At 65.8% G+C, this 111,215-nt stretch carries 108 protein-coding genes and 5 tRNA genes (1 of these 113 running past the window's edge); 44 read left to right on the top strand and 69 right to left on the bottom strand.

The features are described from left to right. The 5 genes from CKO27_RS06950 to petA form a co-directional block, all read right to left on the bottom strand. Positions 1–407, bottom strand: the start of a protein-coding gene (locus tag CKO27_RS06950; protein WP_200374146.1) for an ATP-binding protein. 559 nt of this gene lie to the left of the window's left edge; the window shows 407 of its 966 coding nt (coding positions 1–407); its start codon is at positions 405–407; the stop codon falls past the left edge of the window. Continuing rightward, complete coding sequence (locus tag CKO27_RS06945; RefSeq protein WP_200374145.1) at positions 404–1,282, bottom strand: ATP-binding protein; 879 nt, start codon at positions 1,280–1,282, stop codon at positions 404–406. The genes CKO27_RS06950 and CKO27_RS06945 overlap by 4 nt, the downstream gene beginning before the upstream one ends. A gap of 5 nt (positions 1,283–1,287) precedes the next feature. After that, positions 1,288–1,659, bottom strand: a complete 372-nt coding sequence (locus tag CKO27_RS06940) for a NifB/NifX family molybdenum-iron cluster-binding protein (RefSeq protein ID WP_200374144.1) — start codon at positions 1,657–1,659, stop codon at positions 1,288–1,290. Positions 1,660–1,680: 21 nt separating this feature from the next. After that, positions 1,681–1,932: a hypothetical protein gene (locus CKO27_RS06935; protein WP_200374143.1), complete on the bottom strand. Its 252-nt coding sequence runs from the start codon at positions 1,930–1,932 to the stop codon at positions 1,681–1,683. Positions 1,933–2,000: 68 nt separating this feature from the next. Further along, a complete protein-coding gene (gene petA / locus CKO27_RS06930; RefSeq protein ID WP_200374142.1) occupies positions 2,001–2,594 on the bottom strand; it encodes a ubiquinol-cytochrome c reductase iron-sulfur subunit in 594 nt (197 codons plus the stop codon). A gap of 212 nt (positions 2,595–2,806) precedes the next feature. Between petA and CKO27_RS06925 the strand changes: the two genes are divergently transcribed. Continuing rightward, positions 2,807–3,226, top strand: coding sequence for a DUF134 domain-containing protein (locus CKO27_RS06925; protein ID WP_200374141.1), 420 nt, complete (start codon positions 2,807–2,809; stop codon positions 3,224–3,226). 116 nt (positions 3,227–3,342) lie between these two features. Here CKO27_RS06925 and CKO27_RS06920 read toward each other — a convergent pair whose 3' ends face one another. From CKO27_RS06920 to CKO27_RS06855, 14 genes are all read right to left on the bottom strand, one after another. Next, on the bottom strand, positions 3,343–4,086 hold the full coding sequence (locus tag CKO27_RS06920) for an ABC transporter ATP-binding protein (RefSeq protein WP_338115921.1): 744 nt from the start codon (positions 4,084–4,086) through the stop codon (positions 3,343–3,345). Further along, entirely contained in the window at positions 4,079–5,311 is a 1,233-nt protein-coding gene (locus CKO27_RS06915; protein ID WP_200374140.1) for an ABC transporter permease, read from the bottom strand. Before CKO27_RS06915 ends, CKO27_RS06920 begins: the two co-directional genes overlap by 8 nt. Next, the gene (locus CKO27_RS06910) at positions 5,308–6,501 is read right to left on the bottom strand and encodes an efflux RND transporter periplasmic adaptor subunit (RefSeq protein WP_200374139.1); all 1,194 of its coding nucleotides are present in this window, start codon (positions 6,499–6,501) and stop codon (positions 5,308–5,310) included. The genes CKO27_RS06915 and CKO27_RS06910 overlap by 4 nt, the downstream gene beginning before the upstream one ends. Before the next feature lie 55 nt (positions 6,502–6,556). Continuing rightward, complete coding sequence (locus CKO27_RS06905; protein ID WP_200374138.1) at positions 6,557–7,105, bottom strand: HPP family protein; 549 nt, start codon at positions 7,103–7,105, stop codon at positions 6,557–6,559. Next, positions 7,102–7,731 carry a CBS domain-containing protein gene (locus CKO27_RS06900; RefSeq protein ID WP_200374137.1) on the bottom strand — a complete coding sequence of 210 codons (630 nt, stop codon included), beginning with the start codon at positions 7,729–7,731 and terminating at the stop codon, positions 7,102–7,104. The genes CKO27_RS06905 and CKO27_RS06900 overlap by 4 nt, the downstream gene beginning before the upstream one ends. A gap of 40 nt (positions 7,732–7,771) precedes the next feature. Continuing rightward, positions 7,772–9,616: a nitric oxide reductase activation protein NorD gene (locus tag CKO27_RS06895; protein WP_200374136.1), complete on the bottom strand. Its 1,845-nt coding sequence runs from the start codon at positions 9,614–9,616 to the stop codon at positions 7,772–7,774. A 1-nt stretch (position 9,617) separates the two neighbouring features. Beyond that, entirely contained in the window at positions 9,618–10,655 is a 1,038-nt protein-coding gene (locus tag CKO27_RS06890; RefSeq protein WP_200374135.1) for a 4Fe-4S binding protein, read from the bottom strand. After that, positions 10,648–11,088 carry a magnetosome magnetite crystal formation protein family gene (locus tag CKO27_RS06885; protein ID WP_200374134.1) on the bottom strand — a complete coding sequence of 147 codons (441 nt, stop codon included), beginning with the start codon at positions 11,086–11,088 and terminating at the stop codon, positions 10,648–10,650. The genes CKO27_RS06890 and CKO27_RS06885 overlap by 8 nt, the downstream gene beginning before the upstream one ends. Next, positions 11,072–11,917 carry a CbbQ/NirQ/NorQ/GpvN family protein gene (locus tag CKO27_RS06880; RefSeq protein WP_200374133.1) on the bottom strand — a complete coding sequence of 282 codons (846 nt, stop codon included), beginning with the start codon at positions 11,915–11,917 and terminating at the stop codon, positions 11,072–11,074. The genes CKO27_RS06885 and CKO27_RS06880 overlap by 17 nt, the downstream gene beginning before the upstream one ends. A 15-nt stretch (positions 11,918–11,932) precedes the next feature. Further along, complete coding sequence (locus tag CKO27_RS06875; RefSeq protein ID WP_200374132.1) at positions 11,933–12,229, bottom strand: cytochrome C oxidase subunit IV family protein; 297 nt, start codon at positions 12,227–12,229, stop codon at positions 11,933–11,935. Between the two features lie 5 nt (positions 12,230–12,234). Then, positions 12,235–12,816 (bottom strand): cytochrome c oxidase subunit 3, encoded by a 582-nt coding sequence (locus CKO27_RS06870; RefSeq protein WP_200374131.1) that lies wholly within the window; start codon positions 12,814–12,816, stop codon positions 12,235–12,237. 70 nt (positions 12,817–12,886) lie between these two features. Further along, positions 12,887–14,308: a cbb3-type cytochrome c oxidase subunit I gene (locus CKO27_RS06865; protein WP_200374130.1), complete on the bottom strand. Its 1,422-nt coding sequence runs from the start codon at positions 14,306–14,308 to the stop codon at positions 12,887–12,889. A gap of 25 nt (positions 14,309–14,333) precedes the next feature. After that, a complete protein-coding gene (locus CKO27_RS06860; protein WP_200374129.1) occupies positions 14,334–14,786 on the bottom strand; it encodes a c-type cytochrome in 453 nt (150 codons plus the stop codon). A gap of 138 nt (positions 14,787–14,924) precedes the next feature. Then, entirely contained in the window at positions 14,925–15,467 is a 543-nt protein-coding gene (locus tag CKO27_RS06855; RefSeq protein ID WP_207280635.1) for an MOSC domain-containing protein, read from the bottom strand. Between the two features lie 81 nt (positions 15,468–15,548). Between CKO27_RS06855 and CKO27_RS06850 the strand changes: the two genes are divergently transcribed. Next, positions 15,549–15,809, top strand: a complete 261-nt coding sequence (locus CKO27_RS06850; protein WP_200374128.1) for a hypothetical protein — start codon at positions 15,549–15,551, stop codon at positions 15,807–15,809. A gap of 200 nt (positions 15,810–16,009) precedes the next feature. Here CKO27_RS06850 and CKO27_RS06845 read toward each other — a convergent pair whose 3' ends face one another. The 5 genes from CKO27_RS06845 to CKO27_RS06825 are packed head-to-tail and all read right to left on the bottom strand — an operon-like array spanning position 16,010 to position 22,160. Beyond that, entirely contained in the window at positions 16,010–16,342 is a 333-nt protein-coding gene (locus tag CKO27_RS06845; protein WP_200374127.1) for a P-II family nitrogen regulator, read from the bottom strand. After that, a complete protein-coding gene (locus tag CKO27_RS06840) occupies positions 16,339–19,104 on the bottom strand; it encodes a DUF2309 domain-containing protein (RefSeq protein ID WP_200374126.1) in 2,766 nt (921 codons plus the stop codon). Before CKO27_RS06840 ends, CKO27_RS06845 begins: the two co-directional genes overlap by 4 nt. Continuing rightward, positions 19,101–19,622, bottom strand: a complete 522-nt coding sequence (locus tag CKO27_RS06835; RefSeq protein ID WP_200374125.1) for a putative inorganic carbon transporter subunit DabA — start codon at positions 19,620–19,622, stop codon at positions 19,101–19,103. The genes CKO27_RS06840 and CKO27_RS06835 overlap by 4 nt, the downstream gene beginning before the upstream one ends. Further along, positions 19,619–20,428: a hypothetical protein gene (locus CKO27_RS06830; protein WP_200374124.1), complete on the bottom strand. Its 810-nt coding sequence runs from the start codon at positions 20,426–20,428 to the stop codon at positions 19,619–19,621. The genes CKO27_RS06835 and CKO27_RS06830 overlap by 4 nt, the downstream gene beginning before the upstream one ends. A gap of 1 nt (position 20,429) precedes the next feature. Then, a complete protein-coding gene (locus CKO27_RS06825; protein WP_200374123.1) occupies positions 20,430–22,160 on the bottom strand; it encodes an NADH-quinone oxidoreductase subunit 5 family protein in 1,731 nt (576 codons plus the stop codon). Positions 22,161–22,688: 528 nt separating this feature from the next. Between CKO27_RS06825 and moaA the strand changes: the two genes are divergently transcribed. Then, positions 22,689–23,726 (top strand): GTP 3',8-cyclase MoaA, encoded by a 1,038-nt coding sequence (gene moaA / locus CKO27_RS06820; protein WP_338115919.1) that lies wholly within the window; start codon positions 22,689–22,691, stop codon positions 23,724–23,726. Here moaA and CKO27_RS06815 read toward each other — a convergent pair. The 3 genes from CKO27_RS06815 to CKO27_RS06805 all read right to left on the bottom strand — a co-directional run bounded on the left by CKO27_RS06815 (position 23,650) and on the right by CKO27_RS06805 (position 27,548). Beyond that, positions 23,650–24,582, bottom strand: coding sequence for a sensor histidine kinase (locus CKO27_RS06815; RefSeq protein ID WP_200374121.1), 933 nt, complete (start codon positions 24,580–24,582; stop codon positions 23,650–23,652). The genes moaA and CKO27_RS06815 overlap by 77 nt on opposite strands. A gap of 122 nt (positions 24,583–24,704) precedes the next feature. Continuing rightward, positions 24,705–26,135, bottom strand: coding sequence for a sigma-54-dependent transcriptional regulator (locus CKO27_RS06810; RefSeq protein ID WP_200374120.1), 1,431 nt, complete (start codon positions 26,133–26,135; stop codon positions 24,705–24,707). Positions 26,136–26,705: 570 nt separating this feature from the next. Continuing rightward, positions 26,706–27,548 carry an iron-sulfur cluster assembly protein gene (locus tag CKO27_RS06805; RefSeq protein WP_200374119.1) on the bottom strand — a complete coding sequence of 281 codons (843 nt, stop codon included), beginning with the start codon at positions 27,546–27,548 and terminating at the stop codon, positions 26,706–26,708. A 200-nt stretch (positions 27,549–27,748) separates the two neighbouring features. Here CKO27_RS06805 and CKO27_RS06800 point away from each other — a divergent pair, with 200 nt between their 5' ends. After that, positions 27,749–28,018, top strand: coding sequence for a type II toxin-antitoxin system Phd/YefM family antitoxin (locus CKO27_RS06800; protein ID WP_200374118.1), 270 nt, complete (start codon positions 27,749–27,751; stop codon positions 28,016–28,018). A gap of 4 nt (positions 28,019–28,022) precedes the next feature. Then, positions 28,023–28,337, top strand: a complete 315-nt coding sequence (locus CKO27_RS06795; protein ID WP_200374117.1) for a type II toxin-antitoxin system RelE/ParE family toxin — start codon at positions 28,023–28,025, stop codon at positions 28,335–28,337. Between the two features lie 222 nt (positions 28,338–28,559). On the opposite strand, the gene CKO27_RS06790 is transcribed toward CKO27_RS06795, so the two are convergent. The 6 genes from CKO27_RS06790 to CKO27_RS06765 form a co-directional block, all read right to left on the bottom strand. Continuing rightward, positions 28,560–29,447 carry a restriction endonuclease gene (locus tag CKO27_RS06790; protein WP_200374116.1) on the bottom strand — a complete coding sequence of 296 codons (888 nt, stop codon included), beginning with the start codon at positions 29,445–29,447 and terminating at the stop codon, positions 28,560–28,562. Positions 29,448–29,598: 151 nt separating this feature from the next. Next, complete coding sequence (locus CKO27_RS06785) at positions 29,599–30,015, bottom strand: PIN domain-containing protein (protein WP_200374115.1); 417 nt, start codon at positions 30,013–30,015, stop codon at positions 29,599–29,601. Next, positions 30,012–30,245, bottom strand: a complete 234-nt coding sequence (locus CKO27_RS06780; RefSeq protein WP_200374114.1) for a hypothetical protein — start codon at positions 30,243–30,245, stop codon at positions 30,012–30,014. Before CKO27_RS06780 ends, CKO27_RS06785 begins: the two co-directional genes overlap by 4 nt. A 250-nt stretch (positions 30,246–30,495) precedes the next feature. Continuing rightward, positions 30,496–31,215: a phosphoadenylyl-sulfate reductase gene (locus tag CKO27_RS06775; protein ID WP_200374113.1), complete on the bottom strand. Its 720-nt coding sequence runs from the start codon at positions 31,213–31,215 to the stop codon at positions 30,496–30,498. Next, positions 31,208–32,887, bottom strand: a complete 1,680-nt coding sequence (gene cysI, locus CKO27_RS06770; protein ID WP_200374112.1) for an assimilatory sulfite reductase (NADPH) hemoprotein subunit — start codon at positions 32,885–32,887, stop codon at positions 31,208–31,210. The genes CKO27_RS06775 and cysI overlap by 8 nt, the downstream gene beginning before the upstream one ends. After that, on the bottom strand, positions 32,884–34,668 hold the full coding sequence (locus CKO27_RS06765) for an assimilatory sulfite reductase (NADPH) flavoprotein subunit (protein ID WP_200374111.1): 1,785 nt from the start codon (positions 34,666–34,668) through the stop codon (positions 32,884–32,886). Before CKO27_RS06765 ends, cysI begins: the two co-directional genes overlap by 4 nt. A 136-nt stretch (positions 34,669–34,804) precedes the next feature. On the opposite strand from CKO27_RS06765, the gene CKO27_RS06760 reads away from it, so the two are divergent. The 6 genes from CKO27_RS06760 to CKO27_RS06735 all read left to right on the top strand — a co-directional run bounded on the left by CKO27_RS06760 (position 34,805) and on the right by CKO27_RS06735 (position 40,419). Continuing rightward, the gene (locus tag CKO27_RS06760) at positions 34,805–35,752 is read left to right on the top strand and encodes a LysR substrate-binding domain-containing protein (protein WP_200374110.1); all 948 of its coding nucleotides are present in this window, start codon (positions 34,805–34,807) and stop codon (positions 35,750–35,752) included. 251 nt (positions 35,753–36,003) lie between these two features. After that, positions 36,004–36,468 (top strand): hypothetical protein, encoded by a 465-nt coding sequence (locus CKO27_RS06755; RefSeq protein ID WP_200374109.1) that lies wholly within the window; start codon positions 36,004–36,006, stop codon positions 36,466–36,468. A 90-nt stretch (positions 36,469–36,558) separates the two neighbouring features. Further along, on the top strand, positions 36,559–37,923 hold the full coding sequence (locus tag CKO27_RS06750; protein ID WP_200374108.1) for an MFS transporter: 1,365 nt from the start codon (positions 36,559–36,561) through the stop codon (positions 37,921–37,923). A 25-nt stretch (positions 37,924–37,948) separates the two neighbouring features. Next, complete coding sequence (locus CKO27_RS06745) at positions 37,949–38,419, top strand: universal stress protein (protein ID WP_200374107.1); 471 nt, start codon at positions 37,949–37,951, stop codon at positions 38,417–38,419. A 263-nt stretch (positions 38,420–38,682) separates the two neighbouring features. Further along, positions 38,683–39,108, top strand: a complete 426-nt coding sequence (locus tag CKO27_RS06740; RefSeq protein ID WP_200374106.1) for a hypothetical protein — start codon at positions 38,683–38,685, stop codon at positions 39,106–39,108. Positions 39,109–39,831: 723 nt separating this feature from the next. Continuing rightward, positions 39,832–40,419, top strand: coding sequence for a class I SAM-dependent methyltransferase (locus CKO27_RS06735; RefSeq protein ID WP_200374105.1), 588 nt, complete (start codon positions 39,832–39,834; stop codon positions 40,417–40,419). A 21-nt stretch (positions 40,420–40,440) separates the two neighbouring features. On the opposite strand, the gene CKO27_RS06730 is transcribed toward CKO27_RS06735, so the two are convergent. Then, positions 40,441–40,908: an FKBP-type peptidyl-prolyl cis-trans isomerase gene (locus CKO27_RS06730; RefSeq protein WP_200374104.1), complete on the bottom strand. Its 468-nt coding sequence runs from the start codon at positions 40,906–40,908 to the stop codon at positions 40,441–40,443. A gap of 430 nt (positions 40,909–41,338) precedes the next feature. Here CKO27_RS06730 and CKO27_RS06725 point away from each other — a divergent pair, with 430 nt between their 5' ends. The 12 genes from CKO27_RS06725 to CKO27_RS06670 all read left to right on the top strand — a co-directional run bounded on the left by CKO27_RS06725 (position 41,339) and on the right by CKO27_RS06670 (position 56,798). Beyond that, positions 41,339–42,205: a hypothetical protein gene (locus CKO27_RS06725; protein WP_200374103.1), complete on the top strand. Its 867-nt coding sequence runs from the start codon at positions 41,339–41,341 to the stop codon at positions 42,203–42,205. After that, entirely contained in the window at positions 42,202–45,981 is a 3,780-nt protein-coding gene (locus CKO27_RS06720) for a nitrate reductase subunit alpha (protein WP_200374102.1), read from the top strand. The genes CKO27_RS06725 and CKO27_RS06720 overlap by 4 nt, the downstream gene beginning before the upstream one ends. 4 nt (positions 45,982–45,985) lie before the next feature. Next, positions 45,986–47,536: a nitrate reductase subunit beta gene (narH, locus tag CKO27_RS06715; RefSeq protein WP_200374101.1), complete on the top strand. Its 1,551-nt coding sequence runs from the start codon at positions 45,986–45,988 to the stop codon at positions 47,534–47,536. A 2-nt stretch (positions 47,537–47,538) separates the two neighbouring features. After that, positions 47,539–48,264 (top strand): nitrate reductase molybdenum cofactor assembly chaperone, encoded by a 726-nt coding sequence (locus tag CKO27_RS06710; RefSeq protein WP_200374100.1) that lies wholly within the window; start codon positions 47,539–47,541, stop codon positions 48,262–48,264. Further along, positions 48,264–49,811 carry a respiratory nitrate reductase subunit gamma gene (locus tag CKO27_RS06705; RefSeq protein WP_200374099.1) on the top strand — a complete coding sequence of 516 codons (1,548 nt, stop codon included), beginning with the start codon at positions 48,264–48,266 and terminating at the stop codon, positions 49,809–49,811. Before CKO27_RS06710 ends, CKO27_RS06705 begins: the two co-directional genes overlap by 1 nt. A 244-nt stretch (positions 49,812–50,055) precedes the next feature. Further along, positions 50,056–51,150 (top strand): tellurite resistance/C4-dicarboxylate transporter family protein, encoded by a 1,095-nt coding sequence (locus CKO27_RS06700; protein WP_200374098.1) that lies wholly within the window; start codon positions 50,056–50,058, stop codon positions 51,148–51,150. A 53-nt stretch (positions 51,151–51,203) separates the two neighbouring features. Then, positions 51,204–53,546: a molybdopterin-containing oxidoreductase family protein gene (locus tag CKO27_RS06695; RefSeq protein ID WP_200374097.1), complete on the top strand. Its 2,343-nt coding sequence runs from the start codon at positions 51,204–51,206 to the stop codon at positions 53,544–53,546. Then, the gene (locus CKO27_RS06690) at positions 53,543–54,166 is read left to right on the top strand and encodes a hypothetical protein (protein ID WP_242470773.1); all 624 of its coding nucleotides are present in this window, start codon (positions 53,543–53,545) and stop codon (positions 54,164–54,166) included. Before CKO27_RS06695 ends, CKO27_RS06690 begins: the two co-directional genes overlap by 4 nt. 168 nt (positions 54,167–54,334) lie before the next feature. Then, complete coding sequence (locus CKO27_RS06685) at positions 54,335–54,775, top strand: hemerythrin domain-containing protein (RefSeq protein WP_200374096.1); 441 nt, start codon at positions 54,335–54,337, stop codon at positions 54,773–54,775. Between the two features lie 6 nt (positions 54,776–54,781). Continuing rightward, on the top strand, positions 54,782–55,027 hold the full coding sequence (locus tag CKO27_RS06680) for a DUF2249 domain-containing protein (protein WP_200374095.1): 246 nt from the start codon (positions 54,782–54,784) through the stop codon (positions 55,025–55,027). After that, on the top strand, positions 55,024–56,328 hold the full coding sequence (locus CKO27_RS06675) for a hypothetical protein (protein ID WP_200374094.1): 1,305 nt from the start codon (positions 55,024–55,026) through the stop codon (positions 56,326–56,328). Before CKO27_RS06680 ends, CKO27_RS06675 begins: the two co-directional genes overlap by 4 nt. A gap of 47 nt (positions 56,329–56,375) precedes the next feature. Next, the gene (locus tag CKO27_RS06670) at positions 56,376–56,798 is read left to right on the top strand and encodes a nitrous oxide-stimulated promoter family protein (protein WP_200374093.1); all 423 of its coding nucleotides are present in this window, start codon (positions 56,376–56,378) and stop codon (positions 56,796–56,798) included. 148 nt (positions 56,799–56,946) lie between these two features. Here CKO27_RS06670 and traN read toward each other — a convergent pair whose 3' ends face one another. From traN to mobH, 17 genes are all read right to left on the bottom strand, one after another. Continuing rightward, positions 56,947–59,328: a conjugal transfer protein TraN gene (gene traN / locus CKO27_RS06665; protein ID WP_200374092.1), complete on the bottom strand. Its 2,382-nt coding sequence runs from the start codon at positions 59,326–59,328 to the stop codon at positions 56,947–56,949. Beyond that, positions 59,303–60,346 (bottom strand): TraU family protein, encoded by a 1,044-nt coding sequence (locus tag CKO27_RS06660; RefSeq protein WP_200374091.1) that lies wholly within the window; start codon positions 60,344–60,346, stop codon positions 59,303–59,305. The genes traN and CKO27_RS06660 overlap by 26 nt, the downstream gene beginning before the upstream one ends. A 2-nt stretch (positions 60,347–60,348) precedes the next feature. Beyond that, the gene (locus CKO27_RS06655) at positions 60,349–61,572 is read right to left on the bottom strand and encodes a TrbC family F-type conjugative pilus assembly protein (protein WP_200374090.1); all 1,224 of its coding nucleotides are present in this window, start codon (positions 61,570–61,572) and stop codon (positions 60,349–60,351) included. After that, positions 61,559–62,119 carry a signal peptidase I gene (gene lepB, locus CKO27_RS06650; RefSeq protein WP_200374089.1) on the bottom strand — a complete coding sequence of 187 codons (561 nt, stop codon included), beginning with the start codon at positions 62,117–62,119 and terminating at the stop codon, positions 61,559–61,561. Before lepB ends, CKO27_RS06655 begins: the two co-directional genes overlap by 14 nt. Next, a complete protein-coding gene (locus CKO27_RS06645; protein ID WP_200374088.1) occupies positions 62,106–62,447 on the bottom strand; it encodes a hypothetical protein in 342 nt (113 codons plus the stop codon). Before CKO27_RS06645 ends, lepB begins: the two co-directional genes overlap by 14 nt. A 22-nt stretch (positions 62,448–62,469) precedes the next feature. Then, the gene (gene traC / locus CKO27_RS06640) at positions 62,470–64,866 is read right to left on the bottom strand and encodes a type IV secretion system protein TraC (RefSeq protein ID WP_200374087.1); all 2,397 of its coding nucleotides are present in this window, start codon (positions 64,864–64,866) and stop codon (positions 62,470–62,472) included. After that, positions 64,863–65,177: an RRXRR domain-containing protein gene (locus CKO27_RS06635; RefSeq protein WP_200374086.1), complete on the bottom strand. Its 315-nt coding sequence runs from the start codon at positions 65,175–65,177 to the stop codon at positions 64,863–64,865. Before CKO27_RS06635 ends, traC begins: the two co-directional genes overlap by 4 nt. 102 nt (positions 65,178–65,279) lie before the next feature. Continuing rightward, on the bottom strand, positions 65,280–65,612 hold the full coding sequence (traA, locus tag CKO27_RS06630) for a TraA family conjugative transfer protein (protein WP_200374085.1): 333 nt from the start codon (positions 65,610–65,612) through the stop codon (positions 65,280–65,282). 52 nt (positions 65,613–65,664) lie between these two features. Continuing rightward, the gene (locus tag CKO27_RS06625) at positions 65,665–66,330 is read right to left on the bottom strand and encodes a TraV family lipoprotein (RefSeq protein WP_200374084.1); all 666 of its coding nucleotides are present in this window, start codon (positions 66,328–66,330) and stop codon (positions 65,665–65,667) included. Beyond that, complete coding sequence (locus CKO27_RS06620; RefSeq protein ID WP_200374083.1) at positions 66,327–67,115, bottom strand: thioredoxin domain-containing protein; 789 nt, start codon at positions 67,113–67,115, stop codon at positions 66,327–66,329. The genes CKO27_RS06625 and CKO27_RS06620 overlap by 4 nt, the downstream gene beginning before the upstream one ends. 50 nt (positions 67,116–67,165) lie before the next feature. After that, positions 67,166–68,497 (bottom strand): TraB/TrbI/VirB10 family type IV secretion system protein, encoded by a 1,332-nt coding sequence (locus CKO27_RS06615; protein ID WP_200374082.1) that lies wholly within the window; start codon positions 68,495–68,497, stop codon positions 67,166–67,168. Then, positions 68,498–69,466 (bottom strand): TraK domain-containing protein, encoded by a 969-nt coding sequence (locus tag CKO27_RS06610; protein WP_200374081.1) that lies wholly within the window; start codon positions 69,464–69,466, stop codon positions 68,498–68,500. It lies immediately after the preceding gene. Between the two features lie 47 nt (positions 69,467–69,513). Next, complete coding sequence (locus tag CKO27_RS06605; protein WP_200374080.1) at positions 69,514–70,155, bottom strand: TraE/TraK family type IV conjugative transfer system protein; 642 nt, start codon at positions 70,153–70,155, stop codon at positions 69,514–69,516. Further along, positions 70,152–70,433 (bottom strand): type IV conjugative transfer system protein TraL, encoded by a 282-nt coding sequence (gene traL / locus CKO27_RS06600; protein WP_200374079.1) that lies wholly within the window; start codon positions 70,431–70,433, stop codon positions 70,152–70,154. Before traL ends, CKO27_RS06605 begins: the two co-directional genes overlap by 4 nt. A gap of 112 nt (positions 70,434–70,545) precedes the next feature. After that, positions 70,546–71,193: an IncC plasmid conjugative DNA transfer DtrJ family protein gene (locus CKO27_RS06595; protein WP_200374078.1), complete on the bottom strand. Its 648-nt coding sequence runs from the start codon at positions 71,191–71,193 to the stop codon at positions 70,546–70,548. A 20-nt stretch (positions 71,194–71,213) separates the two neighbouring features. Then, complete coding sequence (traD, locus tag CKO27_RS06590) at positions 71,214–73,031, bottom strand: conjugative transfer system coupling protein TraD (protein ID WP_476718496.1); 1,818 nt, start codon at positions 73,029–73,031, stop codon at positions 71,214–71,216. Next, positions 73,021–75,162 (bottom strand): MobH family relaxase, encoded by a 2,142-nt coding sequence (gene mobH, locus CKO27_RS06585; protein ID WP_242470772.1) that lies wholly within the window; start codon positions 75,160–75,162, stop codon positions 73,021–73,023. Before mobH ends, traD begins: the two co-directional genes overlap by 11 nt. Before the next feature lie 181 nt (positions 75,163–75,343). On the opposite strand from mobH, the gene CKO27_RS06580 reads away from it, so the two are divergent. Then, the gene (locus tag CKO27_RS06580; protein ID WP_200374077.1) at positions 75,344–75,697 is read left to right on the top strand and encodes a hypothetical protein; all 354 of its coding nucleotides are present in this window, start codon (positions 75,344–75,346) and stop codon (positions 75,695–75,697) included. Between the two features lie 163 nt (positions 75,698–75,860). On the opposite strand, the gene CKO27_RS06575 is transcribed toward CKO27_RS06580, so the two are convergent. From CKO27_RS06575 to CKO27_RS06560, 4 genes are all read right to left on the bottom strand, one after another. After that, entirely contained in the window at positions 75,861–76,673 is an 813-nt protein-coding gene (locus CKO27_RS06575; protein WP_200374076.1) for a hypothetical protein, read from the bottom strand. After that, a complete protein-coding gene (locus CKO27_RS06570; RefSeq protein ID WP_200374075.1) occupies positions 76,660–77,673 on the bottom strand; it encodes a hypothetical protein in 1,014 nt (337 codons plus the stop codon). The genes CKO27_RS06575 and CKO27_RS06570 overlap by 14 nt, the downstream gene beginning before the upstream one ends. A gap of 204 nt (positions 77,674–77,877) precedes the next feature. Continuing rightward, positions 77,878–78,309, bottom strand: a complete 432-nt coding sequence (locus tag CKO27_RS06565) for a DUF3077 domain-containing protein (RefSeq protein ID WP_200374074.1) — start codon at positions 78,307–78,309, stop codon at positions 77,878–77,880. 299 nt (positions 78,310–78,608) lie between these two features. Continuing rightward, on the bottom strand, positions 78,609–78,827 hold the full coding sequence (locus CKO27_RS06560) for a transcriptional regulator (protein WP_200374073.1): 219 nt from the start codon (positions 78,825–78,827) through the stop codon (positions 78,609–78,611). 165 nt (positions 78,828–78,992) lie between these two features. Between CKO27_RS06560 and CKO27_RS06555 the strand changes: the two genes are divergently transcribed. The 3 genes from CKO27_RS06555 to CKO27_RS06545 all read left to right on the top strand — a co-directional run bounded on the left by CKO27_RS06555 (position 78,993) and on the right by CKO27_RS06545 (position 81,883). Then, positions 78,993–79,355 (top strand): helix-turn-helix domain-containing protein, encoded by a 363-nt coding sequence (locus CKO27_RS06555; protein WP_200374072.1) that lies wholly within the window; start codon positions 78,993–78,995, stop codon positions 79,353–79,355. Between the two features lie 323 nt (positions 79,356–79,678). After that, positions 79,679–79,930: a hypothetical protein gene (locus CKO27_RS06550; protein WP_200374071.1), complete on the top strand. Its 252-nt coding sequence runs from the start codon at positions 79,679–79,681 to the stop codon at positions 79,928–79,930. An 843-nt stretch (positions 79,931–80,773) separates the two neighbouring features. Then, positions 80,774–81,883 carry a tyrosine-type recombinase/integrase gene (locus CKO27_RS06545; RefSeq protein ID WP_200374070.1) on the top strand — a complete coding sequence of 370 codons (1,110 nt, stop codon included), beginning with the start codon at positions 80,774–80,776 and terminating at the stop codon, positions 81,881–81,883. Positions 81,884–81,966: 83 nt separating this feature from the next. Here the strand turns inward: CKO27_RS06545 and CKO27_RS06540 are convergent. Both CKO27_RS06540 and CKO27_RS06535 read right to left on the bottom strand, forming a co-directional pair. After that, positions 81,967–82,043: transfer RNA gene (locus tag CKO27_RS06540), tRNA-Arg, on the bottom strand. 177 nt (positions 82,044–82,220) lie between these two features. Next, complete coding sequence (locus CKO27_RS06535) at positions 82,221–84,227, bottom strand: UvrD-helicase domain-containing protein (RefSeq protein ID WP_200374069.1); 2,007 nt, start codon at positions 84,225–84,227, stop codon at positions 82,221–82,223. 126 nt (positions 84,228–84,353) lie between these two features. Between CKO27_RS06535 and CKO27_RS06530 the strand changes: the two genes are divergently transcribed. Further along, a complete protein-coding gene (locus CKO27_RS06530) occupies positions 84,354–84,698 on the top strand; it encodes a DUF2782 domain-containing protein (protein WP_338115916.1) in 345 nt (114 codons plus the stop codon). Positions 84,699–84,787: 89 nt separating this feature from the next. Here the strand turns inward: CKO27_RS06530 and CKO27_RS06525 are convergent, their stop codons facing one another. From CKO27_RS06525 to CKO27_RS06490, 8 genes are all read right to left on the bottom strand, one after another. Then, the gene (locus tag CKO27_RS06525; protein ID WP_200374067.1) at positions 84,788–85,144 is read right to left on the bottom strand and encodes a PilZ domain-containing protein; all 357 of its coding nucleotides are present in this window, start codon (positions 85,142–85,144) and stop codon (positions 84,788–84,790) included. 310 nt (positions 85,145–85,454) lie between these two features. Next, a complete protein-coding gene (polA, locus tag CKO27_RS06520; protein WP_200374066.1) occupies positions 85,455–88,169 on the bottom strand; it encodes a DNA polymerase I in 2,715 nt (904 codons plus the stop codon). 137 nt (positions 88,170–88,306) lie between these two features. Next, positions 88,307–89,167: a hydrogenase expression/formation protein gene (locus tag CKO27_RS06515; protein ID WP_200374065.1), complete on the bottom strand. Its 861-nt coding sequence runs from the start codon at positions 89,165–89,167 to the stop codon at positions 88,307–88,309. Positions 89,168–89,266: 99 nt separating this feature from the next. After that, a complete protein-coding gene (locus tag CKO27_RS06510) occupies positions 89,267–89,563 on the bottom strand; it encodes a HypC/HybG/HupF family hydrogenase formation chaperone (protein ID WP_200374064.1) in 297 nt (98 codons plus the stop codon). Further along, entirely contained in the window at positions 89,563–90,168 is a 606-nt protein-coding gene (locus tag CKO27_RS06505) for a HyaD/HybD family hydrogenase maturation endopeptidase (RefSeq protein ID WP_200374153.1), read from the bottom strand. The genes CKO27_RS06510 and CKO27_RS06505 overlap by 1 nt, the downstream gene beginning before the upstream one ends. Positions 90,169–90,191: 23 nt before the next feature. Beyond that, positions 90,192–90,884 carry a Ni/Fe-hydrogenase, b-type cytochrome subunit gene (gene cybH / locus CKO27_RS06500; protein WP_200374063.1) on the bottom strand — a complete coding sequence of 231 codons (693 nt, stop codon included), beginning with the start codon at positions 90,882–90,884 and terminating at the stop codon, positions 90,192–90,194. A gap of 127 nt (positions 90,885–91,011) precedes the next feature. Continuing rightward, positions 91,012–92,802 (bottom strand): nickel-dependent hydrogenase large subunit, encoded by a 1,791-nt coding sequence (locus CKO27_RS06495; RefSeq protein WP_200374062.1) that lies wholly within the window; start codon positions 92,800–92,802, stop codon positions 91,012–91,014. Next, positions 92,799–93,896, bottom strand: coding sequence for a hydrogenase small subunit (locus tag CKO27_RS06490; RefSeq protein WP_200374061.1), 1,098 nt, complete (start codon positions 93,894–93,896; stop codon positions 92,799–92,801). Before CKO27_RS06490 ends, CKO27_RS06495 begins: the two co-directional genes overlap by 4 nt. A 467-nt stretch (positions 93,897–94,363) precedes the next feature. Here CKO27_RS06490 and ndk point away from each other — a divergent pair, with 467 nt between their 5' ends. The 8 genes from ndk (at position 94,364) to der (ending at position 102,516) form a co-directional block, all read left to right on the top strand. Further along, complete coding sequence (ndk, locus tag CKO27_RS06485; RefSeq protein WP_200374060.1) at positions 94,364–94,792, top strand: nucleoside-diphosphate kinase; 429 nt, start codon at positions 94,364–94,366, stop codon at positions 94,790–94,792. 13 nt (positions 94,793–94,805) lie between these two features. After that, entirely contained in the window at positions 94,806–95,921 is a 1,116-nt protein-coding gene (rlmN, locus tag CKO27_RS06480; protein WP_200374059.1) for a dual-specificity RNA methyltransferase RlmN, read from the top strand. Next, positions 95,918–96,700 (top strand): type IV pilus biogenesis/stability protein PilW, encoded by a 783-nt coding sequence (gene pilW, locus CKO27_RS06475; RefSeq protein ID WP_200374058.1) that lies wholly within the window; start codon positions 95,918–95,920, stop codon positions 96,698–96,700. The genes rlmN and pilW overlap by 4 nt, the downstream gene beginning before the upstream one ends. A gap of 14 nt (positions 96,701–96,714) precedes the next feature. After that, positions 96,715–97,722, top strand: coding sequence for a RodZ domain-containing protein (locus CKO27_RS06470; RefSeq protein WP_200374057.1), 1,008 nt, complete (start codon positions 96,715–96,717; stop codon positions 97,720–97,722). A 45-nt stretch (positions 97,723–97,767) separates the two neighbouring features. Beyond that, a complete protein-coding gene (hisS, locus tag CKO27_RS06465) occupies positions 97,768–99,030 on the top strand; it encodes a histidine--tRNA ligase (RefSeq protein WP_200374056.1) in 1,263 nt (420 codons plus the stop codon). A gap of 150 nt (positions 99,031–99,180) precedes the next feature. Continuing rightward, positions 99,181–99,807, top strand: coding sequence for a tetratricopeptide repeat protein (locus CKO27_RS06460; RefSeq protein ID WP_200374055.1), 627 nt, complete (start codon positions 99,181–99,183; stop codon positions 99,805–99,807). Positions 99,808–99,824: 17 nt separating this feature from the next. Beyond that, positions 99,825–101,114 carry an outer membrane protein assembly factor BamB gene (bamB, locus tag CKO27_RS06455; RefSeq protein ID WP_338115915.1) on the top strand — a complete coding sequence of 430 codons (1,290 nt, stop codon included), beginning with the start codon at positions 99,825–99,827 and terminating at the stop codon, positions 101,112–101,114. 4 nt (positions 101,115–101,118) lie between these two features. Further along, a complete protein-coding gene (gene der / locus CKO27_RS06450; protein ID WP_200374054.1) occupies positions 101,119–102,516 on the top strand; it encodes a ribosome biogenesis GTPase Der in 1,398 nt (465 codons plus the stop codon). Positions 102,517–102,597: 81 nt separating this feature from the next. Here der and CKO27_RS06445 read toward each other — a convergent pair whose 3' ends face one another. After that, positions 102,598–103,893 carry an OmpP1/FadL family transporter gene (locus CKO27_RS06445; RefSeq protein ID WP_200374053.1) on the bottom strand — a complete coding sequence of 432 codons (1,296 nt, stop codon included), beginning with the start codon at positions 103,891–103,893 and terminating at the stop codon, positions 102,598–102,600. 521 nt (positions 103,894–104,414) lie between these two features. Here CKO27_RS06445 and CKO27_RS06440 point away from each other — a divergent pair. Further along, positions 104,415–105,734 (top strand): DEAD/DEAH box helicase, encoded by a 1,320-nt coding sequence (locus CKO27_RS06440; RefSeq protein WP_200374052.1) that lies wholly within the window; start codon positions 104,415–104,417, stop codon positions 105,732–105,734. A 127-nt stretch (positions 105,735–105,861) separates the two neighbouring features. Then, the gene (locus CKO27_RS06435; RefSeq protein WP_200374051.1) at positions 105,862–106,140 is read left to right on the top strand and encodes an RNA recognition motif domain-containing protein; all 279 of its coding nucleotides are present in this window, start codon (positions 105,862–105,864) and stop codon (positions 106,138–106,140) included. Between the two features lie 213 nt (positions 106,141–106,353). Here the strand turns inward: CKO27_RS06435 and CKO27_RS06430 are convergent, their stop codons facing one another. Both CKO27_RS06430 and folD read right to left on the bottom strand, forming a co-directional pair. Beyond that, the gene (locus CKO27_RS06430; RefSeq protein ID WP_200374050.1) at positions 106,354–106,791 is read right to left on the bottom strand and encodes a PGPGW domain-containing protein; all 438 of its coding nucleotides are present in this window, start codon (positions 106,789–106,791) and stop codon (positions 106,354–106,356) included. Between the two features lie 55 nt (positions 106,792–106,846). Further along, on the bottom strand, positions 106,847–107,710 hold the full coding sequence (gene folD / locus CKO27_RS06425; protein WP_200374049.1) for a bifunctional methylenetetrahydrofolate dehydrogenase/methenyltetrahydrofolate cyclohydrolase FolD: 864 nt from the start codon (positions 107,708–107,710) through the stop codon (positions 106,847–106,849). A gap of 265 nt (positions 107,711–107,975) precedes the next feature. Between folD and CKO27_RS06420 the strand changes: the two genes are divergently transcribed. The 4 genes from CKO27_RS06420 to CKO27_RS06405 all read left to right on the top strand — a co-directional run bounded on the left by CKO27_RS06420 (position 107,976) and on the right by CKO27_RS06405 (position 108,487). Continuing rightward, positions 107,976–108,052, top strand: a tRNA-Pro gene (locus CKO27_RS06420). A gap of 66 nt (positions 108,053–108,118) precedes the next feature. Continuing rightward, positions 108,119–108,195, top strand: a tRNA-Arg gene (locus CKO27_RS06415). An 83-nt stretch (positions 108,196–108,278) separates the two neighbouring features. Continuing rightward, positions 108,279–108,354, top strand: a tRNA-His gene (locus CKO27_RS06410). A gap of 57 nt (positions 108,355–108,411) precedes the next feature. Further along, positions 108,412–108,487 (top strand) — tRNA-Lys (locus CKO27_RS06405). Between the two features lie 116 nt (positions 108,488–108,603). Here the strand turns inward: CKO27_RS06405 and CKO27_RS06400 are convergent. Further along, the gene (locus CKO27_RS06400) at positions 108,604–108,840 is read right to left on the bottom strand and encodes a hypothetical protein (protein ID WP_200374048.1); all 237 of its coding nucleotides are present in this window, start codon (positions 108,838–108,840) and stop codon (positions 108,604–108,606) included. Positions 108,841–108,902: 62 nt separating this feature from the next. Between CKO27_RS06400 and CKO27_RS06395 the strand changes: the two genes are divergently transcribed. Beyond that, positions 108,903–110,444 (top strand): type I restriction-modification system subunit M, encoded by a 1,542-nt coding sequence (locus CKO27_RS06395; RefSeq protein WP_200374047.1) that lies wholly within the window; start codon positions 108,903–108,905, stop codon positions 110,442–110,444. Beyond that, complete coding sequence (locus CKO27_RS06390; RefSeq protein ID WP_200374046.1) at positions 110,441–111,079, top strand: restriction endonuclease subunit S; 639 nt, start codon at positions 110,441–110,443, stop codon at positions 111,077–111,079. Before CKO27_RS06395 ends, CKO27_RS06390 begins: the two co-directional genes overlap by 4 nt. Positions 111,080–111,215 lie beyond the last annotated feature (136 nt).

Genomic DNA, 111,215 nt, shown 5'->3' with positions numbered 1-111,215 from the left:
CCGTAACGGCTGTCGGACAGCCGGCATTCGCCGACCCTTTGCTCCTGCATCCGGATGCTCTCGGTGGGACATTGGTAGACACAGGCGGCGCAGCCGTCGCAGGCGATGGGGTCGATCACCCATCGCCCGTCGGTCTCGACGATCGCGTCGAAGCGGCAGGCCGACTCGCAGTCGCCGCAGATCAGACAGCGATCCTCGTCGATCACGGCCACCTGACCGCCGCGAAACGGCTGGGTGTCCAGCCGGCGCGGCTGAAGCACCAGTTCCAGGTTGGCCGCGTCGACATCGGCATCGGCCAGCAGCACCCGACCGGCGAATGGCCCCTGGGCCGCCAGATGGGCAAAGGCCGCCGTGACGCTGGTCTTGCCGGTGCCGCCCTTGCCGCTGAGGATGACGAGCTGTTTCATGGGTTCACCCCGGCGACGAGACGCTCCAACAGATCCCTGAATCCGGGTCGATACTCCGGCGCGGCGTCCACCAGGGTCCGGCCGCCGGCGATCGCCTCGGCGATGCGCCGCTCCATCGGGATGCGCAGCAGAATCGGCAGCCCGCTCTCGGCGCACCAGGCGCCGACCGCGTCATCGCCGATCCCGTCGCGATTGATGACCACGCCAGCGGGGATGCCCAATTCACGGGCGATGGCGACGACCTGTTTCAGATCGTGCAGACCGAAGGGCGTCGGCTCGGTCACCAGCAGCACCAGGTCCGCCCCGCGCAGCGTCTCCACCACTGGGCAGGAGGCGCCGGGCGGGGCGTCAAGGATTTCGAGCGCGCGACGCGGCGCGCCTGGGGCCTCTGGCAAGCGCGCCGGGGTCCATTTCTTCAGCTCGCGCAGGATCGGAACGCCCATGGTCTGGCCGACGTTCATCACGCCCTGGGCGAAGGCGATGCCTTCCGGCGTCGTGCCGCTGTCGATCACGCCCGTGACGGACAGGGTCTCGCTGATCGCCTGCTCCGGACACATCCAGGCGCAACTGCCGCAGCCGTGACAGAGATCGTCGAAGACGAGCGTCTTCTGTCCGACCACGGCGATCGCGTGGAACTGACAGACCTCGGCGCAGCGGCCGCAATAGGTACAGGCGTCCGCGTCCACGCGCGGCACGCGGATACCGACCTCCCGCTGGCTGTCCAGGACCGGATGCAGGAAGAGCGCGGCATTGGGCGCCTCCACGTCGCAATCGAGGAAGCGCACCGCGTCTCGCTCGGTGGCCACTTGCGCCAGACTGGTCGAGACCGTGGTCTTGCCCGTGCCGCCCTTGCCGCTGGCCACGACGATCCGCATGGGTTCTAGCCTCCGTGATGGCCGCCATGCGTGGCGCCATCGGCTTCGGCCAACGGCCCCGCCTGGAACGCGGCCAGAATGTCGGCGGCGCGGCAAGCCGCGTCCCCCGGCGCGAGCAGGCGCTGGATGTTAGCGGCGGCGAGGGTGTCATACGCCTTGGGACCATAGGCCCCGCTGACGACCGCCTGCGCGCCGAGCCCGGCGACGAACTGCGCCGCCTGCACGCCCGCCCCGCCCGAGGCCGACAGCCCCGGATTGGCATGGACCGTCCAGGCACCGCTATCGGTGTCCACCAGACAGAAGGACGCGGCGCGCCCGAAACGGGCGTCGAAGGGCGAGTCGAGCGTTTGGCCGGCGATGGAGATGGCGAGTTTCATGATTGATGGTGTTCCGGGGTTCTATTTGACCGAATCCAACCGATCCGTCAGCCGTTGCAGGGCGGCGCTCAGGTCGGCGATTTGCTGTTGCAGCCAGGGTGTCCACTGGTGGGTCTTGACGCCCTGGCCCCGTCCGCCCGGTCGGCAACCGCGACCGGCCGATTGACCGGCATCGGTCCGTACCGCTCCGCGTCCGCGACGACCGCCCTGACCTCGGCCCTGACCTCGGCCTTGACCTTGTTGGCTCGGACCGGTTCCGTCTTTGAATGGCATGCTGTTCTCCTGCGCATTAGTTGAGCGTGATCGGGATTGCCTCACCGAATCTCGGTTCCGGGCCGTCATCAGGCCGCGCCGCCATCCTCCCCAATCAGGAGGGTGATCTCGTTGAGATAGGCGTGCTTCGGGATCACCAGATTGGTCGGTGCCGGGACGTTCTTGAACACCCTGGCCGCGAGATCGAAGCGCGAGCCATGACAGGGGCAAAAGAAGCCGCCCTTCCAGTCGGCGCCCATGTCATCGGGAGCGACTTCCGGCCGATAGGTCGGCGAGCAGCCCAGGTGGGTGCAGATCCCGACCGCGACCAGATATTCCGGCTTGATGGAGCGCGTGGGGTTCTGGCAATAGACCGGCTGCTGGGGCACGGTGGACGTGGGGTCGACCAGTTTCTGATCGTTGCTCGACAGAGAGGCGAGCATCTCGGGTGTCCGGCGCACGACCCACACCGGCTTGCCGCGCCATTTGACACGCAGCAGGGCACCCGGCTCCAATTTGGAGATATCCGCCTCGACCGGAGCGCCGGCGGCCCGCGCACGGGCGCTTGGATTCATGGACGCGACGAAGGGGACTAGGGCATAGGCGGCGCCAACGGCGCCGACCAGGCTGGTGGCGGCGGCGAGTACGCGCCGTCTCCCGTGGTTCACGGCTGGCTGGCTCATGGACGCATAGCTCCTGGTTGGGATGAGTGACGCCGCCTCGCCCATCGGATGACGATCTCGGGCGGTGCCAGCAATAATCGAATACCTAGTGTGCCGGTCAGCATTCTCGCCCCTTCTCCTACTGAGTTACGCTGATATTTATCAATGAGAAATGCACATATGTGCATTTTTCAGAACATACTGATCGGAGCGAAACAACCTTCGGAGGCACCGTGACAGGCCGCAAACGACGCGCCCGCTGTATCGGATTCGATCCGGGCTTTCTCTGCTTCAAACCCTGCGGTCGACCGGGACGGGGGATGGCGACGGTGGTCTTGCGCGCCGACGAGTTGGAAGCCTTACGTCTTGCCGACCTCGAAGGCTTGTATCAGGAGGACTGCGCCCAGCGTATGGGCATCTCCCGGACCACCCTGTCACGCACACTGGCCGAGGCGCGCCGCAAGGTGACGGACGCCCTGCTGAACGGCAAACGGCTTCTGGTCGAACCCGTCCGGGAGATCGAGGAGGTCGCGACCGGGAGGAAAGCCCCGGACGTTTCCCTGAGAGAGCCGGGAGCGGACACCATAAGCCAGGCAGGCGTCCGGCCAAATGAACCCGAGGCACCGCCAGACGAAAGAGGCGACAACGGATAGGCCGGATCCAGGGGCGCGGGATGCCGGCGTCTCGCTACTCTACCCGCCCCCGCGAATCGCATTGTTGGACGGTGCGCACCGCATCAGGGCCGGGGTGAATAGTTTCACCATCCCATTCACTCCAACCCCCGTCCCTCCCCCGCCTCCTCATGTGTGCGCCCATCGCGGATGTGATAGATGCGCTCGAAGGTCGGGATGATCTTTTCGTCGTGGGTGACCACGATGACGGCGGTCTGGTACTGGCGCGCCATGCGGTTGAGGATGCGCATCACCGCCAGGGCGCGTTCGCTGTCGAGCGGCGCGGTGGGCTCGTCGGCCAGGATCACCGGGGGGCGGTTCACCAGGGCGCGGGCGATGGCGACGCGCTGTTGCTCGCCGCCCGAGAGCTGGGAGGGCATCGCCCGGGCGCGGTGCTCGACGTCCAGGGCCGCGAGCAATTCGCGCGCCCGCTCCCGTGATTCGCCGTTGGGGCGCCCAGCCAGCATCGGCAGCAGGGCGACGTTGTCGGTGACATCCAGGAAGGGGATGAGATAGGGCGCCTGGAAGACGAAGCCGATCTTGTCGCGGCGCAGCGCGCGCAGGTCCGGGATGCGCCAGCCCTCGTCATAGATGGACGCCTCCCCCAGGGTCATGCGCCCGCCGCTGGGCTCGATCACCGCGCCCAGACACTTGAGCAGGGTGCTCTTGCCCGAGCCCGAGGGGCCGACCAGTCCCACCACCTCGCCGGGGGCGACCGCCATGTCCACCCCGCGCAGCGCGTCCACCGCCGTGTCGCCGCGACCGTAGCGTTTGCGCAGCCCCTCGATGCGAATCCCCTGGGCCGGATGGGCGCCCAATGGCCCGGTCGTTGGTTCAGCCACCGATGGCCTCCGCCGGGTCGACCCGGAGCGCGGCGCGGATGGCGACCAGGCTCGCCAGCACGCAGATGATCACCACGATCAGAAAGCCGCGCGCCGCGTCGCCGGGCAGCAGCAGGACGTATTTGGGAAACACCGGCGCCCACAGGGTCGCGACCGTCTTGCCGACGACGAAACCGATGAGACCCAGTCCGATCGCCTGTTGCAGGATCATCCCGGCGATGGTGCGGTTGCGCGTGCCGATCAGCTTGAGCACCGCGATCTCGCGGATCTTGCCGAGGGTGAGGGTGTAGATGATGAAGGCGACGATGGCCGCGCTCACCACCGAGAGGATCACCAGGAACATGAAGATCTGCCGCGCCGAGGTGGCGATCAGCTTGGCCTGGAGGATCTCGTTCATCTCGGCGCGGGTATAGACGCTCAGATGCTTCCAGCGCCGGATGTCCGCCGCCACCCGGTTGGGGTCCGCGTTGGGCGTCAGGCGCACCAGGATGGCATTGACCGAATTGCTCTGGGTCTGGGAGGCGAGCACGGCGTCCAGCACCTGCGGCTGGCCGGGGCGATTGAAGGCCGGATTGGCGGCGCTGCGCCGGCGCTGCGCGACGATGGCATCGTTGTCCTTGAGGAACTGGGCCTCCTGCGCGTCCTTGAGCGGGATGAAGATCATGGGGTCGCCGCCCGAGGACACGGTGCGCCGGGTCAGACCCACCACCCGGTAGGCATGACGGCGGATGCGCAGTTGCTCGCCCAGCCGAAAGCCAGTCGAGATGTCCGCCACCGCCTCGTAGTGACCCCGGGTCAGGTGCCGCCCGGCGACCAGGGATTCCGGCTGACCCGGCTCGCCGAAGCCGCCCGGCACCACGCCGACCACCATGGCGCGGCGCTCGCGCGCGGCCGCATCGCCAACGGACGCAGCATCCGCCAGCGGGCGCACCTGCATGGTCAGATAGGTGACATTGGCGGCGCGCGCGACCCCCGGCAGGGTCTGGAGACTGCGATAGAGGTCGTCGGCGAGGTTGGACGGCTCGGCGTAGGGGCCGAGGGTGTCCTTCTGCACCGCCCAGAGGTCCGCCCCGCTGTTGTCCAGCAGCACCTCGGCATCGTCGACCATGCCGCGATAGATGCCGGCCATGGAGAGCGTGACGCCGATCAGCAGCCCAAGCCCAATGCCGGTGAAGACGAACTTGCCCCAGCCGTGGAGGATGTCGCGTCCGGCGAGACTGATCATGGGGCGACCCCTGGGAGCTGCTCGACCACCTTGACCCGGCGTCCGGGCGACAGCGGGGCCTGGCTGTGCCAGATCACGGCCGTGCCCGGCACCAGACCGGAGCGGATCTCCACCCAGCCGTCGAGGTCGCGCGCGCCGATGGTCAGGGGCACGAAGCGCGGTTCCCCGTCATCCAGCACCCAGACGCCGAGCGCGTCCGCGCGGCGGTGCAGCGCGGCATTCGGCACGGCGGGCGCGGCGGGCCGGGGCGCCAGCGCCACCGTCACCTCCGCCAGCTCGCCGAGCCGGGGCAGGGGGTCGGGGAGATCGGCGAAGACCACCTTGGCCAGCAGCTCCTCGGTGATGGCATCGGCGCGCGGCTCGACCCGCTCGACCCGTCCCTCCAGCATGCCGAGCGGCTGGGAGCGCAGCGCGATGCGGACCGCGAGGCCGGCGCGCAAGGCCCCCGCGCCGAGCTGATCGAAACGGACATCGACCCAGAGGCTGGCGGGGTCCACCACCTCCACCACCGACTGACCCGCCACCACCGTGCTGCCGGGCTCGGCGTCGCGCGACACCACCAAACCGGCGACCGGGGCGATGAGACGCAGATTGTCGCGCTGGCGCACCAGCGCCGCGCGCTCGGCGCGCACCCGCCCGAGATCCTGCTCGGCCGATTCCAGGTTGGCCAGCCCCAGTGCCACACCGGCCTCGGCGACCTGGGCCTCCTGCCGCTTGGCCTCCGCCGTGTCCTCGCTGGCGGTGCGCGCCACGAGAAGCTGCTCATAGCGTTTGACCTGGGCGCTGGCGAAGTCGCGCCGTGCCTGGGCGTCACGCACCTGAGCACGGGCGGCGACCACGCCGGACTCGGCGCGCCGCAGGGCGGCGTCCTGGGCGGCGACACGCTCGTCGAGATCGACCGGGTCCATCTCACCGAGCCGCTGCCCGGCGTTCACCCGGTCGCCGACCTGGACCGCGACCTGGCTCACCCGCCCGGCGATGGTCGGGCCGATGCGGTAGGTGTAGCGCGCCTCGACCGTCCCGACCCCGAACAGGGCCGGGGCGATTGGGCGTTGCTCGACCTCGGCCAGGGTCACAAGCACCGGGGCCAGCGGCCCCGAGGTCAGCGCCAGCCACGCGAAGGCGCCGAGCAGCGGAATGAGCACGGCGAGCAGGGACAGGGCGCGTCGGCTGGGTTTGGGTAATTTCATGGAAGACTCACGACAGCGAGAGACGGAGAAATGGAGTGCCCAGTGGGCGGACTGGCTACAGCCAGAACTCCGGATAGCGTCGGGCGGCGGGGAGATTGTTGAAGAGCAGCGCCACGGCGAGCAGGACCAGCGGTCCCAGCGTGGCCGGGAGCAGCACGAAGAGATAGCCCATGGCATGCACCTGATCGGAGCCGATGACGGCGATCAGCGCGGTCGCCCCGCCCGGCGGGTGCAGGGTGCGGGTCAGGTGCATGAGGGCGATGGCGGTGGCGACCGCGACCGACTGCGCCAGCCAGGGCTCGCCGCCCAGCCACTGCCAGCAGGTCACGCCCACCAGCGCCGAGAGCACATGCCCGCCGACCAGATTGCGCGGCTGCGCCAGCGGGCTGCGCACTGCGCCGAAGACCAGCACCGCCGAGGCCCCGAGCGAACCGATGGCGAGCGTCAGATCGGTCCCGGCGAAGAACCGCTGATTGAGCCAGGCGACAGCGGCGATCCCCAGGAAGGCGCCCGACCATGACCAGAGCACCTCCGGCAGACTGACCCGAGGCGGGCTGCCATGGACGCTGCCGCGCATCTTGCTCAGATAGCCCTTCAGCCTCATGGCCGGCGATCCGGGTGACAGGCGTTGAGGAAGACCTTGCGCGGGAGCAGGCCCGCCAGACGCCCATCGGCCGCGAGCACCGGCATGGCCCGGCCGGGATGGCTGGCGAAGGCGGCCAGCAGCGCGCGCAGTCCTGCGTTCAGCGGCACGCTGACCACGGGTGCGGTCATCAGCTCGCCGACCGGGCGATGGTGCTGCTCCGACTTGATGCACTTTTCGTCCGCGATCACCCGCGCCATGAGGGCGAGGAAGGTGTCCGCCCCCAGCCCGCGCAGCACGTCGGTCTCGGTCAGGATGCCGAGCGGGCGCCGCTGTCCGTCCACCACCGGCAACGACTTCAGCCCCTGGCGCACGAAGCTGGGGATGGCCTCGGCGAGCGGGATGTCGGGCGTCAGCGGGCGGACCTCGCGGCGCATCAGCCGTCCGGCGGTAATGCCGCTGAACAGCCGATCGAGCGCATGGCGATGCGCCAAATGATAGACGGCGCGGAAATCCATGGTGGTGATGTCGAGATAGCCGGGGATCTCGCGCATCGCCTCCAGGATGTCAGCGTCCGTCAGCTCGATCTCGGCGAGGTCGTCCTCGGGCGAGAGCGGATCTTCGGCGGCGCAGGCGTTCAGGTTCATGATCAGGATTCTCCTTTAGGGGCGCGGCGAGGCGCTGTCATCAGGGACGGCTCGCGGTCAACCGCGCGTAGAGCAGGGGCAGCCGGGATGGAAGCTCGGTCGGGCGACGGATCACCACATAGCCGCCCGCGCCGAACAGATGCGGCAGATAGTCGTTGCCATCCTTGTCGATGGTGACGCAGAAGCAGGTGAGACCCAGCCGGCGCGCCTCGCGCACCGCCTGCCGGGTGTCCTCGATGCCGTAACGACCCTCGTAGCGATCGAGATCGTTGGGCTTGCCGTCGGTGAGCAGGAGCAGCAGGCGCCGCCCGCCCGGCTGTCGCGCGAGCAACCCGCTGGCGTAGCGAATCGCCGCCCCCATGCGGGTGTAATAGCCGGGCCTGATGGCGTCGATGCGTCCCCGGACGGCCGCGCCATGGGGTTCATCGAAATCCTTGAGGGTATGCACCCGCACCGGATCGCGGCGACGCGAGGAAAATCCGAACAGGCCGAAGCGGTCGCCGGTCGCGGCGAGACTCTCGGCGAACAGGAAGAGGCTGTCGCGGATGACGTCGATCACCCGCGCCCGGTCGTCGATCCAGGTGTCGGTGGAGAGCGAGAGATCGGCCAGCAGCAGACAGGCCAGATCGCGCGCGCCCCGGCGCGCGTCGCGATAGAGGCCGTCGCCACGGCCGCCGGGGCCGGCATGCCGCTCGGCGGCGAAGCGCAGACAGGCATCGAGATCCAGATCCTGGCCCTCATTCTGACCGCGCAGCCACATCCGCGCCGGGGTCAGTGCATTGAACTGATGGCGCAGTCGCGTGGCGGTGCGTCGGAGATGTTCGGGCAGCGGGCGGGGTCTGGCATCCGCCGCGAGGAGCGGGACGATGCGGCAATGATTCGGTTGCAGGCGGCCGCGCCGCCAGTCCCATTCTGGCACCAGGATGCCGTCCGAGAGCACCAGATCGTCCTCCGACTCGGCCGGCAGGTCGAGATCGAACCGCAGGCGCGCGCCGGATGCCTTGCGGTCGCGGGCGACGGCGATGCGGTCGAGATCCTCGGCGGCGGCGCGCGCGCGTTCCAGATCCTCCTCCTCGTCGGTGCCGCGATCGACCTGGACGTGCTCGCCCCAGGTCAGGATGTTCTCCATGCGGATGGTGACCAGTCCCTGGTCCCTTTGTGGCGGTGCCACGCGCTCGGCACGGCGGCGACGGCGCGCGCCGAGCGATTCCACCGCGCCGTGGCGCTCGCGATCATCCGTCGCGGTGTCCGGGCTGGACCAGGCGCCGGCCGGCAGCTCTGGATGCGGGTGCAGCCAGAGCCGGACGGGGTGCGCCGGTCGGCGCGCGGCCGGCAGCCGGGCGACGCTGCCGGGATCGCTCAGGGCGCGGCGGATCGCCTCCTCGCGTTCGCGCGCGTCCGCCGGGAGTCGGCGCGGATCGGGACGCCGCGCGAGATGGGCCGCGAGCAGGCGGCGATAGCGTGGCCGCAGCCCCGGAAAGCGGCTCAATGTCTGGCGCGTCAGGGCTTGACTGGCGGTGAACCAGTCGGTCATCGGCGCCGTCTGATGGGCCGCGAGCGCGGCGAGCCAGAGATAGAGATCGCGGTTGAGCGCGCGCTCGGGAAAGTCGTCGATCAGGCTCGGCAGACGCAGCGAGCGGGCGTCACGCCAGGCCAGCTCGACCTTGTCGTCGCCGCCCGCCAGGCGTTGCAGGAGTCCGCGCCGCGCGCCGTGCGCGCTGGCCTCGCTGGCCTCGACCTGGAGCCCGCCGTCGCCCCCAAGCGCGCGGAAGAACAGACCGATCCCGGCGGCGACCTCTTCCAGCCTGACCGCCGCCTCGGGGTGGCGGCGCTCGGCGAGATGGGTGATGGCGCGATGCCAGAGTGCGCCGACCTGCTCTTCCATCTCAGTGTCCGCCGGGTAGCGGCAGGGGCGTGGCGGCCGCCCGGGGCGGTGTTCCGCAGACCCGGCGACTTGGCCGGCCCGTGACCACGGGGAGCGCCGATTCGTCCGCGACCCAGCGCAGCAGGCTGCGCGCGGGATCGCCCTGCTGGACCTGGGTGCAGGCGGCGATGCACTCGGCGCATTCGGTGCAGGTGAACATTTTGCGTTTGAGCGTGCGCGGCTTCAGGCGCATGGGACAGGCGTGGTTGCAGGCGTCGCCGCAACGGTTGCAGGCATCGGCCCGGGTGGTGTCGAAGCCGACCACCATGGCACGGTCGTTCGCCATCCAGACCAGGCTTTGAAAGAGTCCGACGGCGCAGGCGTAACGACAGAAGAAATGGCGCGCGAGCAGGAATTCGACGCTCAGCGCCAGGGTGGCGACGCTCAGGAAGAGGGTCTGGTTGCGGGTGAGGGTGCCGGTCAGGAGGTTGTGATAGATCTCGAACGGCGGCAGCAGATAGGTGAGGAAGACCAGCGCCCAGAGGAAGGCGAAGCCGCCCACCGCGAGCAGGGTCGGGAGCCAGTACCAGGGATTCCAATAGGTTCGCGGGCTCCGGCCGGTATGATCGAGTCCGGTCGCGGCGGTGGGCCGCGCCCGGGGTTCCATGCCCAGCGGCGGCGGGAGCGGGCGAGGCTCCCAGACACTGGGCTTGCCACTGGCCCGACGCATGAGGCCATTGATCAGCTCGACCACCGAGAAGTGCGGACACAGCCAGCCGCAGTAGAGTCGGCCGAAGCGCCAGGCGACCCAGAGAAAGAGCGCGCCGCCGCCGAAAATGGGCAGGAAGCCGCGCAGCAGCAGGTTGAGGACGGCATCCCAGACGCCCGTGCGGCCGGCCAGGAAGTCCTCGATCCCGAGCGTCCAGGGCTGTCCCAGCAGGATGGCGTGACCCAGGGTCAGGTCGATGCGCAGGATGTCCAATGGCGGGGCCAGTACGAAGAGGCTGAAGAATCCCACTTGAAACCAGGCGCGACGGCGTTGCAGCGGGGTTCTAGTCATGGCGCGGCCCGCGCCCGCAGGCGGCCGGCAGGGCCGGGCCGATCAAGGGATAACGCCAGCAGAGGCCGGCCATCGCCCGGGTCAGGGCGATCACGCCGAGCAGGACGAAGCTGGTGTGACAGAGGATGAAGAAGAGGATCACCAGCATCCAGGCCCCCATGCCGGAGGCGTCGGCCGGGGCGAGCGCCAGGGCGGCGGCGATCGGCGGGAGCAGCAATCCGCCGATCCAGAGGCTGGCGGCGACCGCTTGGCGCAGATGGGCGGCGGCCAGCGCGGATGGATTGGCGCGGTGGCGCCAGGCCAGCAGCAGGAGGATCGCAAAGGCGATGCCCGGCAGGATCAGCAGATTCGCGAGATAGAGCGCGGCGGCGGCGATGGCGAGCCGACGGTCGGCCTCGCGTTGCCGGCCCGCGTGGTCAGTCGAGTGCCGCATCGATCACCTCCACCAGCGCCGCGACCGTCTCGGGATCGTCGCTCAGGGGCTCCACCAGCGCGGCGCGACAGGCCGCGCGCGCTTCCATCCCGGCGCGAATGAGGGTCGCGGCATAGACCAGCAGCCGGGTCGAGACGCCTTCCTCAAGGTCGTGGTCCTGGAGCGCCCGCAAGGCGCCGGCGAGTCCGACCAACTGGCCCGCCCAGGCGGCGTCGATCCCGGTCTCGCCGACGAGGATGTCGCGCTCTAGGGCGGGCTCCGGAAAGCCCAGGCTGATCCCCACGAAGCGCTGGCGCGTGCTCGGCTTCATGCCCTTGAGCAGGTTCTGATAGCCGGGGTTGTAGGAAACCACCAGCATGAAGGCGGGCGGTGCGCGCAGGGTCTCGCCGGTGCGCTCCAAGGGCAGGATGCGCCGGTCGTCGGTGAGCGGGTGCATCACGACCGTGGTGTCCTTGCGCGCCTCCACCACCTCGTCGAGATAACAGATGGCGCCCTCGCGCACCGCGCGGGTCAGCGGGCCATCGCTCCAGTAGGTGCCGTCCGCGCCGATCAGGTGACGTCCGACCAGATCGGCGGCGGTGAGGTCATCGTGACAGGCGACGGTGTAGAGCGCGCGGCCCAGACGCTCGGCCATGGCGCGCACGAAGCGCGTCTTCCCGCAGCCGGTCGGACCCTTGATCATCACCGGCAGGCGATTGTGGAAGGCATGCTCGAAGAGGGCGATCTCCTGGCCTTGCGGCCGGTAAAAAACCGGCGGCCGCGCGTCGAGGTCACGCGGGGCGGATGCGGCGGGGGAGAGCGGCTGGACGGCGGTGGCGACGTTGCGCATCGGTGTCACCCGCGCTCAGGCCGACAGCACGAAGGCGGTCAGGATGAGGCCGCCGGGGATCAGCAGCCACAGCAGGATGACCCAGCGCCAGGGGCCGTGGAGTCCCCTCAGTCCCATGAAGTAGTCGCCGATCAGGTGGCTCTTGAGCAGGGCGAAGCCCAGGACCAACAGCGATAGGCCGAGCCCCGGCCCTTGCTCGGGTGCGGCGGCGGTGCCGATCAGATAGGTCGTCGCGGTGAGCCCCATCAGCGCCAGATAGACCTGGGTGCAGGGGCGTATTACGAACGATCTGGAGGGATTCGAGCTGGACATCGTCGTTACCGCATCACATAGACGAGAGGAAAGAGGATGAGCCACACCAGATCGACCATGTGCCAGTAGACGCCGCCGGTCTCCATTCCGGTGTGCTCGCGCGCGCTGTAACCGCCCCGATGGGCCTTCCAGGCGACCGCCGCGAGGATCACCATCCCCATGATCACGTGCATGAAATGGAAGAAGGTGAGCGACAGATAGAACATGTAGAAGGTGTTGGTGCTGAGCCGGACGCCCGCCGCGAGGTGGTGGGCATACTCCAGCGATTTGACGACCAGGAAGAGCGTGCCCATGCCCAGCGCGGCGATCAGCCAGCGCACGCTGGCGGCGCGGTGATCCTCGCGCATGGCGGCGAGCGCGCGCACCACGCAATAGCTGCCGGTGATCAGGGCCAGCGAGTTGAGCAGGGCGGCATCCTTGTCGAGCGTCGCCTGATAGTGGTCGAAGAGCGCGACATCGCCCATGCGCGCGAAGGCATAGGCGGCGAAGAAGATCGCGAAGACCGCCAGTTCGGCCAGGATGAAGATCCAGATCGCGAGATCGCCGGGGGGATAGCGGTCCTGATGGGTGGCGATGGTCGCGGTCATGGGAGATTCCGGGTGGGAGGCGCGCGCGCCCGGCCCCGGCCGGTTGCCGGGGACAGGCGGCGCGGCCGCCTCAGGGATTGACGGGGGCGAGTTCGGCGTCCTTCGCGACCGGGGCGATGCCTTGCCGGGCGTCGCGGGCGGCAACGAAGAAGGAGGTGATGTAAACCACCAGGCCGCCGAGGAAGACCAGGCCGGAGATCAGGCGCAGCCAGTAGAAGAGGGCGATCTTCTCCTGCACCACCATGAAGGGTAGCGGGGTGTCGGTGAAGCGTTGCAGGAACACTTGCAGGATGCCCGCCCCGGTGAGAAAGAGCGTGATGAAGACCATGGAGACGCTCATCAGCCAGAAGCTCCACATCTCCAACACCTGCGAGCGCATGCTGTTGGCCTCGCGACCGTTCAGCAGGGGCATGGCATAGGAGATCATGGTGATGTTGATGAGCACATAGGCCCCGAAGAAGGCCATGTGGCCATGCGCCGCCGTGATCTGCGAGCCGTGGGTGTAGAAATTCACCGGGGCCAGCGTGTGCAGGAAGCCCCAGACGCCCGCCCCGATGAAGGCCAGCACGCTGGTGCCCAGCGCCCAGAGCACCGCCGCCCGGTTGGGATGGTTGCGCCGACGCTGATTCACCATGTTGAAGGCGAACACCGTCATCATGAAGAAGGGCAGGGGTTCGAGCGCGGAGAAGATGGAACCCCACCATTGCCAGTACTCAGGCGCGCCGATCCAGAAATAGTGATGTCCGGTTCCCACCAGCCCGGTGATCAGCGCCATGGCGATGATGACATAGAGCCATTTCTCCACCACCTCGCGATCGACGCCGGTGGTCTTGATCAGGACGAAGGCGAGCATCGAGCCCAGAATCAGCTCCCACACGCCCTCGACCCAGAGATGCACCACCCACCACCAGTAATACTTGTCCAGCACCAGGTTGGTCGGGTTGTAGAAGGAGAAGAGGAACAGCAGCGCCAGGCCGAGCAGTCCGATCAGCATCACCAGGCTTACCGCCGTTTTGCGTCCCTTGAGCACGGTCATGCCGATGTTGAAGAGGAAGGCGAGCGCGACGATCACGATCCCCACCTTGGTGATGGTCGGCTGCTCCAGGAACTCGCGCCCCATGGTCGGCAGGATGTCGTTGCCGGTCAGCTCGGCGAGCCGTGCATAGGGAACGATCAGATAGCCCGCGACCGTCAGCGCGGCGGCGGCCAGAAAGACCCAGAACATGACGTGCGCCAGCAGGGGCGAGTAAAGCTCGCGTTCGGTTTCCTCCGGAATCAGATAATAGGCGGCCCCCATGAAGCCCATGAGGATCCAGACGATGAGCGTATTGGTATGCACCATGCGGGCGACGTTGAAGGGGATCTCCGGAAAGAGGAAATCCCCGACGACATACTGGATGCCCAGGATGACGCCGAAGACGATCTGCGCGAGAAACAGACCGATGGCGGCGATGAAGTAGGGCCGGGCGACGGCTTGCGATCGATATTTCATGGGTGCGTGACTCCGTGGCGGCGGTTCAGCCTTGCTTGTTTGGCGGCCAGCCCGCCGTGTTGATCTCGGAGCTGTACTTCAGGAACTCGGCGATCGCATCCAGCTCGGCGTCACTGAAATTGAACCGCGGCATGCTGCGTCGTCCGGGGATGCCATAGGCTGGACGGCTCTGGATGAACGCCTTGATCGCCTCCTTGTTGTTACCGAAGCGGGTGTAGACATTGCCGAGTTCGGGCGCGAAATAGGCCCCCTCGCCAAGCAGGGTGTGGCAGCCGATGCAGTTGTTGTGCTCCCACAGACGCTTTCCTTCCGCGATGCGTTGACCGACTTCGGTGGAGGGATCGAGCTGATGGCGCTGGTCGCGCTCGGGCAAGGTGAGGGAGGTGTCGAGCGTCAGGGCGAGAAACAGAAGCACGAAGAAGACGGAGCCACCATAGAAGATGTTCCTCGCCATGGATTTGGTGAAGACTTGAGCCATCGGGCGGATACCTCACTATAAACGCATCGGAGCGGTTGGTCTTTTGCATTGAACGAGCGCGGCGGGATTGGCGCCTTGATGCAAGTCAAACGCCATGGGTCATCGAGGGGTTCGAGCCGTGCTCTCTGGCGGGTAAACCTAAACCGGCTCCAGCCGCTGAAAGGGTTCGGCGGGCCAGGTCACGCGGATCGCGTCTCCCGCGCCGACGGTTCCCCCGCTCACCACCACGCCCATGACCCCGGCCTTGCGGATGAGACCGCCATCCGGGGCGCGCTCCAGCACCGCCGCCATGAGTCCGGGCCGGTAGCCGTCCAGTTGGGAGCAGGGACTGCGCAGGCCCGTGAGCCGCACCACCGCCTCGGCCCCGATGCACAGCTCGGCGCCGCGCGGGAGCGACAGGAGGTCGACGCCGCGCGTGGTGATGTTCTCGCCCATGCCGCCCGGTTCGATCGCGAAGCCGCGCGCGGCCAGCTCCGCGAACAGCTCGCTCTGGATCAGATGCACCTGCCGCAGGTTCGGCCGCGTCGGGTCGCGCCTGACATGGGAGCGGTGTCTGACGCTGGTTCCACAGTGCGCGTCACCCTCGACCCCAAGGCCCGTCAGCAGACGAATGCTCGGCCGGGTTTGTTTGGAGAAGTCGTGGCGCGCGTTCGCGGCGACGGCGATGACGATCGGGTTCATGGCGTGCAACCTCTGTTGTTCGACGGCCGGGATTCCCACCATACTGGAGCAGCGACCATCCGATCCGGGAGATTGACGAGCATGCGGGCCATTGAGCTAGAGACCGAGATCGACGAGAACCAGGAGATCCACCTCAAGCTGCCGGCGGATGTGCAGGTCCGCAAGGCCAGGATTGTCGTGCTCTATGAGGAGCGCGACGGGGTCACTGGGCATGACACGCCCGCGTGGCCCGATCCCGCGCGGCGGCCAAGGCAATTCGGCCAGTTTCGTGGCCAGGTCCGGATGGGCGATGACTTCGATGCGCCCTTGCCGGATGACGTCTGGCTGGGAGGCCATGCGTGAGGCTGCTGCTCGACACCCATTGTTGACTCTGGTTCCATGATCAGTCTGAAACAAAAAGAAGCCGGCGGGCGCCGGCTTGCAAAACGTCTCACTCGGACGGAGACGAGGAGGACGAAAGAACTGCATCGACACCGCGCCTGAACGAGCAAGGCGCGTCGATCGCCTGAATCCGCGGTTCCGGTGCTCGTCGCCGCGCTGGCCTAGCCGTCGGGCTCCGGCGGCACCATCCGGCTCACCGCGATATCCGAGGTGAAGACCACGCCCATGTGCCGGTCGAGGAAGGGCGTCAAGCCCTCCAGGATCGGGTCGACCAGGCTCGGCGGGACGGCGCTGACGATCATCACCAGCACTGACTCGTCGTTGAACATTAGATGGCCCTTGTGCGCGCCGTGCGTCCCCTTGCCGGAGAGGTTGTGCAGGATGCTGTAGCCGCCCGCGCCGGCGCGGTCGAGCAGATCGGTGACGAAGCCCTGGTGCTGGCCCTCGACGATGATCTCGATCTTCTTCATGGCGCTCATGGCGAGTGACTTCATGAGGGTGTCTCCACGGGAACCTGGCGTTTTCGGGCTCTCCGGGCCGGTTCGACGGCGGCGCTCCTGCCATTCTCGGGCCGCGGCGTCCAGGGCTGCGCCATCCACGTCCCTTGCTCGAAGAGGTGAGCGGCGCCCTCGGCGCGGTCGATGACCAGCAGGCGAATCCAGCCGTTCTCGACCAGCTCGCGGACCTTGAAGACCCGGCTCAGCACGCCCTGGACGAAGGGCAGGGGGGCCTCGATGACGGTGATCAGGCGCATGGGCTGGTGGTAGGGCCGCTCGCCCTGGCGCAGCGTCTGGGCCGGCAGGCCGGTGCGCAGGTCGCTGACATTGCCGGTCATGACGCCGAAGCGTCCGACGACGTTGTGATAGACCTTGCTGCCGCTGCCGAAGACGGCGTTGTCGACCACCGAGAAGTAGTGCTCCAGATTGATCCACTGGGCGACGATCAAGGGGCCTGAGAGGATGGCTTCGAGTGACGCGCCGCTCGCGTCCCGACGATGGTCATAGGAGTGCAGGAAGGCCCGCCCCGCGAGATCGACCGCGCGAGTGAGGTCGCGGTGGCCGATGATGAAGCTGGCGTTGCCCGAGAGACCCCATTCCGGTCGGACCTGGGTCCAGTCGAGCGCGTTGCGCTTGACCCGGCGCGCGGCGGCCTCGGGTGAGTCGATTCCGGTCTCGCCCAGCGCAGCGCAGCGCTCGCGCGCGCAGAGCCGCCCGGCGGCGGCCAGGTCCTCCTGAATGCGCGTCAACTGGGTCAGGCGGCCCGGCGGCAGTTGGTCGAGGTCGTGGAGCTGGATCTCGTCGGTCGTGGTGTCGTGCAGGGCCGGGATGAACCAGGTGTCCTCCGGGATGCGGATACCCTGCCCGGCGAGCCGCTCGCGCACCTCGCGCCGGTTGGCCATGGCGGCAAAGAGGCGGGCGTTCACCAGGCCCTTGTCGCCCCCGCAGGCGCCGCAGTCGAGGGCGGATTCATAGGGGTTGTTCTGGGAGCGGCTGCCGTGGCCCACCACCAGGATGGTGCGGGCGAAGTCCTCGGCCAGACCGATGGTGGTCAGGGTATTGCGCACCAGCAGCGCTTGGCGCTCGATCCGAAAGCCGATGCGCGCCAGTTGCTCAAGCTGGAGGCGCGCCTGATCGGGCGTCAACCGGTACTCCAGCCGCAGACGGGTGATGAAGACCGTCTCGGTGGCGCTGTCGAGGTCGAAGCGCCGGGCGAGCTGGCTCGGTGCCGCCGCCCTTCCCAGCGCGATCTCGCGCAGCTCCTGGATCATCCCGGTGGTGACGGCCTCGCGCTTGATCCCGAGTTGGCGGTCCAGTGCCCGCACCACCAGCTCGTCGTGCAGGCTCGCGATGAGATCGCGCGCGTCCTCCTCGGAGAGCTTGTCGATCATCAACCGCGTCGGCGGACGGCCGTTGTCGAGCCGTTTGCGCCAGCGGTGGTAGAGGGTCGGCGCGAGCGTCTTGCCGACCATGTCGAAGCCGAACAGCAGGCCCACCGCCTCGACCGTGATGTAGGGCGCCAGCGCCGTGCATTTGAGGTCGTGGACGACCTCGGTGGCGAGATGGAAGAGCGAGGGTCCGTGCGGCGCGTGCTCGTGCGGCATCTCCAGCACCACGTTGCGCGGCGTCACGATGGCCGGACAGCGCGCGCTCTCGTGACCCTTGCCCAGCTCGATGAAGTTGACCGGGACGCCGAAGAAGCCGGCGACACCGAAGGTCTCGTAGTGGCCGAGCCCTTCGAGCTGGCGGCGCAGCCGCTCGGAGCGGACATCGATACAGAAGAGCGCCTGGACCTTGGAGCCGGCGATCCCAGGCGCGGCCGTGCCGGTCCGCGCGAGCGCCTCGGCCGGGGTTTCGCGCGGGGCGGCGAGCCGGTCGAGCAAGTGGCGGATGTAAGTGCGTTCGAGCGCCTGCATCCAGAGGAAACCCTCGCGCGCGCGCAGTCCATGGACCGCCTCGATCATCTGGCGGAGTGCGCCCGAACGTTGCGTGGCCAGCTCCGCGCGCGGGATGCCGGCCAGCTCGCACAGCTCCCGCAGACGCAGGGCGCGGCTGGCGGCCTCGCGTGCCGTCTTCTCGCGCTCGTAGTCAAGACAGAGGGTCTCGATCCCCTTGGTGTCGCCGCCGTCGAGCGCGACCTCGACCCGGTGTGCGTAGTCGGGAAGGATGGCGCCGGAATGCAGCTCGCGGCGCAGCAGACATTCGTGCGGACGCTCGCTCATGCAGCGCACCCAGTCCGGGTAGAGAAAGTCGCGTCGGTGGCGCCGCTCAGCTTCCTCGATCAGGGGCAGCGACAGGATGAGCCGGATGGCGATGAAGTCGACCAGATCCGCCGGGTTGCGCTCCTGCCAGTAATAGTCCCTGGCTTGGGCGCGCCAGCGCACGAAGCCGGCCCAGCCGTGGAGCTTGGACAGCTCGACGGCGAAATAGTCCATCCACAGCCGCTCGGGGATCGCGAGCCGGGTCATGACCAGATCGATCGCCGCCTCCGGCTGCTCCACCCGCTCCAGGGTCGGACCCAGATCCAGCCCGCGCAGGCGCCAGCGGCGGTTGCGCCGGGCGATCTGACACCAGGACTGGAACAGCCCCTGCCGACGCCCCGGCATCCGCCAGGCGGACTGACCTTCGTCGAGGAAGTCCAGACAGCCCTTGATCAGCCACTCGTTCAGGGTGGCGCCGATGCGCTCGCCGTGGAGCTGGTCGATGAGGTCGTAGAGCGTCCAGCGCGTGCCGATCTCCGCCGCCGCGAGCCGCTTCATGGGGCCTCCGCCAGCGGGCGCAATTGCGCCAGGATGGCGTCGGTGCTCGGGAAGGCGTTGCCGACGCTGGGCTGATCCATGCGGGTCATGAGGGTGACCAGGATGCGGTGCAGGTCGAGCGTCGCGCCGTCCTCCGCCTGGTGCTCCGGGGCGGGCTGGTCCGGGCCTTGGGCGAGCAGGAATTCGGCGACCAGCTCCTCGATCACCGCCGAATCGATGTGTCCCTCGCGCAGCAGCGCCTGATACTCGGTGCGGCGCAGATAGCCGCGCGCGTGAAAGAGCGCGCTGGCCTGATCGACCGCCGCCTCGAAGGGCAGATGCTCCAGCCCGTGCAGCGGGTTGTGGTGGATGAAGTTGCGCATGGGCCAGACGAAGGGCAGGAATTCGCCGGCGACCGTGACCATGGAGCGGATCTTGAGGGCGCGTCCCAGGCTGGTCGCGCTCGGCTGTGTTTGGCCCTGCCGTGGCCCATCGGCGTTCGGGGAGGGCGGATGCGGCTCGGGCGGGTTCCCGGTCATAGCGCTACCTCCACCAGCAGAATGCCGAAGAGTCCAAGGGCGATCAGGCCCCCGCCGAGTCCGAGCGCCTGACGCGGCTCCAGGTCGCGGTAGCTCAGATCCTCCCGAGGGACGCCCCAGACGATACCGCTCAGGAGGTTGACGCCGGCCCAGGTCCAGAGCAGCCAGGACAGACAGATCGGCAGCAGCACCACGACCGTGTCCGCCGCGACGCCGCCGAAGGCGAGTGCGGCCAGGGCGAAGAAGGACGGCGAGAAGGGCACGGCGATGGCCGACAGCACGGCCAGCACGAAGAGGTGCGCCAGCCAGGGCAGACGGCAGCAGAGCCCCGGATAGAGCCCGCTGCGCGCGATGCCGAAGCGCTGGGTCAAGTGGTCCAGCAGGAAGATCAGCGGAATCAGCGAGACCGACAGCCCGATGGCCGGCAGGAGTGGACTCACTCCGGAGCCGACCCCGATCCAGACCAGGGCCAGCGCGGAGGAGTAGAGGTGCGAGATCCAGATCTCGCCGTCCTTCGCACTCAAGAGCCGGAAGGCGTAGAGCACCGAGGTCAGTCCGCCCCAGATCGCGAAGAGGGTCGCCCAGCCGTCCCCCTCGCTCGCTTGCTCCATCGCCAGCGCGATCAGACCGAGGCCGATGAGCGGAAAGACGAGGATCATGGCCGCCTTGACGGCCGGGCCGCGCCGCCAGTCGCCGACCGGGAGCGCGCCGCCCCTCGCCTGGCCTTGGATGAGCGCGTTGGGCAGGGCGCTCAGCGGATAGAGCGGCAGAAAGAGCCCGGCCATGAGCAGCAGGATCGGCGCCATCTCAGACCCACCGCAGCAGGGCGTTGAGCCGGCGCGAGCGTGCCAGCAAGGCGCTCGCCAGCCGGCCATGGAGATCGGCGACATAGAACTCGCGCGACATCCAGGCGTAGAGCGAGAGATAGAGATTGCGGTAGCGGCGGGTCAGCGGCTCGCGCCGGGCGGCCGAGCGGAACACCAGCAGCCAGGCTCCCGCGATGGTGGCGACCAGGACCAGCATCAGCACCGTGAACAGCGGTGCCGGCAGGGAGGCCGCGTCGTAGAGCGCCTCGCGGAAGGCCGGGTCCGGATAGAGCAGGGTGTCGATCGTGTGTCCGGCGAGCACATAGCCCAGGATCACCAGGGCGAAGGAGAGGACCACGTAGCCCAGCAGCCTGAACGGCCGATCGCCGCCGATCTTGTAGACGAAAAAGAGGGTCTGCGCGCCCGTGATCCAGCCGAAGAGCAGCAGGATCATGGCCCCCTGGTGGCTCAGGAAACCTTCGTCGATCATCTGGTGGGCGCTGACCACGATCGCCAGCGGCACCGCGATGGTGATCCCGGCGAAGATGATCCAGGACAGCGGCGGCCGGGGTGTTCGGCGCTCCACCATGAACTGGTAGATCTCGCCCTCGGGGATGTTCGAATCCTTGCGCGCCCGCCCGATCAGGCTGCCGGAATCGAGAAACAGGGTCGCCTTGAAGATGCCATGCGCGATCAGATGGAAGATCGCCAGCGAGAAAGCGCCCAGACCGCACTCCATCACCATGTACCCCATTTGTCCCATGGTCGAATAGCCGAGCGAGCGCTTGATGTCGCTCTGCATCAGCATCATCACCGAGCCCATGAGCGTGGTCGTCAGCCCGACCAGCAGGGCGATCTGGAGCACCGAATCGGTGAGGGCGAAGACCGGCGCGAAGCGATTGATGAGGAACCCGCCCGCGTTGACGATGCCGGCGTGCATCAGGGCGGAGACCGGCGTCGGTCCCTCCATGGTGTAGGGCAGCCAGGTGTGGAAGGGGAACTGGGCCGACTTGGCGAAGGCGGCCAGCAGGATCAGCAGCCCGACGGTCTCGCTGACCGGCAGCCCCAGGGCGCCGGCGCGCTCGGGATCGGCGGCGATGGCCTCGAAGAGCACCGGAATGCTCAGGGTGCCGTAGCTGGAATAGAGCAGGGCGGCGGCGGCCATCAGCGGCAGGTCGCCGATGCGATGGGTGATCAGTGTCCAGAAGGCGTAGCGTTTGGCGGCCTCGCGGCGGGTGTCGTGGTTGAGCAGGAAGTAGAGGATGACCCCCATGGAATGCCAGGCCAGTAGCAGGGTCAGCAGATCCCCGGCCAGCACCATCAGCATGATCATGGCGTTGATGCCGTCGAGCAGCACGAAGAAGCGGGTATGCGCCGGGTCCTCGCGCATGTAGCGCACCGAGTAGAGATGCACCACCAGACTGATGGCGCTCACCGCCAGGGCCATAAGGGCGGTGAGTGCGTCGAAATGAATAGTGAAGAGGCTGATGCCGAGCGTCGCGAGCTGTCCCTGACCTAGAAAGACCTGTTGCGAGAAGAGACCCAGGGCCACGACGAAGATGGCCAGGCTGAAGCCGACGCTCAGACGCGCCACGCGCTCGCCGATCCGCCCGGCCAGCAGCAGCACGGACAGCGCCGAGATCAATCCCAGCAGCGGTAGCAGATAGGCGACGTAGGCAAGCAAGGCGAAGTGGCTCCCGGTCCGTGTTTCGTCACGAGTCTGGGATGCCATGAGCAAGTCACGCGCCATGACGCGGGGCGTAGGATGGGTAGAGCGCAGCGAAACCCATCCTCCAAGCTCTACGAACTCTGCCATTAAGTTAAGCCGTTCGTGGTGAGCCCTTCGGCTTCGCTCAGGAGAGCCTTGTCGAACCATGAACGGCTTAACGCTCCGAGGCTTAGGATTTTCCGTCCACCCTTCGACAAGCTCAGGGCGAACGGAAAATCCTTAACTCAATGGCCGAGATCCACGAGCTACGAGTGGCCTGGAAGATGGGTTTCGCTGCGCTCTACCCATCCTACGAATCGGTCGGGATCGACCGCGCTGGGACAAAAGGACCCGTCCGATGGACAGCGCCGCGACGCTTTGTCCCGCTCCTGGGGCGAGACGATCGGCCGCAACGGTTGGGACAGGCCGTTCCTGCAACGGCACGGAGCCTGCTACGGAGAGGATGACCTCGCTAGGCGCGGACCCATCGGCGCGATGTCCGCTCGGGGCTCGGGAGCCATGCGCGCTCGACCATCGCCATTAGGAGACCGCGTGAATCCACAACAACCCGCACCATCCAAGGCCCAGCCCGCACAACCGGCCGCTGGTCTGATCGATCGTTTCGGTCGCCGAGTCAACTATGTGAGGCTGTCCGTCACCGACCGCTGCGATCTGCGCTGCGTCTACTGCATGTCCGAGAAGATGACCTTCCTGCCGCGCGCGCAGCTCCTCACCCTGGAAGAGATGGCGCGACTTGGCCGGCTGTTCAGCGAGCTGGGCGTGACCAAGCTGCGGGTGACCGGCGGCGAGCCGCTGGTGCGCCCCAACGTCATCTGGCTATTCGAGCAGTTGGGCGCGCTGCCGGGGGTGCGGGATCTCACCCTCACCACCAACGCGACCCAGCTCGGGCGCTATGCCGGTGCGCTCAAGGATGCCGGCGTGACCCGGGTCAACATCAGCCTGGACACCCTGAGTCCGGAGCGCTTCCGCGCCATCACAAGGGTCGGGGAGATCGGCAAGACACTCGCCGGACTGGAGGCGGCGCGTCGCGTCGGCTTCCAGCGCATCAAGCTCAACACCGTGGTGCTCAAGCACCGCAATCATGACGAGGTGGTCGACCTGGTGCGCTTCGCCATCGAGCGCGGGCTCGACATCAGCTTCATCGAGGAGATGCCGCTCGGGGTGATCGGCGATCACGATCGGGCCGAGGCCTATTACTCCAGCGATGAAATCCGGCGCGACCTCGCCGAGCACTTCGATCTGCTGCCGACCATCGACGGCACCGGCGGTCCGTCCAAATACTTCCAGATCGCCGGGGAGGAGACGCGCGTCGGCTTCATCTCGCCGCACAGCCACAACTTCTGCGGCGACTGCAATCGGGTGCGGGTCACGGCGCTTGGGCGGCTACTGCTCTGTCTGGGTCAGGAGCATTCGAGCGATCTGCGGCGCGTCCTGCATGCCAACCCCACGGACGACGAGCGGGTCAAGCGGGCCATCGTCGCCGCCATGGACCTCAAGCCCCGGGGTCATGAGTTCGATCTCCAGGCCAAGCCGGTGATCTTTCGTCACATGAACATGACGGGGGGGTGAGCGGCGCGCTCGGACTCGACCGGGGGCTCGATACCAGGCTTTGGGTGAGCCAGTCGCCCGAGGCGTCGAAGATGGGCTCGCGCAACACCCAGATCCCGAATTCGGCTCCCCGCTCGGACGTGGATTCCAGGGTCAGGGCGCCGCCATGGCGGCGGATGAGACCGGCGCTGACCGAGAGCCCCAGCCCGGTCCCCTTGCCCGCGCCCTTGGTCGTGAAGAAGGGGCTGAAGATCCGGTCCGCAATCTCCAGCGGCACCCCAGGTCCAGTATCCCGGACGCCGATGAGGATGCCTCGTCCCTCCCAATCGCGCGAGCTGACCTCGATCAGTCCCCCCTCGGACTCGACCGCGTGCAGCGCGTTCACCAGCAGATTGATGATGACCTGTTGCAGGTCTTGACGGCCGATTCCGACCCCGGTGGTCGCGGCCAGGTTCGTGCGGATCTGGATATTCGTCCGCGGCGCTTGCTGGAGCACGAGTGCCAGGCACTCATCGATCAGGGCCGCAAGGTCGCTGGGCTCCAGGACCGCGACATCCTCCAGCGGCCGGGCGATTCGCAACAGGCTGTCGATGATCCCGCGCGAACGCTCGATCTGGCGCAAGATGAGATCGATCTCCAGACGCACCGCCCAGGTATCCGGACCCAGCTCGCGGGTCAGCAGCTCCATGTAGCCGAGCATGATGGCGAGCGGGTTGTTCAGCTCATGGGCGACGCTGGCGATCAGCTCGCCGACGGCGGCGAGTCGCTCGGTCTGAGCCCGATGCGCCTGGCGGGTCTCGCTCAGCGTGGCGGAGAGGGCCGTGATCTCCTGCTGGAGACGCGCGATCTCGGCGTCGCGGTCATGGGCTTCCGTCATCGGCGCCGTGGCGGGCGTTGGGGCTGATCGAAACGCCCCGGCGGCGGGGTGCCTGATCGACCTCTGGGGTGCGCCATGGAGAGGCCGGCGACCGGGTGCTGGCGCCTGAGCGTCATGGTCCCTCAGTCGGAGTCGGTCGCATCGCCTGGATGCGACCACTCTTTGAGTTTGCGCTCCACCGTCTTTCTCGACACCCCCAGCGCGCGCGCCGCGACCGTCTTGTTGCCGCCAGCGGCGGAGAGCGCGCTCAGGATGTGCGAGCGCTGCACCCGCTCTAGCGAGGCTGGGTTGGACGCCAGGGCGCTCTCGCCCGCGCCCGGCTCCGACGGGGGCGCGACGCAGAGCAGATGGGCGACCGGCTTGCCCAGAAGCAGGGATCGCTCGATGACATTGCGCAGCTCGCGGCAGTTGCCGGGCCAGTCGTAGCCCATGAGCTGCTCCAGATCCCAGGGACTCAGCTCCGCGTTGGGCACGCCCAGCTCGGTGGACAGGACGTTGAGGAAATAGCCGGCGAGGAAGGGGATGTCGCCCCGGCGCTCGCGCAGGGGCGGCAGGCGCAGATCCACGACATTGATCCGGTAATAGAGATCCTTGCGGAAGCGCCCCGCGAGCACCTCGGCGGCCAGATCGCGGTTGGTCGCGGCGATCACCCGGGCGTTGACCGGGATCTCCTGATTGCCGCCGACCGGACGGTAACGCCGCTCCTCCAGCACCCGCAGCAGCTTCGCCTGCAAGGGGAGCGGCATCTCGCCGATCTCGTCGAGGAAGAGGGTGCCGCCATCAGCGTGGCTGAAGAGCCCGTTGCGGGCCTGATGCGCGCCGGTGAAGGAGCCGCGCAGATGCCCGAACAGCTCCCCCTCGATGAGGTCGGCGGAGATGGCGCCGCAGTTGACCGGAACATAGCTGCCGCGCCGCCCGCTGAGGTCATGGAGCGCGCGCGCGACCAGCTCCTTGCCGGTACCGGTCTCGCCCTTGATCAGCACCGTCGAGGGCATGGGGGCGAGCCGATGGATGGTCCGCCAGATCTCCTTGAGCGACTCGCTCTCGCCGACGATCCGCTTGGCGACGGGTCGCCGATCCTGCTCGCGCTGGACCAGCGCCTGCTCGCGGGCGACCCGCCGCCGCTCGCGCGCGCGGTGGATCACGGCCAGCAGTTGGTCGCCGAGGAAGGGCTTTCTCAGGACATCGGCCGAGGCGTCCCGCAGGGCGTCGATCTCGTCATAGACGTCCGCGTAGCCGGTGATGAAGATCACATCCAGATCGACCTGGTAACGGTCGCGAATCTCGCGCGCCAGCTCCAGTCCGCTGGCCGAGCCGGGAAGCCGGATGTCAACGATCATGAGATCGAAATGAAGGTCCCGCGCCAGCGCACGCGCGGTATTGGCGTCGGCTGCAGTTTCCACACGTGCGAAATGGGGAGCGAGCGAGCGCTCGATGAAGCTCAGCATGCCGGGCTCGTCATCGACGATGAGAATGGAATCGCCCGCGTCCGTCGCGGTCCTGGGGTCGCCCGCGAGGTCGTGCGCTCGTCGTTCGAGTGGCTGGGATGTCATGGTGTCCTCCTCCGCGCTGGTCGCTGGTGGACGCGCCTGCGCCACCCGCCAACGGTCTTGTTATGAATGAGTGAAGCGATCGCTCTCTCGCGAGACCCAATCGCCGTTCGAATAGGGCATCCCTGTTGCGAGACAACGGCCGAACGGATTGGCGCAAGGCTGGGAAGACTTGCGGTTATCACGCGATACGAGCGGAATTCAGCAGCAATCGAATGGGAGAATAACGCCTTCTTATACCGATACAAGCGGATTTTATCGGATGATAATATCGAAGTGTTCGATACCAAAAGCGATTCGAGCCGCTTATGCGAATGTTTCGATGGAAAGCGCATGAACCCGCGAAACAAGGGCCGATCGCGGCCGTCGAGGACCGCCGGGAGCGCGGATAGGTTTACCAGCAAGCCCGCGCGCCTGACTTGATCGTGGTCAAGGCCAGGTTCGCGGTCGTGGTCGATCTGGTCTGGGAGGATCGCTGGCGGCTGGCGGCTGGCGGCCTGGTCGCTTGAAAGCGAAGCCGATCATGGTGCGACCAGCTCACCACGAACGGCTTAACTCAATGGCCGAACATCTTCAAATACGATCAGCCCCCTCGGCCGCCGCTGACTCGGCCTCGCCCGCGTCCCCCTGATAGGCACGGCGGAAGGCTTCGACGAAGGGGCGGAAATCCTTCACGGTGCCGTAGATGGCGACCACGCCCGCGCGCTGACGGTCGTAGACCAGGTTGACGCCCTCGGTGCGGCCGGCGGGATTCGGGCGGGCCTCGCCGTTGTAGTAGATCCAGTGCCGGGCGTGCACGGAGGCATAGATCAGATCCTGCTCGGCATGGGTCAGCCAGAGGACGACATAGTTCCAACTGCCGATACTGAGCTTGACCTTGTTGGTGGTTGCCTCGGGCGACTCGGGATCGACCTGCCACTGAAAGACCGGGATCGGTCCTGCATAGGTCGGGTCCGCGTTGCCCTGCGGCCCTTCGACGATCGGCGGCTCGAAGTCGGCGGGCGGCTCGGTCGGCGGCCCCTTCGGCTTCTGGGGTTTGTCCTCGCCAGCCGCGAGCAGATCCTTCAGGTGTGGCGCCCCGCCATGTCCGGGGTCGGGGATGGGGTCCAGACCGTACTCGCGCAGGTCGACTTGCAAGGGGTTGACCGAGGCCCCGCCGAGCAGCAGCGAGTCGTCGTCGTAAGGCGGCTCGGTGTGGATCTCGATCGTCTCGAAGCGCGCCTCGCGCAGCAGATCCTGGACCTCGCGCTCCATGATCGCGACCTTCTCCGCGTTGATCGAATCCGGCGTGATCTCGACCTCGATACTCGACCCCTCGACGGCGATGCTCTTGACGAAACCAAGCGAGACCAGGTCACGCGAGCGGCCAGGAAAGCGGACTTGCCGCAGGAGATCCCGGACTTGTTCAGGCAGCATGGGCGACATCTCGATTCTCCTTTGGGCGTTGTGATGGACTCCCTGGGAAATAAGCGAGATTCGGGCCAGGGTCGAAGGCGGCCGGGTCGACCGAAACATCGTCTCGTCCCCCGGCGGCCTCCGGCCCGGTTGTCAGCGACGTTGGCGGACCACTTAACAGGTGCTACTGTCCTTGCTCAATCAGTCCTTGGGATAGATCCATGAGCGTGAAATTCTCCGAAGACGTGGTTCCATTGACCGACCTCAAGGTCAACCCAGGTCGCGTGGTCAAGCACGCCGCCGAGGCCCATCGGCCGGTGCTGCTGACCAGCCGAGGGCGCGGCGTCGCCGTCATGCAGTCCCTGGCCGATTACGAACAGGCGGCGGAGGAGCGCGCCTTCATGCGCGCGGTGGTCGCGGGATTGGCCGACCTGGACGCCGGCCGCGAGGTCTCCCTCGCCGAGGCCAAGGCCAGATTCGGTTTGGGATAGCGGCATGGGCGTCGCCGTGATCAGCTTCGCCGAGTCCGCGCTCCGCGACTTGGCGGGCATCCAGGAGTGGTACGCCACGGAAGGGGTGCTGGGGGTCGGCGACCGGCTCGTCGCCGAGATCTTCCAGCGCGTTGAGGTGCTCGCCGACCACTCGGACCTCGGACGCATGGTTCCGGAGTTTGGCCAAGCCTTTCTGCGGGAGCTGATCCACCCGCCATTCCGGATCGTCTATCGCCGGGATCCGCAGCAGGTGCGCGTTGTTCGTGTCTGGCGCAGCGAGCGGCTGTTGCGTCTGCCTGCATCGGCCTACCGCGAATGATCGGCTCGTTGCGCACACCTGGAGCGATGACGACACGGGGGACGCGGCCGTTTGGAGCATCCCGGCCCGGAAAGCGACAGCGATCGAGGGCCGGGGGCGGATGCCCGCAGGGTGATCCGCCGTCCAGCCAGCCGCCGAGGTAGAGAAACCGCTATCGCGTTCCGCCCTGGCATCTTGATTTCTGAGGTGGTTAGCTGCCGTTCTTGCTGAGGCCGGAATCGTTCACGCCCGTTCCGCGGCATGCGGCCTGGTACCACGGCACTTCGGGAAGGTCGAGCAGCCCCAGAATGGCTTGCCGGCCTCGACTCCACGTTTAGCCGTGCGCAACACCATGGCCGCACCACATGTCGGACAGACGGGCGCAGTCATCCCGGCATCCTGCTTGATCCCCGCACCCTCAGGGGCGCGCTTCGCGGCGGGGATCGCCGCTGATCCAGGCGACCGCCGTCCCGTCGCGTGGATCATCGCTTTCAGCTTTGGGCCATCCCACAGCTCGATATTGCGTCCGGCGGCGAACTGCCGTGCCTCCTGGCTGAAGGTGCCGGACGATACCACGTAACCGCCCACCGCCCCGCGCGCGGCCATGACCCCATAAAGCTCGCGTACGATCTCGACGCCAACCGAGCGTGCCCGCCAACGCTTGCATTGCACCAAATGCAGCTCGCTATCCTTGCGCAGCTCCAGGTCGACCCCGCCGTCCGGTCCCGAGCGTGTCTCGGTGACGGAGAAGCCGCGTTCCCGGAATGTCTCGCCAACAAGGTGTTCGAAGTCTTGCCACGAGAGGCTTTTCAAGTCGTCATTGCCCAGAGTTGACTTGGCCTGAGCGAGCAGGCGCGTGTTGCGGCGCGCCTTCAGCACCGAGACGATGGCACCGAGACCGAAGACGAATGGCAGGAGGTACTGCCCGATCAGCGCGCCTGTTCGGAGCATCTGCGCGATGATCGGGCCGGAAAGATCATGAGGGTTGGTGACTTGCGGCGTCGGAGACGCAGCCAGCCAGTGGAGCAGCGCATAGCTCATTACCGCGAGAGTCAACGCGGCCCACCACGGCAGGATCGACGCCGCATCGATCCAGTGCTCCATATCGCTGTTGCGGTGTCGTCTTCCCATTCTTTAGGTCTCTCCGTATCTAGAGTAGGGGCCAAGTTTGCTTACGCTTTCCACCCAATCACATCCTTCGTTGTCGCCACGCCCTTGGCGGCGAGGGGTAGCCAAGGTCGCGGAACCGCTATCGCGTTCCGCCCTACGTGGGCTGTGCGGGTCACAATCGATGGAGCAAAGAGACGAATCCCATCTGTTCGAAATGTGCATCGAAGCCGGCGAAATGTGCGATACCGGCATCGCGCATGACGACGAAACTACAGCAGTCGGTGATGCTGAAATCCTTGTCGGCATATTGCCGAAACAGCGCGAGCGCCTGCTCCTTCACCGGCTGGCCCACTTCTACGACGTCAAACCCGCCCGCCGCCAACTTGTCGAGGAATCGGACTGCGAGATCATGACGGCCCACGGAGCAGTTGAGGTAGGTCAGCGTTTCGAACAGGACGAAGTCTGACAGCACGACCCGGTGCGAGCCCAACAACCGGGGCAACAGATCTTTCGCAACCCTATGATGTTGATCGCGGCGGTCCAACAGTGCGATCCAGTAACCGGTATCGACGAACGCTGGCGGCTTCACTTTCCCTGCCCGACGAGATAACGGTCGTGCCCCTCGGCGCCGTCCTCGCGAACGTCGATGACGCCGATCAGATCGTCGAATAGATCAGCCGGGGTGGATGCGGCGGCGTCGGCTGCCGCTTCGGGTATCGGGTCGACGACCGTGACGATCAGCCGCGCCCGGCGAACCGCCGGCAGATCTTCCAGCAGCTTGACCTGACCGTCTTCGTAGACCGCATGGACGGATAGCATGTCTCTCTCCGGAGGAAAAAAGGGGAAGAAGGGACCAGGCTTAATTTCCCTGTTCTCTGCTCGGCACTTCAGGTGCGAGCAGGCACCTGAACTCCGGGGAAGCCTTCCCGACAGTATACCTGGCACCCGGTCGGCCGCCTGAAACCTGAACCTCCCCATCGCCGACTCCGCGTCGACCGTCCCAAACAACTCCGAACGGGATCATCAACCTTGATTGGCGCGCCGATGCAATAGACCTCGGCGATCTTGATTACCGATGCAGCCCGCATTCGCGCTTAAGGCCGAAGAAGCGGGTTTCTTCCTCCAGCATGCCGGGCAGGAGCCGCGCGGTGGTGTGGATGTCGCCGATGGAGACGTAGCCCTGATGGCGTAGCGGGTGGTCCGGGAGGTCGTGGCGGCGCAGGTAGCGATGCACGTCCGCCTCGCGCCAGTCGATGATGGGGTGGACCTTGAGGCGCCCGTCCTGCACCCGCAACACCGGCAAGTCTGCGCGGCTGCGCGCCTGCTCGCGGCGCAGTCCGGCGAACCAGGCGCGGGCTTCCAGCTCGCTCAGGGCGCGCTCCATCGGCTCGACCTTGTTCATCCAGTTGTACTGGTCGATGCCGCCCGCGCCCTGCTCCCACAGCCGACCGAGCCGCGCCTCCTGCCAGGCGGGGGAGAGCGCGGGGCGATAGACCTGGAGGTTGAGCGCGAGCCGGTCGTTCAACTCGTCGATCAGACGGTAGGTCTCGGCGAACAGGTAGCCGGTGTCGATCAGGATCACCGGGATGTCCGGTTTCAGAAGGGTCAGCATGTGCAGCAGCACGGCCGATTGGGCGCCGAAGCTGGAGGTCAGGACATGCCGCTCCGGCAGCTCCTCCAGCGCCCAGAGCGCGCGGTCCTCCGCCGGCAGGTTCTCCAGGCGACGGTTGACGGCGGCGAGCGCGGCCTGGTCGCCGGCCAGAATGGCGTCGAGATTGGTCTCAGTCATGGAAGTCTTCCGCTGGATTCACCACCGCCCGGACGAGGCCGTCGCGGATCAGATAGTCGCCGAAGCGCTCGCCGGGTTGGCGGCTCTCGGCGAAGCGCCCGAACAGGCTGTCGATCTCGGCCAGGATGCCGGTCTCGTCGAGGTTCTCGCGATAGAGTCGGTTGAGCCGGGTGCCGATGCCGTCGCCGCCGAGCATGAGGTTGTAACGGCCCGGCCCCTTGCCGACCAGGGCCAGCTCGGCGAGATAGGGCCGGGCGCAGCCGTTGGGGCAGCCGGTCATGCGCACGACGATGCCTTGATCCGCGAGCCCGTGCTTGGCGGCCAGATGCTCGACCCGGTCCAGAAAATCCGGGAAGTAGCGCTCGGCCTCGGCCATGGCGAGCGGGCAGGTCGGGAGCGCCACGCAGGCGATGGCGTTGCGCCGCAGCGGCGAGCGTCCCTCGGCCAGCAGGCCATGGTCGCGTGCCAGGGCCTCAATGGCGTGCTTCCGGTCCTCCGGCACCCGTGCCACGATCAGGTTCTGATTCGGCGTGATGCGGAAATCGCCCTGGTGGATGCGGGCGATCTCGCGCAGCCCGGCCATGTTGCTCCGGCCGGGGCCGTCGCTCAGGCGTCCGCTCTCGATGTAGAGGGTCAGATGCCAGTGTCCGTCCTCGCCCCTGACCCAGCCATAGCGGTCGCCCTGGTCGGTGAAGCGCACCGGCCGCGCTGGGGCGAGCCGCAGGTCCGCGCGGCGCTCGACCTCGGCACGGAAGGCCGCGAGGCCCATCCGCTCGATGGTGTATTTGAGCCGGGCGTGACTGCGGTCCTGACGATCGCCGAAGTCGCGCTGGGTCGTCACCACGGCCTCGGTGACCGCGAGGGTGTGCTCCGGCGCGATGAAGCCCAGCTCGCTCGCCAGGCGCGGATAGGTGGACCGATCCCCATGGGTCGCGCCCATGCCGCCGCCGGCCAGGACGTTGAATCCCAGCAGTCGCCCGTCCTCGGCGATGGCGACGAAGCCCAGGTCGTTGGCGAAGACATCGACGTCGTTGTGCGGCGGCACGGCCACGGCGGTCTTGAACTTGCGCGGCAGATAGGACTCGCCGTAGATGGGCTCGGCGTCCCCGCCGACCTGCTCGCCATCGAGCCACAGCTCGTGGTAGGCACGGGTGCGCGGCAGCAGGTGCTCGCTGATGCGTCTGGCCCAGTCATGGACCTCCCGATGCAGCTTGGATTCGACCGGATTCGGGTTGCAGAGCACGTTGCGGTTGACGTCGCCGCAGCCGCCGATCGAGTCGATCATGACCTGGTTGATGCCCTGGATGACCGACTTGAGGTTGTTCTTGAGGATGCCGTGATACTGGAAGCTCTGGCGCGTGGTCAGACGCAGGGTGCCGCTGGTCAGCTCGCGGCCGATGCCGTCGATGGCGAGCCACTGCGCCGGCGTACAGACCCCGCCCGGTAGGCGCGCGCGCAGCATGAAGCCGAAGTAGGGCTCCAGATACTGCTCGCGACGCTCCTGGCGCCGGTCGCGATGGTCCTGCTGGTAGAAGCCGTGGAACTTGCTGATCTGGGCGTCGTCGCCGCCGAGCGCCCCGGTCAGCCCGTCGGCCAGGCTCTCGCTCAGGGTGCCGCGCAGGTAGCGGCTGCGGACCTTGATGTGCTCGTTCTCGTGCAGGGGTGCGTTCATGCGTAGAGGTCTCGGTGGTAGCGCGCCTCGCGGCGCAGGGCGTCGAGGGACTGCTCGGCGGCCTCGGGAGCGAGTCCGGCCTCGGTGGTCAGGATGTCCAGCAGGGCCTGGTGCACGGCCTGGCCCATGGCGGTTGCGCCGCAGACATAGAGGTGCGCGCCGTCCTCGATCCAGCGCAGCAGCTCGCGCCCTTCTTCGCGCAGGGCGTGCTGGACATAGCGCTTCCCGGCCCCGTCGCGCGAGAAGGCGAGGCTGACCCGATCCAGCCGGCCGGCCTTGCGCTGCGCTTGCCAGTCGAGCTGGTAGAGAAAGTCGCGGTGGAAGTGCCGGTTGCCGAACACCAGCCAGTTGCGCCCCGAATCACCCTGGGCCGCGCGCTGTTGCAGGAAGGCGCGATAGGGCGCCACACCGGTACCGGCCCCGATCAGGATCAGCGGCGTGTCGCCGTCCGACGGTAGCCGGAAGCTCTCGTTCTCGGCGACATAGACGCGCACCGCATCCCGCTCGCCGACCCGCTCCCCCAGGAAGCCCGAGGCCCCGCCGAGATGGTCTCGGCCGTGGGCCTGGTAGCGCCGCACCGCGACCGTGAGATGAGCCTCGTCCTCGCACTCCGCCTGACTGGAGGCGATCGAGTAAAGCCGCGGCTGGAGCGGGCGCAGCAGGCCGGCCAGCGCCTCGGCCTCGACGCGGGCGGGATGGTCCGCGATCAGGTCGATGAGCTGACGCTCGCTCGCATAGGCCCGCAGGGCGGCGGCATCCGTCGCCAGCTCGGTCAGCTCCCGCGCCTTTGTCAGCTCGGCCCAGGCGCGGACGCTCGCCGGATGCAGTTGCGTCAGCTCCAGCCGCTCGATCAGGGCCTGGCGCAGACCCAGCTCCGCGTCGGCCAGGCGCACCGGCGCTTCGCCGTCGAGTCCGAGCGTCGTCAGCACCGCGTCGGCCAGCGCCGGATCGTTGTGGAACCAGATCCCCAAGGCATCGCCCGGCTGGTAGCTCAGGGCGCTGGGGTCGATCGACAGGGCTAGATGGCGCACGTCCGCGACCGCATCCTGGGTCGTGATGCGGCGATTCTCCAGCAGGGTCGCGGGGTAGGGGGTGTCCTTGGCGACAGTGGGCGGCGGGCTCGGACGCGCGCCCGGCAGCGCCACCACGTTGCTCGGCCGGGCGGGCGCGAGCTGCGCCAGCCGCTCCAGGACATCCGCCGACCAGCGCTCGGAGTCGGCTGCGTAGTCCAGATCGCAGCACTGCACCGGCAGGATGCGCCGCGCGCCCAGCTCCGCGAGCCGCCGATCGAAGTCGACCGCCGTGCGGCAGAAGTGCTCGTAGCTCGAATCCCCCAGACCCATGACGGCGTAGCTCAGTTGCTCCAGGCGCGGCGCGCGCGGGTCATGGAGGAAGGCGTGCAGCGCCTGGGCGCTGTCGGGCGGCTCGCCCTCGCCGTGGGTACTGACGAGGAAGAGCACCAGGCGCTCCTTGATCAGCCGGCGCGGGCCGAAGTCGCCCATGGAGCGCACCCGGATCTCAATCCCCTGGCCGAGCGCCCGCTCGCCGAGCCGCTCCGCGACCGCCTTGGCATTGCCGGTCTGCGAGCCGTAGAGGAGGCTGACGGTGGCGACGGGAGCGGGCTCGGCAGCGGCGGGTACCGCATGACCGCTCAGGCCCGCCAGATAGCCGCTGACCCAGGCGATCTGGGTCGGCGACAGGTCCTTGAGCGCGATCTGGAGCGCGCGCAGTTGCCGGTCGTCCACCGGACTGGTCAGGGCGTTCAGGTGTGTCAGCGCCATCGTTCGGAATCCCCTGGCATCGGTCATGCGTCGCACTGGACGCCATTCGGGCGATTGCCCCCGTGCGCCAGAGTCTAGGCAGGGGTGCGAGACGACATAAAATGATGATTCATGAATCGTTATCGCGAGGATTGATATGGAACTGCGCCAACTGCGATCCCTGATCACGCTGGTCGAGACCCACTTCAATGTCAGCCGCACGGCCGAGCGGCTGCACCTGGTGCAGTCCGCCGTGACCCAGCACCTCAAGCACCTGGAAACGGAGATCGGCGCGCCCCTGTTCGAGCGTCAGGGCAAGCGTCTGGTCGGGCTGACCGAGGTCGGCGGACAGGTCGCGCGCTACGCGGAGGAGGCGCTGCGTCAGACCGGCAACATCCTTGCGGTGGGGCGCGATCACGTCGAGGAGGCGAGCGGCGTGCTGCGGCTGGGCGCGACCCATACCCAGGCGCGCTATGTGCTGCCGCCGGTCATCCGGCGCTTCGTCGGCGCCTATCCGGAGGTGGAGCTACAGATCCATCAGGGCACGCCGGGACAACTGGTCGACCTGGTGCTGCGCGATCGCGTGGACCTGGCGATCTGCACCGAGGCGCTCGGCGAGGAAATCGGTCTCCAGGCCATTCCCTGCTATCGCTGGAACCGGGGCCTGATCGCGCCGCGCGGACATCCGCTGCTCGACCTGGAGCCCTTGACCCTGGCCAGTCTCTGCGAGCACCCGATCGTCACCTACGTCTTCGGCTTCACCGGGCGCGGCGGCTTCAGCGACGCCTTCGCCAAGGCCGGGCTGCGCCCCAGGGTGGTCCTGAGCGCCGCCGACACCGACGTCATCAAGACCTATGTCCGCGAAGGACTCGGCGTCGGCATCATCGCCGCCATGGCCTATCAGGCGGAGGAAGACGCGGATCTCGGCCTGCGCGACCTCAGCGCGCTCTTTCCCTGGGAAGTGACCAAGATCGCTCATGCGCGGGATAAGCACCTGCGCAAGTTTCACAGCCACTTCATCGCGCTCTTCAAGGCCGAGACCGGCGGCCCCATCGATCGCGCAAAAACCGCCTCTCGACAGTTGGCGAACGCGCACCTTTCCTAGTCTCGCGATCGGGCTCGACCGTGAGCGGATGCGACAAAGTGTCGCGCCCCCGGCCGCTTCCCACGCCATTTTGTCCCCGCTGACAGACGCCGAGTCCCTCTCGGTCGTCCCTGAATCCTCCCGCCCGCGCGCCCTGTCGATGCCGAGGGCATTCCCCTGATCCATGGCCTGTTTTGTGCTGAAGGCTGGAGTACGCGGCGAGCGCCGCCTCGCCATCCGCCGTCATCCATCACCGCACACTGGAGGTCACCATGCCCGAGACCGCAATCCCATCGCACACGGGGCGCGAGCCCTGGCGTCCGAACCTGGTTCCGCTGTCGACCCTGATGGTCGCCACCTGCGCGCTCACCGCCTACTTTCTCGTCGACACCTATTTCCTGCGGGAACCGAGCGCGAAGTACACCAAGGACGGCACCGCTTTCATCCTTCGGCTCAAGGAGCCGCTGGATACGGGGCTTGCGATCAAGGCGGGCGGGGCGCGGTTGATTCAGACCATCGCCGTGGTCAAGAAGCAGTCGGATGACCTCAAGACCGAGATCAGCGAGCGTCTGACCAAGGATCAGACCTACCGGACCGATCTCGCGGCCTTCATGACGCAGTTGGAGGATGCCGAGCGGATGATCGCCGGCCTCAAGCAGGAGATCGCGACGCTCCAGCGGGAGCAGGCGGGCGCGCGCGGCGCGTCGACGGAGGTGCAACGGATCAGCGGCGACTGAGGCCGCAGCCTCCCGATCAGCCTGCGCAAGTCGCGACGTCCGGTTGCCCGTCACTTGCGATCCGCCCATCGAAGCCACGAGGAGACGCCCATGTCCACGACCGCCGATGCCCTGCCGCGCGGCGCCACCGCCGCCGATGCTCACCTGGAGACCAAGCCTGGCCGCTGGATCACCAACTGGAACCCCGAGAAGACCACGCAATGGGAGTCGGTCGGCAAGCGGATCGCGCGCCGCAATCTCATCTGGTCCATGTTCGCCGAGTTCCTCGGCTTCGCCATGATGGGCGTCTGGGGCATGGTCGTCCCACGCCTGCCGGACGCGGGCTTCACCTTCACCGCCGACGAGCGCTTCTGGCTGATCGCCGCGCCGGGACTCACCGGCGCCCTGATGCGCTTTCTCTATACCTTCACGGTCCCGGTGGTTGGCGGGCGCAACTGGACCATCGCCTCGGCCCTGCTGCTGATGATCCCTTCGGCGGGACTCGCCTACGCGGTCAGCGATCCGACCACGCCCTTCTGGCTGCTGATCATCATCGCGAGCCTGGCGGGACTGGGTGCGGGCAATTTCACCTCCTCCATGGTGAACATCTCCTTCTTCTACCCGGAGCGCGTCAAGGGCGCCGCGCTGGGTCTGAACGCCTCGGGCGGCAATCTGGGCGTCGCCTGGGTGCAGTTCACCATCCCCATCGTCATCATCACCGCTGGCGGTCTGGCGTTGGATCGCGCCGGTCTGATCTTCATCCCGCTCTGCATCATCGCGGCGATGGGTGCCTTCTTCTTCATGAACAACCTGACCTGCGCGCGGGCCGACATCAAGAGCTTCGGGCTGGCGATGGCGGAGAAGAACACCTTCATCATCGCCTGGCTCTACATCGGCACCTTCGGCTCCTACATCGGCTATGCCAATACCTTCGCCACGCTTCTGAAGTCGGAATTCCCGGAGGTTTCGGTGAAGGTCGTCTTCATCGGCGCGCTCATGGGCGCCCTGATGCGTCCGATCGGCGGCTGGCTGGCGGACCGTTACGGCGGGGCGCGCATGACCATGATCGTCTTCACCCTCATGTGCATCGGCAGCCTGGGCCTGGTGCTGACACTGGAGCAGTTGAACTTCCCGCTCTTCCTCGGGCTCTTCCTGCTGCTGTTCGTCGCCGCCGGCATGGGCAACGGCACCGTTTACCGCATGATCCCCGCCGCCTTCCGGGTGCGCGCCATGGACCCGGCGACCGGCCAGCTCGATCCCGCCAAACTGGTCACCGCGCGTCGGCTGGCGGGCGGCTGTATCGGCGTCGCCGGGGCCATCGGCTCGCTCGGCGCCTTCTTCATCCCGCGCGTCTTCGCCGAGGCCGGCATTGCCGGCGGCTTCGGGGTCTTCCTCGGCTGCTATGCCTCCATGCTCTTCATGACCTGGTATTTCTATCTGCGGCGCGGCTCGGCCATGTCGATCGCCAACGTCTAGCCACTGATCCCGGAGAGGTACGCCCATGTTCAAGCACATCCTGGTTCCGACCGACGGGACCGATCTCGCGAAAGAGACCTGCCGGGCCGCCGCGGCCCTGGCGAAACAGCTTGGCGCCCGGATCACCGCCTATCACGCCAGGGAGCAGATCACCTCGACCACCTTCTCGGCGGCGATCTTCGACGGCGATCTCGTCGATGAGACCACGCGCGGGCAGTTCGAGAAGGCGGTGGACGCGGCGGCGCGCACCAGTCTGGACTGCGCCGAGAACCTCTGCCGCGAGGCCGGCGTACCCTGCAAGACCATGACGACACCGACCGACAGCCCGCACGAGGGCATCCTCGGCGCCGCCGATCAGTGCGGGGCCGATCTGATCTTCATGGCCTCGCACGGCCGCAAGGGCTTCAAGGCCCGACTGATCGGGAGCGAGACGCAGCGGGTGCTCACGGAGTCCAAGATCCCCGTGCTGGTCTACCGCTGGGGGGATGCGGCCTGATGCGCTTCAGATCCAGACCTGGTCACGAAGCTCCTGCTTCGTGACCCGCAAGACGAAGCTCCGCTTCGCGAAGCCAGTCTTGCCGCGCGGATCGCTACGAGGCCAGGGCCGGAGATGCCCGAAGCCATGAAGCAGAGCTTCATCTCCGAGGTCACGAAGCAGGAGCTTCGTGACCAGAAACCACACGGGAATCCTTTGAGCGCTTCGTGCCCGTTGCGGTTCAACCCGTCTGAATTGGCTGAAACCAAGAGGCCACGACACCCATGACGACCGGACTCGAACTGACATCTTTCGACGACTTCCTGAAACTGGCCCGGCGACAAGCCGAGCCGCAGCAACTGCTCTTCGTCTTCACCCGCAGCGAGCTGCCCGCCGACCACACCCCGGAGCAGGCCGCGCGCTTCGCCGCCGGCCAGGGCGGGCATCTAGCGCCCGTCGTCTGCGTGGGCAGAGGCTTGCATGAGATCCCCGGCTTCCAGGCATTCGCCAGCGAGGCCGAGGCGCACATCGACGACTGGGCCGTCATCTTCGCCGCCGCCCTGCCGGGCATCGGCCACCGACCACCCACGCCACTCGCGATCGAGCAGGCGCTCGACCGAATGGTCGAGACCGTCCGCAGCGGCCAGATTGCGAGCTACCTGGCGTTCGACCGCGAGGGGATAACGCTGCGGCTGGCGATGAGCCATTGAGTGGCGCGAGGGATCGGTCCCTCATAGGACGGAATGTGTCCTCGAAGGTGTGCAGGTCACCTGTCGTGCTGCACGACTCGTCCGCAATGCGCGTTGAGTACTCATTTACCCCCGATGCGGAGGATGTGGCCCATGTCCATGTCATTGCTCAAGATCCAGAAACGCCTGCCAGTGGTCGTGTCACTGAGTTTGCTCGGGCTGCTATCCCTAAGCGCGAATGCACAATTCGATTGGCCGCTTCCGGGCCGCTCGGTCGTGCCTGGAGACTCCGTCCCAAGGGAGCTTCCCCCCTGCGGCCCAATCTTCAAGAACGACCTAGATAACGCGCGGGCTGTCTGCGGCAGTAGTCAGAATACCGACGGGGTCTATGGAGAGAGTAAGTTCAGGAATGGAGTCGTTGGCATTGGCGGGGTTGCGGGCGTATCTGCTGCGTGGAGGCGATTGCCCAGGCCGCCCGCCATGCCCGCGCGAACCATTGCCACCTGATTCTGGCCGGCGTGAAGCCGGGTACCTACGGCACCCTGGAGCGCGCCGGGCTGGTCCGCGAGATGGGTGCGGACGCGATATTCCAGCACGAGCCCATGCTGCTAGCGGCGACGCTGAAGGCACTCGACTCGGCCCATGCCAGGGTCTGCGAGGATCAGACCGATCGATTGAGGTTGACGGATGGAACATTTGACCGAGCGAGACAACCTAGGCCCTTCGCGTCAGATGGCCAGCGCCATGGCGGAAACCCTTGACGGGCAGCGTCAGCGCTGGGATGCACGCTACCGCGGCCTCACCCCAGCCCCACGGCCGGCGGCGGTGCTGAGGCACTTCGCCCACCTGGTGCCAACGACCGGGAGCGCGGTGGATCTCGCGTGCGGGCTGGGCGGCAATGCACTCTGGCTCGCGCAACGCGGTCTGGATGTGCGCGCCTGGGACTTGTCCGCAGTCGCCATCGACCAACTGCGGGCCGCAGCGGCACAACTCCGGCTCCCGGTTGCTGCCGAGGCACGGGACCTCATCGCACACCCGCCCGAGTCAGGGCGCTTTGACGTGATCGCTGTCGTACGCTTTCTCGACCGGGATCTGGCGCCGAAGATCGTCGCGGCCTTGAGGCCAGGCGGTCTGCTGTTCTACGAAACCTTCACGCGAGAGAGCGTCGATGGGCGGGGTCCACGCGACCCCGCCTTCCGTCTGGCCCCAAACGAGCTGTTGGATCTCTTCAGGGGGTTGGTGGTGCGAGGCTACCGAGAAGAAGGCCGACTCGCCGACCCCGCCTCTGGGCTGGGTGATCTGGCGTTGATGGTGGCCGAGAAGGCTCGCTGAGAGTCCGCCTGACGTCCAGGCTCAGGCGAGTCCCTGCGGCGACGCGGCCGTTGGCGCCGACGCCACGATACGGACCAGCTCGAGATCGAAGGTCAGGTCATGACCGGCGAGCGGGTGATTTCCGTCCATGCTCACCGTCTCGGCGTCGAGCGCGACGATCGTGAAGCTCGCGGTCTCACCGTCCGGTGCTTGAGCACGCAGGATGGTGCCGACCTCGAGCGCCGTGCCCACATCGATCGCGTCTTTTGGCACCGTCAAGTTCATCCTGGTGTCGTGCTCGCCGTAGGCGCTTTCGCAGGGGATGATGATGGTCTTCCGTTCCCCCGCGCCCATGCCAATCAGCGCCTCCTCGAAGTCGGGCAGCATCTGGCCCTGGCCTAGGGTGAAGACCAGCAGCTCGCGCCCGCGCGAGGAATCAAAGGTCGTTCCGTCGGCCAGGGTTCCACGGTAATGGACTTCGACCCTATCGCCAAGCTTGGCGGTCGTCATTGCATTTTTCTCCTGTCAGTCGGTTTTGCTCAACGCCATCCAGTGCTCGCGCCCCTGGATCGTGGCGACTCGGGGCGAACGCTCCATGCAAGGCCCCTGCCGTGCAATCAGGATTAGGAGGCATGCCCAGGAAAGACTCCACAGCGGCGCGTGTGTACGCACTTAGGCTCGTGGTCGGCGAGCCGCATCCAGCGTGGCGGACTAGCGGCCGGGACACATTGGCCCAACCGCACTCGGTACCTGCGAACAAAGTGTCGCAGTCGCCGCCCCCCCGCTCCGCCTGAACGCCTGTCATGACGGCGCTCTAGTCCCTGGCATACCTGTTGCTGAAGACTCTCTGTCGAAATCATCCCTCCAGGACAGCCGATGTGGACTCGATCCGCGCCGCCGCTCCTGGGTCTGATAACGGAGGCGGAGGAGTGAAGACACGATGATGAACGCGGAGTCGCAGCAGGTGCGCGAGTTGCTCCGGGAGGTCCATTACCCTGGCTTCTCGCGCGACATCGTGGCCTCGGGGTTCGTGGGGGAGATCCTCGCGATCGGTCCCATGGTGGAGGTCGAGTTCAAGCCCGATACGCGCGATCAGGAGAAGGTCGCGACCATGGAGCGGGAGATGCGCGCGGTGTTGCTGCGCGCCAATTTCGCGGACGTGCAGATCCGTCGCATCGCCCCCTACGTTCATGAGGTGTCCCTGCGCAGCGCCGAGGATCTGGCCAAGGAGCTGAAGCGGGTCGCCGGGGGCGGGACCACGGAGCCGAGCCGGCTCATGACCCCCTTGCAGGCGGAGTATCTGGAAGACGGCGAGCTGCCGGAGCCGGATCTGCTCGCCATCGCGCTCGGGCGGCCGGACATGGCGCCGGCGGCCGGCTATGGACCTGGGGGGCCAAAGCCGCTCAGCGGTCCACGCGAGGCGATCAGTTACGACATCGGTGTCCAGGTCCTGCAATGGGACATCGACCCCCACGACCCCCAGGCCCGCACCTGCCAGCGCGAGATCGAGCTGGACGGCTGGGATTACCGCGTCTGGTGGCAGGCCCACCCGAGCGGCGACCTCCTCTACGTCTCGATGCAGGCGATGAAGGAGGACTGGGTCGACCACGACAACAACGCCGTGCCCCATCCGATCGGCCGCTCCGAGGCGGTGAATCTCGTCTACGACGAGCGGCGCGCGGCGGTGGTGGCGATCTACGGCACGGTGCGGGATTTCCGCCCCTTCGTGAAGGCGTTCTCGCTGGCGCACGCCAGCGAGACCGGCGCGCAAGACCAACCGGACACCCAAGAGGCAGCACGGCCATGAGCAAGACCAAAGACGACAGCAAAGAGAACGCCGGCTCCCGCTGGTTCCGTGAGCTGGACGAGCCGCGCAAGTGGGAGGACTTCTACCGGCGCCGCTGGCAGTACGACAAGTCGGTGCGCACCAGCCATAGCGTCAACTGCTCCGGCTCCTGCTCCTGGGAGGTCTTCGTCAAGAACGGCATGATCACCTGGGAGCTGCAGAAGACCGATTGGCCCCAGATCAACGATCAGACGCCGAACTATGAGCCGCGCGGCTGTCAGCGCGGGATCTCGGCCTCCTGGTATCCCTACAGTCCGGTGCGTCCCAAATATCCCTACGTCCGGGGCGTGCTGCTCGACTTCTGGCGCGCCGAGCGCGCGGCGGGCAAGGACCCGGTCGCGGCCTGGGGCGCGATCGTCGAAAACCCGGAGCGCACCACGGCCTATCGCAACGCGCGCGGTAAGGCCGGCTGGCGTCGCACCACCTGGGACGAGGCGACCGAGATCATCGCCGCCGCCAAGGTCTACACCATCAAGGAGTATGGCGCGGACCATCTGGCGTCGTTCTCGCCGATCCCGGCCATGAGCATGGTCAGCTTCCTGTCCGGTCACCGCCTGTCCAATCTGCTCGGCGGCACCATGCTCAGCTTCTACGAGTGGTATCACGACCTGCCGCACGTCATGCCCATGATCTGGGGCGATCAGACCGATGTGCACGAGTCCGCCGACTGGTACCAGAGCGCCTACTGGATCGTCATGGGCTCCAACCTGCCGATGACCCGCACGGCGGACGCGCACTTCGCCTCCGAGCACAAGTACAACGGTGGCAAGCTGGTCAATCTCTCGCCGGACTACTCGGACGTCACCAAGTTCGCGGACCTCTGGGTGCCGGTGCGCCCAGGCACGGACACCGCCTTCATCCTCTCCTGCATCCACGTCATCCTGCAGGAGTTCCACGTCAATCGCCGCTCGCAGTATTTCCACGACTACGTGGCGCAGTACACCAATCTGCCCTTCCTGGTGATCCTGGACGAGGAGGGCGACCACTATGCGAGCGGGCGTTTCCTGCGTGCCAGCGACCTGGAGGCTTACCAGGACGAGGAGCTGGGCGACTGGAAGATTCCCTGTCTCGGCAAGGACGGGGAGCTGCACCTGCCGGGCGGCTCGCTCGGCTTCCGCTGGGAGGAACGGAACACCGGACGCTGGAACCTCAAGAACGAGGACGCGGTGACGGCCCAGCCCTTCGAGCCCATGCTGACCCTGATGGACGGCGATTACGAGGAGGTGATCGTCGAGTACGCCGACTTCACCCACACCTTCAACGTCGAGTTCGGCACCACGGCGCTGCGGGGCGAGAAGGCGCAGAAGAGCCTGCGCGGCGTGCCGAGCCGGGTGATGACGAAGAAGGACGGCACCAAGGTTCGCGTCGCCACGGCCTACGACCTGCTGCTCGCCAGTTTCGGCGTGAACCGGGGTCTCTCGGGCGCGGGCTATCCCAAGGACTATGACGACGCCTCCCAAGCCTATACCCCGGCCTGGCAGGAGCAGGAGACCGGCGTCGACCGCAACCTGGCGATCCGGGTGGCGCGCGAATGGGCGGACACCGCCGAGAAGACCCAGGGCAAGTGTCTCTTCATCACCGGCTCGGGCATCCTGCACTGGTATCACGGCGGCTCCCTGACCTATCGCTCCGAGGCGGTCATGGGGATTCTGACCGGCTGTCAGGGGCGCAACGGCGGCGGCTTCGCGCACTACGTGGGCACTGAGAAGATCCGCAACATGGCCGCGATCGGCACCATCGGCAACGCCGCCGACTGGGGCAACGTCGGGCGGCAGATGAACTCCACCTCTTACTTCTACTTCCACACGGATCAGTGGCGCTATGACGGCATGAGCCTGGACCCGCTCTGGGCGCCGCGTGCCAAGGAGATGCCGGCCAAGGCCAATCATGCCGCCGATATGAACGCGGTCGCGGTGCGCAACGGCTGGCTACCCTTCTTCCCGCAGTTCGACGAGCGCAATCCCACGGATGTGATGCAGGACGCCCGCAAGGCCGGCTGCGAGAGCCTGGACGAGGTCAAACAATGGGTCGCGAAGCAGTTCAAGGAGCGCAAGCTCAAGTTCGCGCTGCCCAACGTGGACTCGCCCAGGAACCACCCGAAGGTGCTCTGGATCTATCGCGGCAATCTCATCGGCACCAGCATGCGCGGGCACGAGCTGAACCTGAAGCACATGCTCGGCACCCACAACAACGTGCTCGGCGGCGAGACCCGCGCCAAGGACATGGTCAACGAGATCGACTGGACCGAGAACGCCCCGCTCGGAAAGCTGGATCTCATCTACAACGTCAACCTGCGGATGGACTCCTCCGCGAATTACTCGGACATCGTGCTCCCCACGGCGCACTGGTACGAGAAGTTCGACCTCACCTGCACGGATCTGCATTCCTTCCTGCATCCCTTCACGCCGGCGCATGACCCGGCCTATGAGTCCAAGCACGACTGGGAGGCGTTCCGGATCATCGCCGAGAAGGTCAGCGCCCTGGCCAAGACTCATCTGCCGGACCCGATCGAGGATCTGGTGATGACGGCGCTCAGCACCGACACGCCCGACGAGATGGCGCAACCCATGGGCGAGCTGCGCGACTGGTGGACCGGGGAGAGCGAGCCGATTCCGGGCAAGACCTTCCCGAACGTCAGTGTGGTGACGCGCGACTACACCAAGATCCACGACATGTACACCACCCTGGGTCCAGCGGTCACCAAGCCCAACGGCTACGGGGCCAAGGGCATCAAGGGCGATCTCGCGGAAGCCTATGAGCAGATGAAGGAGAGCTATCTGGTCGGCGAGAAGCAGGGCCGGCCGAACATGGAGACAGCGGCCAAGGTGTGCGAGGTGATCCTGCGCATCTCACCGGAGAGCGACGGCGAGCTGTCCTACCAGATCTTCAAGAACCTGGAGAAGCGCTGCGGGGTGCCGCTCGCGCACATCGTCGAGCCGGAGCGCGAGACCGCCTATCACTATCCGGATCTCATCTCCCAGCCCCGGCGCGCCCTGACCTCGCCTCATTGGTCGGCGATCGAGACCAAGGGCCGGACCTACTCGCCCTGGACGCTCAACATCGAGGCCCTGAAACCCTTCCATACGCTGACCGGACGGCAGGAGATCTATTACGACCACCGCATGTTCCGCGACCTCGGCGAGGACTTCCCGGTCTACAAGCCGCCCGTGGACATGGTGTCGATCGGCGACGTGGCCCAGAAGGACATCCAGATGAAGGGGGCCAAGCTGTTCCGCTTCATCACCCCGCACCAGAAGTGGGGCATCCACAGCATGTTCGGCGACTCCTGGCAGATGCAGAACATGTTCCGGGGCGGGCCGACGGTCTGGATCAACGACGACGACGCCCGCGACATCGGGGTGGCGGACAACGACTGGGTCGAGATCTTCAACGAGAACGGCATCCAGGTCGCCCGCGCCGTGGTCAGCCACACGGTCCCGCGCGATATGTCGATCGTCTATCACCAGACCGAGCGGCACGTGAACGTGCCCTTCTCCTCGCTCGCCAGGGAACGGGGCGTCAGCGATCTGCGCGGCGGCAATAACAACGCCACCACCCGGATCATGATGAACCCGGCCACCATGGTCGGCGGCTATGCCAACTGGACCTATTGGCTCAACTACCAGGGCACCAGTCCATCGGAGCGCGACTGCGTGGTGCTGATCCGCAAGAAGCCGATGGAGACGCGCGGGCGGAAGGTCATCTATCAAGAGTCGCAGCTCAACGTCGGGGCATAACCTCATGCGCATCAAGCAACAGATGGGAATCGTCTTCAACCTGGATAAGTGCCTGGGTTGTCAAACCTGCACCATTGCGTGCAAGAACGTCTGGACCAACCGCGAAGGCGCGGAATACATGTTCTGGAACAACGTCGAGACCAAGCCCGGCGCGGGTTATCCCAAGCAGTGGGAGAACCAGGAGAAGTACCGGGGCGGCTGGAAGCAGGATCCGGAGGGCGACGCGCCCAAGCTCAATCAGGCGTCGCGCTTCTGGGAGATGATCAGTCTCTTCTACAACCCCGTGCTGCCGCAGATGAACGACTACTACGGCAAGGGACCCTTCACCTTCACCTACGAGGATCTGCACTCCGAGCAGCCGACCAAGTATTCGCAGCCGGTCGCGCGTCCCAAGTCGCAGATCACGGGCGAGGAGGACATCGAGCTGACCTATGGGGTCAACTGGGAGGACAACGGCGCCGGCACGCACGAGGAGGGGACCGGCTCGCTCGACTACAACTTCAGCGACATGACGCCGGAGGCCCGCAAGGCGCTGCTGAAGTTCGAGCAGTCCTTCATGATGTACCTGCCCCGCATCTGCAACCACTGCCTCAATCCGGGCTGCGTCGGCTCCTGTCCCTCGGGCGCCAACTACAAGCGCGAGGAGGACGGCGTGGTCCTCATCGATCAGGACCGCTGCCGCGGCTGGCGCTACTGCGTCTCGGGCTGTCCCTACAAGAAGACCTACTACAACTGGCGCACCGGCAAGTCGGAGAAGTGCATCCTCTGCTTCCCGCGTCTGGAGACCGGGCAGCCGCCCATGTGCTTCCAGGCGTGCGTCGGGCGCATCCGCTATCTGGGTCCCTTGCTCTATGACCTGGACCGGGTCGCCGAGGTCGCCAACACCAAGGACGAGAAGGACCTGGTGGCGCGCCACCGCGAGATCATCCTCGACCCCTTCGATCCGGAGGTCATCGCCGAGGCCAAGCGCCAGGGGGTCTCGGACAACTGGCTGGACGCCTGCCGCCGCTCGCCGGTCTACAGGATGGTCAAGGAGTGGGAGATCGCGCTGCCGCTGCATCCGGAATTCCGCACCCTGCCGAGCCTGTTCTACATCCCGCCGGAGAGTCCGGTGCAGACGGCCAAGCCGAACGCGCGCGGGACGCTCGACATGGTGAACGGCGGAACGGTGCTGCCGGACCTCAAGGAGTTCCGCATCCCGATCGAGTATCTGGCCCGTCTGCTGGCGGCCGGCAATACCGAGCTGGTCGAGACGGCGCTGCTGCGTCAGCTCGCGCTGCGCGAGTTCCGCCGGCAGGAGCGGGTGGAGGGCCGCACCGACGACAGCATCCTCAAGGCGGTCGGGCTGACCATCGAGCAGGCGCGGCACATGCATAGGCTGCTGTCCCTGGCGCATTTCCACGAGCGCTTCGTCATCGCCACCTCGCGCACCGAGGACACCGACAACGCGCCTTATCTGGAGCGCGGCTTCACCGGGTACGACCTCTTGGCTCCGGAACAGAGTCCCAAGCGGCGCACCTCCTTCCACGGCAACAAGATGGGTGTGGGGAGCTGACCATGAGCGCCGTCCGACTGACTGAATCCTTCGCGGAGGAACTGGGATCGACGGGGTCGGCGGGCTGGGATCTCGGGGCCATGTACGGGGTGATCGCGGAGCTGTTGCTCAATCCAGCCGTCCGGGATGCCGGACGGGTGGAGCGCGCCCTCGAAGCCCTGCCACGGACGCCGATGCGTGAGTGCATCGAGCGTTTCCTGGCCTCCCCAGCCGCGCACGACGTCGATGAATACACCCAGACCCTGGAGCTGACGCCGCCCTGTCCGCTCTATCTGGGGGCGCATCTCTACGACGAGCCCAACTCCTGCCGGGGCGCGGGGGCCTGCGGGCGCAACCAGTACATGATCGAACTCAAGGCCATGTACGAGCACTTCGGGTTCGACCTGGCGGGGGCGGAGCTGCCGGACTTCCTGCCGGTGATGATCGAGTTCTTGGCGATCAGCGCCGACCACCCGGAGCGCGACGGCATCGGTCTGCGACGACGCTTCGTCGACCAGTGTCTCCTGCCCGGCATTCCGCCGATGCGTAAGGCGCTCCAGAAGTACGAGAGCGTCTATGACCTGCTGATGGAGGCGCTGGAGTCGGTCGCGGAGGAGGACCAGGAGCGTCTTGCCGACGATCCGGTCTGGCTCGATCCGGAGGTCAAGGCGACCATCCCGGTGCGCATGGGTAGCCCGGCGGGAGCGCCGTCCTCTCAAGGTCTGTCACTGACAGGGTGGGAACGCTGATGAACGACTATCTTGGTTCGAGTTATCTGATCTGGGGCGTCTTCCCCTACGTGGCGCTGACGCTCTTCTTCGTGGTGCCCTTCATCCGCATGGTCTACCGACCCTTCGGCATGAGCACCCGCGCCAGCGGTATCTTTCTCGGCCGTGACATCCTGGGTCTGGCCGCGCACCTGCTGCACTGGGGCATCTTCCTGGTCTTCTTCGGCCACCTCGCCGGGCTGATCGGCGGCATCCTGGGGTGGGGAAGCTGGGTCGGGGCCTTCTTCTGGATGGCGACGCTCGGCGGCCTGGCCGCCATCACCGGCTCCATCATCGCCCTGGCGCGCCGGATCCAGGTGCCGGAGATGCGCGCCATGAGCCAGCCGGACGACTATGCCGTGCATCTCTTCCTGATCGCCATCCTCGGCATCGCCATCTATCAGGCGCTGGTGCACAAGATCTGGGGCGTGTCATTCACCGCCGGACCCTGGTTCGCGAGCCTCTGGCGCTTCTCGCCCCAGCCGGAGCTGATGGCCTCCGCGCCGCTGTTGACCAAGCTGCATGTGCTGCTGGCCTTCGCCTTCGCGGCCTACTTCCCCTTCACCAAGCTCATCCACGCCTGGACGCTGCCGGTGAACTATTTCGTCCGCCCCTATCAGGTGCTGCGCACGGCGGCGAAGAAGTTCCAGAACGGCTGGGTGCTCGGCTGCTGGGAGTTCAAGGGGGTTACGGACAAGTCCTATATGACCTATCTGGCCGCCGGCGTGCTCGCGGTGCTGGGCCTGATCGGCCTGACCCTGCCGGGACCGAACCTGGATGGGCTGGTGCAGGAGGCGCAGGCCAAGACGACCGCGGCGGAGCCATCGGAGGCGACGCCTGGTCGGACGGTGCTCGACGGCTATCCGCTCTATGTGAGTCAGTGCGCCCGCTGCCATGGACTCAAGGGGCATGGCGATGGCCCAGGGGCCAAGTCACCGACCTTCAGCGCCGTGCCGCGCGACCTCACCGCCGGACACTTCCAGTTCATCTCCACGAACAATGGGGTCGCGTCAGATGCCGATCTGCGACACGTCATCGTCAATGGACTGCACGGCTCCGGCATGCCCAATTTTGGCCGGCTCTCCGAGCGCCAGGTGGCGTCGCTGATCGAGACGGTGAAATTCCTCTGGCAGGATCGCCCCGCGCCGGGCGAGCGGATCGCCATCCCGGAGCGCCCGGCCACGACGGCGGCCATGATCGCCCAGGGCAAGCAGGACTACGCCAGCCTCTGCACCGTCTGCCACGGCGACAGCGGCGCGGGCGATGGCGTCCTGACCAAGCTCCGGACGGATGCCGCCGGTCACGTCATCCCGCCCCGCAATCTGCGCACCCAACCGCTGAAGGGCGGCGCCAGCCCGACGCAGTTGTACTACCGCATCGCCGCCGGGATGCCGCGCGCGAAAGGCGAATGGCTCATGCCCCACTACGCCGAGGTTGGACCGGAGCGGATCTGGGCGCTCATCGCCTATCTGGAGCACGACATCCTGCCGAGAAGCCAAATCGCGAGCGCCCAGCGGCGGTCGCCGTAGGATGGGCAGAGCGGAGCGATGCCCATCCTGTACGCTCGAAACGCAAGGATTGGGCCGAGCGCCGCGATGCCCATCGAACCGTGCCGATGTCATCCGGCACAAACCTGAATGCGCAGCGGCTGGAAAGATGGGCATCGCTTTCGCTCTGCCCATCCTACCTCGCTCAGTTCGCGCCGCGCGGTTCCTGTCGCTTTCCACCGTCGGGCGGAGAAACAAGCGACAACTTTCCGGTGGATGACCAAGCATGCAGCAGCCACAGTCAGAATGGTCCGGCACGCACATCGCCCGGGATTGGATCTCCGGTCTTTCACCGGCGTCTTTCGCGCTGGTCATGGCGACCGGCATCGTCTCGATGGCGGGCGAGGCACTCGGATTTCACCGGATCGCGATGGGGCTGTTGGCGCTGAACCTGGTCGCCTTCACGATCCTCTGGGCGATGACGCTGCTGAGACTGGTGTTGCACCCGGAACGCTTGCTGGCGGACCTGCGCACGCACTCCAAGGGACCCGGATATTTCACCATCGTCGCCGGGACCAGCGTCGTCGGCAGCCAACTCCTGATCCTGACGGACCAGGCGGACCTGGCAACAGGACTCTGGATGCTCGCGCTCGGCCTCTGGGGACTGATCAGCTACGCCTTCTTTACATCGGTCATCGTCCATCCGAGTAAGCCGTCCATCGAAGAGGGACTGAGCGGTGTCTGGCTGATCGCCTCGGTCGCCACCCAGTCCATCGCGGTGCTCGGCGCCCTCGTCGCCGAGCATTTCCCGACGCATCAGGAGGACATCCTCTTCCTCTGCCTCCTCTTCTACTTCATGGGCGGCATGCTCTACCTGAACATCATGGCCCTGGTCTTTCAGCGGCTCACCTTCCTGGCGGTCGAGCCCGGCAGCCTCACGCCGCCCTACTGGATCAGCATGGGGGCCACGGCCATCGCGACGCAGGCGGGCGCGACCCTGGTCCTGCACGCGGGGGAATCGCCACTGTTGCTGGAGCTGGCGCCCTTCATCAAGGGCTTCACGCTCTTCTTCTGGGCCGCCGGTACCTGGTGGATCCCGCTGTTGATCTGTCTGGCCGTCTGGACGCATTGGCGCAAAGGCGTGCCCCTCGTCTATACGCCGCTGTTCTGGGGCGCCGTCTTTCCGCTGGGGATGTACACCGTCAGTACGCATCATCTGGCGATGGCACTGGACATGGAGGTGCTGCGGGTGATCCCGGCCGTCACCATCTACGCCGCCTTCCTGGCCTGGGGACTGACCTTCTTCGGGCTCCTGCGGCGGCTCGTAAGCATCCTGCGGATGGTGACGCGGCTCGGCGCGTCTGGCCTCGGCCGCGAATGATGCATCAAGACCGCGTTCAGGATGGGATGCACTCTCTACTGGAGCAATCCCGCATGCATGAGATCCGTGGTTATTGCCCGCTCTGCATTTCGCGTTGCGGAGCCATTTCCAGCGTCGAGGACGGGCGCTTGATCGGGGTGCGTCCCGATCCCGAGCACCCGACCGGCGGCAGCTTCTGCATCAAGGGCCGGGCGGCCCCGGAGCTGGTGCACAGCGCGCGGCGACTGCTCCATCCGCTGATGCGCACGCGTCCGAAAGGGGAGGGCGACCCCGGCTGGCGGCGCGTCTCCTGGGAGGAGGCGCTGAGCTTCACGGCGGAGCGGATGCGCGCGAGCGCGGATCGGCATGGCGCGGAATCGGTCGTCTTCGGGGTCACCACGCCGAGCGGGACCGCCGTGGCGGACGCCTTCGGCTGGATTCATCGTCTGGCCCACGCCTTCGGCAGCCCGAACGTCCTCTTCGCGACCGAGAACTGTAACTGGCACAAGGATTTCGGCAGCGCCCTGACGTTCGGATCGAACATCGGCGTCCCGGACTTCGAGCACACCGGCTGCATGCTCTTCTGGGGGTTCAATCCGTCCACCTCCTGGCCCGCCTTTGCGCGGGAGGCGGCGCGGACCCGGCGGCGCGGCGCGCGGCTGGTCGTGGTCGATCCCCGCCGGGTCGGACTCGCGGCGGCCGCCGACCAGTGGCTCGCGGTGCGCCCTGGAACCGACGGTATCCTGGCGCTCTCGATCGCCGGTGAAATGATCGAGAACGGCTGGTACGACGCGCAGTTCATCGCGCACTGGTCGAATGGACCGCTGCTGGTGCGCGCCGATAACGGTCGCTTCATACGCGGCGATGGCGACACCCTGATGGTCTGGGATTCCGGCCGGCAACGGCCGTTGGCCTATGATCCGGCCAGTGGCCGCTATCCCGACGGGTCGCCGGAGCGCGCGGCGTTCTTCGGGGACAGGGTGGTGCGGGTGCGCGGCCTTCCGGTGCGCTGTCGGCCGGCCTTTCAGTGTCTGGCCGAGCGCTGCGCCCAGTATCCGCCAGCGCGCGCGGCGGCCCTCTGCGGCCTTCCCGAGGAGCAGATTCGCGAGACCGCGCGCCTCCTGCATACGTCCGGACCCGTCAGCTTTTTCCATTGGGCCGGGATCTGCCAGCAGGTGGACGCGACTCAAACCGCCCGCGCGATCGGGCTGCTCCATGCGCTGGCCGGCGACTTCGGGGCTCGCGGTGGCAACCGGCGTTTCGCCGCGCCGCCGCTCAATGACATCATGGGCCTGGATCTGCTGCCGCCGGAGCGGCTCGGCATGACCCTGGGGCAAGCGGAGCGGCCGCTCGGTCCGCCCGCCAGGGGCTGGGTCACGAGTCGGGATTTCGCCCGCGCGGTGCTCGACGCCGAACCCTACCCGGTGCGGGGTCTGCTGAGCTTCGGCGCCAATCCGCTGCTCACCAAACCCAATACGCCGACCCTGGTACCGGCCTTGCGCGCCCTCGACTTCTATGTCCACGCGGATCTGTTTCTCAACCCCACGGCGGACGACGCCGATCTGGTGCTTCCGGTGGCCTCGCCCTGGGAGCGCGATGGCCTGGCGGCCGGATTCCAGCTCGGTGAGCGAGGCTCGGCCTGGTTGCAGTACCGCCAAGCGGTGCTGCCGCCGATGGGCGAGAGCCGGTCGGATACCGCCATCGTCTTCGCGCTCGCCGAGCGGCTTGGTCTGGGAGACCGCTTCTTCGACGGCGACCAAGGGGCGGGGCTGCGTCATCAGATCGCCCCGACCGGGATCTCGCTTGAGGAGTTGGAGCGCCATCCCGAGGGGTTGCCGCTGCCGCTCGTGACGGAGGATCGCCCCTATCGACGCCATGGCTTCGCAACCCCGACCCGCCGACTCGAACTCTATTCGGAGGCGTTGCTGGACGCGGGGCAATCCCCGCTTCCGACGTTCGAAATCGACCAGCTACCCCTGAGCGCTACCTACCCACTGCGGCTCACCACGGCGAAGTCGCCCTATTACTGCCACAGTCAACAGCATGCCTTGCCAGCGCTGCGCGGCAAGCTGCCCGAGCCGCTGGTCGAGCTGGGTCCGGAGCTGGCCGAACGCGAGGGTATCTCGGAAGGGGATTGGGTTCGGATTCGGTCAGCGGTCGGGTCGATGCGCGCGCGTGCCCGCATCACCGCCGGGCTCGCGGCCGATAGCCTCTGCGCGCAGTACGGGTGGTGGGAGTCCTGCCCGGAGCTCGATTTGCCGGACTACGCCATCGATCGCTTCAACTACAACGCGCTGATCGACGACGCAGGTTTCGATCCTGCCAGCGGCTCCAACGCGATGCGCGGGTATCCCTGCGCGATCGCGCGCGATGTCCCAACTTCAACACCGGCTAGCGAACGGGGAGTCTTGCCATGAACCCATTGCATTCGATCAAAGGTGTCTGGATCGCCGGCCTGCTTCTCTCGGCCCTGCTCGCCATGATCGTCCATCTCTTCAGCGGCGACGGGCTGCTGGATTTCGACGAGCTGGCCTTGGTGCGCTGGGCGCACATCCTCGCCGGCATCCTTTGGGTCGGGCTGCTCTATTACTTCAACTTCGTCCAGATGCCCGCGATCGCGGCGGCTACCGCCGATCCGGGCGGACCGGGACCGGCCGCGATCGGCAAGTACATCCTGCCCAGGGCGCTGCTCTGGTTCCGCTGGGCGGCACTGGCGACCTGGCTGACCGGCGCCTGGTATCTGGCCCGCACCGATCAGTTGCTCGCCGCCTTCACCCTGGGTCTGAGCCGCGGCGGCGACACCGCCTACGGACTGCCCATGGGGATCGGCGTCTGGCTGGGGACGATTCTGCTGATCAACGTCTGGTTCGTGCTCTGGCCGAATCAGAAGAAGGTCATGGGGCTCGCGAAATCGGAAGGCGAGGCGGATCTCGCCCGGGCCAAGCGCACCATCGCCACCGTGGCGCGGATCAACGCCGTGCTCTCCATTCCCATGCTGATGTTCATGGTCGCGGCCGGACACGGGGTCGCGCTCTGATGGCTCCGCGCCGCAACCGAGCGACCCGCGAGAGCGCCCGGAATCGGCATGACTTAGGTCAAGGAAGGCGCCCCAGGGCGAACCGAAAATCCAGGTCATGGTCGGCCGCGCAATGACGTTCCTGTCGTTGTGGATCACCCGCCAATCCCAAATCCACGAGGAGCGTCCATGTCCGCTAACTCCGCCATCACCGACACCTTGACCGCGGATCACCGCCGCTGCGATCGGTTACTCGCCGCCCTGGACGTTTCCGGACGTTCGGTCGATTGGTCCTGGGTCGTGCGCGAGACCGAGACCTTCTGTCAGGCAACGGAGCAACATTTTCTCTTCGAGGAAGAGGTCCTGTTCCCGCCCCTGGAGGACGTCTCGCCGCTCGCGACCGGTCCCACCGAGATGATGCGCCAGCAGCACGCGCAGATCCGCCAGCTCATGGAGGATCTGACAGAGGCCGCGCGCCTTGGGGATGCCGCCGACTACGCGGGCCTCAGCGAGACGCTCCACTTCCTGATCCAACAGCACAACGCCAAGGAGGAAGGCATCCTCTATCCGCTCGCGGATCGTGCCCTGGGCGAGGAGGGCGCGACGCTGGTTGCGCGGCTCGGGGCCTAAACCGCCATGGACCGCCGGCTCGATGTCTCCGACTTGCCGCCGCCCGAGCCGCTGGAGCGCACCTTGGACGCGCTGGCGTTGCTCCCCGCCGGGGATCCGCTGGTCCTGCGTCATCGTCGTCAGCCTTATCCGCTCTATGACCTGCTCGGACGCATGGGCTATCGCTGGGAGGTGACGGGCGCCGAGGGTGACTGGCACATTCTCATCGAGCCGGTCGACGCGGCCAGGGCCGTCAGGGCCGCCCCCTCATGATCACGATGGCCGATCTCAGCCTGGATCAGACACCGCCACTCGATCTTCCGCTGCGGCTGTTCCTGACCGCGCCGCTGTTCGCGGCCTCGGCCGGCGCCGTCCTGATGATCGACGCCGGTGCCATGATCGCGACGCGCTGGAGTCCTTCCGCGCTGGCCGCGACGCACCTCATCACCCTCGGTTTTCTCGGCCAGGTCATGATTGGCGCGCTGCTACAGATGCTCCCCGTGCTCGGCGGGGTGCCCGTGCCCGCGGTTCGGCGCGTCGCGACCAGCGTTCATCTGTTGCTCGCGCTCGGTGCGGCGCTGCTCGCCCTTGGCTTCCTCGGCGGCGGCGCGGCGGCCCTGGCGAGCGGTGCCGCCGCGGCGGGACTCGGCCTCGCGGTCTTCGGTTTGGTCACGCTGATGGCGCTTTGGCGCGCCCGCCACGCCCACGCCAGCCCGCGCGGCTTTCCGCTGGTTGGGCTCGCCCTGCTGGCGACCGTCGCCATCGGCCTCGTGCTGACGCTCGCGGTGATGAGGCGCGTCACCTTGCCGCGACTGCTGGACTGGGTTCAGGTCCACGTCGCCTGGGGGCTCTTCGGATGGGTCGGACTCCTGATCTTGATCATCGGCTTCCAGGTGGTACCGCTGTTTCACGTCACCCCTGCCTATCCACGCTGGATGACCCGGGCGCTGGTGCCGACCCTCTTTCTGGCGCTGTGTGTGATCACCGCCCTGCCGCTACTCGCGCCCGCCGTCGGCTCCGCGATGGGGCGCGCGACGCATGGCGTGATCGCGGTTGGCTTTTCGCTGTTCGCGCTGACCACCTTGATCCTGCAAGCGCGGCGCGCACGCGCCAAACTGGACGCGACCCTCCTGCACTGGTGGATCGCGATGGGTGCGGTGCTGGCGGCCGTGCTCGCCTGGCCGCTGGGGGCTTCGGACCAGCTCATGGGTCTCTGGCTCCTGATCGGGGTCGGCGTCGGCCTCCCAAGCGGGATGCTGCTCAAGATCGTCCCCTTTCTCTGCTGGCTTCATCTGCAAACACGGCAGCTCGCGCTGGGCAAGCGGAGGGTCCGCCTCCCGCACTTGCAGCAATTGATCCCGAATGGTCCGGCGCGCGTCCAGGTGGCGCTCCATGGCTCCGGCCTGCTGTTGGCGAGCCTGGGATTCATCTATCCGCCAGCCGCGCACGTGGGCGGCGCGGTCCTGGCGCTCGCCGCGCTTTGGCTTCTGGCGCTGCTGGTGGGGGCGACACTGCGCTATCGCGCGGCGTTCGCGAGATTGACGGTCGCCGACTCGGACCAGCGCACTGCCTAAATCCTGTAACGCGGACCGCCCATTCGGTCTCGATGGAAAGCATCACGATGATAAACCCCTCGAAATCCGGTCGCGCTGGACCCCGGATCCGGCAAGAGCAGCGCACCATCGACGCCATGCTCGGCATCTACTGTCAGGATCATCACGGCGGCGGTCGCGGACTCTGCGACGACTGCGAGCAACTGCGCCTCTATGCGCACCAGCGCCTTAACGCCTGTCCTTTCCAGGAGCAGAAGCCGGTCTGCAACCGCTGCGAGGTCCACTGCTACAGTCCGTCGCGGCGCGAGCGGGTGCGTGACGTCATGCGCTACGCCGGGCCGCGCATGCCGCTGCGGCATCCTTGGCTCGCTCTGCTCCACATGCTCGACAAGCTCAGGCGGGTGCCGAGCCTGGCGCCGTTGCGCGCCCGGACCAAACGCGGGGCGGCGGCGGATTCTGGAGCAGGCGGGGAAAAGCGCTCAAAGCCTTGACGGACTCGGCTCGAAACCTGATGGAGGCCAACCATGCGTTCGATCCTGATCCAAACCGAGCCGCTCGACACCGCCCGCGCCAATCCGCGAGTTGATCGAACACAAGGCCGCCCGAGGGTGCCCTCCTTGTTGGAGGCGACACCGCGTCTTAGCGCTCCAGGCCAGCGTCAGCGGGTCTCGGCAGGATCGGCAACGTTTCCGCCCACCCTTGCGCCTCGGCCTCCTGATTGGCCCCGCCGACCGTTTGGACGTCGCTCAAATCCTCCAGACGCGCCTGCGTGCGATTGTCCTGTCCTTCGGTCAACGCCTCGAACGTCATCCGATCAGAGGGAGTGAGGATGATGTCGGCCGCTGTCAGCATCTGGAGCCATTCCCCAAGATCGATGGCGCTCCAGTTGACGCGGGCCAGGGCCGTGATCCCAAGGCCCGCGCAGTTGGGGGCTTGGGCGCGGCCATAACCCGGACCGATCTGTCCCCGGATCTGCTCATTGAGGAGGCGCGACAACGGGGTATTGAAACAGCAATAACTGTCGCGCGATTCGATGCAGGCCCCGAAGAGGTTCTTTTTACAGTACGACCCCACGCGATGGCAGGCTTTCAGTTCGCGTTGCACACCGAGGGTGAATTCGTCCTCGGTGCACTCCCAGATGAGCTGGATCAGGATCATGACGATGGTGTAGATCAGGTAGGCCCACATCACAGACAGCATCACCGTTCCGATCATCCCGCCCAACTGGATGTTCGCGGCGATCAGGGTGCCGTCGGCGCCCACGGCGGCTCCGCCCCCCGCCGCATTGACGAACAGTGCATTGGCGGCCTGTGGCCCGAAGACCTGCGCGGTCCATTGCGCGGTCTGCCGCATGAGCTGCTGCTTGAAGGCGCTGATCACACCCTCCTTGGCCGCTTCCGTGGTCGCCGCCGCCGTGTGGCCCGTGAGGTTATTGACCGCCGAGGTAAAGCCGTCCTTGACCGCCGCCCAGGTATCGACCAGCGGCGAACGCAGGGTTTCCCAGGCGCCAAATCCCGGGGTGACCGCGCCGGCGCTATGGAGTGAGAGGATGACGCTGTCGAGCTTGGCGATGGCGAACATCAGTCGCAGATAGTGGCCCAGGGAGATCCCTTCCGGGCGTTCGCAGCAATTGACGATCCCGCCCACCGCCCGTTTGCACTCCAGGTCCGTCCCCTTGAAGACCTCGCAGGTGCCGGTGGAGCAGTCCCCATCGAGCGCCAGGATCTCGGCGGCATGCAAGGCCGCGACCGCCGTGCCGAAATCGTCCGACTGCTCGGGGGCGAAGGTCACGCAGTCGTCGCCCAGGCAGCGAATCTCGCCGCCGCAATTGAGGTCCGAGACGCGCGTGGTGTGGGCGATGGTTTCGTCGCGGCCGCAATCGTAGACCAACTGGTCGACATAACAGACGCCCGTGGCCCCGGTCGCCGCCTCGGCGCACTGACGACTCACCCGTCGGCACTGGGGGTTGGCGTCAAGCGTGGCGCAGTTGTCCTGATCGCCCGGATTGTCCGGGGCATGCGTGACCCCATCGGGGGCGGTCCAGCCGTCCATCGGGCCTTCATTGAAGCTGGTACAGTCCAGCGCGACGTGCACCGCCAGGCAGGCCGCCCCGATCCCGGAAAAGACCTCCCAGGGTTCGTCGCCGGTGACCCCATGATAGGGTGGCGCCACCAGTTCTCCGCCGCAGAGTTCCCCGCCGGGGACCGCCACGCAATCGGCCCCGGCGTGGCTGGTACAGGTGATCGTGCTGCGACAGAACCCATCCTTCACCCGCTCGAGGCCGCTGGGACAGACGGGCGACCAGGTCCAGTCGTCCTGCGTTTTGACCACGCGGCGGGTATGGCCGACGATGATCGCCTCCCCGGTCTCGGGATCCGTGCCCCACACCGGATCCCAGAACACTTGAGCGACCAGGGTACGGCTCGCCGCGCAGCTCAGCTTCGGTTGCGCCTTATCCGCGATCAGGCAGGCTTCATAGACCGGGACGTGCACGGTGCGCGGCTGGTTGAGAAAGGACACCTCCCAGGTGCAGTCGCCATAGGTGGACGCGAAGGTGTCGAGCGACAACAGGGTCGCATCGGTCGTCCCCCACAGCGGATCGCTCGCCAGATCCGGGCGCGCTCGATCCACGGGCGCGACCAGCGTTTGATACGCCTGCTCGGTCTTGGAGGCCGCCTCGAAGGGCGTGTTCACCAACGCCTGTTGGGCCTCGACACCCGCGGCTGGCAACGCCGCCGGATCGTCGGACAGCGCCGTCCAATCCGCCAGATCACCCGCGTCGGCACCGGGGAACAGCGTCCGATAGTCCTCGGGATGGTCGAAGGGGGCGAGGCGGGTCGGATCGCTCCCCAACGCGACCCCGAGCGACTGACCGTCCGTTGCCGACGACCCAAAGAGGTCGTCGCCCCAGACCAGCGCCCAGGGCGTCCAGGCGACCGTGATCGCCAACAGCCCGCACAGGGCGCGGCGGGCACACGCCGCCCGCGTGACGGCGTTACAGGAAGGTGAGACAGCAGTCATGCCAGCGCCAGATCAGATACAGATGATCCTCGCCCACGCCAGGGACGTTGCGCCCCAACCCCCAGCGCAATTCGCTCTCGCCGATCACATGGTTGGAATCGACTTCCGGGCGCGGATAGAACTGCGAGAGTCGGTATTGGGACTTGGGCAACAGGAGGGCGAGGGGCGCCTCGCAGAGGGCCTCGCTACCCAGCGTGCGTCGCGCCAGTCCCCGTCGATGTAGGGCGGCCAGCACCCGCGCGCTTGCCAGACTCATCTCGGCGGGGCGTCCGTTGAGCGTCGGCACGCGCCCGGTAAAGGGATAGAGACCGCCCCAGGCCCCGGCGCACCAGAACAACGCATCGAGGGGCTGCTGCGCCGTGGTCGCGGAGGCCGCCTCGACCAGGCAGGCGGCCTGTGCGACGGGATTGGCGACGAAGGCGGCCTCGGGATTGGTGAAGAACGCCAGTTCGTCGTTGTTCCAGGTCGGATCCAGCTCGGAGAGATAGAGCAGGTCGATGTCGGTGAGATGATCCGGATTGCAGCGCTCCGGGAAGAACAGATCGAGCATGATCAGGACCGGAAAGGCGTAATAGTGGTAGTTGTAAAAGGCCTTGTCCGAGCCGTCGTACTGCGCCTGCCCCGGCGTGCCCAGGGTGCGCATGGTACCCAGATCGAGGCGCGCGCCGCCCAGCGCGGGCAGGCAACCCGGCACGCGCACCAACTCCACGAGGCGCGCCGGCTCCCAGAGACTGATGACCAGGCCGGGACTGGGAAGGCCCAGCGGATCCGGGCAGCTACAGAAGGCTTGATTGGCCGCGCCGCTGGGAACCGGACCACCGCCGATCGGCACCCCCGCGATCCGCACCGGAAACAGACAGGCCCAGCAGATGTCGGTGATGAGCTTCGGTCCCAGCAGTTGCGCATCGGGACAGGCAGCCGAGCTGGCGGCCCCCGGGATCGGGGGCGCCAGGAGGGCCAGCAGGAGCCAGGCGCCGACCGACCGAACGCGCCCTGAGCGGATGGACCGCAGAGGCATCTTCAATCCTCCGGCGGCCATTCCGTGACGACGAAGACCCCGTCGCGCGTGTCGACCCGGCTCGGCACCCGTTCGATGCCGAAGCGGGCCTGGACGTCGGGCGTCAGTCGATAGAGCGACTCGCCCACGGCCGCCTGGACGGCGCGAAAGCCCTCCCAGCCGGCCTGACGGTCCAGTTGCGTGGCCAGGTAGAGCGGTAGCCGCCCCTCGGCGCGACTCGCCGGCCCCCGCCGGGCGACGTCGGCCACCTGGCGCGGATCGCTGGCATCGAAGATGAACAGGCGCTGGCGAAAGGGCAGGACGTCGAGCGGATTGATCCGCGCGCCGGCCTTGATGACGCGCGTGCCGTCCGGCAGCACGACATCCGCGCGGGCGGTCACCGTCAGATCCAACCGTCGCTCACGGACCGTCTCGGCGCGTGGCAAGGCGGGGAAGGGCGTCCGTTCCCAGTAGCGCGCCAGGGCCGCCTCGCGCTTGGCGTCCCAATCGATGGTCGCCAGACGCCGCGGCAACTCCTCGATCAGATCAGGTTCGCTGATGGCCACGACGGGACCGCGCACCCCCAAATCGCCGCGTTCGCCCCGGCGTACGCGCTCCAAGAGCCAATCCGGGTTATTCAGGCCGGTGACCCGCGCCAGTTCCTCGCCCGCCCCATTGGTTACGATCAGGGTCGGCGCGAGGTCGACCGTCGGGGTCTGGAAGGCGCGCGGATCGAGCTCCACGGTCGGGATCGCGGCATCGGCGTCCTGGGCGGCGCCGCGCAAGCGGTGATGGAGGCCACGGATGAAGTCCGCTAGGGATTCGTCCGGTGCCACGCCGCGAAACACCAGACGCACGTCCGGGCGGCCGGCGGCGAGCGTGAACAGCTCGCGGAGCGCCGACTCGCCCAAGGCCCGCGAGACCAGCAGGGTGGCCTTCAAGGTGGGAACCGTGACGAAGGTCTCGGACGAAGCGGCGGATCCTGGGGAAGCTCCGACCGCGCTGGGCGAAAGCGCGGGAGCCGTGGGGCGTGGGAGAAGGGCCTCGGCCTGTAACCGGTGCCTCCAGGCCTCCCGCTGTTGCGTCTGGGCCTCGAGCCAGGCCGGACGGGGGGCCGTCAGGGCCGCCTCCTGCAGACGCACCGTCCGATCGCGCAGGGCCGGCTCGGGCAACGTTCCCTCGGCCAGGACCGCTCCGATCAGGCCCACCCCGAGCCAGCCGATCCAGCGTCCCCTAAAACAGCACATAGACTTTTCCGAGCATCCGGTCCATCGGTAGAAAGCCCCAATAGCGGGAATCGAAACTGTTGACGGTCTCGCCCAGCATCCAGAAATGATCGACCGGTACCCGCTCGTGGCGGATGAAGCTCCCCGGATCGCGGTGGAGCGCCGGCGCCAGGGCCAAGCCCCTGGCCATCGCCAGGCCGTTGATGCGGGTCTCCAGGGGCGTGACGCTCACCCAGTCGCCCGGTACCCCGGCGGCCCGTTTGACGAACAGCCGGCCCTCGAAGAAGGGGACGCCAACGCCGCGCGCGTGAAACGCCACCAGATCCCCCTGTCGGACATCCTCGGGACCAGCCTGGGTGTCGATCACAAACAGCCAGGAGGCCCCCAGCAGGCAGCCCCGTTCCTGCAGGTCGATGCCCAGACGGTAACGAGAGGCCGCGTAGGCCCCCAGGGCGAGCGTGAGCGTCAAGGCCAGCCCGGCCAGCAAGGCCCAGCGCCAGGACAGACGGGCCAGCGCGGCTTGTCCGTCTCGCCACCACCGCGGATGGATCGCCTTAAGGTGTCGCACGCGGTACCTCCGCCTCGTTCACCAGCAGCGCGGGTGGCGTCGCCAGCACCGCGTTACGCTCCAGCACCAGGACGCCTTGGGCCGCGAGGCGTTCGGCGGCTTGGGTATAGGCGCGCAGCCGCGCCGGCAGGTCCGCCAGCGCGGCCGAGCGCGCCGGCGCCGACAGATCCAGGACCATCACCGGCGGGCGCAGCCACAACGCCGTGTCCAGTTGACGCTGGAGCCACCAGAGCGTGAGGGCGCTGACGACACTGGACACCAGCAGGGCGACCAGCAGGACCGTCCCGACACCCAGGCCCGGCACGGAAGCCGGGCGTGACGGCGTCATCGGAGCCTCCGGCGGGCGCATCTCAAGCGCCTCCGCGCGTGTGTAGAAGCTGACGAATCGCGGCGTCCAGGCTCAACCCCTGGTGGCGCAGCGCCGTCAGCGCCGCGACATCGCGCGGATGGCTCGAGTAGAGCAATTGGCGGAAGGGGTCGACGATCAAACGTCCGATGCCGGCCCCATGACCCCCGATCACCAGGATTTCCGAATAGACGCCCGGAACCGTGTGTACGGTTTTCAGCAGCTCCGCGCCCCCCTCGGTCAATGGCAGGCGTTTGTCCGCCAGCAGCTGATCGATGGCCTGGGTCGGCTGGGCGAGCAGGAAGGTATGCGCCGAGTTCTCGGCGATCGCCCGTCCGGTCGGGTTGTTGTAGAGGTCGTTCAAGGATTGGGTGACCGTGACGGCCGCCCCCCGGTATTTGCGAAAGCGCCGATAGCCGGTCTCGATGAACCGGGCGACATCGCCCTGCGTGAGCAAGTCCCAAGCCTCGTCGATGATCACCAGCTTCGGCTGCTCGCGCTCGCCGAGATACATGGCTTGCTGAATCTGATAGATCAGTTGCAGCAGCACCACCTGTTGCAGATGCTTGCGGCCTTTCAGCTCTTCGAGTTCCAGCACCACGAAAGCGGCGGCGAATTCGATGGTGTTCGGGCCGTTGAAGTATTGGCCATACTCGCCGGCCGTGGTGAACGGGTAGAGCTGGGTGCTCAGGTCGCTCAGGCGCGCATCGGGCTCGCCGGCCAGGGTGGCGGCGATGGCGTCGATCGTCATCGTCGGTCCCCGCGCATCCCAAACCGCCTTGAGCACCCGCTTCAAGCCCGACAGGGCGTAGTCATCCAGCCGGCCGGAAGGCGCGATCATGGCCCCCACGAGTCCGGCGATCATGTCGGCTTCCTCGTCCCAATGGACGATCAACTCAAAGGGATTGAGGCACAGGGTCGTCGCCCGCGCGAAGGTCAGAAACTGCCCCTCCAGCGCCTCGCAGAGCTTTTCATAACTGCGCCCGACATCGATCACCCAGCAACGCCCGCCCACCGACAGATGGGTCGAGATCAGTTCGTTGGTCAGAAAGGATTTCCCCGATCCCGACTGCGCGGCGATACAGGCGTTGTAGTTGGAAGCCGAATCGAACAGCGACAGGTTCATCAACTGCCCGCCACGGCTGACCAGGTTGAGCACCGGGGTGCCGGTGCCCTTCCAGTCGCCGAGGACCGGCATCAGGTTGACGCTATGGCTCGCCGTCAGGGTGCGGTAGCGTTGCAGGTCGCGGATCGCCGTGCGATCGGCGCCGAAGGGCAGGCTGTTGAGCAGCAGCGGGAGGGTGAAATAGCGATCCGTGAGCACCTGAAAACCCAGTTCGCGCCAGTAGGTGCGCAGGTTCGAGGCGGCGGCGGAGGCCGCTGTCCGGGTGGAGAACAGCACCAGTCCCAGATGGGCTTTCACCGGGCGATCCCCGGCGTCCAGACGCTCGAACAGCACCCGAAAGCCGCGGGCGCGTTCGCCCAGGCGCGGGAGATAGAGGGCGATCGGCCCGGTCGCCATGTTGGTCGCCCACTGACCCTGGGTCTGCAAGGCCGCGCGTGTCCCCTCCGGCTCTGGGAACAATAGGTTCAGACAGATCAGCAGGTTGTGCGGCACGCCGCGCGTCCCCGAGAAGGGATCGCTCAGATAGCGGGCCGCCAGCCCGAACGACAGTCGATCCGGAAAGCGTTTGACCGAGAGCGTTTGCACCCGGCATTCCCCCAGGGTGACCCCGGTGGCGTCGACTTCGATGGCCTGATCGGGATCCAGAAACTGCTCGCGCAGGATCCGGGTCGGATCGGCCTCGGGCGTGACCCGCTGCCGCCAGCTCGCCTCCGGCCCCCAATTGAGCAGCGTATTCATGAGTCGCACATAGGTCGCGGCGGTCAGCGAGCGCGGTCGCAGACCGATCGTGGCCAGCACCTGTTCGGTACTGGCGCGTCGCTCGATCGCCGCCTGCTGCTCGGCGGCGGTGGGCGAGGCGCCGGCCAGCGGGAGCTTGACCGTCACCAGCGTTTGCACCTCCCGCAAGCGCGTGTCCGCGTGGGGGAGGATCGGTTGTTGGACCCCCGCGCGGAAGAACTGGGTGCGCTCGGCGGTGGCCGCGCGCAACAGCGGCTGTTGCCGTTCGGTGCGCAGCCCATTCATCGCGGCCAGCGTGCCCTCGATGTCGGGCGAAGCCCAGAGGATGACCTGCATCAGGGTGTCGTTCGGCCAGTCCTGATTGACCAGGACCGACAACCGATCCGCCTGTCCCTGGTCGGCGCCCGCCATCGGCTGACAGATCCAGCCGAACGCCAGACTTTGATCGTCGAGCAGAAAGAGCCCCTGCTGGGGATCGTAGGCGAGCGCGGAAAAGAGTGGCGCGGCCCGTTCGCCGCGAAACTGACGTTCCTTCATGTCGGGGTCTCCTCGTCAGGCGCCGGGGCGGGCGTCACGACGGCGCGCAACTGCAACAACGGCGGTGCGATCGAGAGGAGCCGGGCGCGGCGGCTCGTGAGCAGCTCGCGGGCACGCGCGGGATGGCAGGGTTGCAGCAAGCGGCGCTCGGCATCGCACACCAGGACGCGCGAACGTCCCTGCACGGCCTCCAGGGCCTGCTGGAACAGGCGGTCTCGGGCGGCTAGCGAGAGGCTGCCGAGTGAGACAAACAGGGCTTTCGGGACCGAAAGATAATGACGTGGTTCGCACGGCGGTGGCAGCGTGGGCATCGCGATGACTGGCCTCGGCAAGGGGGTGGGCAGTTGCCTGCCCGATCTCGGCCAGCGGCCGGTGACGCAAATGAATGCGCAGGAGAGGTGATCGCGCGCGCCTTAGGCCAGCGGTAAGGTGGCGGTAAACAAGGTATTGATGACGTTCGGCGCCACCAGCATCCCGACCCCGGCGGCCACACCCACCACGAACCCCATGATCGACTGGCGCATGACGCCGGCGACCAGGCCGACCAGGATGAAGGACACGGCAATGATTTTGCCGAGCAGGCCGGTCATCCAGCCCGTGATCAGGGTGTAGACCACTTGAAATTCGGTGCCGGTGGTGTCGCCGGTGCCCTCGCCGGCGAACGCCAGCATGGGGGCCAGGGCGACGGCCACGAGCAGCAGGCGCCCGGCCAGGTGGAGGGCACGGGGAGGAGGGGGGTTCAACATGAGGACTCCGTGGATTGGGCTATGAAACAGGGGAGGGGTGAGGAGAACACCGTTAGGGACGACGGTGGGCGTTGTTCGGTGGCGAAGCGGCCGGGGCGCTCGGGGAGTCGCTGGCCCGGGCGCGCGGCTCCATCTGCAAGGGTTTCAGCCACGCCTGACTGAAGCGATCCGGGCCAGCGGCCAGCGTCCAGGTCTTGGGTGTGATTTCGGTGAAGACATACCCGCTGGCGTGCAGATCGGATTGGCGGTCTTCCCAGGGCGCGAACCAGATACGCATCACCTGGGCCGGCATCCGTAGGGGAATCGGATCGCGCGAGCGCGGGAGCAGCAGGTCTTCAGTCTCGCCAAGCGTGCTGATGTGGGTGTCGTCGGCGATACGGGGAGTCACGGCCGGCTCGCGCGGCCTGGAGGCCGGGGCGCTGGGGCGAGGCGTGCCGTAACCGAACAGCGGTTCGTCGCTCGCGTCTCGAACCCGAGGAGCCGCTCCTGTCTGGCGCGCCGCGTCCACCTCGGTAGGCTGGATCGCCTCCGCGCCATTGGTCCGTTCATAGACGCGCGAGGTGGGCAGGCATAAGGGATCGCTGGGATGGCCTTGGCAACCGAAGTGGCGCTCGCCCACGGCCATGGAGCCACACCCGGCGGTGAGGCCCGCCGTGGCGAGGAGCAGCGCCGTGATCGCCAGGACCGGGGCGCGTGCGGAGGACGACCGCGGGCTCATGCCTCGTCTCCGGCGATCCAGGTCAGCAGATCCGCGGGTAGGCCGGGCTGCAGGCGGCCATCGGGGGCGATCAGAAAGGGCACCGTGCTGATGCCCAACAAATGCGCGGTCACCAGGGCGCGCTGGAGCGCCCCTTGCCCGCAGGATTCTTGCGCCGTGGGCACGGTCTCAAGCGTATGCGTCAGCAACGCCTGCGTGGCGGCGGCACGATCGCTGTCGGCCAGGCAGTTGAGGTTGACCGCTGCCGTAATCGAGTCCGCGCCGAGCAGGGCCAGCGGAATGAGGCGAAACCGATAGGGTGTGCGTTGCGCGAGGGACAAGACTTGAATCTGGTCGAGTAGCGTCGCGCAATGGGGGCACATCGGATCGACGAAGACGAGGATCTCGCGGGTGCCATCGCCCACGTCGAGCGCACCCAGGTCGCTGGCGTTGAGCTTCAGGCGACCGATATCGAGGCGTCCCATCAGCCGGTCAGCGTCCGCCAGCGAGTTCAGCCGTTCCCCATGCCACAGATCGATGGCGGGGCCGAGGAAGACATAGCGCCCGTTGGCCGAGACGAAAAAGATCTTCTCGCCCGACTGCATGATCGACACCCCTTGGATAGGGAGACGACGCAAGCCGTCAATACCCTTCATCAGGTCTCCCACCTCCGCCGGGTCGCTCAGGGTGGCGGGCGGCGCGGCGCCGGGCGCATCGGCGCCCGCGCCGGCCAGGGGTAATCCGAGTGCGACCGCCACGGCCAGCGTCGGTGGCGCCCATGCGAGTCGTGTGGTGAGTCTGTTCATCGTGCGGTTCCCGTGAGTCGGTGGTCAGGGTGGTGGGGCCGCGCGCGGCGCTAACGCCGCTGACCACGGGTGCGTCCCGTTTCGATCAGTTGCAGCGCGGTCCCCCGGTTGAGGATCACTTCGATCGCGCGGCCCGCGTCGATCTCGATCACGGGAAAGATGTCCTGGGCCATGTCGAGGTAATACTGGGCCAGTCGGTCGAGTGCCTTGCCCGTCCCACTCAGGGCGGCGGCCTGCGCGGAGTCCTCGGAGAGCACGTCCTGGTAGGCCACCTGATTGCTCGGTGTGGTGCTGATGACCGACACCGGCTGTTTGCCGAAGACCTCGGAGAGACCTTCCAGGAAGGACACCTGCATGGCACGCGCGATGATCTGGCCCTGCTTGGAGACCAGGCGCCCGCGCAGCCCCACCTTGCCGTCCTCGCCCACCGCGTAGCCGTCCACCGGCACCTCGATCACCCCGCCATCGTGGCGCACGCAGGTCATCACTTCGGTGCGCAGAAAGGCGCGTTCGCTGGAGAGTTCGCCGTAACCGGCGACGGTGATGAAACACTCGCGTACATCGGCGCGGAAGCGATTGGGCAGAATCGCGTCGTGCTTCACGCGCAGCAGGGCCGGATAGGGATCGCGCCGGGCTTGCTTGCCGGTCGGTGCGTCCATGCCCGAGAGCAACACCCCGCGCAGAATGCTGCCCGCGGGGATGATGACCTGTGGCGCGGCGCCACTGGCCGCGGCGGTGCCCGCTGGGGTCGGCATGGGTTTGGTGGCGGTCTCTTGACCGACCACCCGAATGGCCGGCGGGGCTCGCGTGGCACGGGGCGCCGTGGCGCTTGGATTGAGCGACGCGCCGACTGGCGTTGGCTGGGTGGCGAACAGCGCCGGATCGTTGATTGCCGGTGGCGTGTCGGGCACGGTTTCCGGGCGTTTGGGCACCGCGGGCACCGGAATGGCCGCCGGGATCGGCGGTGGCGGTGCGGGCGGCAGGGCCTCCCGTTGTGTTTTGAGTCGATCGATCTCCTGCCGCAAGGACGCGAGCTGAGCGGTTTGGCCCTGTTGGCGCTCCTGAACCTGACGATTCACGCTCCCCGCCTCGGCGGTTTTCAATCGCGCCAGATTCGAGGAGGTGTCCGCTAGTTGCCGCTCCAGGCGCGTCAGCCGCTGCGCCAGTCCATCGATCCCGAGCGCGCGGGGATCGACATCCGTCAGCAGCGTACTGGTCATGTGTTCACGCGCCTGTTGGGCGCGCGCGGCGGGCGTGTCCGGTGGTTGGCCGAAGGCCAGGACGACGATCAGGGCCACCCCGCCGAGCACGCTCCCCAAGACCAGCCAGCGGCGCACCCGTGGCGAGAGCCGCTCCCAGGCCGCGGGGGCTTGGATCGGCATCTAACGCTCCCCGCCGGAACGCAGCGAGGGCCGTTCCGGATGGCGTTGCTCGGGGCTTCGCGGGCGAACCGCGACATACAGCTCGACCTGCTCGCCCGGCTCCAGGGACACGCGCGGCCAGGCGGCGACCGCGACTGTCTCGCCCTCCACTGTTGCGTGACAGGCGCGTTCCTCGATCTCCAATGGCGTTTTGGAGGTATTGCGCGCCAGGGCGGTGACGAGCCACATCTCGTGTCCCTCCAGAACCTGTCCGCGGGTGGTCTCCAGACCCAGTTGCGAACAAGTGACGGTTTCCCCACGCTTGGCCTGGCGCAGGCTGTAGCCGCTGGGAATCGCTTCCTGCGCCAGTGCCCGCATGGCTTCGGTGAGGCCCTCGACATAGTCCGACGCCGCGGCGTCCGCGGGGGCGGTGGGAGGCGTGGAGTGCAGGGTCGAGGGTAGGGGATCGCTCAAGAGCAGTTGGATTTCGCGCGGGGGGAGACGCCGAGGCGCCAGGGTCAGCGACAGGGCGTGATGGGGATCGGAGGCATCGCTCACGAACAGCGTGACCGGCGCCTCGCTGGCCGTGGCGACATAAATCGCCGCGCCGTCCACGCTCGTGCTGGCGTCGGATACCGTGCGCACCTGCGGGTTGGGAAAAGGGGTGAGGATGCGATTGAGATGATCGATGGCGATCTCGACGATCAGATTGACGCCGGGCGTGGCGTGGACACGCAAGGGGCCGACTTCGAGATGACTGGGCGTGGCGGAATTCGGCGAGGGGGCCTTGACCGGAACCAACCGTCCGTCCCGCGCGCGACCGAACGCGGTGTCCGGTTCGGTCAGCCGCGCGTTGGGCACGGGCGGCAGCTCAATCCCCACGTCGCTGGGTTGCGCCGCGACGGGACCGACACAGAGCGCCAGGGCGAGTATGCGGACCCATGGCGGCAGGAGTAACGGACACAACGGAGCCTGGCCATCACGCGACATGCGAAACATCCTCCATTCACCTGACGCCGAAGCGGCCAGGGAGCCAATCACTGGGTGGAGCCGTCGGTTGACGGCGCGGGTTGTGCGTCAGGGAAGGGCTCGGGAAGCGGCGGATCGCGGCGTTCCTGGCGCGCTTTCTCGTCTTGATAGGCATCCAGGCGCGTGATCATGGGCCGATAATGACGAAAGGCGATCTGAATCTCATAGGTGCGCGGGCGCGTCACAATGCTGGCGTTCGGGCCGCTGATGATCTGTTTGCCCTGTACCCGCACCAGATCGCCGGTTGACTCGTAGCGAATGACTTCGGGCGAAAACCGCACGCTCACCCGATCCCGTTGCAGCGCCTCGACTTGGGCGTCGATACCCGCCGCCACCTCGCGGCGCAGCGCCGGACTGAGCAGTGGCTCCAGGGTGGCGCGCAGGAACGGCGCGGTGGTGGGGGTGACATTGCCGAGCAGTTCGGTCACGAACAGTCCCCAGGCTTCCTTCACCGCTTGACTGGCGCTCTCGCGGGCGACATTGACCTGGCTTTCCAGGATCGGCGGTACCAGCACCACCGTGCGTTCGGCCTGGAGCAAGGCGGCCAGGGTGAGCAGGTTGGTGGCCAGCAGCGCGAGCAGCATCCAGCGATGGAAGTGGTTTTCCGCCACCAGACGTTGCCAGGTTTGACGAAACAGCGTGAGCGTCATGGCAGGTAGCGCCGAATGAACGGATTGGGCGTGGAGCGATGAGGCATCGGCATCAAACCGAGCCAATACAGCCCATGTAGGGCATAGCCATCGGCGCGGCTTTCGCGAAACCGTCCATACAGGCGCACGGTGATGAGGCCAATCCCAATGAAGATCATCGTTTGATTGATGAGAATGCCAATGACGAGCAGGATGAGAAAGGGCGTGACATCATCGATGCGCCACAGCATCAGATTCGGTGGATCATCGACATGACGGGGCATTTCAACCGTGGCCATTCGTATCGCTCATTCGTTGCCATGACGACACGATGCCGCATTTTGCCGTCGGCGTCAGCCAACAACGGTGAATGGATTGAAGACCGTTCCGCGCACGGTTTTGGGGAGAGGATCAAAGCTGTTTGGGGAGATGACGCATGCTGATTTCAATGAGTATCACCAACCCGGTGACCAGGATAGGGACGCCGGCGGGAGGCTGCGGAAAGGGGAGAAAGACCGCCAGCAGCAGCAAGCCGAAGACCAGCCGCAGGGCCATTTGGCTGGTCTGCCGCACGGCGGGACTGGGATAGTCGAAGCCAAGCTGACGGATGCGCCAGCGCCAGTGTCCGTCCAGAACGCCCCCGACCAAAAGGGCGAGTATGGCTGGCCCCCAGGCGGCGAGCAGCGACAGCCGCTGCAAGGCCAGTTTCACCAACAGCCAGAAGGCGTCCAGGCGATCGTTCAACCACGCCGGGCTGACCCCGTCAAACAGGGCCGAGGCCCCGGCCTGCCCGATGGCGACGTAGCTGGCCGCGACCTGGCCGCTGTCCTCGGCCTGTTGGCGAAACCACAGATCCGCCTGATCCAGGATGGCGGTGGCGGTGCGCTCGCCGAGACTGGCGCGAAACCACTGGCGTTCGAGTCCCAGGGTGAGCTGTAACCAGGGCGTGGGGATGAGGCTGGCGATCCCCATCAGGAGCAGCAGGAACAGGCTGAGCCCGGCGATCAGGGGGGAGCCGTCACCACCCTTGGATCCACTGACGGGACGGGATTCGGCCATGGCGCGCGGTCTCGCGGGTGTCAGCGGTGGGCCGGGGGGCGCGATGGTTTCGGCGCGCCCAGAATCGGCAGCCGTCCCTTGACGATGCGCCCACCCGCGAGCCGCGCGATGTAATGGAGATTGGGCAGCATACCGAGCAACGCGGGCTGGAACAGCTCGCTCACTTCTTCTTTCAGTTGCTCGCCGACATTGCCCGAGTGCGACAGCAGATCCTGTTGCGTCGAGGTGCCCTGGGTGCGGGTGAGCGTTTTCAACCGGGCCTTGGGCAGGCTGGCGGTGACATACTCCTGGGTCTCGCCATCGAGCACGCGTAAGGCAATCAGGGTGTTGAGGTTGCTCAAGACCTGGCGCGCCTTGGCCTCGCTGCCGGTGCGGGCGGCGAAGTCGGCGAAGGTCTGGGTGGCGATGGTCAGGCGCAGACCCGCGCCACGGCCTTTGTTTAGAAGCTGAATCAGCGGGTCATTGACGACCTCGGACGCCTCGTCGATGAAGACGTTGACCGGGCGATGATTGGTGCCGTAGTTGTAACGATCCCCGGCGACCGCCGCCAGATCCGCGATCAGGATCGAGCCAATGGCCGCCCCGACCAGGCCGTCCGAAAGTGAATCCAAGCCGATGTAGGCCACCTGGGCGCGCTCGACGAGGCTGGCCATGGCGGTGATGGGGCGCGCATCCAGCGGATCGTCGCTGTCGGGTGAGAGCAGGGGGCCGAGCGAGCCGGCGGTCAGCATGTTGAGGATCGGAAACAGGCTCGCGACCATCTTGGAGAAATGCACCCGGTCGTGCTGAAACAGCGAGACCAGCCCCTCGATGACGGTCGATGGGTGTTCGGCGCGCACCTGCTCCTGGTAGAAGCGCACCAGGCCGCCGGCGCGCGCCGGGGTGTCGCGCGCCTTGCCGAGGAAGCGGGCCGCCGGCCCCTCCCAGCCCGGGATCCGTTCGTCGAAGTAGCGGGTGAGCACGCGCACCACCAGCGTCTCGACGCCGCCTTCGAGGTAGCGGCGCAGGTTCACCAGGTTGGGCCGTTCCCCGGCGGCCAGCACCCCACCGATCACATGCGAGAGCGCCATCTGCGAAAAGCTCTTGAAGGGGTCGTTGCCGCTGACGCTCGGCATGATGGCGGCGATGCGACTGGCGATCTCGGTGGCGCGGTTGAACGAATAGAGCGGATCGATGCGGTGGCTGCGATCCGGAAAAGCGGGGTGAAAACTCACGAAGCGTTCCGGCTGGCCGGTGCGCACGCACGCCTGACGCGCGGAGTGCTGGAGATCCTGATCGCCCTTGGGGTCGATGATGACCACTGCCTCGCCGCGCAGCACCGCCTGGGTGACCAGCAGATCGAGCAGGCGCGTCTTGCCCGCCCCGGTGGTGCCGACGATCAGGATATGCCCGGCGCTGTGCTCTACCGGCAGCCAGACCGGCGTTTCGCGGGCCGCCAGTCCATGCAGCCAGTGGGCACCGAGTTGCGATTGGGCACGCACGAAGCGTTCGGGACCGGCGCGGATCAGATCCAGCGACAGTTGGGCGTGGGTGCTGTTCCAGTCGAAGCCCCAGCCAAACCAAATGTCGTCGCGATGGCGGCGACACTGCTCGGCCAGTTGTGCCGGGTCCATGAACGCCAGCGGCTGTCCGGCCAGCTTGGCCTGGCGGTGATGGTGGCGCATCGCGGGCAGGAGCCAGCGCAGTCCGAGCGGGATCGATAGGGCGGCGAGTACCTGGAACGGCGCTTGATGCAAGGGCCAGAGGCGATGCAGGCTGGCCGCCAGCAACCCGATGGTCAGCCAGCCGACGAGGGCCGCCATCTCGAAGTTGGGACGCCAGGGCGGATTATAGGCCAAGAGTGAAGCGGCCTTTGGTGACCGGACCGGCGCCCGGCACGCGTTCCAGCGCCCGGCTGAGTGCCGTCTCCGAGATCCCGGCGCGTTTGGCGCCGTCGAGGATCGGCCCGGTCAGCGCGACCGACAGCGCCTGGGCGCTTTGGGTGATCGGACCGAGCGTCGGGTCGTGTGCCAGCAGACGCTCACGGATGCCCCGCGCGTAGGCGCTGGCGACGGTACCGGGAGAGGCGTCGCCAGGAGGCCTCGCGGGCGGACTCAGCACGGGTGTCGCGGCCGGATCCGAGGCCGCCGTGACGACCGGGTTGAGGGCCGACAGCGACGGGCTCACCGCCGTTTCCGCCAGCCCCAGGGCGAGCAGATGGCGCGACACTTCCCGCGTGAGCCACACCCCGGACACGCCCTCATGCGCCCGGACAGCGAGCATCGGTTTGAGCGGATCGCGCGCGATCCACTGGCGGGCATCCAGATCCGCCAACACCGCCGCAGGCGGCGCGTCGAGCCCCGTGAGCGCCTGGGGATAGGGGAGAAAGACCTGGCCCTTGATCGCGCAGGGGTGCGCATCCAGCGTGAGACGTCCCTGGGTGAGCGCGGCACTCAGCTGCATCAGCGCCGGACCCGCGGGCGCCTGCCGCGTCAACCAGTCGCGTGCGGTGTCGGCGGGTGAGGTCGGGAGCGGAGCCGGCACTGGCGGAGTGCTGGCCTCGACCGGGGCCGCTGCGGTGCCGGGGGCGTCTTGCGGGATCCCTTCCGACGGACCCCGGTCGGCGTCAGGGGGCGTGGTGGCGACCGCCATCATCCCTGTGGCGCCGTCGCTGGCGTCCACTACGCTCAGCGCGGGCGCGCTGGCACGGTGCAGCAATGGCGTTGGCGCGGGCACCACGCCAGAGAACAACAGCTCGGGCGAGGACAGGCGTAGAAACGACAATTCAACCGGATGGTCACGGTCGCGAGCCAACAGGGCGGGGGCCAGACGCCAGTAGCGCGCCGGGTGTTCCTGCCCGGCGATCTGGCGCGGCACCGCCAGGTGGTGATCGATCAGAATCTCGGCCAGGGTGTCGGGATCCCGCGGAATACCGGGGATCCGGGCGTCCGTGAGTCGTTGGACCAGGGTCGGGGCACAATCCGACCAGACCAGATGCAGTCCGTGCGGGTGGAACAGCCAGAGCTGCGCGCCCGGCACATTCACCGTCCAGGTTCCCTCGCGCAGCAGCGAGCGCATGGTGTCGATGAGGTAGCGTTCGATCGGCACCCCGAGCGAGAGCGCCTCCGGATCGATGCGATTCTCGCGCAGATCCTGGGCCACGCTGGCACGGTCGGCCTCGTGCATCAGCTGATACAGCAGGGTCTGGGTATCGCTGCCCGCCAGCACCCGGCCCAGGGTGTGCCAGACCATGGGGTCGGGATCCATCAGCCATTTGCGCACGGCGGGCGTGAGCAGTTGATGGAACACCGAGGCGGTGAAGACCTCGTGCCCGTGGTGCAGGCGCCGCGGATTCCAGCGCAGGAAATAGTGATCGACCCCCTGGCGGTTGGCCCAGGCGACGAGGCTCTCATCCACGGGTTGCCAGCGACTGGTCCCCGCGCGGTCGACGACCGCGACATCGGTGACCGGCTTGCCGACATCGTGCAGCAGCCCCACGATGAAAGCCGCCAGATGCCATCGCGGTTCCAGGATCCGCCGTTCCTCGGGCCGCCGGTCGAGGGCGAACAGCTTGCCCCGGCTAGCGCGAGCGGCCTGGAAAGCGGTTTCCAGGCCATGGCGAAACAAGCCCCCGGCGCCGCGATGGTGATGCGTTTCCGACGCCGGCAACAGATGTACGAAGGCGGCATAGTGTTCGAGCAACGGCACGATCAGGGTCTGGTAATCCGCGTCGGTCAAGGCCAGTGCATCCTGCAGCGTCGCGATGAGATCGCGTTGGGTTTCCAGGATCTGGATCGAACTGGCCACGGGCAGCCCTTTGAGAAACGGCGGATAACGAGGAATCTCGGGGGCGATATCCACAGAAAGTCGCGTGATCGATCTTTCGTCCATGGTCGGCGTGAGAAGGCCGGCCCCGCGAAAGGCCGACCAGGCCGCCTGGCAGCGGGCGAGCAATCTTGGCATGCAGCAGACGGCGTGGGCGACGCGCATGAATCAGCGCAGCGGCGATTGCATCACCCTTTCGCGACGACGGATAGGATGAACGGTGAATCCATGACCGGACCGTTCCTTCGCGCGGGCCAACCGGTCTTTCATTCACCGTTGCGGGCGGATCTTCTCCACCATCCTGGCTATGATCGGGCGCTTCCTTTCATTCCAGGATTGAATGGCGATGGTGGCCCTCCGTCTCTTGCCTGTACTTGTGTTGATGTCCGCCGTCTTGACCGGGGGTTGTACCTCGACCCCGGAACCGCCCACGGATGCGATCACGCCCGCCCGTCTGCCCTTTCCAGGCTATGTGATCAGTCCGTCCTCTGAAAGCCTGGGCGGTGCCGCCTGGCGTGGCGGTCAGGCCGTGCATGCGCTGCGCCTGGATGGTCAATCGTGCGGGGTGGACTTCGAGGGACGGGTGCGCTGCTGGCGGATACCTGATCCGTCGCCGATCGTCACGCCCGTTGCGCCCTCCCTGCCAACGGCATCGACGGGATGGCTCGCGAGGGCCACCGCGCCGGGAGTAGAGCCGTAAGGCAGGAACGCGCGTTCGTGGCCCGCGATGGCGAGACACTCGCCTGTGTATTCGTGCCACTGGGCGTGAACCGCGAACGGATTCGGTTAAACGGTCGTGGCCGCGGCTTACGTCTCTCCGCCCGCTCAATCATGTCCCTCGCTAACGCGGTGACGACCGATCGTCACGAGGCATCCTGGCTGGCCTGCAGCTGCTCCAGATCAGCCAGGGCCTGCGGCTTGTGTTGCGCGCTGCGTTCGCGCTCGGTGGCGATCACCGTCTCGTTCGGTCGCTCCGCGTCATTGGCGTGTCCTTGGCGCCCGTGGATCGCCTCACGCAGCGCGCGCCACCGCTGGCGCCGCGCCGCCTCCTCGTCGATCGGTAACGCCACCACCTGCCCGGATCGCGGTCCAGCGATCCGCACGGCCGAGCCTGGGAGGTCCGGAGCCGGCAGAAAGGAACGCGCCTGCGTGAGCGAGAGTCGCCCCGCCTCCAGGGCCGCCTGCACCGCGAGCACCCGTCGCTCGCCATCCCAGCCGAGCGAGAGCTGCCAGCGTGGGCGCTGGCCCTGGATCCGCCGCTCGGTCACCACGCGTTCGTAGGCGGCTTTGAAAGCCATCCGGGCACCCACTTTATCGCCGATCTCCCACACGGGCGCCGCCGCCGCGGACGCCAGCAGGATCTCGTCGGTCACGCAGACCGTCGCGGCTTCGTCGAAGGTCTCCAGACCCAGCGCCCAGGCCTCGTCCGCGCTGGGGCGGCCACCGACCGCGCGCTCGAGCACGACGAGGACATCGGACGGTTGAGGGAAATAACGCCCCCGTGCCCCGTCCAGCAGATGCTGGTCCAGGGCCTCGCGCAGCGTCGCCAGATCCAGCTTGGTTTCCAGCAAGCGCCACCAGGTGGTTTTGACCCGCACCGATACCAACCGCCCATAGTGATCACCGAGGTCGTCGAGCAGCTTGGAGAAGGCGTCGCGATCCTTATCGAACAACATGGAATTCACCCTCCAGGGTGTCGGATTGACCGCCCTTGAGAAACGCCTCCAGTTCCGTGTCGGCTTGCCGTTGGCCCGTAGCCAGGTCGAGGAACTGCTCGACATGCGCGCCGTCGCGGCAAATCAGGCTCAGGTCGTTGAAGGGCCGGTGGCGATCGTTCTGGCCCTGATGCCAGGCCGATCCCTTGCAGCCATCAACGGCGCTCAGGAGATCCTCCACGCTGTAGCCATCCTTAAGCCGCGCGGCAATGGCGGCCCGGCGTTTCGTATCCAGCTTGGCTCGGGGCTTGTTCATCGCCTGCTGCCAGTGCGTGAAGATGTGTTGAACCAGGTCCGGGCACGGGGTTGGTAAGAGCGACAAATCAACGTTGGGCTGGCGTCCCAACTCCGGGATGGGTGGATTGGGAGTCGCTGGCCTGGCCGTCACCGGATCGGGATCACTGATCGCCACATCAGGCACGACCGCGCCAGGTCGATCGCCGATCGACAAGTGCGTTAGCACTTCTTTTTCTTTCCGGATACCGGATACCGGAGGTGTGTCGGGTTTAGCTGACCCTTTTGAAAAACGCAGGTGCCGGGTTCTGTCGTTGAGGGGCGGTTCCGCCACGCCATGACTGGCCTCCGAGCTGTCGGGATGGGTCTGCCGGGTTTGTGCCGGGTTTGTGCCGGGTTTATTGTTCGCGGAATCATCCCTGGTGGCCAGGCACATGAAAAAAATGAGCTTTTTCGGCTGAGCTCGGTTTGAAACCAGGCCGGCTTTTTCCATCCGTTGGGCCAGGCGGCGGAGTTTTGACTTGGCCGGCGTCCCCGTCTTCTCCAGTCCCTGTCCAGGCTCGACGTACATCTCCTCTTGCAGCGACTGCCAGGAGATTCCACGCATAATCCCCACCAACCCGGTTCGATAGTCCATGAACTTCCTCAACACGAGGTAGAACTGCCAGATGTCGGCGATCTGGCCCGTGAGTCTTGACAGTTCGCTATCATTGAGCCGGATGGACATGGCGCTGAGCCGAGATCCGGAGAGGAACTTCGGCGGTCATGGCCCATTGTTCCGCCTCTGACACAGACCAGACGGGGGCGCGAGAATCACGTTTGACGGCGATTTTCCAGGACGCGAGGGGCGGCCAATCGGCATCGCTCTCGGGGGCTCCGTACCAAGCCAAACGCCCTTGTCGGGAGCGAAGAGGGATGGGGGCTTGGTCGCTCACGAGTACACGTCATGCGCCTGCAGGGACGCATCGACCAAGGTCGCCACGACCTCCAGGAGATAAACGGTGGACCACAGGCTACCCGACTGTTCACCTCGGTAGTCCATGGCCACCAGACGGGTGGTCGCGCACGCCGAGACCAGCATGGCGGAGGCCAATTCGAGCGTATCGCTGACCGGAACGCCGGCGCGCACGGTCAAGAGGCCGACGAGTTCCGATTGACCAGAAGGACGCACGGTAAACGTCGGCGGACCCATCGTCGAGCGGTCGGTAGAGGACGCCCCGACATGCCGGTTTTCCACATCTGGGGGGAACCGGGTTGCATCGGTATCCATTGGGAACGTCCTGGAACCGTCGGTCTCCGAGCGGTCGGGATGGCTCTGTGGCGGATGTGCCGGGTGAATCTTGGCTTCAGCCTGGCCGCTCATGCGGCTTCCTCCGCGAACAGTTCCATCCGCGCCCCTGGAATATCCCCGGTCAAGCTCGGCTGGCGTGTCGCATCTGTCGACGGGCCGCCGCGCCCACGAGGAGCGATGCCGGCCGTGCACCGGTGGCTTGGAACATCCACAAGGCGGGCGCCTTGTTGGGTCGGCGTGATACCGGCGTCGACCGGGTCAGGCCACTGTCCACCTGAACGTCTGGTGGTTTGGTTCGGCGTATCCATTCGATCCTCCATGAGGAATTACGGTTATCAGTCGGGGTTTGTGCGCTTTTTTCCGCGGTCGAATCAACTTGGATCGATTCGCGTCCGACCAAAAATATCGGGGCGCAAGTCGTAGCGCGACACGCCCGTGGCGTCCTCGATGAGCCGGCAATAGACGGGGGACACCCGCCCGTTGCGCCGCGTCAACCACTGGGAGACCATTTGTTGCGAGGCCCCAATCTGTCGAGCGAGCGCGGCCTGGCTCCCCGCGATGGCGATGGCTTGTTCAAGAAATGCTTTCATGCGAAGAGGCTACAGTATTAATTGTTAATCAACAACAATAAAAACTGTTGCTTTTCCGGAAAACATTGCTATGTTGATCATGTCAGTTTCTCCGCCGATGCCACCGAGAAACGGTCTATCAGGCGCCTCCAATCGCTCACTTAAGCGTCTCAACACAGGGCATTCATGATCATGGATACTTTTGGCGCACGCGTGAAGGTCGAGCGCAAGGCGCGGGGATTATCCCAAGCGGCGCTAGGAAAACTGGCGGGCGACCTGTCACAGCAGTCCATTCACCAGATCGAGACGAACGGGACCAGCGATACGCGCCATGCCGTGGCGATTGCGCAAGCCCTCCACGTCCGTGCCGAATGGCTCAAGACCGGGCACGGCCCAAAATCACAACTCGCTTGGGAAATGTTGATTGATGTCAGCGACCTGCCGACGGACGCACAGGCCGCCATGCGGGCGTTAGCCACCGCCTTAGCGGGCGGGCAACTCTCCGCACGACGCTTCGTCGCCTTGACACGCGCCGTCCTCGATGACTAACTGAACGCGCCACCATCCCATGCTGGTTGCGGTCTCGATCTCCCATCCGCCATCCGGGCGCTGGCGCGCGCCCAACTCACCGATGGTGGCCTCTGCGTCATCAAGGATGGCGATGGCATCATGATCGAGACCCTTTAGGATTTTCATGCTTCCGTTTCCTAGCGTAGGCGCCAGATTGCAGTCTTGTGACGGATGCGCAATTGACTGGCAAAAAGAAACCACCTTCCTTCTGGCCCTCGAAAAACAATATAAATTGTTGACAAAGAAACAATATTGACAGTATCGTTTCGTGACATTTGAGCTGACCGACGGTTGACGGACGAATGGCTGACACGCGCAATCCTGATCCAACCACGCTCAGCCAACGCGGTCTGATCGACGTCTATCCGAGCGCCATTGAAGGCGTGGTCCAGACCGGCGTGGCCAGGCGCGATCCCGCCATAGTCATTAACCGGATCGACTCCCTGGCGAAGATGTTTGTCTCAGTCGAACTGGGCGCCAGGCTTTTCGCGTCAAGTCCGGGGGTGGCATTCTTTGACTTGCGGCTGCTCCCATATCCAATGGGTGAAAAGTGAGGAGCGTATGTCTTGAGCGATGTGCTAAGCCGGGCCTTGATCATCGTTTGGTCCATAACCCAGTGCAAGCGAAAGGATAGCTGCGGTATTGGCTTGCAAATCAGTTCTTTCGCTGTGACGCCTTGCTCCCGCAGGCCAGGTGGACCAAGCGATGATCGAGGCCCTAAGCCGTCAGGCCAGGCTCGATTGAACAGATTTTCCATGTCTCCGCCGATTCCGGTTTTGCCGCGTGGCTTCAAAATTTATGCGCTGGCTTATGCTCCCCCGCAGTGCGAGCAGGCAAAGCGCGACCCGCTGGCTAAACCGACCGTGAAATCGACGCTCCCCACCTCTGGATCGATGTCGGCTTCGCAGACCTCCCTTGGTGCATGCAGCGCAAGGGCAGCGGCGAACAAAGATGCGGAATCCACGGCAGCGGCCTCCGGGAGTGGACATGTGGACGCGTCCTGTGCGGGCTAGCTCTTGTCCTGCGGGTCGTGAGGACAACCCTTGACCACAATCCCCGCAGCAGATTTGTCAAATTGTCCTCTACTCGGGTGCGCATCACCAGGGTCTGAGTCAAGCCCTAACCCACGGAGATTTTAACAGATGTGTACATTCTCAACCCGCAGGTCGGCATAGTCACAGGCAGACAGATACGCCCATGCAGCGACTCTATCCCCGCAAAGGTGCCGCATCCTATCTTGGCATGTCGGAACGCAGCTTCGATGCCATAGCGGCTCGGAGCTTGCCCTATATCCTGGTCGGAAAAACTGGGAAACGCTTTGACCGCGATGATCTTGATGCGTGGGTCGCTTCGCAGGTTAAAATCAAACCTGCGGGCGCCTCGCAGAGAGGTCGCATATGCAAAATGACCAGAAACCGAAAGGGATTAAACAACGAGGAAATATCTGGTGGGTCGACAAGACCGTCCGGGTCGGTGAGCAACGCATCCAGCTTCGAGAGTCGACTGGATGCCGTGCGCTCACGGACGCGATAGCCTACCTAGAGCGTAGAGAGGAAGAGATTCGCCGTCTTGGAACAACAAGGCAACTAGATAGGTGGGAGATTAACGAGCGGACCTTTGAGGAAGCCTCCGCTGAGTACATCGTCGACCTTGAAAATCGCGGCAAGGATGCAAGTCGTGCATTACAGGATATTCGGCTCGTGATCGGGGTCATCGGGCACCTGCCGCTATCGCACATCCATCAGCGGGCATTGCAGTCATGGATCAATTCTCAGCAGGGTATTAGATCCAGCGGGACTGTAGGCCGCGCTCTGCGCACGGTTGCTACCGTGTTGCACTTCGCCGCCGAGGTGTTGCGGGATGGAAACATTCCGTGGCTCGCAATGGCTCCGCCCAAGCTGCGCAGTCCGGATTGGGGTAGTCGCCAACCCTGCCCCATCTCATGGGAGGAGCAGGATCGATTAATAGAGGTCATGCCCAAGCATCTGATCGGGCCGGTATTGTTTGCGACGGAGACCGGGGCACGTCAAGCGGAGATTACGACGCTTCGCTGGTGCCAGCACCGCCGTTATCCGGGAATCCCGGATCACTCGATTTGGTGGATCCCGCCTGAAGTCAGGAAAGCGAGCAGTAAGAAAGCGGCAAGCCAGCAGGACGGTCGCTATTTGGTTTGCAATCGGGCTGCGCGGATCGTCATCGAGCGACAACGTGGACAGTCGAGCGAATGGGTGTTTTTAAGCCCCAAGCGAGATAGCGGTCTCTACCGAGTCAACAACCATGGCTGGAGGGCTGCGGTGAAGGCGGTCGGGCTGGAAATTCGGTTTCATGACCTTCGTCACACCTTCGGAGAGCGGGCGGCGGACGCAGGGATCCCGCTCGATATCCGCCGTTCGCTGCTCGGTCATGAGCACCGAGATATCACCCTGCATTATTCGAGCCCAGGTCTGGCTCGGTTGCTGGAAGAAGCCGAGCGGGTGGTGCGTCCTGAGGCAAATATAAAATATTAAGAGTGGAGGCCATTAGCTGATTTCGCACATTGTGCGAAAAACGTCGAGCTAGGGTGGTTGGGGTAATCGTAACGGATTGAATTTGGCGCGCCCGACAGGATTCGAACCTGTGACCCCAGCCTTCGGAGGGCTGTACTCTATCCATCTGAGCTACGGGCGCTTTGAAGCGGTGCTGGCCTTCGTTTCCGTTCCGGGACTGAGCGTCCTGGTCGCTTGAGGGTGTCGCGATGGGGGTGAAGGCTAAGCTGGATGATTATGCTGTTTCCCGACCTTCCCGTCAAAGGTCGTCGATGGCTTTCAGTCGATCTCGTTCGTGGACTCTGGTCACGTCCTTGCCTCAGTCGGTTTCCAGCAGGCCCTTGAGCCGGTGGAGATGGCTCAGTCCCCGCGCCTTGCGGTGCTCCGGGTTGTCGCTTCGGGCGCCGTCCCAGTCCAGTTGCTCCTCCGGCAGTTCGCCGAGGAAACGGCTGGGTTCGCTGGGTATCCACTCGCCGTAGCGCTTGCGGCGTCGGGTGAGGGTGAAGGTGAGCGCCTGGCGCGCGCGGGTGATGCCGACGTAAGCGAGCCGGCGCTCTTCCTCGATGCTGTCCTCCTCAATGCTGACGCGGTGCGGGAGCAGCTCCTCCTCCATGCCGACGAGAAAGACATGGGGGAACTCCAGTCCCTTGGCGGCGTGCAGCGTCATGAGATGGACGCGGTCGCCGCCCGCGTCTTCCTCCTGACGATCGAGTACGTCCATGAGGGTGAGATGGCTGACCATGTCGGCGAGCGCCTTGTCCTGGAAGTCGCCCCGGTGCAGCTTGCCGAGCCATTCCAGCAGATCGTTGACGTTGTCGTAGCGCCGTTCGGCCACCGCTTGGCTGGAGGCGTTCTCGCGCAGCCAGACGGAATACTGGATGCGTTCCACCAGCGCCCGCGCGCCGCTCATGGGGTCCGAAACGCTCTGGCCCCTATGCTCGTCGATGAGTTGGGCGAAGGCACCGAGCCGGTCGCGTTGGCGTTGGTTCAGGTGTTCGGCCAGGCCGGGATCCCGGCAGCCGGCGATCAGGCTGATACCGCGCTCGCGGCTGTGGTCGGCGAGTCGTTCCAGCGTGGTCGGGCCGATCTCGCGTCGCGGGGTGTTGACGATGCGCAGAAAGGCGGCGTCGTCCGCCGGGTTGGCGAGCAGGCGCAGGTAGGCCATGACGTCCTTGACCTCGGTGCGCGCGAAGAAGGAGGTGCCGCCGCTCAGGAAGTAGGGGATGTTGTGCTCGCGCAGGGCCTTCTCGAACGGGCGCGCCTGATGGTTGCCCCTGAAAAGAATGGCGATGTCGCCGAAGGCGGTGTCCTCGGCGAACTTGAGATGCAGGATCTCCGAGGCGACGCGCTCGGCCTCGTTGGCCTCGTCCTGGCAGCGCAGCACGCGCGGACGTTCTCCCGGACCCAACTCGCTCCAGAGCCGCTTTTCGAAGACATGGGGGTTGTTGGCGATGAGCGTGTTGGCCAGCGCGAGGATGCGGGCGCTGGAACGGTAGTTCTGCTCCAGCATGATGACCTTGAGGGTCGGATAGTCCGTCTGGAGGCGCGCCAGATTCTCCGGTCGCGCGCCGCGCCAGGCGTAGATGGACTGATCGTCGTCGCCCACCACGGTGAAGGCGCCGCGCTCGCCGGTCAATTGGCGGACCAACTCGTACTGGGCGTTGTTGGTGTCCTGGTACTCGTCGACCAGGAGATAACGGATCCGCCCCCGCCACTCCTCCAGACGATCGGGATGGGCGCGGAAGAGGCGCGTCGGGGCCAGGATGAGATCGTCGAAGTCCACGGCGTTGTAGGCACGCAGGCTGCGCTCGTAATCGAGGTAGAGACCGGCCAGCCGGGTCTCGAAATCGTCTTCCGCCAGTTGCATCGCCCTGGACGGATCGATCAGCTCGTTCTTCCAGCGCGAGATGCGATGCTGGACCGCCGCCGGGCTGAGCGCGTCCGCGTCGGTCCGCCCCCGGATATGCTCCTTCAGCAGCGCCTCCGAGTCCTGGGCGTCGAGCAGCGAGAACCCGGTGCGCAGTCCCGCCGGCTCGGGGTGTCGCCGCAGGATCGTCAGCCCGAGCCTGTGGAAGGTCGAGATCGCCAGCCCCCGGGTCTTGCTCGCCTTCATGTGCTGGCTCACCCGCTCGCGCATCTCGCGGGCGGCCTTGTTGGTGAAGGTCACCGCGCGGATGTGGCGGGGCGGCATGCCGAGATGATCGATCAGGTGCGCGATCTTCTGGGTGATGACGCGGGTCTTTCCCGAGCCGGCCCCGGCGAGCACCAGCAGTGGGCTGTCCGTGTGGCGCACGGCTTCGAGCTGTCGAGGGTTGAGTCCTGCCATCCGCGATACCAAGGTTCATGCAAGGGCTGGAGTATGCCTGACTCGGGGCGCGGACGCCTGGACGAGCAATTCAGGCGGGTTCGTACTACCATTCGGGTCTATTCATCGACGCCTCATGGTGACTTCGTGCTCAGCAGAATCCTCTCTATTCCGGTCCTGGCGCTGTTTCTGGTGACCTCGTACGCGCAAGACGGGGAAACCGACGGCGGCGGCTTCCTGCAGGCCCCCACGGTGGAGCCTTCGCCCGTTACCGGCGAGACGGTGGAGCCCGATATCACCATCACGGAATCCGGCGGCGACGTCGTCTATGAGTATCGGGTGCGTGGCGTGCTTTACATGGTGCGGGTGCAGCCGCAGGTCGGTCCGCCCTATTATCTCTACGATCTCAATGGGGACGGTTTGCTTGACGCGCAGGAGCGTTCCGCGCGGAACACGGCGGTACCCCAGTGGGTGCTGTTCGAGTGGAATTGAGGGGCGAGGCTGAAGTTTGGGGCGCGAAGGGCCTGTCTTTCGCGCTCGGCGAGGCTGGGCGGATGGCCAAGGCCATGGGTCTTAAGGATTCAGGCGCCGAACCCTCTCTCGATGCCGGCTCCCAGGGCGAGTGGCCGCTTGGGCGGGGTCACGAGCCGCGCGGATGACCCAATGGTCACCGGCGGCGGATCGCGGAACCTGACGGCGATCCCCGACCTGTCTTGATGGATCACGACGGCGGGAATGAAGAACCATTCACGTCCCGTCTCGCGCATCTCCAACACGACGGTCGTGCCGATCGGCAGGGTCAGATTCCGGACTTCCAGATACATTCCGCGATCGGACAGACTCCGTCCCCTGGCGCTGAAGAAGCGACGTTTGCGGTACTGGATCTGGACCTCCATCTCCATCGGGTCGAGGGCATGGGGATGGTGCTCTGTCGTCATGGCGTGGTTGCTCCTCGGGCTTGTCTCATTCGCTCGCCATGTTAGGCGCCGATGTTGACGGCCATGTGCCGCCAAGATGACGGAATGATGAAGCTTCAAGGATGTCGCTCAGAGCGGGCGGTCGCGCCGATCTGGCTGGATGCCAGGCTTCAAAATAAAGAACCCCCGAGGCCCTGGGGTATGGACCTCGAGGGAACGCTTCCCGGTCTGGGGTGACCGGGGCTTGGGGCTGACACCCAGGGGGATAGATGGGCAGCCCCGTTTCGCTCAGAAGATTCGACGGTTAATGCTTGACTAAGTTCCTCCGCTTTTAGTGGGCCGCATCCCAGTTTTCTCCATCGCCGATATCCACCACGAGCGGAACGGATAGCTCGGCGGCGGCCTCCATCGCGGCTCGAATCCGGGCGCTCGCCATGTCGATGGCGTCCCCGGCGACCTCGAAAACCAGCTCGTCGTGCACCTGCATGATCAGGCGCACCGGCGGCTTATCGGTCCGCAGCCACTGGTCCACGGCGATCATGGCGCGCTTGATGATGTCGGCTGCGGTGCCCTGCATGGGGGCGTTGATGGCGGTGCGTTCGGCGGCGGCTCGGCGTGACTGATTGCTGTGTCCGATCTCGGTGAGATAGAGCCGGCGACCGAACAGGGTCTCGACATAGCGGTCCTCGCGCGCCTGGATCCGGGTGCGCTCCATGAACTCCTTGACGCCGGGATACCGCTGGAAATAGCGGTCCACGTACTCTTGCGCCGCGCCGCGCTCGATCCCGAGCTGGCGCGCCAGGCCGAAGGCCGACATGCCGTAGATGAGCCCGAAATTGATCGCCTTGGCCGAGCGTCGCTGGTCGCTCGTGACCTCCTCGGGCGCCAGCCCCAGGATCTCCGCCGCCGTCGCCCGATGGATGTCCTGACCGCTGGCGAAGGCGGCGAGCAGCCGCTCGTCGCCCGAGAGATGCGCCATGATCCGCAGCTCGATCTGCGAATAGTCGGCGGCGAGCAGCCGATGGCCGGGTTCGGCGATGAAGGCGCGGCGGATACGCCGGCCTTCCTCGGTGCGGATGGGGATGTTCTGTAGGTTGGGGTCGCTGGAGGAGAGTCGTCCGGTCGCCGCGACCGCCTGGTGATAGGAGGTATGGACCCGCCCCGTCTCGGGGTTGACCATCTGCGGCAGTTTGTCGGTGTAGGTCGACTTGAGCTTCGCGAGTCCGCGATGCTGGAGGATGACGTTGGGCAGGGCGTGGCCCTGGGCCGCCAGTTGCTCCAGCACCTCCTCCGAGGTGGAGGGCGCGCCCTTGGGGGTCTTGGCGATGACCGGCAGACCCAATTCCTCGAAGAAGATGGCGCCGATCTGTTTGGGCGAGCCCATGTTGAAGCGGTGTCCGGCCGTCTCGTAGGCCAGGTTTTCCAGCTCGACGAGTCGTTTGGACAACTCTCGGCTCTGCTGGGCGAGCAGGCTGCTGTCGATGCGCACGCCGGTGCGTTCGATGCGCGAGAGGATGCCGACCAGGGGGATCTCGATGGCGCGATACAGCCCGGCCAGCGAGGGAACCGCCTCTAGCCGGGGCCAGAAGGCCCGGTGCAGACGCAGGGTGATGTCCGCGTCCTCGGCCGCGTAGTGTCCGGCCTGTTCGAGCGGAACCTGATCGAAGGTGAGCTGCTTGGCCCCCTTGCCCGCGACGTCCTCGAAATGGACGGTGTCGTAGTCCAGATATTTCTTGGCGAGCGAGTCCATGTCGTGCCGGGTCGCGGTGCTGTCGAGCACATAGCTCTCCAGCATGGTGTCGTGGGCGATGCCGCGCAGTTCGATGGCGTAGCGGGCGAGCACGCTCATGTCGTATTTGAGATTCTGTCCGACCTTGGCGCGCGCGGGATCCTCCAGCAGGGGTTTCAATCGGGTCAGCACCGCGTCCCGATCGAGCTGATCCGGCGCGCCCGGATAGACATGGGCGACCGGGACATAGGCCGCCTGGCCGGGCTCGACCGCGAAGGAGACGCCGACGATCTCGGCGCGCATGTAGTCGAGATCGGTGGTCTCGGTGTCGAAGGCGAAGAGTTCGGCGGACTCCAGACGCCGGATCCAGGTCTCCAGCGCCTCCTGGGTCAGGACGCAGTCGTAGTCGGCCTGGACTGCTGCGACCGCTTCCGATGGGGCTGGAGTCTCGCCATCGCCGCTCGCGCCATCGAGCGTCGCCAGCATCCGGCGCGACTCGATGCGTTCGTACCAGCCGCGCAGGGTCTCGATATCGGGTGACGCGGGCCGCAGATCGGTCGGTCCCAGGTCGAGGCCGACATCGCGCTTGATGGTGGTCAGGCGCCGCGCGAGCGGGAGCTGGTCGAGCGCCGCGCGCAGGTTCTCGCCGACCTTGCCCTTGATGCTCCCGGCATGGGCGATGACGCCATCCAGATCCCCGTATTCCTCGATCCACTTCACGGCGGTCTTGGGTCCGCACTTGGGCACCCCCGGAACATTGTCGACGCTGTCGCCCATGAGGCTCAGATAGTCGACGATCCGCTCCGGCGGGACGCCGAACTTCTCGCGCACGCCATCCGGGTCCAGCACCGTATCGGTCATGGTGTTGACCAGGGTCACATGCGCGTCGACCAACTGGGCCATGTCCTTGTCGCCGGTCGAGATCAGGGTCTGGATGCCCGCGGCGGCGGCCTGGGTCGCGAGGGTGCCGATGACATCGTCGGCCTCGACGTCCGGGATCGCCAGCAGTGGCAGCCCCATGGCCCGGATCACCGCCTGGAGCGGCTCGATCTGCTCGCGCAGATCCTCCGGCATCGGCGGGCGATGCGCCTTGTATTCGGCATAGAGATCGTTGCGGAAGGTCCGGCCGGCGGCGTCGAAGACCACGCCGATGTACTGGGGCCGATAGGTCTCGATGAGGCGGCGCAGCATGTTGAGCACACCGGTCAGCGCCCCGGTCGCCTCGCCCCTGGAGTTGGTCAGCTTGGGCAGGGCGTGGTAGGCGCGGAACAGATAGCCCGAGGCGTCGACGAGGATCAATGGATACTGGTTTGCCATGGCGTTGTGGCCTTCTGATGCGTGGCGCGTCCCGAATGTTGGTGCAACGTTAGCATAGCGGGGACGGTCCAAGGCGACATTGGCCGGCGTCGCCCGCTCTCGGGCGCGGGCGGCCGGAGCGCGCGCCATCTCAAGGCTCAACGGAGCGCGGCGATGATCTCGGCCAGACGTTTGGCGCTGTCCTCGAAGTCTTCCTGGGCGGCCAGGGCGGCGGCCGGAAGGTCGACGATCTCGATGGTATCGAGGATCAGGCGATCGTCGGAATTGAAATGCCGGACCCACCAGCCGTTGCGCAGGCCGGTGGAGGTGATGCGGCATTTGCCGTAACCGCGCGAGAGGATGCTGGTCGGACCCTGTCCGAGCGCGCGTTCGAGATAGCTCAGATCCTGCTCGGAATGTGGCAGCAGGGTCAAATTGATGACATACGGCTCGGCGCCGGGCCGCCACCGTTCGGCCTGCTCCTTCGCTTCCGTGAGTATGGCCCGGGCGCTGACCAGGCCATCCGGCGGCGGCTCGTCCAGGACGGGCGACGTGGTGGCGTTTTGGAAGGTCGTGTCACGCACTCGGCAGGGGATCGCCGCGACCTCGATCCCGTCGCGTTCAGGCTGTCCGCCCTCGTGGCATGAGCGAACCCGCCAGACACCGGTCAAGCGGGTCTCCTGAGCCCGCAGGCTGGGCACACCTGAAACAAGGAGGCTTACTTCGCCCTCGCCGAGCGCCTGATTCACCAGCTCGCGATCGGCATCCGGCAAGGCGCCGACATCCAGCACCCACCCAGGATCCGTGACCCGATAGTCGGCCAGCCGCTCCAGCAGGCGCTCCAGCAGACGCAGTCCTTGTGGGCAGGCGAGGGCCTCATCGGGGTCCGGCAACAGGGGCGCTCGGTAGGTCCGCATCTCCGCCGGCATCGGCGGATAGGCCAGTTCGGCGCCATCTTCTTCCAGGGGTTGCGAGCCAGGGCCAAAAAGGGCTCGCTGGAGCGGGGGGGATGACGGCATCTGGATCGCCTGTGGCTGGGGATTGAAGGACGAGGATCTCGATTCAGGCGCTCCGTTTCGCGTACCTGGCGGTTCAGGCAAAGGACGTTCGACGAACGCTCAAGATTCCCGTAAGTGTTCGGGAAGCTGGGGTTCGCGCCCGACCAGATCGGCGAACAGATGATCGACGGAGCCTCCCGTCATCGCGATCCGCATGGCGATCAGGGCATCGCGGACACGCAAGGCCTGGGTTTCTTCCATGACCTCGCGCGCCGCGCCCAGAAAACAGAGTACCCAGGCGCCCGGCGGCTGGTCTCCCACCAGGCGCATGTCGATCCAGTGGCGCTCTCCGCCGTCGTCGCACCAGGCCCAGTCGGACGTGGGCTCGATGACTTGCATGGGGATTCCGATGCACATCAGCCGCTCACCCGCCTGGCCAGGATCCGCGAGTCACCGATCCGGCAGGCCACCTCGGGGCTCGGCCGCCCGGCTTCGTAGACGGCGAGATCCAGCGCCGGGTGTGGCATGTCCCGATGCGCCGCCTGGTTGTCGTCGTTGGGAAGCCACTGCACTCCGAACCGGTCGAGGTAGGTCCGCGCGGCCTCGATGGCCGGCTCGATCATCGCCTTGACCGGGGTGGTCAGACTGCCGCCGAAATCCTCCAGCTCGACCGGCTGCACACCGATCAGAACCTGGTGCCCGGGCGGATCGCCCAAGAGGGCGGCTAGCGCCAGAACCTCCTGAAAACCCGTCTGATGCAGACTCATTTTCCGGGCGCCCAGGAACTGGGGGACCGCCTCGCCCTCGATCCGTTTCAGCGTGCCTGGCGGCAAGCCGTAATCGATGGCATCGAAGACGACCAGCACATCGGCCCAACGCACCTGATCGACCAGATAGATGCCCTGGGTGCCGCCGTCGAGCAGTCGCGGATTCGATCCGAAGCGATAATCCCGGGCGATCCGCTCGACCACCCGTACCCCGAAGCCTTCGTCGGCCCAGAGCACGTTGCCGATCCCGAGCATCAGTATATTGGGCGCGGTCTGGCTCACGGGCGGTCATCCTTGAACATGCGCCAGCCACTGACCATGGTACTGATGAGGCTCTGACGGGACATGATGTCCTCGCGGATGGCGGTGTAGACGTGCAGCATCACGAACACGACGATGACCCACATGCCCCAGTGATGCCACATGCGCACGTCCTGACTCTGTCCGACGAAGGGGATGACCCAGCCGAAGAGCGCGTCCGGCCAGCTCCCCAGTCCGGTCTGCTCGGAATAGAGCGCGAGCCCGGTGACGATCATCACCAGTCCACCGACCGTAATGATGACCACCATGAAGAGGTGCGCGAGCGGATTGTGGCCGACGTACTTGCGCGGCTCCGGCTCCTGGAAGGCGTACCAGCGCACCTCGTGAAGCAGTTCGCTCCAGAATCTCCGGCGCCAGAAGGGCAGGGTGAACAACTGATGGGAGTAGGAATTCCCTACGAACGCCCAGTAGATCCGGAACAGGAAGCCGACCAGGAAGACATAGGCCGCCGCGAAATGGAAGAAGCGGATATAGCCCATCAAATAGTGATCGCTGGCCTCTCCGGGCAGGGTCGGAAGCGGGCTCCCGATCAGGTAGCCGGTCACCGCCAGGACGGTGATGGAGAGTGCATTGACCCAGTGCCAGATTCGCACGGGGGTTTGATAGACGTAAACGGCGGTGCGTTTGACCGTTGGAACGCCGGTGTACATGATTTCAGCCTCCGAGGGGGAAGAAGTTGTCAGTTGTCGGTTGTCAGTTGTCAGTCGAGCGCGTCACGGCCGGAGGCCCCGTGTCTTTCCTGACATCTGACAACTGATACCTGACACCTGATACCTCTTATCGAACCTTCACCCGCGTCAGCTCCTCGCCATCCGGGCTCATGACGTGCGTCGAGCAGGCCAGGCAGGGGTCGAAGCTGTGCAGGGTGCGCAGGATCTCCAGCGGCTGATCGGCCACCGCCACAGGCGTATTCATCAGGGCCGCCTCGAAAGCGCCGATGTTGCCCGCCGGGTCGCGCGGGGAGCCGTTCCAGGTGGTGGGAACCACGGCCTGGTAGTTGTCGATCTTGCCGTTCTTGATGACGATCCAGTGACCGAGAGCTCCGCGTGGGGCCTCGGTCGTTCCGACCCCCCTCGCCTCCTTGGGCCAGGTCTTGGGATCCCACTTCTCGATGTTGGCCGTGTGGCTGTCGCCGGCCTTGAGACTGGCCATCAGCTTGTCCTGGAAATAGCGCATCCTGTGCGCCGCCCAGGAGCCTTCCAGTCCGCGCGCGGCGGTGCGCCCCAGGGTGGAGAAGAGCGCCGGCAGCGGCAGTCCCAGGTCGGTCAGCACCTTCTCGACCGGCTCCTTGAACTCCGGGATTCCCTTGGCGTAGCCGATGATGTAGCGCGCCAGGGGGCCGACCTCCATGGCGTGACCGCGCCAGCGCGGGGCTTTGATCCAACTGTACTTGGCGCCTTCGTCGATCTCCTCGATCCGGGTCCGCGTTCCCTTGGCGTTGGGGCCGAGCACGAAGTTGGGCTCGGTGACGCCGTCCCAGGGGTGCAGCCCCCGCGACTCGTCCTTGTATTGGAACCAGGAGTGCGCGACGAACTCCTGGATCTCGTCCGGATCGCGCAGATCCACGTCATGGACCTCATTGAGGTTACCGTTGATGATGGCGCCACGCGGGAGCATCTGATTGGCCGCCGAGTCGTCGTTGGCGCGATCCGGGATGTCCCCATAGGAAAGCACCGCCTGGCTGCTCAGTCCGCCCCCATGGGTCCAGTCCTTATAGAAGGAGGCGATCGCCATCAGGTCGGGGAGATAGACCTTGTCGATAAACTCGATGGTGCGGTCGATGATGGAGGAGACCTGGTTCAAGCGCTCCATGTTGACCGCGCCCACCGCGCCCGTGTCATGCACGTTGATCGCGCAGGGCACGCCGCCGACCAGCCAGTTCGGATGCGGGTTCTTGCCCCCATAGATGGTATGGATCTTGACGATTTCCTTCTGGAAATCGAGCGCCTCCAGATAGTGGGTGACCGCCATCAGATTGGCCTCGGGCGGCAGCCGGTAGGCCGGATTGCCCCAGTAGCCGTTCATGAAGGGACCAAGCTGGCCGGACTCCACGAACCGCTTGATCCGGTTTTGCACGTCGCGGAAATAGCCCGGCGAGGACAGCGGCCAGTCCGAAATGGACTGCGCCAGTGCCGAGGTCGCCTTGGGATCGGCCTTGAGCGCCGAGACCACGTCCACCCAGTCGAGCGCATGCAGATGATAGAAATGCACCAGATGGTCATGGGCATAGAGTGTCAACTGCATGATATTGCGGATGGAGTTGGCGTTTTCCGGGATCGCGATCCCGAGCGCGTCCTCGACCGCCCGCACCGAGGTCAGGGCGTGGGTGCCGGTGCAGACGCCGCAGATCCGCTCCGTGAAGGCCCAGGCGTCGCGCGGATCGCGACCGCGCAGGATGACCTCCAGACCGCGCCACATGGTGCCGGTGGAGACGGCGTTGCGGATGACGTTGTTCTCGTCGAGATTGACCTCGCAGCGCATGTGACCCTCGATGCGGGTCACCGGGTCGACGACGATGCGCCGCCCCGAGGTGTCGAGCTGGAAGCCGTTCGGTGTCTGGACGCTCATGTCTGGTCATTCTCCTCGTGATGCTCGCCGGCTCGCTGCTTGATGCGCTGGATGGCGCTCGCCGCCGCGTGGGCTGCGATCGCCGCGCCAACCGTGCCGGCCGCCGCGATCCCGACCTTGTCGGCGTTCGCCTCGATGCCAAAGACGTTGGTGTTGGTGACGTGATCGTAGAAACTGCCCTTATCCCAGAAGCCGTCCTCGGAGCAGCCGATACAGCCGTGGCCGGACTGGATGGGGAAGGAGACCCCATTGTTCCAGCGGGTGGTGGAGCAGGCGTTATAGGTGGTCGGGCCCTTGCAGCCCATCTTGTAGAGGCAATAGCCCTTGCGCGCGCCCTCGTCGTCCCAGTCCTCGACGAACTGACCGGCGTCGAAGTGTGGGCGGCGGTAGCATTTGTCGTGGATGCGCTGGCCGTAGAACATCTTGGGACGGCCCTGACGGTCCAACTCCGGGAGGCGGTCGAAGGTGAGCATGTAGGTGATGACGCCGGTCATGACCTCGGCGATCGGCGGACAGCCCGGTACCTTGATGATCGGCTTGTCGGTGATGACCTTGTGCACCGGCACCGCCTGGGTCGGATTCGGATGGGCCGCCTGCACGCAGCCCCAGGAGGCGCAGGAACCCCAGGAAATGACGGCCTTGCAGTCGGCCGCGACTTCCTTCAACTGCTCGACGAAGGGTCGGCCGCCGATGATGCAACTCATGCCGTCCTGGTTGAGCGGCGGATTGCCCTCCACCGCCAGGATGTATTGGCCTTTGTACTTGAGGCGGATCTCATCGAGGATCGCCTCCGCCTGATGCCCCGCGGAGGCCATGAGCACATCGTCATAGTCCAGCGAGATCATGGAGAGCACCACGTCCGATACCAGCGGGTGGGCGGAGCGGATGAAGGACTCGGAGCAGCAGGTGCACTCCAGGCCATGCAGCCAGATGACCGGTGTTCGCGGCTTGGTCTCCATGGCCTGGGCGATCGTGCCCGCGAAGGACGGCGCCAGCCCCAGCGCCGTCGCCGTCAGGCTGCAATACTTGAGGAAGCTCCGCCGGCTGATCCCCTGCCGGCGCATCACCTCGTAGAAGGTTTCGGTGGTTGCCATCTTATGCCTCGATTGTGATCACCAGCCGATTGGGCGGCCGTTCGGCCGGTACGATCGGACGATCCATTCTCCTAAAAATGCTAGGGAATTAATTGAAGCATCGATCGGGCCATCACATCAAGGATCTTTGGCTTGCGTCTGCTGACGGGCGTCAATGATAAATCTCAATGACGGCCTGTTTCGGCGTTGGCGGTATCCCTGGCATGCCCGTTCGGCTAGGGAGGGTCCGCGTTCGTGTTCGGTCGGAACTTGGCTTGATCCGTGCCGACAGGGACTCGATTGGTATCCGAGCGCCCATCGCGGGCATTGCCCGCCCAAGCGGCTACGATTAGACTTGCGGGTTGACCTGTTATGGAAGTCGATGATCCCCGCCGCCGGACTGTCGTTCGGACTTGGGGTTCGGCCGTCTCCCGACATCGCTCCGCCTCAACCCTTCACCCTCTATCAACGCCCCAGCAGGAGCCCGCATGGCTATCGAGCGCACCCTTTCCATCATCAAGCCGAACGCCGTCGCCAAGGACGCCATCGGCGCCATCCTCGGCCGATTCGAGGCCGCCGGGCTGCGCATCGTCGCCGCCCGCATGCTTCACATGAACCGCGAGCAGGGGTGCGCCTTCTATGCCATCCATCAGGGCAAGCCCTTCTTCGACGAACTGGTCGACTTCATGATTTCGGGGCCGGTGATGGTCCAGGTATTGGAAGGCGAGGATGCCGTCACCAAGAATCGTGACATCATGGGCGCGACCAATCCGGCTAACGCCGCCCCCGGCACCATTCGCGCCGATTTCGCGGATTCCTTCACCGAGAACGCGGCGCACGGCTCGGATTCCGCCGAGAACGCGGCGGTCGAGATCGCCTTTTTCTTCCCGGAAGGCGTCTGCCCGCGCACCCGCTGAACCAGAGACCTTCATGACCGCCATCGAAACCAAGACCAACCTGCTCGATCTGGACCTCGCCGATTGCGAGGCGCTGGTGGTCGGTCTCGGTTTCAAGGCGTTCCATGGACGCAATCTCTTCAAGTGGATGCACAAGCATGGCGTGGTCGATTACGACGCCATGAGCGATCTCCCCAAGTCACTCCGTCTGGTCCTGCCGGAAACGACTGAGATGCGGCTGCCGCGTATCATCGAAGAGCATCCATCGTCCGACGGCACCAATAAATGGGTGATGGAACTCCACGACGGACAGCGGATCGAAACTGTGTTCATCCCCGAGGGCAAGCGCAGCACCATCTGTGTTTCCTCCCAGGTCGGCTGCGCGCTGAACTGCTCCTTCTGCGCGACCGCGCGCCAGGGCTTCAATCGCAATCTGAGTGTCTCGGAGATCATCGGCCAGGTCTGGCAGGCCGCGCGCCGGCTCGACAGGTCGCCCACCAACGTGGTGATGATGGGCATGGGCGAGCCGCTGGCCAATTTCGAGGCCGTGGTCAAGGCGATGGAAATCATGCAGGACGATCTGGCCTACATGCTCGCCAAGCAGCGGGTGACGTTGAGCACCTCTGGGATCGTGCCGAACATCCATCGGCTGCGCGAGGTCAGCGATGTCTCGCTGGCGGTATCGCTGCACGCGCCCAATGATGCCCTGCGCGATGAACTGGTCCCGATCAACCGGAAATATCCGCTCGCCGAGCTGCTTCCGGCGTGCAAGCAGTATGTGGCCAACGACAAACGCCGTAAGGTGACCTGGGAATACGTGATGCTGGATGGCGTCAACGACAGCCCGACGCACGCCAAGCAACTGATTCGGCTGCTTGAGGGGGTGCCTTCCAAGGTCAATCTGATTCCCTTCAACCCCTTCGCGGGTAGTGATTTCGGCACCTCGCCTCTGGAGCGCATCGAGGTCTTTCGGGCGCGGCTGGCGCGCTCCGGGATCTTCGCGATGACTCGCAAGACCCGCGGCGACGAGATCTCGGCCGCCTGCGGACAGTTGGTCGGCCGTGTCGAGGATCGGACGGGGCGGCTCGGGCGTGTGCGGGTCGAGACGAACGAGCCGGTCGGGTTAATCAAAAGGGTGGCTTCACGATGACAGCGCGCGATCCCCGTTTTGCATTGGTTCTGGCCCTCTGCCTATTTCTGGTTGCCTGCGGCGGACAGTCGAGCGCGCGCAAAGGGGAGGCGGATCTGGGATTGGATCCCGAGGGCAGTCCCGCCGAGCTCTACGTCAAGATGGCCGAAGAGTACTACGCGCGTGGTCAGACCGAGGTGGCCTACCGGCGCGCGCAACAGGCGGTCGAGGCAGACGATAAATACCCGCGCGCGCACATCTGGCTGGCCTTTCTCCTGGAAGAGTTGCACCAGGCCGACGAAGCGGCCAGGCACTACGACCGGGCGGTCAAGCTGGCGCCGAACAATTCCGACATTCTCAACGCCTATGCCTCGTTCCTGTGCCGACAGCGCAAGTACGCGGAAGCCGACGTCCATTTCCTGAAGGCGGCGGCGAATCCCGTCTATGCCACCCCCTGGATCGCGCTGACCAACGCCGGGAACTGCGCCGTCGAGGCGGGCGATACCAGGAAGGCCGAGACTCACTACCGCGCGGCCATCCAGGCGAACGGAGCCTATGGGGCGCCGCAGGTCAATATGGCGGAACTCGCGCTCAAGCGCGGGGACGCCAAGGCCGCGAAGGATTACATCGACCGTTACTTCAACCCCGAGACGGCGCGCACCTCGCCCAGTGTCTCCCGCACCGCTCTGCGGGTCGGCGCCGATGCCGAGCGCAAGCTCGGCAATCGCAAGCGCGCGGACTACTACGAAGGGGTGTTGAAGACGAGCTTCCCAGAAACCCCGAAACCCCGCGATCTGTAGGACGCCGCGTTGCCATGAGCCAATCGAATACCACCAGCCCGGACGACCAAGGCACGGTCGATCACACCGGCAGCCCCGGCGCCCAATTGCGGGCGCTGCGTCAGTCGCGCGGGCTCGATATCGAGCGGATTGCCGCGCAACTCCATCTGGTGCGGCCGGTGGTCGAGGCCATGGAGCAGGATCGTTACGAAAGCCTGCCGTCTCCGGTGTTCGTGGTTGGCTATCTCAGGAACTACGCGCGATTGCTCGGGGCCGATCCGGCGCCGATCATCGGCGCCTATCGTTCCCTGGTGCCCGCGCAAGACATCCCAATGATGACGGCCCTGGCCCAATCGGCGGGAGGTTCCTCCGCCGGCGGCAATCGCTGGGGTTGGCTGATCGGTCTCGCGCTGGTCGGCATGGCGTCCGCCCTGGTCGTGTTCTGGTGGTCGGGGCGGATGGTCGAGGAGTCGCCGACGGCCTCGTCCGGATTCTCCGATCCGGAAGGCGGGCGTGTCGCCGAGGCGTCGGGCCAGGCGGAGCCGACCGGCTTCCTGGGTGACTCGGCGCGCGGGCCGTCATCTCGGACCGAGCGCCCGGAAGCGTCCGTCACCGCACCCATCGATTCATTCGGTTCGGCGGCCTCGGTGCCGGCGGAGGCCATTCCGCTGCGCCGCCCCGACTCGACCCCGGCATCCACCGCGCCGACCGACGCCGCCCCGAGCCTCGCGACGGCGCCCGCGGTGAACGCGGCCGCTCCGAGCGAGCCGGAGCCACCCGCGTCGCCGCCCACGCGGGAGGTCGTGCTGGAGTTCACCGGCGCCTCCTGGGTGGATGTGCGTGGCGCGGATGGCAAGGTCGTGCTCAATGGTGAGATGCGTGCGGGGGACCGTCGCGTGCTGACGGGGCAGCCGCCCTACAAACTGGTGATCGGCAATGCCGCCGCGACCCGGATGTCTGTCGCGGGCCAGGTTTTCGACCTCAATCGCCGCGCGCAGGGCAACGTGGCCCGGTTCTCGCTCGATCCCAATGTCTCGGAATGATAGTTCCGGCTCCGTCCGCTCCGATCCGATTCCCCGTCGTCACCCATGAGTAAATACATCCAAGCCATCCGCGGGATGCACGACATCCTGCCGGAACGCATCGCCATCTGGCACCGCCTCGAGGACAGCGCGCGCCAGGTGCTGTCCGCCTATGGCTATGCGGAGATCCGAACTCCGCTGGTCGAGGTGACCGAGCTCTTCAAGCGTTCGATCGGCGAGGTCACGGACATCGTCGAGAAGGAGATGTACAGCTTCGAGGATCGCAATGGCGACAGCCTCAGTCTGCGGCCCGAGGGCACGGCCAGTTGCGTGCGCGCGGCTATCGAGCATGGTCTGCTGGTTCAGCCGCGAAGGCTCTGGTACCGGGGTCCGATGTTCCGCTACGAGCGCCCGCAGCGCGGGCGTTACCGGCAGTTCCATCAGATCGGCGTGGAGGCGTTCGGCCTGACCGGCCCCGACATCGACCTGGAGCTGATCCTGCTCACCGCCCGCTTATGGCGTGGCCTGGGTCTCGATGGATTCCGCCTGGAGATCAATTCGCTGGGTGACGCGCCCGAGCGTCAGATCTATCGCGAGCGGTTGGTGGCCTATCTCTCGCGGCATGCCGACCAGCTCGACGCGGACAGTCAGCGCCGCTTGGCGAGCAATCCGCTGCGGATCCTGGACTCCAAGAATCCCGAGACCCAGCGGATCGTGGCGGACGCCCCGACGCTCATGGATTATCTGGGCGAGGAGACCCGGTCGCACTTCGAGCACATTTGCCGAAACCTCGACCGGGCGGGCGTCGCCTACCGGATCAATCCCCGCCTGGTGCGCGGGTTGGATTACTACAACCGCACCGTCTTCGAGTGGATCACGGACGATCTCGGCGCCCAGGGCACGGTCTGCGCCGGCGGCCGCTATGACGGTCTGGTCGAGCAGCTCGGTGGCCGCTCGACCCCGGCGGTGGGCTTCGCGATGGGTCTGGAGCGACTGGTGGAGTTGATGGCGCTGACCGGATTGCATTCCGAGCCGGGGATCGACGCCTATCTGGTCGCGGTGGGCGAGAGCGCGCAAGCGGCGGCTCCTGGGATCGCCGAGCGGCTGCGCGACGGCCTGCCAAGCCTGCGGCTCATGAGCCACTGTGGCGGCGGGAGCTTCAAGAGTCAGTTCAAGAAGGCCGACAAGAGCGGCGCCCGCTTCGCGCTCGTCCTGGGGGACGGGGAACTGGAGCGCGAGGTCATCGGGGTCAAGGATCTGCGCGAGGAGACGGAACAACGCGAACTGAGACAGGAGGATCTGGCGGCTTTCCTCGCGGATCATCTCTAGCGCGGTGCCGGAAAAATCTGGTTTCATTGGCGTTTTCCATGATCCCCCTATAATGTGCGCGAACGATCCAGCGCTCGGGAACTCGGCGGTCCATCCAGTCAAACCCGCCTGTTCGCCTGGATCGCCGAGCCTATCCGACGGAGCAATGCAGTGAACTACGAAACCGACGAGGAAAAGGTCGAAGCCATCAAGAAATGGTGGAAGGACAATGGCCTATCCGTCATCGCCGGTGCCGCGATCGGTATCGGCGCCATCTTTGGCTGGCGTCTCTGGGTCGGCCACCAGGAGAGCACGGCCAGCGAGGCTTCCATCGCCTTCGAGCAGCTGCTCCTCGACGCCGCCGGCAATCAACCCGACGCGGTCGCCAGTCAAGCCGGGATGCTACAGGACGAATTCGGCTCGACGCCTTATCCGGCCCTGGGATCACTGGTCGCCGCCAAGACCCTCTACATGGCGGGTAAGCCGGTCGAGGCGATGGCCTCCCTCCAGACGGTCATCGACAAGGCGCCGGATCCGGCCCTGGCCCGCATCGCCGCGCTGCGTCTGGCACGCATCCAGGTCTCGGAAAACCAGTTGGACGAGGCCGAAAAGACCCTCAAGGCACACGACACCAGCCCCGCCTTCGCCGGCGAGTTCGCCGCCGTGCGCGGAGATATCGCGGTCGCGCGTGGTGACCTGGCGGCGGCCCGCGCAGCCTACCAGCAGGCGATCGAGCAAGGCAGCAGTCTGTCGCAACTGCTCCGTCTCAAGATCGACAATCTACCCGCCGCCGGTTAGGCGTCACGGAAACCGCCATGATGGGACTCCAACTCAGATCGCTGCCCGCGCGTCTCGGCCTGATGCTGCTGGCCACGCAACTCGCCGGCTGCGGCAGCATCCCCTGGTTTGGCAAGGAAAAGGATCCGACGCCGCCCTCGGAGTTGCCCGCGATCTCTCAGGAGGCCGCCCTGAGCACCCTCTGGTCACAGCGACCCACGCGCGGCACCGAAGGGCGTCGTCTCTATCTGGTGCCGGCCATCGCGGCCGGTCAGCTCTATGTCGCGGACGCGCGGGGCCGGCTGGTCGCCCTGGCGGCCGATTCCGGGCGTGTCCTCTGGCAGCGGGAGACGAGCCTCGCCTTCAGTGGCGGCCCCGATGTCCTGGGCGACCGACTGGTGCTGGGCACCAGTCAGGGCGAGCTGGTGGCCTTCTCGACCAGGGATGGGCAGGAACTCTGGCGCGCCCAACTGGGGAGCGAGGTGCTGTCCGTCCCGCGCCTGACCGCCGACGGGAAGGTCATGGTGCATACCCTGGACGACAGTCTCCATGGCCTGGAGGCGGCGACCGGCAAGGTACTCTGGCGGGTCGCCTATCCGCCACCCGTGCTGACGCTGCGTGGAAGCAGCACGCCGACGCTGGCCGAGAGCGGGGTCGTCGTCGGCCTGTCGGGCGGCAAGCTGGTCAAGGTCGATCCCAACGATGGCACGGCCATCTGGGAGGTCGTTGTCACGCGCCCCAGTGGGCGGTCCGAACTGGCGCGCATCGCCGACATCGACGCGGATCCGGTCCTGATTGGCGATACCCTCTATGTGGGTTCCTACAATGGCGACCTGGCCGCCGTGGACCTGGCCAGCGGCGAGGTTCGGTGGCGTCGCGAGCTTTCGGCCCATGCCGGGATCGCGGCCGACGAGAGCGGCCTGTTCGTGACCGATTCCGAGGACATTCTGTGGGCCGCCAATGCCACCGACGGAGCGGGTCGCTGGAAGCAGGAGCAACTGCGCTATCGTCGACTCACGGCACCCGCGCTGATCGGCAACCGGATTCTGGTCGGCGACCTCGAAGGCTATCTCCACCTGCTCGACAAATCCGACGGCCGGCTCATCGGGCGCGCGCGTGTTGCCAAGAGTGGCATCACCGCGCGTCCACTGGTGGTGGGCGCTCGCCTCTACGTTCACGCGGAGGATGGAACGCTGGCGGCCTTGACGCTTGGCGCGACGACACCGGCCACGACCGCCCGTCCGGACTCCAGGAACCGCAGGGAAGCGACAACCGCCGTGTCAGACGAGCCGGCATCCGCGTCAACGAATCCGGAAACGCCACGCTAATCGCATGTTGCCCGTCATCACCCTGATCGGTCGTCCCAATGTCGGCAAGTCCACCCTCTTCAACCGTCTCACCCGCACCCGCGACGCCCTGGTCGCGGACTTTCCGGGACTGACCCGCGATCGGCAGTACGGCATCGGGCGCATCGGACTCGGTCCCTACATCATCGTCGACACCGGCGGCATCGGCACCGCCCCCGAGGGCGTGGAGGCGCTGATGGAGCGCCAGGTCCAGCGCGCCATCGAGGAGGCCGATCACCTGCTCTTCATGGTGGATGCCAGGGACGGCTGCTCCCCCGAGGATATCGAGATCGCCCAGAAGCTGCGTCGGCTGGGCAAGCCCATGACGCTGGTCGTCAATAAGAGCGACACCGCCGATCCGTCGCTGGCGGTCGCCGATTTCCACCGGCTTGGGCTGGGCGCTCCCTGGGCCGTCTCCTCGACCCAGGGGCTTGGTGTGCGCTCGCTCATCGATCAGGTCTTCGAGCAACTGCCGGAGAGCGACGAGGGCGCCGAGTCCGCCGAGGATCAGCCGGGGGTCAAGGTCGCCGTGGTCGGGCGTCCGAACGCCGGTAAATCGACCCTCATCAACCGCCTGCTCGGCGAGGACCGGCTGGTCACCTTCGATCTTCCAGGCACCACCCGCGACAGCATCTTCATCCCCTTCGAGCAGCTCGGCCGGCACTACACGCTGATCGACACGGCCGGTCTGCGGCGCCGCTCGCGGGTCCATGACGTCATCGAGAAGTTCAGTGTCATCAAGACCCTGCAAGCGATCGAGGCGGCCAACGTCATCATCCTGGTGATCGACGCCCACGAGGGCATCGGCGAGCAGGATGCCACGCTCGCCGGGCATATCATCGACAGCGGGCGGGCGCTGGTGATCGCGATCAATAAGTGGGATGGATTGGATCCGGAGGAACGCGAGCGGATCAAGGAGCAATTCTCGCGCAAACTCGCCTTCCTCGACTTCGCCAAGCGGCATCTGGTCTCCGCCCTGCACGGCAGCGGCGTCGGGCTGCTGCTGGACGAGGTGGACAAGGCTTATGCCAACGCCACCCGCAACCTCTCGACCCCCGAGCTGACCCGTCTGCTCGAAGCGGCGGTGACGGAGCATCAGCCGCCGCTGGTCAGGGGGCGGCGCATCAAACTCCGCTATGCCCACCAGGGTGGACGCAATCCGCCCATCATCGTTATCCACGGCAACCAGACCGAGGATGTGCCCGAGTCCTATCGTCGCTATTTGATCAACCGCTTCCGCAAGGCGCTCGATCTGCTCGGTACTCCGCTGCGACTGGAATTCAAGAGCGGCTCGAATCCCTACGAGGGCAAGCGTAACCAACTCACGGCCAGGCAAATCGGTAAGAAGCTCCGGCTCAAGCGCTTCACTCAGCGCAAGGGCTGAGCGGCGGGGACGATGGGGGCTGGTTGTCGCGGGCGACCACGACCGCTGACAAGGGTCGTGGTCGCGTTCGAAGGCCGGATCTCAGAAGGTCTTGACGATCTCCAGTCCGATCAGATGCGCGTCCATGGAGTAATCGCCATTGAGCGCGGTCGTTCCATTGAGGTCGCCACCGCTGTAGCGGGTTTGGGCGCTGTAGCCGCGCTCCTCTCCCTGGACATACATGCAGGCCACCTCTAGCGACAGACCCTGACCCAGGGATTGGGCGAGACCCAGGCTGAAGAGATGGCGGTCGCTGTCCGGCACCCTGGCGCTGAAATGATCGTCGCCCTGTCCGGTTTCGTCATAGGTATAACCAAAACGCAGTTGCGTCTCCGCGCTCACCTGGTAGGTCGTGCCCAAACGGTAGGCATTTGAATCATCCCAGTCGTTCTGATCGCTGAAGATCAGCGCGCCCGTGCGCTTCCCGGTGATCTTCAGGTCATTGAACTCGCTCCAGCCGGTTCGGCTGATATCGAATTCAACCGCCAACTGGTCGTTGAAGGCATAGCGCGCGCCCAGTTGCAGACGCCAGGGCAGATCCACGTCCAATTCGGCCGATTGTGCCCGGGCAAGCCGTCCGATGGTGACGAGGGTCTGGCTCTTGGGCGTGAAATCGCCATCGAGGCCGAGGGTCGCGGACGAGCGAAAGGAGGCGCCGAGGCTCCAGGGGCCCTGTCTGAAAAGCGCGCCGAGATTGAAGCCGAGTCCCTGGCCGTCGCCGTTGAGCGCGCCGAGGGTCGAGTTGAGCTGCGCGGTCTTGGCCCAATAGAGGTCGAGTCCGGCGGACAGGCTCAGATCGGGATTCACCCGATAGGTGGCGGTCGGGCTGAAGGCCAGGATTTCGAGCTTGCTGGATGTCGGATGGCCGAGTGGTACGTTCGGATCCAGCGGGGAGGGGACGGCGATGGTTCGGGTGCCGCTCACGGCCGGAAAGGTGCCGTCCTCCCAGCGTGTCTCAAGCCCGAATGGCGTCGTGACGCCGAAGCCGAGCCGCCATTGGTCGTTGAGCTTGAGGGCGGCCTGGATCATGGGAATGGTCAGCCAGTCCGCCCCCTGGCTGTCGTGACTGCCTGTCGCGGTATCCACGCTGAACGTGGGGCTGATGAAATAGGTGCCGATGGCGATACTAGAGGCCTCGTGGAACCCCATGGCCGCCGGGTTGTAGGCGAAGGCACCGGTTTCATCTGGATTGGCGACCATCGCGTTGGAGGTTCCAATACCGGCCGCCGAAGACTCCGGCAGCATGAAGCCGGATGCGATGGCTGTATCCTGGAAGCCACAGGCGCCGGCGGCGGCGAGGGCCAGCGCCAGGGCGCGGGTGATTCTGTTGTTGAGCATGAGTCGTTTCCTCGGGGTGATTCCATAGCCGTGTCCTCGCTCGGCCACGCGGGGCTTCCGCATTCCCTTTGATTGCCGATGGCCCGCGTTTCACGCGCGCCATTCCCTGTGTCGGGCTTGTTTCGGCCGCCACGAACTCTATGCGATGAATGCCTGGGAATCCATACTTTGTCGCGGTTATTGGCCATGTATGTGAAAAGTCACATCCCGATGGATTGGCTCGTTTTGTCAGCCGAGCTTGACCCTGTTGGATGAAAAGAGCGCACCGGATGGGCCGAGGTGATCGCGGATGGCCGGAGAAATAAGCGCGCGGACTCACGTATTTGGGCCGAGGTTCGCGGTCACACATTTTGCTTGCATTTCTGGTCGATTCGCGTAAGGTGCATCGATGATTCAGCGCCATCCGGTCGGCGCGCCCCGTCTTTCGGTTGATTTCCCTCCAAGGCTCACCCGTCGCGACTCATCCCACATTGCCTAGACCGGCCCAGTACATTCCTGGGTAGGCCGACCCAGGAGTTTGTATGTCTTTTGATAAGCTCGGCCTTTCGGCCGAACTGTTGCGCGCCGTTGTCGCGCAGGGCTATACCCAGCCTACCCCGATCCAGTCGCAAGCCATTCCCGCCATCCTGGCGCGCCGCGATATCCTCGCCGCCGCCCAGACCGGCACCGGCAAGACCGCCGCCTTCACCCTTCCGATGCTGCATCTGCTGAGTCAGTCGACCGCTCGCCGTCAGGCGCCGCGCGCCTTGGTGTTGACGCCGACGCGCGAGCTGGCCGCCCAGGTAGGGGAGAGCGTGAGCACCTACGGACAGAACCTGCCGCTACGCGCGATGCAGATCTTCGGCGGTGTCGGCATGGCACCGCAGACCACCCAGCTTCGACGCGGCGTGGATATCGTCGTCGCCACGCCGGGACGGCTGCTCGATCACGTCGGCCAGGGCAATATCGATCTCTCCACGATCGAGTTCCTGGTTCTGGACGAGGCCGATCGGATGCTGGACATGGGTTTCATCCATGATATTCGCCGGGTCATCAAGCTGCTGCCGCGCCGTCGCCAGAATCTGCTGTTCTCGGCTACCTATTCACGCGAGATCGAGCAACTGGCCATCGGCCTGCTCCAGGATCCGCAACGCATCGAGGTGGCGCGTCGCAACACCGCCGCCGAGAACGTAACGCAACTGGCGCACCCGGTCGCTCGGGACAGCAAACGCGCGCTGCTTTCGCACCTGATACTCAAGGGCGACTGGCAGCAGGTGCTGGTTTTCACCCGCACCAAGCACGGCGCCAACCGTTTGGCCGAACAACTCGGACGTGACGGCATTACCTCGGCGGCGATCCATGGCAACAAGAGCCAGGGCGCGCGCACCCGCGCGCTGTCGGATTTCAAGCTCGGCACCGTGCGCGTGCTGGTGGCGACCGATATCGCTGCCCGCGGGCTCGACATCGACCGCTTACCGCACGTCGTGAATTTCGAGTTGCCGAATGTGCCAGAGGATTATGTGCATCGCATCGGACGCACCGGTCGCGCCGGTTCCGATGGCACGGCGGTGTCCTTGATCAGCCCTGACGAGCGCGGCTTGCTGGCCGGTATCGAGCGTGTGCTCGGCCGACGTATCGAAAGCCGGCGGGTCGATGGGTTCGAGGATCTCGGTGCCAACTCCGAAAACATCGGTGCGACACCCTCGGATCCGCGCCGCTCGGATTCCGCGCCGCCGCGCAAGCATCACACGCGCCCGCGCTCGGACGCCCGCGAACCAGCCGGGCGCGATCACGCTCCGCACCCGCATGGGCGCGGACGCAAGACCGGAAACGGTGGCTCTCGACCCCGCGCCACGGTTTGATCGCGGCGCGTCACTTCCAGCTTCGCGGAGCGGCCCAGACCGCTCCACAAGCCCTCGAACCGGCAAGCGCATCGGCCGGGTATAGAGATCCTTTTTTCGATGCGCGGTTCCTACGAGACTGAGACAGATGAATATTTATGTTGGCAACTTGGCCTATGGCGTGACCCAGGATGATCTGCGCGAGGCCTTCGGTGCCTACGGCCAGGTCGAGAGCGCGAACCTCATCACCGATAAGTTCACCGGTGATTCCAAGGGTTTCGCCTTTGTCGAGATGCCGAACAACTCCGAAGCCGACGCCGCCATCAAGGCTCTGAACGAAACCCCGCTCAAGGGCCGTCCGATGCGCGTCAACCAGGCTAAGCCGCGCTCCGACCGTCCGTCCCGCGGCAGCGCTCAGCGCTGGTAAGCCCTTTCGGGGCCTCGAAGCCGCGTCGACCGGGTGGTTCCGCCGCCCGGTCGACGCGGCTTTTTTCGTTTTTGGACAGGGTCGGGGTTCGCGAGTCCCGCGCTTGGGTGTTCGTTCTATTTCCTTGAGCCTTCGCCCGCCGACTGAGTCCTGACCAGCCTCGTTGTGAAGACGTCCGAAGAGCGCAAGGAGCGAAAGGCCCCTGACCTTGGCTCAGAACCGCTCCCCGGACGGCGACCGCAATGGCGGACGTCCGACGCGGCGCCGTAGCCAGTTGAAGGCCCCCATCACCCTCCGGCTGTTGGCGAGACGGCGTTCCAGTGCGAATTTTCCCGGAAAGTCACTGAGCACCAGTCCGACCAGGATCGTCAGGAGTCCCTGGCCAGGGAGAACGAGCATGATGGTTCCGGCCAGAACGAGCAGCCAGCCCAGCAGGTTCTTGAGGAGGCGCAGTCCGTAGTAGACGAGCGGGTGGAAGCGCCGAAGGCGCGCGTCATGCCGTTTGGCATCGACGAAATAATCCTCCGGCATGGCCGCCACCAGCAGCGGCAGGATGAGGATGGAGCCGAGGAAGGTCAAAACGGAGAGTATCGCCAACCCCAGGGTCAGCGCCTGATTGGATTCGATCCAGCTCAGAACGGCGCCGAGCATGGCGCTAGGCCGGGGGCTGGCGTCCGGCCCGCCTGGCGTGGTACGGGACGGCGCGTCACGCCCGTTCTCCGGCGTGCAACTCGGCGGCCTGGAGCGTGTTCTCCAGCAGGCTGGCGATGGTCATGGGGCCGACGCCGCCCGGGACCGGTGTGATCCAGGACGCCCGCGCGGCGCAGGCGGCGAAATCCACGTCTCCGACCAGCTTCCCGTCGGCGTCGCGATTGATGCCGACATCGATCACCAGGGCGCCTTCCTTGACCCAGTCACCCTGGACGAAGTTCGGTCGGCCGACGGCCGCGACCAGAATGTCCGCGCCTCGCGCCTTGTCGGCGAGATCTTTCGTGCGGCTGTGACAAATGGTGACGGTGCAGCGGGCCGCGAGCAGTTCCAGCGCCATGGGTCGCCCGACGATGTTGGACTGGCCGATGATCACGGCGTCCAGCCCATCCAGCCGCTGGCCCGTGCGCGCCAGCATCGTCATGACCCCCTTGGGGGTGCAGGGACGCAGCAGGGGCATCCGCAGAACCAGTCGGCCGACGTTGTAGGGATGAAAGCCGTCGACGTCCTTGGTCGGGAGAATGTGCTCCGTCACGGCGGCTTCGTCCATGTGCTCGGGCAGCGGGAGCTGGACCAGGATGCCATCGATCCCAGGGTCGGCATTGAGTCGATCGATCAGGTCCATCAGCTCGGGTTGACTCGCGGTCGCCGGCAGCTCATGCAACTCGGAGTGGAAGCCGACCTCGGCGCAGGCCTTGCGTTTGTTCCTGACATAGACCTGCGAGGCCGGGTTGTGGCCAACCAGCACCACGGCCAGTCCTGGCGGCTGGCCGCGAGCGGCCAGCCGGTCGGCGGCCCGGTGCTTGATATCTTCGCGAATGTCGGCGGCGATGGCTTTGCCATCCAGCAGGGCTGCGCTCATGGGATTCCTGGGTCAAAGCAATGAACCCGCATGATAGCGATTCGCGGCATGGGATGAAAATATCCGCTGGGCTTTCGCGTAATGGGGGCGCGGATCATCGATCCTGAATCGACCGCTTGAGGCGAACCCGCACAGGTGGCGCCTCGGGTGCGTTCCGGTTCGCCGAGGCCGATCGTCGCGGCGGTTGACTCCGCGTGCCCTGGTGCGTATGATGCGCGCTCTTCGGTTCCGGGATGCGCGATCACTCCGGATGCGACTCCGAAGCCGGGGTATAGCGCAGTCTGGTAGCGCGCCTGCTTTGGGAGCAGGATGTCGGGGGTTCGAATCCCTCTACCCCGACCATACGCCGCCCAGTCCGCGCCTTTTTTAAGATGCGGTATGCGCGAAACGAAACTGCACCCGATCAAAGCGCCCGTAGCTCAGTTGGATAGAGCAACGGCCTTCTAAGCCGTGGGTCGCAGGTTCGAGTCCTGCCGGGCGCGCCATCCGCGCGTTGGAAACCCGCTCGCCAGGTAAGGCTTGGGTTGAGGTATGATGCAAGAGCAGGGACGACGCGAACAGTTTTATGGTGGACGTAGCTCAGTTGGTAGAGCGCAGGATTGTGATTCCTGTGGTCGTGGGTTCGAGCCCCATCGTCCACCCCAAATTCGAAAGCCTTCAGGTCGTTCGACAGGCGACTTAAAGCGCACTCAAATAGAGACGGGTCGTTAGCTCAGTTGGTAGAGCAGTGGACTCTTAATCCATCGGTCGTAGGTTCGAATCCTACACGACCCACCAATATAAAGAAGTTAAAACAAGCGGTTACAGCGATGTAACCGCTTTTTTTATGCCCGATGGTTGGGCTTTCCGGTCCATTTCTGGTCCAGCCTAATCCATTAGAGTTGTACCGAGCGTTAAGTAATTGAAAATAAAAGTGTCATTCTCGCAGATTGAGGTGTCAAAATGGTTTTATGCCAGTTTTCTCCAAAATCGAGCATCCGACATCGCTGAAAATCAAGCAGATTACTGATTTTCATAACAAAAGCATCCGGAACAACTCTATTGGTCGCTGGGTTGGATTGGGCGATCGCCCCGTTCCGGAACGCGCTAAAATCCCCTTTTGGTTCCAGCGATAAGCTGTGTGTCGTCATCGATCTGTCCACCTGCTGTTGAACAGATCGGCTCGTTCGTCTTATGGAAGGCCCTAACCCCCATGCTTACCGGTGACATCCGCAACCAGGTCGATCAAATTTGGAATGCTTTCTGGTCTGGCGGGGTATCGAATCCGTTGTCGGTGATCGAGCAGATCACCTACCTGCTGTTCATCAAGCGCCTGGACGATCTGCATACCCTGGAAGAGAGTAAAGCTGAAACGCTCGGTCTCCCCATGGCGCGGCGGATTTTCCCCAAGGGAGGGGATGACAAGGGTTGTCTCTACGAGGACATGCGCTGGTCGCGGTTCAAGCATTTCGAGCCGCGCGAGATGATGGCGGTGGTCGATGAGCATGTCTTTCCCTTCTTGCGCAATCTGGGCACGGAAGGGTCCAGCTATGGCCGTCACATGCGCGATGCCCGCCTGGGCTTCAGCAATCCCGCCTTGTTGGCCAAGGTGGTCGAGATGGTCGACAAGATGCCGATGGAGGATCGGGACACCAAGGGCGATCTTTACGAATACATGCTCGGCAAGATCGCTTCTGCCGGTCAGAACGGCCAGTTCCGCACGCCCCGTCACATTATCCAGCTCATGGTCGAGCTGGTGGCTCCCACCCCTGATGATGTGCTCTGTGACCCTGCTGCCGGTACCTGTGGCTTTCTGGTCGCCGCTGGTGAATATCTGCGCGAGCAACATCCAGCCCTATTCCGCAACGAGCAGCAGCGTCGACATTTCCATGAGGGGCTGTTCCACGGGTACGACTTCGACCCGACGATGCTGCGCATCGGTGCCATGAACATGACCTTGCACGGGGTCGAAAACGCGAATATCACCTACCGTGACAGTCTCGCCCAAGACCACACCGCCGATGCCGGTACCTATTCGCTGGTGCTGGCGAATCCGCCCTTTGCCGGTTCGCTCGATTATGAATCGACCGCGAAGGATCTTCAGAAGATCGTCAAAACCAAAAAGACCGAACTGCTTTTCCTCGCCCTCTTTCTGCGCCTGTTGAAAACCGGTGGCCGGGCAGCGGTCATCGTGCCCGATGGCGTGCTCTTCGGTTCATCCAAGGCGCATCAGGCGCTGCGGCGCATGCTGGTTGAGGATCACAAGCTCGATGCCATCGTCAAGCTGCCGTCGGGCGTGTTCCGGCCTTATGCCGGGGTCTCCACCGCGATCCTGTTCTTCACCAAAACCGGTGTCGGTGGAACCGATCAGGTCTGGTTCTATGATCTTCAAGCTGACGGTTACTCGCTCGACGATAAGCGGACCAATCTGTTACCGCCGGACAAGCTCGGGCCGATTCCACGCGAGACCCTGAGTGCAGAAGAGCATGCCAAGAATAACCTGCCCGATGTGCTGGCGCGCTGGCAGGCGCGCGAGGGTACTGAGCGCGAGCGTCCGCGTACCGCACAGAGTTTCTGTGTGTCGAAGGCTGAGATTGCCGAGACCGGCAGTTATGACCTGTCGCTCAACCGCTATAAGGAAGTCGAGTATGAGCAGGTTGAGCATGACGCACCTGCCGATATCATTCGCGAGTTGCGAGAAATTGAGAAAGAAATTTCACAGGGATTGACGCTACTGGAGGAGATGTTGGGATGAGACTCAAATCCGTAGAGCTGATCTCTTTGTTTGATTTTATGCGTAATGGAATGAACATCAAGCAGGATAAGAGTGGTGATGGAATTCCCATAACGCGCATAGAAACAATCTCCGCCGGAGAAGTGGATCCTTTAAGAGTTGGTTATGCTGGGATAAAAGCTAGTGAAGCTGAAAAATGGTTCCTTGAGCCAGGCGATATTTTGTTTAGCCATATAAATAGCGTTGAGCATATAGGCAAGTGTGCTCTTTACAATGGCGCACCAAGTCCGTTGATCCACGGAATGAATCTGCTAAATCTGCGCCCGAAAAAGAATGCGCTCGATCCTAGTTACGGAAAATGGTTATTTAGAAGTTCGACATTTCGGGAAAAATTGATGCCTTTTGTGAATAAGGCCGTCAATCAGGCAAGTGTTTCTATCGGTAATCTAAGTTCTATAGAGGTTAAAGTCCCACCCCCCGAAGAACAAAAGCGTATTGCGGCGATCCTCGATCAAGCAGACAATCTGCGCTGTCTACGTCAGCGTGCCATGAATCGTCTTAATAGTCTAGGGCAGGCGGTTTTTTATGAGATGTTTGGTGATCCAAAATCATACAAGAAAGATCGACTAGAACTTCTTCCTGAATCCGTGATCTGAATGACGCGGCAACGTCCTCTTGGCAAATAGCGATGCCGGAATTCATTTCAGCGACGCGAATAGCGCCCGGGCGGGGACGAATCGGTCCACGGAAGGGCGGTTGGGCGAGAAGCTGCGGGCGACAGACAAAAGGATA

The sequence above is a fragment of the Thiocystis violacea genome, assembly GCF_016583575.1.
GTDB lineage: Bacteria > Pseudomonadota > Gammaproteobacteria > Chromatiales > Chromatiaceae > Thiocystis > Thiocystis violacea.
Note: the sequence above shows the minus strand (reverse complement) of the source record. Positions and strands in the feature narration are given on the sequence as shown.

What these genes read in the sequence shown, in the direction of transcription:
- CKO27_RS06945 (WP_200374145.1), bottom strand. Translation starts at nt 1,282, where the DNA reads ATGCGGATCGTCGTGGCCAGCGGCAAGGGCGGCACGGGCAAGACCACG.
- CKO27_RS06940 (WP_200374144.1), bottom strand. Translation starts at nt 1,659, where the DNA reads ATGAAACTCGCCATCTCCATCGCCGGCCAAACGCTCGACTCGCCCTTC.
- CKO27_RS06935 (WP_200374143.1), bottom strand. Translation starts at nt 1,932, where the DNA reads ATGCCATTCAAAGACGGAACCGGTCCGAGCCAACAAGGTCAAGGCCGA.
- petA (WP_200374142.1), bottom strand. Translation starts at nt 2,594, where the DNA reads ATGAGCCAGCCAGCCGTGAACCACGGGAGACGGCGCGTACTCGCCGCC.
- CKO27_RS06915 (WP_200374140.1), bottom strand. Translation starts at nt 5,311, where the DNA reads ATGATCAGTCTCGCCGGACGCGACATCCTCCACGGCTGGGGCAAGTTC.
- CKO27_RS06910 (WP_200374139.1), bottom strand. Translation starts at nt 6,501, where the DNA reads ATGAAATTACCCAAACCCAGCCGACGCGCCCTGTCCCTGCTCGCCGTG.
- CKO27_RS06905 (WP_200374138.1), bottom strand. Translation starts at nt 7,105, where the DNA reads ATGAGGCTGAAGGGCTATCTGAGCAAGATGCGCGGCAGCGTCCATGGC.
- CKO27_RS06900 (WP_200374137.1), bottom strand. Translation starts at nt 7,731, where the DNA reads ATGAACCTGAACGCCTGCGCCGCCGAAGATCCGCTCTCGCCCGAGGAC.
- CKO27_RS06895 (WP_200374136.1), bottom strand. Translation starts at nt 9,616, where the DNA reads ATGGAAGAGCAGGTCGGCGCACTCTGGCATCGCGCCATCACCCATCTC.
- CKO27_RS06890 (WP_200374135.1), bottom strand. Translation starts at nt 10,655, where the DNA reads ATGACTAGAACCCCGCTGCAACGCCGTCGCGCCTGGTTTCAAGTGGGA.
- CKO27_RS06885 (WP_200374134.1), bottom strand. Translation starts at nt 11,088, where the DNA reads ATGCGGCACTCGACTGACCACGCGGGCCGGCAACGCGAGGCCGACCGT.
- CKO27_RS06880 (WP_200374133.1), bottom strand. Translation starts at nt 11,917, where the DNA reads ATGCGCAACGTCGCCACCGCCGTCCAGCCGCTCTCCCCCGCCGCATCC.
- CKO27_RS06875 (WP_200374132.1), bottom strand. Translation starts at nt 12,229, where the DNA reads ATGTCCAGCTCGAATCCCTCCAGATCGTTCGTAATACGCCCCTGCACC.
- CKO27_RS06870 (WP_200374131.1), bottom strand. Translation starts at nt 12,816, where the DNA reads ATGACCGCGACCATCGCCACCCATCAGGACCGCTATCCCCCCGGCGAT.
- CKO27_RS06865 (WP_200374130.1), bottom strand. Translation starts at nt 14,308, where the DNA reads ATGAAATATCGATCGCAAGCCGTCGCCCGGCCCTACTTCATCGCCGCC.
- CKO27_RS06860 (WP_200374129.1), bottom strand. Translation starts at nt 14,786, where the DNA reads ATGGCTCAAGTCTTCACCAAATCCATGGCGAGGAACATCTTCTATGGT.
- CKO27_RS06855 (WP_207280635.1), bottom strand. Translation starts at nt 15,467, where the DNA reads ATGAACCCGATCGTCATCGCCGTCGCCGCGAACGCGCGCCACGACTTC.
- CKO27_RS06850 (WP_200374128.1), top strand. Translation starts at nt 15,549, where the DNA reads ATGCGGGCCATTGAGCTAGAGACCGAGATCGACGAGAACCAGGAGATC.
- CKO27_RS06845 (WP_200374127.1), bottom strand. Translation starts at nt 16,342, where the DNA reads ATGAAGTCACTCGCCATGAGCGCCATGAAGAAGATCGAGATCATCGTC.
- CKO27_RS06840 (WP_200374126.1), bottom strand. Translation starts at nt 19,104, where the DNA reads ATGAAGCGGCTCGCGGCGGCGGAGATCGGCACGCGCTGGACGCTCTAC.
- CKO27_RS06835 (WP_200374125.1), bottom strand. Translation starts at nt 19,622, where the DNA reads ATGACCGGGAACCCGCCCGAGCCGCATCCGCCCTCCCCGAACGCCGAT.
- CKO27_RS06830 (WP_200374124.1), bottom strand. Translation starts at nt 20,428, where the DNA reads ATGGCGCCGATCCTGCTGCTCATGGCCGGGCTCTTTCTGCCGCTCTAT.
- CKO27_RS06825 (WP_200374123.1), bottom strand. Translation starts at nt 22,160, where the DNA reads ATGGCATCCCAGACTCGTGACGAAACACGGACCGGGAGCCACTTCGCC.
- CKO27_RS06815 (WP_200374121.1), bottom strand. Translation starts at nt 24,582, where the DNA reads ATGACGGAAGCCCATGACCGCGACGCCGAGATCGCGCGTCTCCAGCAG.
- CKO27_RS06810 (WP_200374120.1), bottom strand. Translation starts at nt 26,135, where the DNA reads ATGACATCCCAGCCACTCGAACGACGAGCGCACGACCTCGCGGGCGAC.
- CKO27_RS06805 (WP_200374119.1), bottom strand. Translation starts at nt 27,548, where the DNA reads ATGCTGCCTGAACAAGTCCGGGATCTCCTGCGGCAAGTCCGCTTTCCT.
- CKO27_RS06800 (WP_200374118.1), top strand. Translation starts at nt 27,749, where the DNA reads ATGAGCGTGAAATTCTCCGAAGACGTGGTTCCATTGACCGACCTCAAG.
- CKO27_RS06795 (WP_200374117.1), top strand. Translation starts at nt 28,023, where the DNA reads ATGGGCGTCGCCGTGATCAGCTTCGCCGAGTCCGCGCTCCGCGACTTG.
- CKO27_RS06790 (WP_200374116.1), bottom strand. Translation starts at nt 29,447, where the DNA reads ATGGGAAGACGACACCGCAACAGCGATATGGAGCACTGGATCGATGCG.
- CKO27_RS06780 (WP_200374114.1), bottom strand. Translation starts at nt 30,245, where the DNA reads ATGCTATCCGTCCATGCGGTCTACGAAGACGGTCAGGTCAAGCTGCTG.
- CKO27_RS06775 (WP_200374113.1), bottom strand. Translation starts at nt 31,215, where the DNA reads ATGACTGAGACCAATCTCGACGCCATTCTGGCCGGCGACCAGGCCGCG.
- cysI (WP_200374112.1), bottom strand. Translation starts at nt 32,887, where the DNA reads ATGAACGCACCCCTGCACGAGAACGAGCACATCAAGGTCCGCAGCCGC.
- CKO27_RS06765 (WP_200374111.1), bottom strand. Translation starts at nt 34,668, where the DNA reads ATGGCGCTGACACACCTGAACGCCCTGACCAGTCCGGTGGACGACCGG.
- CKO27_RS06760 (WP_200374110.1), top strand. Translation starts at nt 34,805, where the DNA reads ATGGAACTGCGCCAACTGCGATCCCTGATCACGCTGGTCGAGACCCAC.
- CKO27_RS06755 (WP_200374109.1), top strand. Translation starts at nt 36,004, where the DNA reads ATGCCCGAGACCGCAATCCCATCGCACACGGGGCGCGAGCCCTGGCGT.
- CKO27_RS06750 (WP_200374108.1), top strand. Translation starts at nt 36,559, where the DNA reads ATGTCCACGACCGCCGATGCCCTGCCGCGCGGCGCCACCGCCGCCGAT.
- CKO27_RS06745 (WP_200374107.1), top strand. Translation starts at nt 37,949, where the DNA reads ATGTTCAAGCACATCCTGGTTCCGACCGACGGGACCGATCTCGCGAAA.
- CKO27_RS06740 (WP_200374106.1), top strand. Translation starts at nt 38,683, where the DNA reads ATGACGACCGGACTCGAACTGACATCTTTCGACGACTTCCTGAAACTG.
- CKO27_RS06735 (WP_200374105.1), top strand. Translation starts at nt 39,832, where the DNA reads ATGGCGGAAACCCTTGACGGGCAGCGTCAGCGCTGGGATGCACGCTAC.
- CKO27_RS06730 (WP_200374104.1), bottom strand. Translation starts at nt 40,908, where the DNA reads ATGACGACCGCCAAGCTTGGCGATAGGGTCGAAGTCCATTACCGTGGA.
- CKO27_RS06725 (WP_200374103.1), top strand. Translation starts at nt 41,339, where the DNA reads ATGATGAACGCGGAGTCGCAGCAGGTGCGCGAGTTGCTCCGGGAGGTC.
- CKO27_RS06720 (WP_200374102.1), top strand. Translation starts at nt 42,202, where the DNA reads ATGAGCAAGACCAAAGACGACAGCAAAGAGAACGCCGGCTCCCGCTGG.
- narH (WP_200374101.1), top strand. Translation starts at nt 45,986, where the DNA reads ATGCGCATCAAGCAACAGATGGGAATCGTCTTCAACCTGGATAAGTGC.
- CKO27_RS06710 (WP_200374100.1), top strand. Translation starts at nt 47,539, where the DNA reads ATGAGCGCCGTCCGACTGACTGAATCCTTCGCGGAGGAACTGGGATCG.
- CKO27_RS06705 (WP_200374099.1), top strand. Translation starts at nt 48,264, where the DNA reads ATGAACGACTATCTTGGTTCGAGTTATCTGATCTGGGGCGTCTTCCCC.
- CKO27_RS06700 (WP_200374098.1), top strand. Translation starts at nt 50,056, where the DNA reads ATGCAGCAGCCACAGTCAGAATGGTCCGGCACGCACATCGCCCGGGAT.
- CKO27_RS06695 (WP_200374097.1), top strand. Translation starts at nt 51,204, where the DNA reads ATGCATGAGATCCGTGGTTATTGCCCGCTCTGCATTTCGCGTTGCGGA.
- CKO27_RS06690 (WP_242470773.1), top strand. Translation starts at nt 53,543, where the DNA reads ATGAACCCATTGCATTCGATCAAAGGTGTCTGGATCGCCGGCCTGCTT.
- CKO27_RS06685 (WP_200374096.1), top strand. Translation starts at nt 54,335, where the DNA reads ATGTCCGCTAACTCCGCCATCACCGACACCTTGACCGCGGATCACCGC.
- CKO27_RS06680 (WP_200374095.1), top strand. Translation starts at nt 54,782, where the DNA reads ATGGACCGCCGGCTCGATGTCTCCGACTTGCCGCCGCCCGAGCCGCTG.
- CKO27_RS06675 (WP_200374094.1), top strand. Translation starts at nt 55,024, where the DNA reads ATGATCACGATGGCCGATCTCAGCCTGGATCAGACACCGCCACTCGAT.
- CKO27_RS06670 (WP_200374093.1), top strand. Translation starts at nt 56,376, where the DNA reads ATGATAAACCCCTCGAAATCCGGTCGCGCTGGACCCCGGATCCGGCAA.
- traN (WP_200374092.1), bottom strand. Translation starts at nt 59,328, where the DNA reads ATGACTGCTGTCTCACCTTCCTGTAACGCCGTCACGCGGGCGGCGTGT.
- CKO27_RS06660 (WP_200374091.1), bottom strand. Translation starts at nt 60,346, where the DNA reads ATGCCTCTGCGGTCCATCCGCTCAGGGCGCGTTCGGTCGGTCGGCGCC.
- CKO27_RS06655 (WP_200374090.1), bottom strand. Translation starts at nt 61,572, where the DNA reads ATGTGCTGTTTTAGGGGACGCTGGATCGGCTGGCTCGGGGTGGGCCTG.
- CKO27_RS06645 (WP_200374088.1), bottom strand. Translation starts at nt 62,447, where the DNA reads ATGACGCCGTCACGCCCGGCTTCCGTGCCGGGCCTGGGTGTCGGGACG.
- traC (WP_200374087.1), bottom strand. Translation starts at nt 64,866, where the DNA reads ATGAAGGAACGTCAGTTTCGCGGCGAACGGGCCGCGCCACTCTTTTCC.
- CKO27_RS06635 (WP_200374086.1), bottom strand. Translation starts at nt 65,177, where the DNA reads ATGCCCACGCTGCCACCGCCGTGCGAACCACGTCATTATCTTTCGGTC.
- traA (WP_200374085.1), bottom strand. Translation starts at nt 65,612, where the DNA reads ATGTTGAACCCCCCTCCTCCCCGTGCCCTCCACCTGGCCGGGCGCCTG.
- CKO27_RS06625 (WP_200374084.1), bottom strand. Translation starts at nt 66,330, where the DNA reads ATGAGCCCGCGGTCGTCCTCCGCACGCGCCCCGGTCCTGGCGATCACG.
- CKO27_RS06620 (WP_200374083.1), bottom strand. Translation starts at nt 67,115, where the DNA reads ATGAACAGACTCACCACACGACTCGCATGGGCGCCACCGACGCTGGCC.
- CKO27_RS06615 (WP_200374082.1), bottom strand. Translation starts at nt 68,497, where the DNA reads ATGCCGATCCAAGCCCCCGCGGCCTGGGAGCGGCTCTCGCCACGGGTG.
- CKO27_RS06610 (WP_200374081.1), bottom strand. Translation starts at nt 69,466, where the DNA reads ATGTCGCGTGATGGCCAGGCTCCGTTGTGTCCGTTACTCCTGCCGCCA.
- CKO27_RS06605 (WP_200374080.1), bottom strand. Translation starts at nt 70,155, where the DNA reads ATGACGCTCACGCTGTTTCGTCAAACCTGGCAACGTCTGGTGGCGGAA.
- traL (WP_200374079.1), bottom strand. Translation starts at nt 70,433, where the DNA reads ATGGCCACGGTTGAAATGCCCCGTCATGTCGATGATCCACCGAATCTG.
- CKO27_RS06595 (WP_200374078.1), bottom strand. Translation starts at nt 71,193, where the DNA reads ATGGCCGAATCCCGTCCCGTCAGTGGATCCAAGGGTGGTGACGGCTCC.
- mobH (WP_242470772.1), bottom strand. Translation starts at nt 75,162, where the DNA reads ATGCGCGTCGCCCACGCCGTCTGCTGCATGCCAAGATTGCTCGCCCGC.
- CKO27_RS06580 (WP_200374077.1), top strand. Translation starts at nt 75,344, where the DNA reads ATGGTGGCCCTCCGTCTCTTGCCTGTACTTGTGTTGATGTCCGCCGTC.
- CKO27_RS06575 (WP_200374076.1), bottom strand. Translation starts at nt 76,673, where the DNA reads ATGTTGTTCGATAAGGATCGCGACGCCTTCTCCAAGCTGCTCGACGAC.
- CKO27_RS06570 (WP_200374075.1), bottom strand. Translation starts at nt 77,673, where the DNA reads ATGTCCATCCGGCTCAATGATAGCGAACTGTCAAGACTCACGGGCCAG.
- CKO27_RS06565 (WP_200374074.1), bottom strand. Translation starts at nt 78,309, where the DNA reads ATGAGCGGCCAGGCTGAAGCCAAGATTCACCCGGCACATCCGCCACAG.
- CKO27_RS06560 (WP_200374073.1), bottom strand. Translation starts at nt 78,827, where the DNA reads ATGAAAGCATTTCTTGAACAAGCCATCGCCATCGCGGGGAGCCAGGCC.
- CKO27_RS06555 (WP_200374072.1), top strand. Translation starts at nt 78,993, where the DNA reads ATGATCATGGATACTTTTGGCGCACGCGTGAAGGTCGAGCGCAAGGCG.
- CKO27_RS06550 (WP_200374071.1), top strand. Translation starts at nt 79,679, where the DNA reads ATGGCTGACACGCGCAATCCTGATCCAACCACGCTCAGCCAACGCGGT.
- CKO27_RS06545 (WP_200374070.1), top strand. Translation starts at nt 80,774, where the DNA reads ATGCAAAATGACCAGAAACCGAAAGGGATTAAACAACGAGGAAATATC.
- CKO27_RS06535 (WP_200374069.1), bottom strand. Translation starts at nt 84,227, where the DNA reads ATGGCAGGACTCAACCCTCGACAGCTCGAAGCCGTGCGCCACACGGAC.
- CKO27_RS06525 (WP_200374067.1), bottom strand. Translation starts at nt 85,144, where the DNA reads ATGACGACAGAGCACCATCCCCATGCCCTCGACCCGATGGAGATGGAG.
- polA (WP_200374066.1), bottom strand. Translation starts at nt 88,169, where the DNA reads ATGGCAAACCAGTATCCATTGATCCTCGTCGACGCCTCGGGCTATCTG.
- CKO27_RS06515 (WP_200374065.1), bottom strand. Translation starts at nt 89,167, where the DNA reads ATGCCGTCATCCCCCCCGCTCCAGCGAGCCCTTTTTGGCCCTGGCTCG.
- CKO27_RS06510 (WP_200374064.1), bottom strand. Translation starts at nt 89,563, where the DNA reads ATGTGCATCGGAATCCCCATGCAAGTCATCGAGCCCACGTCCGACTGG.
- CKO27_RS06505 (WP_200374153.1), bottom strand. Translation starts at nt 90,168, where the DNA reads ATGCTCGGGATCGGCAACGTGCTCTGGGCCGACGAAGGCTTCGGGGTA.
- cybH (WP_200374063.1), bottom strand. Translation starts at nt 90,884, where the DNA reads ATGTACACCGGCGTTCCAACGGTCAAACGCACCGCCGTTTACGTCTAT.
- CKO27_RS06495 (WP_200374062.1), bottom strand. Translation starts at nt 92,802, where the DNA reads ATGAGCGTCCAGACACCGAACGGCTTCCAGCTCGACACCTCGGGGCGG.
- CKO27_RS06490 (WP_200374061.1), bottom strand. Translation starts at nt 93,896, where the DNA reads ATGGCAACCACCGAAACCTTCTACGAGGTGATGCGCCGGCAGGGGATC.
- ndk (WP_200374060.1), top strand. Translation starts at nt 94,364, where the DNA reads ATGGCTATCGAGCGCACCCTTTCCATCATCAAGCCGAACGCCGTCGCC.
- rlmN (WP_200374059.1), top strand. Translation starts at nt 94,806, where the DNA reads ATGACCGCCATCGAAACCAAGACCAACCTGCTCGATCTGGACCTCGCC.
- pilW (WP_200374058.1), top strand. Translation starts at nt 95,918, where the DNA reads ATGACAGCGCGCGATCCCCGTTTTGCATTGGTTCTGGCCCTCTGCCTA.
- CKO27_RS06470 (WP_200374057.1), top strand. Translation starts at nt 96,715, where the DNA reads ATGAGCCAATCGAATACCACCAGCCCGGACGACCAAGGCACGGTCGAT.
- hisS (WP_200374056.1), top strand. Translation starts at nt 97,768, where the DNA reads ATGAGTAAATACATCCAAGCCATCCGCGGGATGCACGACATCCTGCCG.
- bamB (WP_338115915.1), top strand. Translation starts at nt 99,825, where the DNA reads ATGATGGGACTCCAACTCAGATCGCTGCCCGCGCGTCTCGGCCTGATG.
- der (WP_200374054.1), top strand. Translation starts at nt 101,119, where the DNA reads ATGTTGCCCGTCATCACCCTGATCGGTCGTCCCAATGTCGGCAAGTCC.
- CKO27_RS06445 (WP_200374053.1), bottom strand. Translation starts at nt 103,893, where the DNA reads ATGCTCAACAACAGAATCACCCGCGCCCTGGCGCTGGCCCTCGCCGCC.
- CKO27_RS06440 (WP_200374052.1), top strand. Translation starts at nt 104,415, where the DNA reads ATGTCTTTTGATAAGCTCGGCCTTTCGGCCGAACTGTTGCGCGCCGTT.
- CKO27_RS06435 (WP_200374051.1), top strand. Translation starts at nt 105,862, where the DNA reads ATGAATATTTATGTTGGCAACTTGGCCTATGGCGTGACCCAGGATGAT.
- CKO27_RS06430 (WP_200374050.1), bottom strand. Translation starts at nt 106,791, where the DNA reads ATGCTCGGCGCCGTTCTGAGCTGGATCGAATCCAATCAGGCGCTGACC.
- folD (WP_200374049.1), bottom strand. Translation starts at nt 107,710, where the DNA reads ATGAGCGCAGCCCTGCTGGATGGCAAAGCCATCGCCGCCGACATTCGC.
- CKO27_RS06400 (WP_200374048.1), bottom strand. Translation starts at nt 108,840, where the DNA reads ATGACGACACACAGCTTATCGCTGGAACCAAAAGGGGATTTTAGCGCG.
- CKO27_RS06395 (WP_200374047.1), top strand. Translation starts at nt 108,903, where the DNA reads ATGCTTACCGGTGACATCCGCAACCAGGTCGATCAAATTTGGAATGCT.
- CKO27_RS06390 (WP_200374046.1), top strand. Translation starts at nt 110,441, where the DNA reads ATGAGACTCAAATCCGTAGAGCTGATCTCTTTGTTTGATTTTATGCGT.